This window comes from Enterobacter sp. JH25 (genome assembly GCF_021725435.1).
Lineage (GTDB): Bacteria > Pseudomonadota > Gammaproteobacteria > Enterobacterales > Enterobacteriaceae > Enterobacter > Enterobacter intestinihominis.
This window is the reverse complement of record NZ_CP091319.1, coordinates 2,169,040-2,284,024: the sequence shown is the minus strand read 5'-3', so window position 1 is coordinate 2,284,024 and position 114,985 is coordinate 2,169,040. Positions and strand designations below refer to the sequence as shown.

At 54.4% G+C, this 114,985-nt stretch carries 105 protein-coding genes and 4 pseudogenes (2 of these 109 running past the window's edge); 42 read left to right on the top strand and 67 right to left on the bottom strand.

The window, feature by feature from the left end:
* Both L2Y28_RS11030 and L2Y28_RS11025 read right to left on the bottom strand, forming a co-directional pair.
* Positions 1-461, bottom strand: the 5' portion of a protein-coding gene (locus tag L2Y28_RS11030; RefSeq protein WP_022648162.1) for an SDR family oxidoreductase. 424 nt of this gene lie to the left of the window's left edge; only the first 461 of its 885 coding nucleotides appear in the window; it begins with the start codon at positions 459-461; its stop codon lies beyond the left edge, outside the window.
* 111 nt (positions 462-572) lie between these two features.
* On the bottom strand, positions 573-1,100 hold the full coding sequence (locus L2Y28_RS11025; RefSeq protein ID WP_022648161.1) for a GNAT family N-acetyltransferase: 528 nt from the start codon (positions 1,098-1,100) through the stop codon (positions 573-575).
* Between the two features lie 131 nt (positions 1,101-1,231).
* On the opposite strand from L2Y28_RS11025, the gene treZ reads away from it, so the two are divergent.
* From treZ to glgX, 3 genes are read left to right on the top strand one after another with little or no spacing between them, the layout of a single operon-like run.
* Entirely contained in the window at positions 1,232-3,019 is a 1,788-nt protein-coding gene (treZ, locus tag L2Y28_RS11020) for a malto-oligosyltrehalose trehalohydrolase (protein WP_022648160.1), read from the top strand.
* Positions 3,016-5,484, top strand: coding sequence for a malto-oligosyltrehalose synthase (gene treY, locus L2Y28_RS11015; protein WP_022648159.1), 2,469 nt, complete (start codon positions 3,016-3,018; stop codon positions 5,482-5,484). The genes treZ and treY overlap by 4 nt, the downstream gene beginning before the upstream one ends.
* A 15-nt stretch (positions 5,485-5,499) precedes the next feature.
* Positions 5,500-7,575, top strand: a complete 2,076-nt coding sequence (glgX, locus tag L2Y28_RS11010) for a glycogen debranching protein GlgX (protein ID WP_022648158.1) — start codon at positions 5,500-5,502, stop codon at positions 7,573-7,575.
* Here the strand turns inward: glgX and L2Y28_RS11005 are convergent.
* Positions 7,572-8,120 (bottom strand): winged helix DNA-binding protein, encoded by a 549-nt coding sequence (locus L2Y28_RS11005; protein ID WP_022648157.1) that lies wholly within the window; start codon positions 8,118-8,120, stop codon positions 7,572-7,574. The genes glgX and L2Y28_RS11005 overlap by 4 nt on opposite strands.
* A gap of 224 nt (positions 8,121-8,344) precedes the next feature.
* Here L2Y28_RS11005 and L2Y28_RS11000 point away from each other — a divergent pair, with 224 nt between their 5' ends.
* The 3 genes from L2Y28_RS11000 to L2Y28_RS10990 are packed head-to-tail and all read left to right on the top strand — an operon-like array spanning position 8,345 to position 11,055.
* A complete protein-coding gene (locus tag L2Y28_RS11000) occupies positions 8,345-9,067 on the top strand; it encodes a DUF969 domain-containing protein (RefSeq protein ID WP_022648156.1) in 723 nt (240 codons plus the stop codon).
* Complete coding sequence (locus L2Y28_RS10995; protein ID WP_022648155.1) at positions 9,064-10,050, top strand: DUF979 domain-containing protein; 987 nt, start codon at positions 9,064-9,066, stop codon at positions 10,048-10,050. Before L2Y28_RS11000 ends, L2Y28_RS10995 begins: the two co-directional genes overlap by 4 nt.
* Positions 10,051-10,059: 9 nt before the next feature.
* Positions 10,060-11,055, top strand: coding sequence for a DUF2891 domain-containing protein (locus L2Y28_RS10990; protein ID WP_022648154.1), 996 nt, complete (start codon positions 10,060-10,062; stop codon positions 11,053-11,055).
* 3 nt (positions 11,056-11,058) lie between these two features.
* Here the strand turns inward: L2Y28_RS10990 and L2Y28_RS10985 are convergent, their stop codons facing one another.
* From L2Y28_RS10985 to L2Y28_RS10970, 4 genes are read right to left on the bottom strand one after another with little or no spacing between them, the layout of a single operon-like run.
* Complete coding sequence (locus L2Y28_RS10985) at positions 11,059-12,132, bottom strand: fimbrial protein (protein ID WP_022648153.1); 1,074 nt, start codon at positions 12,130-12,132, stop codon at positions 11,059-11,061.
* A gap of 15 nt (positions 12,133-12,147) precedes the next feature.
* On the bottom strand, positions 12,148-14,652 hold the full coding sequence (locus L2Y28_RS10980) for a fimbria/pilus outer membrane usher protein (protein ID WP_022648152.1): 2,505 nt from the start codon (positions 14,650-14,652) through the stop codon (positions 12,148-12,150).
* Positions 14,653-14,696: 44 nt separating this feature from the next.
* Positions 14,697-15,365 (bottom strand): molecular chaperone, encoded by a 669-nt coding sequence (locus L2Y28_RS10975; RefSeq protein WP_022648151.1) that lies wholly within the window; start codon positions 15,363-15,365, stop codon positions 14,697-14,699.
* Between the two features lie 59 nt (positions 15,366-15,424).
* Positions 15,425-16,036 carry a fimbrial protein gene (locus L2Y28_RS10970; RefSeq protein WP_022648150.1) on the bottom strand — a complete coding sequence of 204 codons (612 nt, stop codon included), beginning with the start codon at positions 16,034-16,036 and terminating at the stop codon, positions 15,425-15,427.
* Positions 16,037-16,403: 367 nt separating this feature from the next.
* Here L2Y28_RS10970 and L2Y28_RS10965 point away from each other — a divergent pair, with 367 nt between their 5' ends.
* From L2Y28_RS10965 to L2Y28_RS10940, 6 genes are all read left to right on the top strand, one after another.
* Positions 16,404-16,931 (top strand): fimbrial protein, encoded by a 528-nt coding sequence (locus L2Y28_RS10965; RefSeq protein WP_022648149.1) that lies wholly within the window; start codon positions 16,404-16,406, stop codon positions 16,929-16,931.
* A 44-nt stretch (positions 16,932-16,975) separates the two neighbouring features.
* The gene (locus L2Y28_RS10960; RefSeq protein ID WP_022648148.1) at positions 16,976-17,659 is read left to right on the top strand and encodes a fimbria/pilus periplasmic chaperone; all 684 of its coding nucleotides are present in this window, start codon (positions 16,976-16,978) and stop codon (positions 17,657-17,659) included.
* A 38-nt stretch (positions 17,660-17,697) separates the two neighbouring features.
* Positions 17,698-20,280, top strand: a complete 2,583-nt coding sequence (locus tag L2Y28_RS10955; protein WP_022648147.1) for a fimbria/pilus outer membrane usher protein — start codon at positions 17,698-17,700, stop codon at positions 20,278-20,280.
* Positions 20,280-20,858 (top strand): fimbrial protein, encoded by a 579-nt coding sequence (locus tag L2Y28_RS10950; protein ID WP_022648146.1) that lies wholly within the window; start codon positions 20,280-20,282, stop codon positions 20,856-20,858. Before L2Y28_RS10955 ends, L2Y28_RS10950 begins: the two co-directional genes overlap by 1 nt.
* Before the next feature lie 23 nt (positions 20,859-20,881).
* A complete protein-coding gene (locus L2Y28_RS10945; protein ID WP_022648145.1) occupies positions 20,882-22,018 on the top strand; it encodes a type 1 fimbrial protein in 1,137 nt (378 codons plus the stop codon).
* A gap of 120 nt (positions 22,019-22,138) precedes the next feature.
* Entirely contained in the window at positions 22,139-22,696 is a 558-nt protein-coding gene (locus tag L2Y28_RS10940) for an OmpH family outer membrane protein (protein ID WP_022648144.1), read from the top strand.
* Here the strand turns inward: L2Y28_RS10940 and L2Y28_RS10935 are convergent.
* Positions 22,675-24,063 (bottom strand): MFS transporter, encoded by a 1,389-nt coding sequence (locus L2Y28_RS10935; RefSeq protein WP_022648143.1) that lies wholly within the window; start codon positions 24,061-24,063, stop codon positions 22,675-22,677. The two genes, L2Y28_RS10940 and L2Y28_RS10935, sit on opposite strands and share 22 nt — an antisense overlap.
* A 129-nt stretch (positions 24,064-24,192) precedes the next feature.
* On the opposite strand from L2Y28_RS10935, the gene L2Y28_RS10930 reads away from it, so the two are divergent.
* The 3 genes from L2Y28_RS10930 (at position 24,193) to L2Y28_RS10920 (ending at position 25,925) form a co-directional block, all read left to right on the top strand.
* Complete coding sequence (locus L2Y28_RS10930) at positions 24,193-25,122, top strand: LysR family transcriptional regulator (RefSeq protein ID WP_022648142.1); 930 nt, start codon at positions 24,193-24,195, stop codon at positions 25,120-25,122.
* 63 nt (positions 25,123-25,185) lie between these two features.
* Positions 25,186-25,452 (top strand): DUF1778 domain-containing protein, encoded by a 267-nt coding sequence (locus tag L2Y28_RS10925; RefSeq protein ID WP_003857131.1) that lies wholly within the window; start codon positions 25,186-25,188, stop codon positions 25,450-25,452.
* On the top strand, positions 25,440-25,925 hold the full coding sequence (locus L2Y28_RS10920; protein ID WP_022648141.1) for a GNAT family N-acetyltransferase: 486 nt from the start codon (positions 25,440-25,442) through the stop codon (positions 25,923-25,925). The genes L2Y28_RS10925 and L2Y28_RS10920 overlap by 13 nt, the downstream gene beginning before the upstream one ends.
* Before the next feature lie 25 nt (positions 25,926-25,950).
* On the opposite strand, the gene L2Y28_RS10915 is transcribed toward L2Y28_RS10920, so the two are convergent.
* Positions 25,951-26,520, bottom strand: a complete 570-nt coding sequence (locus L2Y28_RS10915; RefSeq protein ID WP_022648140.1) for a hypothetical protein — start codon at positions 26,518-26,520, stop codon at positions 25,951-25,953.
* A 132-nt stretch (positions 26,521-26,652) separates the two neighbouring features.
* On the opposite strand from L2Y28_RS10915, the gene L2Y28_RS10910 reads away from it, so the two are divergent.
* Complete coding sequence (locus L2Y28_RS10910; RefSeq protein WP_022648139.1) at positions 26,653-26,982, top strand: hypothetical protein; 330 nt, start codon at positions 26,653-26,655, stop codon at positions 26,980-26,982.
* Here the strand turns inward: L2Y28_RS10910 and L2Y28_RS10905 are convergent.
* From L2Y28_RS10905 to L2Y28_RS10895, 3 genes are all read right to left on the bottom strand, one after another.
* Positions 26,957-27,220, bottom strand: a complete 264-nt coding sequence (locus tag L2Y28_RS10905; RefSeq protein ID WP_022648138.1) for a DUF4225 domain-containing protein — start codon at positions 27,218-27,220, stop codon at positions 26,957-26,959. The two genes, L2Y28_RS10910 and L2Y28_RS10905, sit on opposite strands and share 26 nt — an antisense overlap.
* A gap of 666 nt (positions 27,221-27,886) precedes the next feature.
* A complete protein-coding gene (locus L2Y28_RS10900; protein WP_022648136.1) occupies positions 27,887-28,651 on the bottom strand; it encodes an SDR family NAD(P)-dependent oxidoreductase in 765 nt (254 codons plus the stop codon).
* A 95-nt stretch (positions 28,652-28,746) separates the two neighbouring features.
* Positions 28,747-29,769: an alpha/beta hydrolase gene (locus tag L2Y28_RS10895; RefSeq protein WP_022648135.1), complete on the bottom strand. Its 1,023-nt coding sequence runs from the start codon at positions 29,767-29,769 to the stop codon at positions 28,747-28,749.
* 332 nt (positions 29,770-30,101) lie between these two features.
* On the opposite strand from L2Y28_RS10895, the gene L2Y28_RS10890 reads away from it, so the two are divergent.
* Together L2Y28_RS10890 and L2Y28_RS10885 are read left to right on the top strand one after the other, a co-directional pair.
* Positions 30,102-31,001: a LysR family transcriptional regulator gene (locus L2Y28_RS10890; RefSeq protein ID WP_022648134.1), complete on the top strand. Its 900-nt coding sequence runs from the start codon at positions 30,102-30,104 to the stop codon at positions 30,999-31,001.
* Positions 31,002-31,093: 92 nt separating this feature from the next.
* A complete protein-coding gene (locus L2Y28_RS10885; protein WP_022648133.1) occupies positions 31,094-31,993 on the top strand; it encodes a LysR family transcriptional regulator in 900 nt (299 codons plus the stop codon).
* Between the two features lie 185 nt (positions 31,994-32,178).
* Here the strand turns inward: L2Y28_RS10885 and L2Y28_RS10880 are convergent, their stop codons facing one another.
* Complete coding sequence (locus L2Y28_RS10880; protein ID WP_022648132.1) at positions 32,179-33,228, bottom strand: NAD(P)-dependent alcohol dehydrogenase; 1,050 nt, start codon at positions 33,226-33,228, stop codon at positions 32,179-32,181.
* Positions 33,229-33,900: 672 nt separating this feature from the next.
* Positions 33,901-34,623: pseudogene (locus L2Y28_RS10875) on the bottom strand (AraC family transcriptional regulator N-terminal domain-containing protein); the annotation flags it as partial.
* Here L2Y28_RS10875 and L2Y28_RS10870 point away from each other — a divergent pair.
* Positions 34,622-35,068, top strand: a pseudogene (locus L2Y28_RS10870) (NAD(P)H-dependent oxidoreductase); the annotation flags it as partial. The pseudogenes L2Y28_RS10875 and L2Y28_RS10870 overlap by 2 nt on opposite strands.
* A 327-nt stretch (positions 35,069-35,395) precedes the next feature.
* Here the strand turns inward: L2Y28_RS10870 and L2Y28_RS10865 are convergent.
* Together L2Y28_RS10865 and L2Y28_RS10860 are read right to left on the bottom strand one after the other, a co-directional pair.
* Positions 35,396-36,688 (bottom strand): glycoside hydrolase family 28 protein, encoded by a 1,293-nt coding sequence (locus L2Y28_RS10865; protein ID WP_022648130.1) that lies wholly within the window; start codon positions 36,686-36,688, stop codon positions 35,396-35,398.
* A 104-nt stretch (positions 36,689-36,792) separates the two neighbouring features.
* Positions 36,793-37,551 (bottom strand): DeoR/GlpR family DNA-binding transcription regulator, encoded by a 759-nt coding sequence (locus L2Y28_RS10860; RefSeq protein WP_022648129.1) that lies wholly within the window; start codon positions 37,549-37,551, stop codon positions 36,793-36,795.
* Positions 37,552-37,637: 86 nt separating this feature from the next.
* On the opposite strand from L2Y28_RS10860, the gene L2Y28_RS10855 reads away from it, so the two are divergent.
* Together L2Y28_RS10855 and tam are read left to right on the top strand one after the other, a co-directional pair.
* Complete coding sequence (locus L2Y28_RS10855) at positions 37,638-38,222, top strand: NUDIX domain-containing protein (protein ID WP_022648128.1); 585 nt, start codon at positions 37,638-37,640, stop codon at positions 38,220-38,222.
* Between the two features lie 84 nt (positions 38,223-38,306).
* A complete protein-coding gene (gene tam, locus L2Y28_RS10850; protein ID WP_022648127.1) occupies positions 38,307-39,065 on the top strand; it encodes a trans-aconitate 2-methyltransferase in 759 nt (252 codons plus the stop codon).
* A 6-nt stretch (positions 39,066-39,071) separates the two neighbouring features.
* Here tam and L2Y28_RS10845 read toward each other — a convergent pair whose 3' ends face one another.
* The 9 genes and pseudogenes from L2Y28_RS10845 to L2Y28_RS10805 all read right to left on the bottom strand — a co-directional run bounded on the left by L2Y28_RS10845 (position 39,072) and on the right by L2Y28_RS10805 (position 48,792).
* Positions 39,072-40,262, bottom strand: coding sequence for a cytochrome c biogenesis protein/redoxin (locus L2Y28_RS10845; RefSeq protein ID WP_022648126.1), 1,191 nt, complete (start codon positions 40,260-40,262; stop codon positions 39,072-39,074).
* Between the two features lie 135 nt (positions 40,263-40,397).
* The gene (locus tag L2Y28_RS10840; RefSeq protein ID WP_022648125.1) at positions 40,398-41,693 is read right to left on the bottom strand and encodes an ATP-binding protein; all 1,296 of its coding nucleotides are present in this window, start codon (positions 41,691-41,693) and stop codon (positions 40,398-40,400) included.
* The gene (locus tag L2Y28_RS10835) at positions 41,690-42,430 is read right to left on the bottom strand and encodes a response regulator (protein WP_022648124.1); all 741 of its coding nucleotides are present in this window, start codon (positions 42,428-42,430) and stop codon (positions 41,690-41,692) included. Before L2Y28_RS10835 ends, L2Y28_RS10840 begins: the two co-directional genes overlap by 4 nt.
* 44 nt (positions 42,431-42,474) lie before the next feature.
* A complete protein-coding gene (locus L2Y28_RS10830) occupies positions 42,475-43,470 on the bottom strand; it encodes an alpha/beta fold hydrolase (RefSeq protein WP_022648123.1) in 996 nt (331 codons plus the stop codon).
* A 134-nt stretch (positions 43,471-43,604) separates the two neighbouring features.
* Positions 43,605-43,805: pseudogene (locus tag L2Y28_RS10825) on the bottom strand (GNAT family N-acetyltransferase); the annotation flags it as partial.
* Between the two features lie 38 nt (positions 43,806-43,843).
* A complete protein-coding gene (locus L2Y28_RS10820) occupies positions 43,844-46,051 on the bottom strand; it encodes a peptidase domain-containing ABC transporter (RefSeq protein WP_022648122.1) in 2,208 nt (735 codons plus the stop codon).
* Positions 46,051-47,304: an HlyD family secretion protein gene (locus tag L2Y28_RS10815; protein WP_032622229.1), complete on the bottom strand. Its 1,254-nt coding sequence runs from the start codon at positions 47,302-47,304 to the stop codon at positions 46,051-46,053. The genes L2Y28_RS10820 and L2Y28_RS10815 overlap by 1 nt, the downstream gene beginning before the upstream one ends.
* Before the next feature lie 14 nt (positions 47,305-47,318).
* The gene (locus L2Y28_RS10810) at positions 47,319-47,699 is read right to left on the bottom strand and encodes a CPBP family intramembrane glutamic endopeptidase (protein WP_176486262.1); all 381 of its coding nucleotides are present in this window, start codon (positions 47,697-47,699) and stop codon (positions 47,319-47,321) included.
* 760 nt (positions 47,700-48,459) lie between these two features.
* Positions 48,460-48,792, bottom strand: coding sequence for a hypothetical protein (locus tag L2Y28_RS10805; RefSeq protein WP_236919591.1), 333 nt, complete (start codon positions 48,790-48,792; stop codon positions 48,460-48,462).
* A gap of 444 nt (positions 48,793-49,236) precedes the next feature.
* Here L2Y28_RS10805 and L2Y28_RS10800 point away from each other — a divergent pair, with 444 nt between their 5' ends.
* Positions 49,237-49,785 carry a GNAT family N-acetyltransferase gene (locus L2Y28_RS10800; RefSeq protein WP_023300104.1) on the top strand — a complete coding sequence of 183 codons (549 nt, stop codon included), beginning with the start codon at positions 49,237-49,239 and terminating at the stop codon, positions 49,783-49,785.
* Here the strand turns inward: L2Y28_RS10800 and L2Y28_RS10795 are convergent.
* The 8 genes from L2Y28_RS10795 to sad form a co-directional block, all read right to left on the bottom strand.
* Positions 49,773-50,687, bottom strand: a complete 915-nt coding sequence (locus tag L2Y28_RS10795) for a bestrophin family protein (protein WP_003857155.1) — start codon at positions 50,685-50,687, stop codon at positions 49,773-49,775. The two genes, L2Y28_RS10800 and L2Y28_RS10795, sit on opposite strands and share 13 nt — an antisense overlap.
* 202 nt (positions 50,688-50,889) lie before the next feature.
* Complete coding sequence (locus tag L2Y28_RS10790) at positions 50,890-52,341, bottom strand: tagaturonate reductase (protein ID WP_022648117.1); 1,452 nt, start codon at positions 52,339-52,341, stop codon at positions 50,890-50,892.
* Positions 52,342-52,457: 116 nt separating this feature from the next.
* Positions 52,458-52,985, bottom strand: coding sequence for a GNAT family N-acetyltransferase (locus L2Y28_RS10785; protein WP_022648116.1), 528 nt, complete (start codon positions 52,983-52,985; stop codon positions 52,458-52,460).
* Between the two features lie 82 nt (positions 52,986-53,067).
* On the bottom strand, positions 53,068-54,033 hold the full coding sequence (locus tag L2Y28_RS10780) for a sensor domain-containing diguanylate cyclase (protein WP_022648115.1): 966 nt from the start codon (positions 54,031-54,033) through the stop codon (positions 53,068-53,070).
* Positions 54,034-54,091: 58 nt separating this feature from the next.
* Positions 54,092-54,454, bottom strand: a complete 363-nt coding sequence (locus L2Y28_RS10775; protein WP_022648114.1) for a DUF4186 domain-containing protein — start codon at positions 54,452-54,454, stop codon at positions 54,092-54,094.
* Positions 54,454-55,356: a glutaminase B gene (gene glsB, locus L2Y28_RS10770; RefSeq protein WP_198921372.1), complete on the bottom strand. Its 903-nt coding sequence runs from the start codon at positions 55,354-55,356 to the stop codon at positions 54,454-54,456. Before glsB ends, L2Y28_RS10775 begins: the two co-directional genes overlap by 1 nt.
* Before the next feature lie 86 nt (positions 55,357-55,442).
* Positions 55,443-57,032: a methyl-accepting chemotaxis protein gene (locus L2Y28_RS10765; protein WP_022648112.1), complete on the bottom strand. Its 1,590-nt coding sequence runs from the start codon at positions 57,030-57,032 to the stop codon at positions 55,443-55,445.
* Positions 57,033-57,159: 127 nt separating this feature from the next.
* A complete protein-coding gene (gene sad, locus L2Y28_RS10760) occupies positions 57,160-58,542 on the bottom strand; it encodes a succinate-semialdehyde dehydrogenase (protein WP_022648111.1) in 1,383 nt (460 codons plus the stop codon).
* Positions 58,543-58,641: 99 nt separating this feature from the next.
* Here sad and L2Y28_RS10755 point away from each other — a divergent pair, with 99 nt between their 5' ends.
* Positions 58,642-59,520 carry a LysR family transcriptional regulator gene (locus L2Y28_RS10755; RefSeq protein WP_022648110.1) on the top strand — a complete coding sequence of 293 codons (879 nt, stop codon included), beginning with the start codon at positions 58,642-58,644 and terminating at the stop codon, positions 59,518-59,520.
* Here L2Y28_RS10755 and L2Y28_RS10750 read toward each other — a convergent pair.
* The 3 genes from L2Y28_RS10750 to L2Y28_RS10740 form a co-directional block, all read right to left on the bottom strand.
* Positions 59,474-59,956 carry a GNAT family N-acetyltransferase gene (locus tag L2Y28_RS10750; protein ID WP_032622224.1) on the bottom strand — a complete coding sequence of 161 codons (483 nt, stop codon included), beginning with the start codon at positions 59,954-59,956 and terminating at the stop codon, positions 59,474-59,476. The genes L2Y28_RS10755 and L2Y28_RS10750 overlap by 47 nt on opposite strands.
* A 62-nt stretch (positions 59,957-60,018) precedes the next feature.
* Positions 60,019-60,831, bottom strand: a complete 813-nt coding sequence (locus L2Y28_RS10745; protein ID WP_022648108.1) for a PhzF family phenazine biosynthesis protein — start codon at positions 60,829-60,831, stop codon at positions 60,019-60,021.
* Positions 60,832-60,853: 22 nt separating this feature from the next.
* Positions 60,854-61,642, bottom strand: a complete 789-nt coding sequence (locus L2Y28_RS10740) for a PhzF family phenazine biosynthesis protein (RefSeq protein ID WP_022648107.1) — start codon at positions 61,640-61,642, stop codon at positions 60,854-60,856.
* Positions 61,643-61,818: 176 nt separating this feature from the next.
* Between L2Y28_RS10740 and L2Y28_RS10735 the strand changes: the two genes are divergently transcribed.
* Positions 61,819-63,015, top strand: coding sequence for a sugar transporter (locus tag L2Y28_RS10735; RefSeq protein WP_022648106.1), 1,197 nt, complete (start codon positions 61,819-61,821; stop codon positions 63,013-63,015).
* Between the two features lie 93 nt (positions 63,016-63,108).
* On the opposite strand, the gene L2Y28_RS10730 is transcribed toward L2Y28_RS10735, so the two are convergent.
* Positions 63,109-63,774, bottom strand: a complete 666-nt coding sequence (locus L2Y28_RS10730; RefSeq protein WP_022648105.1) for a MarC family NAAT transporter — start codon at positions 63,772-63,774, stop codon at positions 63,109-63,111.
* Between the two features lie 256 nt (positions 63,775-64,030).
* On the opposite strand from L2Y28_RS10730, the gene marR reads away from it, so the two are divergent.
* The 3 genes from marR to marB are packed head-to-tail and all read left to right on the top strand — an operon-like array spanning position 64,031 to position 65,114.
* Positions 64,031-64,465: a multiple antibiotic resistance transcriptional regulator MarR gene (gene marR, locus L2Y28_RS10725; RefSeq protein WP_020884159.1), complete on the top strand. Its 435-nt coding sequence runs from the start codon at positions 64,031-64,033 to the stop codon at positions 64,463-64,465.
* Positions 64,466-64,485: 20 nt separating this feature from the next.
* On the top strand, positions 64,486-64,866 hold the full coding sequence (marA, locus tag L2Y28_RS10720) for an MDR efflux pump AcrAB transcriptional activator MarA (RefSeq protein WP_001303241.1): 381 nt from the start codon (positions 64,486-64,488) through the stop codon (positions 64,864-64,866).
* Between the two features lie 32 nt (positions 64,867-64,898).
* The gene (gene marB / locus L2Y28_RS10715; protein ID WP_022648104.1) at positions 64,899-65,114 is read left to right on the top strand and encodes a multiple antibiotic resistance protein MarB; all 216 of its coding nucleotides are present in this window, start codon (positions 64,899-64,901) and stop codon (positions 65,112-65,114) included.
* 38 nt (positions 65,115-65,152) lie between these two features.
* On the opposite strand, the gene eamA is transcribed toward marB, so the two are convergent.
* Positions 65,153-66,052 (bottom strand): O-acetylserine/cysteine exporter, encoded by a 900-nt coding sequence (gene eamA, locus L2Y28_RS10710; RefSeq protein WP_023330139.1) that lies wholly within the window; start codon positions 66,050-66,052, stop codon positions 65,153-65,155.
* A gap of 193 nt (positions 66,053-66,245) precedes the next feature.
* Between eamA and ydeE the strand changes: the two genes are divergently transcribed.
* Positions 66,246-67,463: an efflux MFS transporter YdeE gene (gene ydeE, locus L2Y28_RS10705; protein ID WP_022648102.1), complete on the top strand. Its 1,218-nt coding sequence runs from the start codon at positions 66,246-66,248 to the stop codon at positions 67,461-67,463.
* A 46-nt stretch (positions 67,464-67,509) separates the two neighbouring features.
* On the opposite strand, the gene zinT is transcribed toward ydeE, so the two are convergent.
* The 8 genes from zinT to L2Y28_RS10665 form a co-directional block, all read right to left on the bottom strand.
* Positions 67,510-68,148 (bottom strand): metal-binding protein ZinT, encoded by a 639-nt coding sequence (gene zinT / locus L2Y28_RS10700; protein ID WP_022648101.1) that lies wholly within the window; start codon positions 68,146-68,148, stop codon positions 67,510-67,512.
* Positions 68,149-68,200: 52 nt separating this feature from the next.
* On the bottom strand, positions 68,201-68,899 hold the full coding sequence (gene urtE, locus L2Y28_RS10695; protein WP_022648100.1) for an urea ABC transporter ATP-binding subunit UrtE: 699 nt from the start codon (positions 68,897-68,899) through the stop codon (positions 68,201-68,203).
* 9 nt (positions 68,900-68,908) lie between these two features.
* Positions 68,909-69,706 carry an urea ABC transporter ATP-binding protein UrtD gene (gene urtD, locus L2Y28_RS10690; protein ID WP_022648099.1) on the bottom strand — a complete coding sequence of 266 codons (798 nt, stop codon included), beginning with the start codon at positions 69,704-69,706 and terminating at the stop codon, positions 68,909-68,911.
* A complete protein-coding gene (gene urtC / locus L2Y28_RS10685) occupies positions 69,706-70,779 on the bottom strand; it encodes an urea ABC transporter permease subunit UrtC (protein WP_022648098.1) in 1,074 nt (357 codons plus the stop codon). Before urtC ends, urtD begins: the two co-directional genes overlap by 1 nt.
* The gene (urtB, locus tag L2Y28_RS10680; RefSeq protein WP_022648097.1) at positions 70,779-72,353 is read right to left on the bottom strand and encodes an urea ABC transporter permease subunit UrtB; all 1,575 of its coding nucleotides are present in this window, start codon (positions 72,351-72,353) and stop codon (positions 70,779-70,781) included. The genes urtC and urtB overlap by 1 nt, the downstream gene beginning before the upstream one ends.
* 22 nt (positions 72,354-72,375) lie before the next feature.
* A complete protein-coding gene (gene urtA, locus L2Y28_RS10675) occupies positions 72,376-73,647 on the bottom strand; it encodes an urea ABC transporter substrate-binding protein (protein WP_022648096.1) in 1,272 nt (423 codons plus the stop codon).
* 199 nt (positions 73,648-73,846) lie between these two features.
* On the bottom strand, positions 73,847-74,950 hold the full coding sequence (locus L2Y28_RS10670) for a cobalamin-independent methionine synthase II family protein (protein WP_022648095.1): 1,104 nt from the start codon (positions 74,948-74,950) through the stop codon (positions 73,847-73,849).
* A 156-nt stretch (positions 74,951-75,106) separates the two neighbouring features.
* Positions 75,107-75,517: a rhodanese-like domain-containing protein gene (locus L2Y28_RS10665; RefSeq protein ID WP_022648094.1), complete on the bottom strand. Its 411-nt coding sequence runs from the start codon at positions 75,515-75,517 to the stop codon at positions 75,107-75,109.
* A gap of 73 nt (positions 75,518-75,590) precedes the next feature.
* On the opposite strand from L2Y28_RS10665, the gene ftrA reads away from it, so the two are divergent.
* Positions 75,591-76,589 carry a transcriptional regulator FtrA gene (gene ftrA, locus L2Y28_RS10660; protein WP_022648093.1) on the top strand — a complete coding sequence of 333 codons (999 nt, stop codon included), beginning with the start codon at positions 75,591-75,593 and terminating at the stop codon, positions 76,587-76,589.
* 148 nt (positions 76,590-76,737) lie between these two features.
* On the opposite strand, the gene L2Y28_RS10655 is transcribed toward ftrA, so the two are convergent.
* Entirely contained in the window at positions 76,738-77,100 is a 363-nt protein-coding gene (locus tag L2Y28_RS10655) for a hypothetical protein (RefSeq protein WP_015570547.1), read from the bottom strand.
* A gap of 242 nt (positions 77,101-77,342) precedes the next feature.
* On the opposite strand from L2Y28_RS10655, the gene L2Y28_RS10650 reads away from it, so the two are divergent.
* Entirely contained in the window at positions 77,343-77,576 is a 234-nt protein-coding gene (locus tag L2Y28_RS10650; RefSeq protein WP_022648092.1) for a DUF2554 family protein, read from the top strand.
* On the opposite strand, the gene L2Y28_RS10645 is transcribed toward L2Y28_RS10650, so the two are convergent.
* Together L2Y28_RS10645 and L2Y28_RS10640 are read right to left on the bottom strand one after the other, a co-directional pair.
* Entirely contained in the window at positions 77,573-79,537 is a 1,965-nt protein-coding gene (locus L2Y28_RS10645) for a U32 family peptidase (RefSeq protein WP_022648091.1), read from the bottom strand. The genes L2Y28_RS10650 and L2Y28_RS10645 overlap by 4 nt on opposite strands.
* Before the next feature lie 80 nt (positions 79,538-79,617).
* A complete protein-coding gene (locus L2Y28_RS10640; protein ID WP_022648090.1) occupies positions 79,618-80,145 on the bottom strand; it encodes a helix-turn-helix domain-containing protein in 528 nt (175 codons plus the stop codon).
* Positions 80,146-80,237: 92 nt separating this feature from the next.
* Between L2Y28_RS10640 and L2Y28_RS10635 the strand changes: the two genes are divergently transcribed.
* Positions 80,238-81,404: a benzoate/H(+) symporter BenE family transporter gene (locus L2Y28_RS10635; RefSeq protein ID WP_022648089.1), complete on the top strand. Its 1,167-nt coding sequence runs from the start codon at positions 80,238-80,240 to the stop codon at positions 81,402-81,404.
* On the opposite strand, the gene L2Y28_RS10630 is transcribed toward L2Y28_RS10635, so the two are convergent.
* The gene (locus L2Y28_RS10630; protein ID WP_022648088.1) at positions 81,384-82,256 is read right to left on the bottom strand and encodes a helix-turn-helix domain-containing protein; all 873 of its coding nucleotides are present in this window, start codon (positions 82,254-82,256) and stop codon (positions 81,384-81,386) included. The genes L2Y28_RS10635 and L2Y28_RS10630 overlap by 21 nt on opposite strands.
* A 174-nt stretch (positions 82,257-82,430) precedes the next feature.
* Between L2Y28_RS10630 and L2Y28_RS10625 the strand changes: the two genes are divergently transcribed.
* Positions 82,431-83,327, top strand: coding sequence for a DMT family transporter (locus L2Y28_RS10625; RefSeq protein ID WP_022648087.1), 897 nt, complete (start codon positions 82,431-82,433; stop codon positions 83,325-83,327).
* 34 nt (positions 83,328-83,361) lie between these two features.
* On the opposite strand, the gene L2Y28_RS10620 is transcribed toward L2Y28_RS10625, so the two are convergent.
* Together L2Y28_RS10620 and L2Y28_RS10615 are read right to left on the bottom strand one after the other, a co-directional pair.
* Entirely contained in the window at positions 83,362-84,036 is a 675-nt protein-coding gene (locus L2Y28_RS10620; protein WP_022648086.1) for a DUF3313 domain-containing protein, read from the bottom strand.
* Positions 84,037-84,171: 135 nt separating this feature from the next.
* Positions 84,172-85,767 carry an ABC transporter substrate-binding protein gene (locus tag L2Y28_RS10615; RefSeq protein WP_022648085.1) on the bottom strand — a complete coding sequence of 532 codons (1,596 nt, stop codon included), beginning with the start codon at positions 85,765-85,767 and terminating at the stop codon, positions 84,172-84,174.
* Positions 85,768-85,878: 111 nt separating this feature from the next.
* Between L2Y28_RS10615 and pepT the strand changes: the two genes are divergently transcribed.
* On the top strand, positions 85,879-87,108 hold the full coding sequence (pepT, locus tag L2Y28_RS10610; RefSeq protein ID WP_022648084.1) for a peptidase T: 1,230 nt from the start codon (positions 85,879-85,881) through the stop codon (positions 87,106-87,108).
* Here the strand turns inward: pepT and tehB are convergent.
* Together tehB and tehA are read right to left on the bottom strand one after the other, a co-directional pair.
* A complete protein-coding gene (tehB, locus tag L2Y28_RS10605; protein ID WP_022648083.1) occupies positions 87,105-87,698 on the bottom strand; it encodes a tellurite resistance methyltransferase TehB in 594 nt (197 codons plus the stop codon). The two genes, pepT and tehB, sit on opposite strands and share 4 nt — an antisense overlap.
* Complete coding sequence (gene tehA / locus L2Y28_RS10600) at positions 87,698-88,693, bottom strand: dicarboxylate transporter/tellurite-resistance protein TehA (protein ID WP_022648082.1); 996 nt, start codon at positions 88,691-88,693, stop codon at positions 87,698-87,700. Before tehA ends, tehB begins: the two co-directional genes overlap by 1 nt.
* Positions 88,694-88,814: 121 nt before the next feature.
* On the opposite strand from tehA, the gene ydcK reads away from it, so the two are divergent.
* Complete coding sequence (ydcK, locus tag L2Y28_RS10595) at positions 88,815-89,795, top strand: YdcK family protein (protein ID WP_022648081.1); 981 nt, start codon at positions 88,815-88,817, stop codon at positions 89,793-89,795.
* On the opposite strand, the gene rimL is transcribed toward ydcK, so the two are convergent.
* From rimL to L2Y28_RS10575, 4 genes are all read right to left on the bottom strand, one after another.
* Complete coding sequence (gene rimL, locus L2Y28_RS10590; protein WP_022648080.1) at positions 89,790-90,329, bottom strand: 50S ribosomal protein L7/L12-serine acetyltransferase; 540 nt, start codon at positions 90,327-90,329, stop codon at positions 89,790-89,792. The two genes, ydcK and rimL, sit on opposite strands and share 6 nt — an antisense overlap.
* Positions 90,330-90,434: 105 nt before the next feature.
* Entirely contained in the window at positions 90,435-92,090 is a 1,656-nt protein-coding gene (locus L2Y28_RS10585) for a glucan biosynthesis protein D (RefSeq protein WP_032622222.1), read from the bottom strand.
* Between the two features lie 230 nt (positions 92,091-92,320).
* Positions 92,321-93,094: an ABC transporter substrate-binding protein gene (locus tag L2Y28_RS10580; RefSeq protein WP_023300074.1), complete on the bottom strand. Its 774-nt coding sequence runs from the start codon at positions 93,092-93,094 to the stop codon at positions 92,321-92,323.
* A 10-nt stretch (positions 93,095-93,104) separates the two neighbouring features.
* Positions 93,105-94,274 carry a pyridoxal phosphate-dependent aminotransferase gene (locus tag L2Y28_RS10575; protein WP_022648077.1) on the bottom strand — a complete coding sequence of 390 codons (1,170 nt, stop codon included), beginning with the start codon at positions 94,272-94,274 and terminating at the stop codon, positions 93,105-93,107.
* A gap of 113 nt (positions 94,275-94,387) precedes the next feature.
* Between L2Y28_RS10575 and L2Y28_RS10570 the strand changes: the two genes are divergently transcribed.
* The gene (locus L2Y28_RS10570; protein WP_022648076.1) at positions 94,388-95,230 is read left to right on the top strand and encodes a LysR family transcriptional regulator; all 843 of its coding nucleotides are present in this window, start codon (positions 94,388-94,390) and stop codon (positions 95,228-95,230) included.
* On the opposite strand, the gene L2Y28_RS10565 is transcribed toward L2Y28_RS10570, so the two are convergent.
* Positions 95,217-96,722, bottom strand: a complete 1,506-nt coding sequence (locus L2Y28_RS10565; protein WP_022648075.1) for a carboxylesterase/lipase family protein — start codon at positions 96,720-96,722, stop codon at positions 95,217-95,219. The two genes, L2Y28_RS10570 and L2Y28_RS10565, sit on opposite strands and share 14 nt — an antisense overlap.
* A gap of 42 nt (positions 96,723-96,764) precedes the next feature.
* Complete coding sequence (locus tag L2Y28_RS10560) at positions 96,765-98,108, bottom strand: VOC family protein (RefSeq protein WP_022648074.1); 1,344 nt, start codon at positions 98,106-98,108, stop codon at positions 96,765-96,767.
* A 227-nt stretch (positions 98,109-98,335) separates the two neighbouring features.
* On the opposite strand from L2Y28_RS10560, the gene L2Y28_RS10555 reads away from it, so the two are divergent.
* Positions 98,336-99,259: a LysR substrate-binding domain-containing protein gene (locus L2Y28_RS10555; RefSeq protein WP_022648073.1), complete on the top strand. Its 924-nt coding sequence runs from the start codon at positions 98,336-98,338 to the stop codon at positions 99,257-99,259.
* A gap of 37 nt (positions 99,260-99,296) precedes the next feature.
* Here the strand turns inward: L2Y28_RS10555 and L2Y28_RS10550 are convergent, their stop codons facing one another.
* From L2Y28_RS10550 to L2Y28_RS10540, 3 genes are all read right to left on the bottom strand, one after another.
* Positions 99,297-100,991, bottom strand: a complete 1,695-nt coding sequence (locus L2Y28_RS10550) for a methyl-accepting chemotaxis protein (RefSeq protein ID WP_022648072.1) — start codon at positions 100,989-100,991, stop codon at positions 99,297-99,299.
* A 159-nt stretch (positions 100,992-101,150) separates the two neighbouring features.
* Positions 101,151-102,269, bottom strand: a complete 1,119-nt coding sequence (locus tag L2Y28_RS10545; RefSeq protein ID WP_017693450.1) for an S-(hydroxymethyl)glutathione dehydrogenase/class III alcohol dehydrogenase — start codon at positions 102,267-102,269, stop codon at positions 101,151-101,153.
* Between the two features lie 32 nt (positions 102,270-102,301).
* On the bottom strand, positions 102,302-102,577 hold the full coding sequence (locus L2Y28_RS10540; RefSeq protein WP_003857256.1) for a metal/formaldehyde-sensitive transcriptional repressor: 276 nt from the start codon (positions 102,575-102,577) through the stop codon (positions 102,302-102,304).
* A gap of 243 nt (positions 102,578-102,820) precedes the next feature.
* On the opposite strand from L2Y28_RS10540, the gene L2Y28_RS10535 reads away from it, so the two are divergent.
* The 5 genes from L2Y28_RS10535 to L2Y28_RS10515 all read left to right on the top strand — a co-directional run bounded on the left by L2Y28_RS10535 (position 102,821) and on the right by L2Y28_RS10515 (position 105,031).
* Positions 102,821-103,426, top strand: a complete 606-nt coding sequence (locus L2Y28_RS10535) for a hypothetical protein (protein ID WP_022648071.1) — start codon at positions 102,821-102,823, stop codon at positions 103,424-103,426.
* 186 nt (positions 103,427-103,612) lie between these two features.
* Positions 103,613-103,885, top strand: coding sequence for a YqjD family protein (locus L2Y28_RS10530; RefSeq protein ID WP_003857263.1), 273 nt, complete (start codon positions 103,613-103,615; stop codon positions 103,883-103,885).
* Positions 103,886-104,077: 192 nt separating this feature from the next.
* Entirely contained in the window at positions 104,078-104,317 is a 240-nt protein-coding gene (gene ycgZ, locus L2Y28_RS10525) for a regulatory protein YcgZ (protein ID WP_003857265.1), read from the top strand.
* Positions 104,318-104,429: 112 nt separating this feature from the next.
* Complete coding sequence (locus tag L2Y28_RS10520; RefSeq protein ID WP_022648070.1) at positions 104,430-104,729, top strand: hypothetical protein; 300 nt, start codon at positions 104,430-104,432, stop codon at positions 104,727-104,729.
* 23 nt (positions 104,730-104,752) lie between these two features.
* Entirely contained in the window at positions 104,753-105,031 is a 279-nt protein-coding gene (locus L2Y28_RS10515) for a biofilm development regulator YmgB/AriR family protein (RefSeq protein WP_075208094.1), read from the top strand.
* Between the two features lie 85 nt (positions 105,032-105,116).
* Here the strand turns inward: L2Y28_RS10515 and L2Y28_RS10510 are convergent, their stop codons facing one another.
* Positions 105,117-106,574, bottom strand: coding sequence for an EAL domain-containing protein (locus L2Y28_RS10510; protein WP_022648068.1), 1,458 nt, complete (start codon positions 106,572-106,574; stop codon positions 105,117-105,119).
* Between the two features lie 286 nt (positions 106,575-106,860).
* Here L2Y28_RS10510 and L2Y28_RS10505 point away from each other — a divergent pair, with 286 nt between their 5' ends.
* Complete coding sequence (locus L2Y28_RS10505) at positions 106,861-107,745, top strand: hypothetical protein (RefSeq protein WP_022648067.1); 885 nt, start codon at positions 106,861-106,863, stop codon at positions 107,743-107,745.
* A gap of 33 nt (positions 107,746-107,778) precedes the next feature.
* On the opposite strand, the gene L2Y28_RS10500 is transcribed toward L2Y28_RS10505, so the two are convergent.
* From L2Y28_RS10500 to L2Y28_RS10490, 3 genes and pseudogenes are all read right to left on the bottom strand, one after another.
* Positions 107,779-108,954: an HlyD family type I secretion periplasmic adaptor subunit gene (locus L2Y28_RS10500; RefSeq protein ID WP_022648066.1), complete on the bottom strand. Its 1,176-nt coding sequence runs from the start codon at positions 108,952-108,954 to the stop codon at positions 107,779-107,781.
* Positions 108,951-111,116, bottom strand: coding sequence for a type I secretion system permease/ATPase (locus L2Y28_RS10495; protein ID WP_022648065.1), 2,166 nt, complete (start codon positions 111,114-111,116; stop codon positions 108,951-108,953). The genes L2Y28_RS10500 and L2Y28_RS10495 overlap by 4 nt, the downstream gene beginning before the upstream one ends.
* 176 nt (positions 111,117-111,292) lie before the next feature.
* Positions 111,293-114,985, bottom strand: a pseudogene (locus tag L2Y28_RS10490) (Ig-like domain-containing protein) (it continues 14,312 nt past the right edge of the window).

The following is a 114,985-nucleotide window of genomic DNA, read 5'->3' as shown; positions in this document are numbered from 1 at the left end:
TCAAAATCTGCCGTGGTGAGATCGTCGATAGATTCACAGTACTGCTGGCGTCCGGCGTTATTCACCAGGATATCCAGGCCGCCCAGTTCGGCAACGGCTTTTTCCACCAGCGTGTCGCAGAAGGACTCCACGCGAATGTCGCCGGGAATGGCGACCGCTTTACGGCCTTCGGCCTGAATCAGCGCAATGACCGATGCCGCATCGGACTCCTCTTCCGGCAGATAGCCAATAGCGACATCTGCACCTTCACGGGCATAGGCGATGGCTACCGCGCGACCTATGCCGGAATCACCGCCGGTAATCAGCGCTTTTTTTCCTGCCAGTTTTCCTGACCCGATATAACTTGTTTCACCATGATCCGGTATTGGCTTCATTTCCGATGCCAGCCCGGGAGCCCTTTGCGGTTGTTCTGCAAACGGTGGACGAGGGTAATGCAGCGTGTGATTATTTCCTGTAGACATACCGGCCTCCTTAATAGTGAATTCCAAGATTAGTCGTTAATTAAACGTAAGCGGGCAAAATTGACAAATTCAGACAAATCTATATTCCAGTGGCGGATATAAAATATTTTCTCAAGCCAGCATGTAATACCAGAAAAGGGCGACCTCATCTTTTTCCGGCAGGGCGTTGTAAAGGTAACGATCGTAACCGCCCAGAATAAACCCATAGTGACGATAGAAAAGGCAGGCAGAAACATTAACGTTCTGCGTCTCCAGCCGTAAGCCGGGCGCATTGAGGCTTCGCGCCCAGACGTGGGTGGCAGACATCAGCTTGTGCGCCGCGCCCGTTCGGCGTTTTGAACGCTCCACGGCAATGTAATCCACCGAAATAAATTTATTCCAGTTGCAGGACGCGGTTATAAAACCGGCGATTTCACCGTCATCCGTTTCGGCGATAAGAAATATTGAATCGGGATTAACGCAATGATTTTCCAGCGTCTGGAGATCCAGTTCATAGGTTTTATGATAAGGATCGGTTAGCGCCTCGATATGCAAATCACCATTGAGAAAAGGTTCTCTGGCAATCTCATCGACCGTAAAAGAAAAATCACAACATTCAAGACGGGCGAGGTCGGTGCTTAATCCTTTTCGAATATGCATAGTATTCCTTAAGTGGGAGTTATAAATAGATAATAGACGAAGCGGCATACCCTGCTGGCATAACACTCTGTTCATCCTGGTCTAAGCTTGTATTTCGTTCCGCGTAAAATGTGGTCATTCGAGGACAATGAATGGAATTCAGAACATGTCGCAGGCACTGGGGTGCTGAGTTTATTTCCGATGACGTTGTACGTTTTCGCGTCTGGGCAGAAGGGCAGAAAGATCTCACGTTGCGTTTAACCGACACCGACATTCCGATGGCGGCGGTGGGCGACGGCTGGTTTCAGGTTGACGTGCCCGGCGTCAGACACGGTACGCCGTATCAGTTTGTTTTACAGGATGGAATGGCGGTGCCGGATCCGGCCTCCCGCGCGCAACAGGCTGACGTCAACGGCCCGTCGGTGGTAATCGACCCGCGTCACAACCTGCCCGCACAGCGGGAATGGCAAGGGCGGCCATGGGAAGAGACGGTGATCTACGAGATGCATATCGGCACCTTCACCGGGGAAGGAACCTTCAGGGCGGCCATCGATAAATTGCCTTATCTGGCCGAACTGGGTATTACGCAACTGGAAGTGATGCCCGTGTCCCAGTTCGGGGGCGCGCGCGGATGGGGGTATGATGGCGTACTGCTGTATGCCCCGCACTCAGCTTATGGCACACCGGATGATTTTCATGCCTTCATCGATGCCGCCCACGCGCTCGGGCTTTCCGTGGTGCTGGATATTGTACTCAATCACTTTGGCCCGGAAGGGAACTACCTGCCGTTGCTCTCGCCGGCGTTTTTCCATCAGGATCGTATGACCCCGTGGGGCAACGGTATAGCCTATGAGGTTGAAGCCGTCCGGCAATACATTGCTGAGGCGCCGTTATTCTGGCTCTCGGAGTATCATCTTGACGGTCTGCGCTTCGACGCCATCGACCAGATCCATGACAACGCTGAGACCCATATTCTTCCCGAGATAGCGCAACGGATCCGCGACGCCTTTCCGGATCGGCATATCCATCTGACCACCGAAGACAGTCGCAACGTGATTTTCCTGCATCCGCGCGATGAGCATGGTCAGACGCCGCTTTTCACCGCCGAATGGAATGATGATTTTCACAACGCCGCGCATGTCTTCGCGACCGGGGAATCACACGCCTATTATCAGGATTTTGCCTTTGAGCCGGAGAAAAAGCTGGCGCGGGCGCTGGCAGAGGGCTTTGTCTACCAGGGGGAAATCTCGCTTCAGACCGGGAAATCGCGCGGGGTAGAGTGTCGCGAGCAACCACCGCAGTTTTTTGTCGATTTTATTCAGAATCACGACCAGGTCGGCAACCGTGCCCAGGGGGAGAGGCTTATCTCTCTGGCTGGGGCGGAGAAAACGCGCGTGCTGTTCGCGGCGCTGCTCCTGTCGCCACATATCCCGCTGCTGTTTATGGGTGAGGAGTATGGCGAAACGCATCCGTTCCTCTTTTTCACCGACTTCCACGGCGACCTGGCGAAAGCCGTGCGGGAGGGGCGCGCGAAAGAGTTTACCGGCCATGCCGGGCACGATGAAACCGTACCGGATCCCAATGACGTAAATACCTTTATGCGGTCGAAGCTTGACTGGAACAAGGCAGACACGGAGGAAGGCAGGGCGTGGCTGCACGTTACGCGCGAACTGATTGCGCTGCGTCAACGCTTTATCGTCCCGTTACTGAAACAGCGGGGCGCCGTGGAGGGTAACGTCCTGCAAACGGCGCTCGGCATGGTTGCCGTGAGCTGGCGTTTTCCGTCCGGTACGCTGTCGCTGGCGCTGAATATCGGCAAAAAGCCCCTCGCCTTAGCGGACCTGCCCGGAAAAACGATCTTTAGCTGGCCGGAGGCAGTCGAAAACCTGCCGCCGAACAGTATTGTTGTTCGCTTTGCTGATGGAGAAGCAGCGCTATGATCCCTTCCTCTACTTACCGAATTCAGTTTCGCAACGGCATGACCTTCGATCGCGTGGTGGACCTGATTCCGTATATGAAAGACCTCGGAATTAGCCATCTTTACGCGTCGCCTGTTTTCACCGCAACCACGGATTCCACCCACGGCTATGACGTGACCGACCCCAACGAAATCGACCCGGCGATTGGCGGGCGGGAAGGGTTTGACCGCATGGCGGCAGCGCTGAAACAGGCGGGAATGGGCCTGATTCTGGATATCGTTCCTAACCATATGTCGACCTCGCTGGAAAACCGCTGGTGGCGCGATGTTATCGAGCATGGTCGGCAGAGCCGCTATGCGGCATATTTTGATATCGACTGGTCCCGACCGCTGACGTTGCCGTTTCTTGGTGACACCTTTGAAGCCGAGCTGGAGCGGGGGGCTATCACCCTGAAACGTGACAGTGTCACCGACAGCGCGGCGTTGGTTTACTATGATACCGCCTATCCGCTTAATCCCGGCACGTATGCCGAAGGCAAGAGCATCGCTGAGATCCACGAGGCGCAAAGCTGGCGGCTGATGTCCTGGCGTGAAGCGCCGAAACAGCTTTCATGGCGGCGCTTTTTTGAAATCACCGGGCTGGTCGGCGTGCGGGTAGAGGATGAGGCGGTATTCGCAGACACGCACCGCCTGATCCTTGAGCTTGTCCACGCCGGGGTTGTCGACGGCCTGCGCATTGACCATGTGGACGGGCTTGCCGATCCGCTGGGCTATTTGCAGCGACTGCGTGCGGCGACCGGACCGGATTGCTACATCACGGTAGAGAAGATCCTCGCCAAAGGGGAACAGCTTCCTCCGGAGTGGCCCATCTCAGGTACTACGGGCTATGAGTTTATCGCCTCCCTGGCGGAAGTGCTGGTGGATGATACCAACCTCTCGCGGCTGGAGACGCTCTACGACGAGACACTGGGTACGACCGTTGACAGGCAGGCGGAACTTCGCAACGCCAAAGGCCTGATGACCGATCGTAATTTTGAAGGTGAATTTACCACGCTGCTCAAAATAGCCAGCGAGCTGGCCGGGCATAACGGTGCCGAAGTAGAGCATGAGGATATCCGCCATGCCCTGCGCGAGCTGCTTATCGCGTTTCCGGTGTATCGCACCTACGGCACCGCTGAGGGGCTGACGCCACCGGATGTGGCGCTGCTCAGCCGCGTGGTCGCCAGCGTCAACACCTCTGAACCCGCTCTGAGTCTGATTGTGCGTATTCTTTCCGGCGATCTGCCCGAGCATGACCACGCACTGGCCTCGCTTTTCCGCACCCGTTTTCAGCAGCTGACCGGGCCGCTGATGGCGAAATCGGTAGAGGATACGCTGTTCTTCCGCCATAACCTGGAGCTGGCCCTGAACGAAGTCGGCGCCGACCCGACGCCGCGCGCGTTTTCACTTTCCCGTTTTCATCAGGAGATGCGCATTCGACTTGCCCGCCAGCCCGATGCGCTGCTGGGAACTTCCACCCACGACACCAAACGCGGCGAGGATGCACGAGCTCGTCTGTATACGCTTACGGAAGCGCCAGATCTGTGGGGAGAAAATCTGGCGCGCTGGCGGCAAATGAACCAGACGCAGGTCCGATTCCTCAACGACGGCACCGCGCCGAACGCCGCCGACACCTGGATGATCTTCCAGGCTCTGGCGGGCGTCTGGCCAGCAACCCTGTCGCCTGAGGATCGTGATGGCCTTAAGTCACTGGAAGAGCGTTTCCTCGGCTTTATCGAGAAAGCCCTGCGCGAGGCCAAGCAGCGTACCGACTGGATCGACAGCAACGAAGGTTACGAGAGCGTGGTCCTGGACTACGTGCGCCATCTGCTTTCCCCGGATAACACCCTGTTCCTGCGTGATTTCAGTGCCGCACTCCAGCCGTTTATTCGGACTGGGTTAATGAACAGCCTGAGCCAGACGGTGATCAAACTGACTGCGCCTGGCGTACCGGACATCTACCAGGGCAGCGAGGGGCTTAACTTCAGCCTCGTCGACCCGGATAACCGCCGCGAACCGGATTTTGCCGCACTGGCGGAAAACCTCAGCGTAGCGGATGGCACCGTTTTTAACGATGCGCAACGCTGGCGAGACGGCAGCGTGAAGCAGTACGTCACCGCCACGCTGTTACGGCTTCGGCCACATTACCCCGCGCTTTTCCGCTACGGCGACTGGCTGCCGCTGAAGGTAACCGGCGAGCGGGAGGAGAATCTGATCGTTTATGCCCGCATTAAAGATGACGAGGCGCTGATCGTCGCCGTGCCGCGCCTGGTGTTTGACGTCACCGATAATTCGATGCTGTGGGCCAATACTACCGTGGCCATACCCCAGGCGCTGGCCGGGAAGCACTACCGGGATCTGTTTACCGGTGAGCGTCGCCTTCTGCCAGAGACGCTGGATTTAACGTCTGAAAAGGGATGTTTGTTGGTTCTGCTTACCTGCGAATAATTGAGGAGAACAAAAATGCCAAAGGATACAACGTTTGAAATTCGGGCCGGTCATGGCCAGCAGTTGGGCGCAAATTATGACGGGAAAGGGGTGAACTTCGCCCTGTTTTCCGCCCACGCTGAGCGGGTGGAGCTGTGTCTGTTTGATCCTTCGGGAAAAACAGAAATCGCCCGTCTGGAACTGCCGGAATATACCCATGAGGTCTGGCACGGCTATGTGCCGGACCTGAAACCGGGGGCGCTGTATGGCTACCGCGTTTACGGCCCCTACGATCCGGAGAACGGTCACCGCTTCAACCCCAATAAGCTGCTTATTGACCCCTATGCCCGTGAACTGGTAGGTGAAATTGAGTGGAACGATGCCCACTTCGGCTATGAGCTGGGACACGACGAGCTGGATCTCAGTTTTGACACGCGAGACAGCGCGCCGTTTACGCCCAAATGTAAGGTCATCGACCCCAATGCCGTTGACTGGCAGGACTCACGCCGGCCCGATATCCCGTGGCCGCATACCGTGGTCTATGAAAGCCACGTTAAAGGCTTTACCCAGCTTAACCCGGCTATTCCGCCTGAACTGCGCGGTACGTTTGAGGGGATGGGGCATAAAGCCTCGGTGGAGTACATCAAAAGCCTCGGCATTACCTCGGTCGAGCTGCTACCGGTTCACTGGTTCCCGGACGATCAGCACCTGCTCGATCGCGGCCTGAAAAACTTCTGGGGCTATAACTCGCTCGGTTTCTTTGCGCCAGCGTCCCGCTATTACGGCCCGGCGGGGATCCAGGGTTTCCGCGACATGGTGCGTGCTTATCATGACGCGGGCATCGAGGTGATCCTCGACGTGGTCTATAACCACACGGCGGAGGGCAACGAGCTGGGACCAACCCTGTCGTTTAAGGGGATTGATAACTTCTGCTATTACCGCACCATGCCGGATCAGCATCGGTATTACATCAACGACACCGGCACCGGAAACACCGTAAACACCTCGCACCCGCGCGTGTTGCAGATGGTCATGGACTCCCTGCGTTACTGGGCGGAATCGATGCAGATTGACGGTTTCCGCTTTGACCTCGGAACCATTCTCGGACGCGAGCCGGAGGGATTCGACCCGCGCGGCGGCTTCTTTGATGCCGTGACCCAGGATCCGGTGCTGTCGAAGCTGAAGCTTATCGGTGAACCGTGGGATATCGGCCCAGGCGGGTATCAGGTGGGGGGCTTTCCGCCAGGCTGGGGCGAGTGGAACGACAAATACCGCGACACGGTACGTGAATACTGGAAGGGAGATAACGTTTCTAACGATTTTGCCGCCCGTCTGTTAGGGTCCGGTGATTTGTACGATCTGCGAGGACGTCGTCCGTGGGCCAGCGTCAATTTTATCACCGCGCATGACGGCTTTACGCTGAACGACCTGGTATCCTACAACGAGAAGCATAACGCCGATAACGGGGAAGATAATAACGACGGACATAACGATAACCGGTCGTATAACTACGGTGAAGAAGGGCCGACGGAGAACCCCGATATCATCGCCACCCGCGAGCGGCAAAAGCGCAACTTCCTCACCACGCTCTTCTTCTCCCACGGCACGCCGATGCTGCTGGCAGGTGATGAGTTTGGCCGGACGCAAAAGGGCAATAATAACGGCTATTGCCAGGACAGCGAGATCTCCTGGATAAACTGGGAAGGACTCTCTGAAAACGACGAGAAGCTGCGCGACTTTACCCGTCGGTTGATTGCTCTGCGCGCTGAGCAGCCGCTGCTGCGCCGTGAAAACTGGCGCGACGGGCTTGAGATTCGCTGGTTTAACGCCGGTGGCGGACCGCAGCAGTCGGAACAGTGGGACGAGGGTTCCACTCTTGGTCTTGCCATCAGCCGTCCTGATCTTGAGCAGGAAGAGGGCATCTGGCACGACGTGCTGATGCTGTTTAACCCGTTTGAAGGCACGGTGCCATTCCAGATCCCGCAGTTTGGCGAAGGGGGCTGGGTGCTGGAGCTTTCGACGGCGGATGATGCCCCCACAGGGGAAATCATCACGGAATCCGTCGATTATGAACTGGCCGGGCGGAGCATAACGCTTTTCCGCCGTCCTTAAAGCGAGGCCGCCGCGCGTGCGGCGGTATCATACAGGGAGGAGATCGCGCGGAGTAATTGCGCGGTCTCGCCAATCGACGCGCCCGGAATGCCGCTTTCCGCATGAATGTTGATCAGGCAGGCTTCCCGTACCTCCCGGTACTTCATGCACAGCGCTTTGCCTTCCTCCGTCGTCGAGAAAAAGAGTTCTTTCCCCGCTTTTTCACTGGTGACGTAACCCGCCTTTACCAGCTTTTTCAGCGCATACGTCACCACGTGGGTATCTTCCACGTTCAGCACAAAGCAGATGTCGGCCAGCTTTTTCTTGCGGTTGCGGTGGTTCACGTGGTGCAGAAGCGAGACGTCGAAAGCGCCCATATCCGGTTCCCCTGCTGCGGTCATGCAGCGTACCATCCATTTGTTAAACGCATTGCTGGTCATGATCAGCGCATATTCCAGCTCTGATAATTCAGCACACCGCTCTGAAACGAGATGGCGGGAGGAGACGATACGCCCGTCCGCAATATCGTCGTGGTTTAACGCTGTTTTCGTTTTCTTTGTCGTCATACCGATCCTTTCTCCAGAATGTAAACCCGTCGATAAAATAAGAACATTTTATTGATAAATTGTTTACATGTTTTTGACGTTCAGATATAGCTTTTTAGTGCAGGTTCTGTGGAGCCTCACGCAACACACAACATCGCGCGCCGTAATGCACCGGCTTCGCTCTGCTGCGAAGTATAAAAAATAGCCGTCGGCGCGCAACGCTCACTTTGGATAGGGTAACGTTTATGGACAGTTCTACACTGTTGCCACTTATCGGGATTCCGGTGGTGGTTATTGGTTTTGCACTGCGTTTCAACCCGCTGCTGGTTGTCGTGGTGGCGGGGCTGGCAACGGGCCTGCTGGTTGGCATGGATTTCGGTATGCTGCTGGAAACCTTTGGCGAAAAGTTCGTGAATAGCCGATCGCTTGCCACCTTCATTCTGATCCTGCCGGTGATTGGCCTGCTGGAGTATTACGGGCTGAAAGAGCGCGCCCAGGCCTGGGTCGCGAAGATCGCCAGCGCCACCTCGGCGCGTATCCTGATGCTCTACTTTGTTGCCCGCGAAGGGACGGCTGCGCTGGGCCTGATGTCCCTTGGCGGCCACGCGCAAACGGTGCGTCCTCTGCTGGCGCCGATGGCCGAAGGGGCGGCCCTGAATGAATACGGCGAACTGCCGCAGACTATCCGCGACAAAATCAAAGCCCATGCCGCCGCCTGTGACAATATCGCGGTTTTCTTTGGGGAAGATATCTTTATCGCCTTTGGCGCGGTACTGCTGATTGATGCGTTCCTGAAAGAGAACGGGATCGAGGGGATCGAACCGCTGCATATCGGCCTGTGGGCCATTCCGACCGCTATTGCGGCACTGATCATCCATATGACGCGTCTGCTGCGCCTCGACGCCAGCATTCGTCGCGACGTGATGGCCTGGAGAGCAGAGCAGGGTACGCAGGAGATCGCACCATGATGACCCTTATCACCATTAACCGCGTGTACTACCTGATCGGCTTTGTCGTGATGCTGCTGGTTGTGATGACCCTTCGCGATCGCGCTAACCCGAAACGCTATACCACCGCGCTGTTCTGGTTTCTGTTTGGCGGGATCTTCCTGTTTGGCGATCTGATGGTGCAGGAGCTGGGTAAGTCGCTGGCGTATCGCATTATTGGCGGCGCCGTTATCGTGATTGCGCTACTGGCCGGTTTCGGGCTGGTCGGGAAGGGGCATTATAAAATGTCCACCGAGGAGGAGCGGGTTACCTCATCACACCGGCTGAAAAACTGGCTATTCTTGCCCGCGCTGATGATCCCGGTGGTGACGGTCATCGGGACGCTGTTTCTGAAAGGCGTGTCGATTGGCGGTGTCTATCTGCTCGACCAGAAGCAGCTTACGCTGGCGGCGCTGTGCGTGGCCTGTGTGGCGGCTATCCTCACCGGCTGGTGGCTGACAAAAGGTACGCCGCTGCATGCGGTTCGTCAGTCGCGTCGGCTGGTCGATACCATTGGTTGGGCGGTGATCCTGCCGCAGATGCTCGCGATGCTCGGCGGGGTGTTTGTGGTGGCGAATACCGGTGAATCGGTACAAAAGGTGGTCAGCCTGTTTGTGAACCCGGACAGCCGCTTCATGCTGGTGGTCATTTATTGCGTGGGGATGGCGCTGTTTACCATGATTATGGGCAACGCCTTCGCTGCCTTCCCGGTGTTAAGCGCCGGTATCGCTCTGCCATTCCTGATTAACGTCCATCACGGTAACCCGGCACCATTGCTGGCTATCGGCATGTACGCAGGCTATTGCGGCACGCTGATGACCCCGATGGCCGCCAACTTCAACATCGTGCCCGCCGCGTTGCTGGAGCTAAAAGACAAATATCAGGTTATCAAGATCCAGATCCCGACCGCGTTAACCTTGCTTGTGGTGAACGTGTTCTTAATGTATTTCCTCGTGTTTCGCTAAGGAGCTGCAATGGAATTAACGCAACATCAGGCTGACGCCTTCGCCAGAATGCCGTTGACCTATTTACGTCAGGAATATCCGAACCACATTATGCATCTGCTCAACGATGACGGCGACGTTCTGCCGCCTCGCGAGCTGCACCCGATCTTTTACGGCTGTTTTGACTGGCACTCTGCGGTGCACGGCTACTGGCTGCTGCTGCGCTGCCTGCGTCTCTGGCCCGAACTGCCGTGTCGGGAAGAGATCATCACTCTCTTCGAAGAACACCTGACCGACGAGAAGGTGGCGAAGGAGCTGGCCTATTTTACCGCGCCGTTCCGCGCGTCGTTTGAGCGACCTTATGGCTACGGCTGGCTGCTGGCGCTGGCGCAGGAGCTGAAACAATCGTCACTGCCGCAGGCGGAGCGCTGGTACCAGACGCTGCAACTGTTAACGCGGGATATTCGCCAGCGGCTGGTGGATTACCTCAGCAAGCTTACCTATCCGATCCGCGTCGGGACGCACTACAACACGGCGTTTGCGCTCGCGCTGGGGCTGGATTATGCCCGGGCGGTGAACGATGACACGCTTGAGCGCGCCATCCTGGACGCGGCAACGCGGTTTTACCTCGCGGACACGCAATATCCTGCGCATTATGAGCCGGGTGGCGACGAGTATATCTCCGGAGCGCTGACCGAGGCCCTGCTGATGAGTACGGTGGTGGAGGATTTCCCGGCCTGGTTCGATGCGTTTCTGCCTGAAGTGGGCGCCGTTTCTGCGCTCATGAACCCGGCTGAGGTGAGCGATCGCACCGACCCGAAAATCGCGCATCTGGACGGTCTCAACCTCAGCCGTGCCTGGTGTATGAAGCACATTGCCCGCGCCCTGCCGGAAAATCATCACGCCCGGAAGCCATTACGCGATGCCGTTGCGCGCCATCTCTCGGCGAGCGTGGAGCATGTTGTCGGCAGTCACTACAGCGGCGGGCACTGGCTGGCGAGTTTTGCGCTGCTGGCACTGGAGTAGCGCTTAGTTGTATATCAGACTAAATGTTGCCAGGCTGTCTGCCAGCCCCGCGGTGGCCTGGGTTTCGGTGCGCACATATTGTGCGTCGTAATCCAGGGAAAACGCGGTCTGCCGGGCAGCGTTGGCAAAAGGTTCGACACCGGTGCTGTTGAGAGGAACGGTTGTGCCTCTGGCGGCACCGTAGTTATCGCCATACAGAATGCGGATCCCCACGCCGGTAGCGGCGCTCTCCTGTTGACTTAGCGCCAGCACATCGTGATTCTGCGCGTCTTTTTCAGTCGGACCAAAGAACCCGATCTTCACCGCTGCCGTTTGGGATGCGTCACAGACCAGAGGGATGATGAAGCGGTGTTTATCCCCATCCATTCCTTTGTTGAGATCGCTTACGCTACTTTGTCCCATATTGACGGTGATGTTGTTATCCGAGATATAACAGCTCGATTTATGCACTTTCAGGTCGGCGGCAGCGACTTCCACCGTCACGCCAGCTTCAGATATCACCGCGCCGTTAGCATCCTCCAGAATCAGCGTTCCTGCGCGAATTTGCCCGCTGTTCGGCTGTTCATAGACAATCTCCTGCGCGGTTTTATAAAACACGACGAAGAACTGGGTCGCCATTTGCGAGGGATCGTTTGTGCTGCAAATCGCAACGCTGTCATCCCCCGAGGCGATGTAATGCACGGGTTCGGCTGCACAGTGCGTGGTTTCGCGAATGCCCACCGCAAACCCGACGCCGGGAATATCTGGCACGTCATAAACGGAGGCCGGGGCGCCCGTACCGTTCGGCGCCACGCCGCTGACGGGCGCTACGGTTAAGGCGTTATTGGCTACAAAGCGCATCGTTACCGGGCCGGTTCCCTCAGGACAGTTATAAAACGAGCGGTTTTCCTGGCCCAGGATAGCGCCTGAAAGCATCGACCCCGGAGGGATCGATGGGTTATCAGTGATCGAGTAGTTTTGAAAGTTAATGACCGCATCGCCCATGGTCGGCGGGCAGGTCTGAGACGCCCTTGCCGTAGCGTGAATCAGCAAAAAAGCGAGCATCAGGAGATTGATTAAACGGTTGATATTGTTCACAGGTATCTCAGTAAGTTATTGGCACTGAAGGTTCATAAGCGTGACCGGAGTGCGGCCAGCGGTATCCGGAAGGCGTAATGGGGCGCTACAGCGCATATCCTGGCCTTTCTGCCGCCAGCTGGCATGCAAGGTCCCGCGTAGCGGCACGCCGCTGAGATAGACCTGTCCTGCTTCGCCAACGATGCCGACGCTTGATTTCGCAGACGTCCCGTTCGAGACATACGCGCTGGCGCCAAATGGAAGCGGGCGCCCGTGTGCCGTAAGGGTGATGAGCGTTCTGATGCCCACGTGGGTATGGTAATTCGCCAGGACGACCGCGCCGCTGGTCGGCACAATCGTTCTGCTGTTCTGGTCCAGATCGACATTTTCTGCCAGCGTTTCGGTATCCAGCGAAATGGTGTTTTTGTGATACGCCGATAAGGTTGGCATCACTGCATAACCTCGGGAGTCGGTGTGAACATTGGTCGCCCCTTCAACCTGAACGTCCGACGCCTCGTCAGCGCGGATCAGCGCCAGGGTATCCCCAAGGCTTTGGCTCAACGTCACCCCATACTGTGTTGCCACAATGCCGCCTGCCGCGCCGTAGTTCACGCGGTTGCTATAGCGATCGTGGCTGTACCCGAGACTGGCGCTGCCATAACCGCCGTGATAAGCCAGCGCAAGGTTGCTGTTCGCGGTATTGGCCTGGTTGTCGAAGCCCTGCTGGAGGTTATAGTTCAGGCGATCGTGGGCCAGGGCCGTACCATACAGCGAAACCTGCCGGGTAGTATGGCCATCAAGGTTATTGTTGAGGCTGTAGCTGGTTGTTGCGCCGGGTAACCAGCGGCTGAGTGGGACGCTGATGCTAAGGTTTATCGCCCGTTCGTTGTCGCTATCATCAGCGCTTGAGCGGGTGAGATAATACCCAACACTCAACGACACCCCTTTGTAGTTAGCGTAATAGCCAAGATGGACGGTTTGATCGACCGCCGAGGCGTTCCAGTAATCCTGACGGTAAAAGGATGCGCTGATATTGCCCAGCGCACCGAGATCCTGCGTCAAACTGAACTGTGTGCGGTTACGCCGGTTATGCACGTGCTGGTCTGGGTCGCTGTCATCATTTGCTTCACTGAAACTGTAAAAGTCATGCGTCGTGTAATGGCTGGTCGAAAGGGTGAGCGACGTGTTCGTCTCAGCGAGATTTTTTTGGTACTGAGCGCGTATTTGCTGCCCGAGGGCCAGCCTGTCATCACTGAGGTGTGCTTTCGCCGCAACGGTGTCCACACCCAGTGCCCCAAACCGGCCAAAATCTTTACCTAATCCCAGCGCGAGAGCCTGATAGTGGCCGGAAAGCTCCGCTCCGCCGTACAGCGTCAGGCTTGAAGACAATCCGTAAAAGGCGGAGGCCTGAACAAACGGCGGGGTGTCGCCCTCGGCGTCAGGGCTGTTATACCGTCCGGCGCTGGCGCTGAATTTCAGTCGTTTCTCCCGTAGCATAAAGGCCACCGAGGAGTAGGGTTGGGTGAACGTGCGTTCGCTGCCATCACTTTCATGGACCGTGATCTCAAGATCGCCGCTTTGCGAAGTGGGGAAGAGATCGCTAATGACAAATGCGCCAGGCGCAACATAGGTTTCATAGATGGTGTAACCGTGCTGGCGAACGCTGACGCGGGCATTGCTGTGAGCGACCCCGCGGATCGTGGGCGCGAAACCGCGCTGGCTGTCCGGCAGCATATTCTCATCCGAGGCAAGCTGAAGCCCCGTAAACTGAAAACTGTCAAAAACCTCGCCAGACGTGTAGGCATTCCCTATTGTTAACGCGCTCTTCAGCGGCGTAATGGCCCGCTGGAGGGATGTTCCCTGAGACTGCCAGTGATGGGTATTACCATATTCAAACGTGGCGTAATTGCGTAAACGCCACGCCCCCAGGTTGATACCGGATCGCAGGCTCAGATAGCTGCTGTTGTCATGAATATTGTCGATGTTGGTTGTCGAGCCCGTAAGATTGTAATCGACAAAAGCAGCGGGGATGCCGTCGTCCCACTGTTCGGGAGGAATATAATCGGCACTTTTTTGCAACATGGCTGCCTGCGGAATGCTTAAAACCAGTTGATGATGGGTGAAGTCAAAATGCGTCGACGCATCGGGAATATATTTGCCGATGTCCGTAAATGTCTCCTCGTCATGCAGCGCATCGAACGAAGAGAAGGCCGCGATGTTTACCCCAAGTCTCTTGAGGTACGCCAGGTTGAGGACCGGTGAGAGCGTTCCCCCGGTATCAACGAATGCAATTTCGCGCTCATCCCGCTGCGTCTGGTTAACAACAACCGCGACACGATAACGTCCCGGCTGCTGACCGCCTTGTCGGGAAAAATAGCTTAAGTCGCTAGCCTGCTGCTGATCTGCGGTGATCTCCAGCGCCTGAGGATCGAAGTACTCATCGGCCTGTGCCCGGCGCACATGAATGCCAGACGTGACCGCACCCGCAAGCATCGCGAGCGTATAAATGCGGGGTAAATTGCGTGGGACGAGAGAATGCATGTGCGGTCGTTGGCTACATTCGCCAAAGGCGTGTTGTCACAGCGTCAGGATTGCGTGGCGACTCTCGTCAGCCCGCCGTAATCGTTGATCGCCTGCCAGCGAATGGTCCCCGAGCAGGGAATGTGCCATTGACGAGCGGAAAAGGGGTCAATCATTCCCGGCATTTCAACGTCGGTGTTCCCAACGCTGACCTTGTAAAACGATACAAACCAGGGCGAGGGGTTGTGTGCGCTAAGCGTATTATTACGACAGGTAAATTTTAATTTTTTGTAAGCAAGTTCGGCATTGCCTTTCAACCCTGCGGGACGGAAAAATAACTTGAATTTTGACTTCACGTTAATCTGCAATTTGTTGCTGTTTGCTTTTTTGCTCGGGGCAATATTTTTGATGTTAAGCCAAAAAACAGATTCCCGGTCAGTGGGTAATGGCGTTCCAAGATAATTGATGCGCAGCGAGTTTTTCTGTTCCGCATCTAAACGAAATAACGTAGGCGTCACGATAAAGGGCGGAGCGGTTTTATTCTTACTGTCAATATTTTCAATCCACGACTGAATAAGATAAGGGGTTTCTTTTTCCATATTGGTAATGGAAAATGCCACTTCTCTTTGCCCCTCAAGGTAAACAACACGCGTACCGCCCATCACAACCCCCGCGTGTGCTGACAGACTCATGCCGAGCGAATAAAAGAACAGGGCCGCGGTGAGTTTCTTCATTTTCAGATCCCCGTAGAGGAAAAAGATAAGCAGAGAAAGCTCTGCTTATCATCAGTCGATCAGTTATAAACCATCAGGAAATTGGCATCTGCGTCGGCTTCTCCGGTGCTGACGACATCGGTGGTGGCATTATAATTGGCGTAGAAATTGAGTGTTTTTGAATCTTCCCCTTCGGCAAGGTCGATACTCTGAGAAATATCACCAATTTTAATCTGCGTGTTACGGTCGCTTTCATAGAGTTTAACGGCAACGCCAGTCGCCGTATTGCCATCGCTGTCCACGGAAGAATTTAAACCCAGCAGGGTATTATCATTCGCATCTTTGTTACCATCAAACAACACGGCAACGGTTTTAACGGAATCCGGGCAACCTTCAACTGAAATCTGGAAAGGCGTGCGCGTGGTCTCTTTTTGGGTGGCAAAGTAGCTTGCAGCCCAGGTGCCTAATTCAACGGTTTGCCCTGCTGAGTCGGTGGTGATATTACAGGATGCATCGGTAATCTTACCGGTAAAATGGACTACGCCGCCCGTGCCCTGAGTCCCCGCATCGTTCTCTGGGTTGGTATTAATATTATTGTCGCTGTCACCAGAAGGAAGGCCCGCCAGCGCACTGCCACTTGCCATCATCAGGCCACAAAGGGTTAATGCGATCATGTTTTTTTTGTTGATCATGCCTATTGTTCTCATTCGCTCAAATATGTCAGTCTGGATATGCTGCTAGCAACACTGCCGGTGGCGTTATTGCTCAGAAAAAACAGCGCGAATGCTAACAAAATGCCAATCCAGGCCATAACAAAAGGTTGTCTAAAATTAAATTACTTTATTTTACGAAACTCCGTAACTTTCTTGTAACCTTACTTCGGGTTTGCTGATGTCGTTTATTGATGTTGCGAATCTAATTCCTGCCTGAGGGTTTATATTTGCCTTGTCACAAACGGTGCATTATTCATTGTGAGCTCAGTGGAGCTACTTTGTTATTGTCTCGTCCTGGCAGGAATAAAAATGAAGATATTTATTATTTCTATTGGGATATCAACGAATGAAACTGACTAAAATTGGTGCGACGCTTATTCTGACTTTCTGTGGCGCGAGCGCGGCGACGGCTTCTAACACTATCACATTTAATGGAACGGTGCTCGATCAGGGTTGTGATATTGCCGTTGATGGCGGCACGGCAAATGCGACCGTTGATCTGGGCTCAACGGCGGCAACCGACCTCGCTACAAAAGGCGACCTTGGCGCGCCAAAACAGTTTGTGTTCGACCTGAATAATTGCCCAACCAGCACGACTGCAAATATTGTCTTCTCAGGTCCTGTTGATGCTGTTGCAGCCGATCCATCCTATTTTGCAAACACTGCTACGCTGGGTGCGGCAACCAACGTGGCCGTTCAGCTCAAGCAGGGCGGCTCAAATGGTACCATCGTCAAAAATAATGCAGATAACGATCCTATTACTTTCACCGATGGCACAGCGAGTCAAACCTATACCGCGCAGATGATTGCCACCGGGCAGGCCGTTGCCGGCGATGTTAACGCTGTTATTACCTACAACGTCCGTTATAACTGATTCCGCAGGAGGGGAAACCCTCCTTTTTAGTTTGTGAGTGCATTATGAAACCCATCGCCGCTGTTATTTTTTGCGTGGCCAGCGCCGCCAGCCTGAACGCGTCCGCCAGTATTGTTACCGGGAGTACGCGGGTTATTTTTGACGGCTCCCGCCAGGCCGCCTCTTTGTCCGTTGAAAACTCTGACAAGGTTACTAACCTGGTACAGTCGTGGATTAGCCCGGCTAAAGGCAGCCCGTTAAAAAAAGAAAATATGATTATTACGCCACCGCTATTCCGTCTGGAAGCCGGGAAAAAAGCGTCAATTCGTATTGTGCGTTCAGGTTTACCTGTTCCGGAAGATCGTGAATCGCTGTTATGGCTGAACGTGAAAGGGATCCCCGCTACCGACGGTAGTGAAGGTAAAAATACGATGCAAATTGCAATCAACTCAAAGATTAAGCTGATCTACCGTCCGGCAGCATTACAGGGGCAGACGCCAGAATCCAGTGCGGAAAAGCTTAAGTGGAACCTGACCGCGAAGGGTTTACAGGTCAATAACCCGACACCTTTTTATATGAACTTCTCACGAATTGAAATTAATCACCAGGCGTTAAGCGGACAGTATTTTGTCGCGCCATTCTCCACGTTGAGTATTTCTGAAGGTGTTATGTCACCTCACGGCAAAGTAACCTGGTCGCTTATTAATGATTATGGCGTGAAAGGCCCGGACAAAGTCACCTCATATTAATCGACACCGTAAGTCTCCCGCACGGATACAGGGTTACAATGGAAAAAGTGAAACAAACCTACGTCCTTTCTTTAGGGCTCGGGCTCAGTGTTGTCTTTAGTTCTTTCAGCGCACGTGCGCAGGAACATTTCAACCCTCATCTTTTGGAAACAGACAGCGCAGAAGTGCCAGCAATGGATCTCAGTCTGTTTGCCAAAGATGAGGTGCCGCCCGGGGACTATAACGTCGACATTTTTATCAACGGCAATCTGGTAGACAGTAAAACCCTCTCTTTTCGACGGTTGAAAAGTGCCCCTACGTCAGACCGCACAGGGGCATGCTTAAACGTCACTCAGCTGAAAGCCTGGAACGTTCGTGTCGATAACTATTTTGGCGAACAGGAAAAAGCCAGCGAATGTGTGGATCTGTTTACCATCCCCGGCGCGGACGAAAAAATCGATCTGGCGCAGCAGCGTTTCGACCTGATCCTGCCGCAGGTTGCTTTATTTAACACCGCAAGGGGTTATGTTTCACCGGAGCGCTGGGATGAAGGGATCACGGCGGGTTTACTTAATTACAGCGTCTCAGGTCAACAGGATCTGCATCAACGCAACGGCACCGACAGCAGTAATCAGTTTCTTAGCCTGCAACCGGGGCTGAACGTAGGCGCCTGGCGCTTTCGCAACTATTCCACCTATACCCATTCCGAATCCGAAAATGACTGGGATTCCGTGTATACCTACGCCTCACGGGATATTAAATCTCTTAAAAGCCAGCTGGTACTGGGACAAGGAACCACGCGCGGCGGCATTTTTGATAGCGTCGGTTTCACCGGGGTGCAGATGTACTCGGATAACGATATGAAGCCGGACAGCATGCAAGGCTTCGCCCCTGTAATACGCGGTATAGCCCGCAGCAATGCCGAAGTGACGGTATACCAGAACGGTCACAGCATTTATAAGGCTACCGTGCCGCCGGGGCCGTTTGAATTCAGCGATATGTATCCGACCGGCAGCTCCGGCGATCTACAGGTGGTGATCAAAGAGTCCGACGGTACGCAAAGTAGCTTTATTGTGCCTTACGCCACGCTGCCGGTATTGCAACGTGAAGGTCAGGTGCAGTATGGCCTGGTGGCGGGCAAAACCCGTCAGGACGGGTCGGGTTCACGTGCAGAGGATTTTAACTTTATTCAGGGATCAGCGGCCTGGGGCGTCGGAAAAGGGATCACGCTTTACGGCGGCTATATTCAGGCGGAAGACAATTATTCCAACCTGATTGCCGGAACTGGTTTTAATATGGGCAGCGCCGGAGCGCTCTCATTTGATATTTCCCAGTCGTGGGCGGATATCCCGCAGCCGGACAACATGCGACAACAGGAACACCATAGCGGCCAGTCGTATCGCGTGCGCTACAGTAAGACGCTTCAGCAGACCAACACCGATATTGCCGTCGCCGGTTATAAATTTTCAACCCGGGGTTATCTTTCGTTTCAGGACTTCCTCAATGACTGGGATCCGGGCAATAGCACTATTGATAATGGCCGGGAGCGAAACCGTTTTGATGTGACAATCTCACAGACGTTGCCTTTCGGCACCCTGTCACTGAGCATGTACGACGCCTCTTACTGGAACAGTGAACATGCGGACTCCATGAACCTGGGCTTCAGCAGCACGCTTGGACCGGTGTCGTACTCGCTGAACTATGCCCACTCTAAAAACGTCAATGGCGGTTACAATAACGATTCCGATAACTACGACGACGATAACGTCTTCTCGCTTAACCTGAGCGTACCGTTCAGCGCCTTCAGCCACAGTGAAGCGGCCCGGTCTGTTTCGGCTAACTATTCGATGAACAGTAGTAAAAACGGCGATACCACGCACAACATCGGAATTTCCGGTACCGCGATGCAGGAAAACCAGCTGAACTGGCAGGTTTCAGAAGGCTATAACGCCGATTCTGAAGCTACTAACGGCAATGTCACTGTGGGTTATCAAAGTACTTATGCCGATATGTCCGCAGGCTATAGCTACGACGATTACAGCCGACGAGTGAATTACAGCCTGCGCGGCGGCATGGTGCTGCATCGCGACGGTATCACCCTGGCGCGTCAGCTGAACGATAGCGTAGCGCTGGTTGAAACACCGGGTGTTTCCGGTATGCCGATCAACGGGCAGACGAACGTTCATACCGATTATTTCGGTAACGCCATTGTGCCGTACGTTCGTCCGTATCACAGCAATTCGATCTCACTCAACACAGTGGATTCCAGCGATACTTCTGCGGCCATTGATAACATCGCCAAAACCGTGGTGCCGACCAAAGGGGCGGTAGTACGCGTGAAGTACAACACCTGGATTGGACAAAAGGCGATGATGACGCTGACCTACAACGGTAAACCGGTGCCGTTTGGCGCAGTAGTAACACAAACCAGCGGCGAGTCGGATGACACGCGCAGCAGTATTGTTGGCGACGGCGGGGAAGTGTATCTCGTCGGGCTCGCCGGGAAAGGGCGGTTAATTGTTAAGTGGGGGGAGGCGGCGAACAAGCAGTGCGCCGTTGATTACACACTTGCCGGCGCAAAAACAGAGGCCGATATTTTATTCATCAACGGGGTTTGCCATCCCGTATCGGGAGCAAATTAATGTCACGCTTCATTATTCTCCGTTCCGGCCTTAAATCGCTCATCGGCCCGGGAATGGTATTCATGCTGAGCGTGTCGCCGGCAATGGCGTACACCGATCGCAATGATATTGAGTTCCATGTCACCGGAAACATTATTGATGGCTCATGTAACGTCACCAAACCGGAGGCAGTCGACCTCGGGAAATATTACTGGAAAGACTTTGCCGTAGCGGGGGGGAACACAGGAAATGTGCCAGTGACCATCGCGTTTGACAGCTGCACCGCAGGGTTAAGCCAGGCAACGGTTACCTTTACAGGCGCACCTTACGCTGAAGATCCGGCTTATGCTTCTGTCATTTACGCCAATCAGGTTGCGGCAGATGCAGGCGGCGCGACCGATGTCGGCCTTCAGTTGTTTATCCGTGACCACGAACATCCCATCAGCGGTGTCGCGCTGGCCAACGGCGTGAGCTACCCGGTTGCGCTCGAAAACCAAACCGGCGCGATGACTTTTACTGCCCGAATGTATACCCCACATGGGACCCCAACACCGGGTGCATTCAGCAGTGCGATTACATTGAATGTTGTTTATAACTGAGCTTAAGTGAGCAGACTAATTTCATGTCAAAATATTTATATTATCTGGTCTTATTGCTGGGGACAGTCCCACTATTAAGTCATGCAGCCTGTAACCGGGATAACGGCGATGATGTTACCGTTACGACGATCCCATTACCCTCGAAACTGTTGGTCAGTGCGAAAAATTATACCTTTGGCGAAGTGTTATACGATTCCGGTTATATCAGCGGGACGGATGGGGATGTCACGATTAAAAACTGTAGCAGGGATTATTACGTAGGATTTCATTATAACCCGACTCATTTAGCATCGGCGTCGCCGGTGGGAGATAATATCTACCCGACCACGATACCGGGTATTGGCATTAAGACCTACACGCTTAACCAGGCCGGTCCGTATGATTATGAACGTGCGGTTGATAACTCATGGCAGTCCGGCGATGGCGAGAGCAGCCATACGCTGGCGGGCTCGGCCTATCGTGTGCAGTTGATTGCGACGGGGGGTACAATCCCGGGCGGTAATCTGGCCCTCGAGAGCGGCAAACTGGCGACGGTGGAATTTCGTGAAGGGCAAAGCAGTTCGGATAACGGTGATAATGCGTCAGAAGTCTATTTGTCAAATACGCAGATAGAAGTCTATGCGATGGGATGCTCAGCATCCGTTTCTTCCCTGCTGTTTAATATGGGCGATGTGGATACCTCTGCGTTTGATAATCTTAAGATGGTGGAAGGACCCGAACAGGATGTTGGTCTGAGCTGTCAGCCAGGCACCAACGTGACCATGACCATCAACGGGCCGCTTGCCGAGGGCGACAATGATAATGGCTCAGTGATTGCTTTAGACCAGTCTGAATCGGGTACAACGGCGACCGGTGTGGGGGTCGTGATATCAGCCTATCAACCGGCGTTACGCAGTTTTACCTACTGGGCCATTGGTCAGGAGGTGCAAGCTTTTAATTCCAGTCGTGTAAAAGCCGCATCACAAGGCAGTGGTCTTGCTGCCGATGGTACCGCGATTGCTGATATCGGCTCCGCAACAACCTATAGCGATCCGGCAAATGCAGGCGGGGCCGGAGAGTCTGAAACCTTACGTTTCAAAGCGTGGTATTACAAAACCAGTGACGTTGTCACGCCAGGGCAAGCAAATGCCACCGGGACAATCACCCTTAAATATAATTGATACCTTTGATCATGACAGGGGGTAGCGCTGCGGTTTATTTTTGTACACCTCTGCGCTACCGTTATGTGTTTCTGTCGTGTACATTTCCTCTGCGACCCTATTTATTCGGTGGAACTGACAATGATTACTAAACGGTCTGAGCCACGCTTTTCATTCATTCTGTTAATTTTTGTGTGTCTTGTAGGATTATATTCTTTTAACGGTCACCTTAAGCCTCACGCCGGACAAAAAGGGGTTGCATGTATTTCTTACAAGCGGATCTTGCGTGAATCACCGTTACTGGCACAGGAAAAAAAGCAGAACGAAATACTTCTCGCATTAGCTAAAAAATCCGCGCTTGAAGTTGAGAAAAAATATTACGCTCTGCCAGAACCCTTGCGCCGTGAAATGAAAGCGATCGATGATATGAGTAAAAACACGCAACTGCGGGCAGAGCAGGGTCGCCTGCGGCATATAAGCCAGCGAGTCATATCTGATACCGTTGTAAAATACAGAATAGATCATCACTATTCGGTCGTTTTCAATAAAGATAGCGCCTCTACAGTGGATTATGGTCACGACATCAGTAATGAAATCATTAATGAATTACAGCATGTAAAAGTGGTGTACGGGCCGCGCCCTAATTTTGAAGATGCGACCCGGGAGCTTTTGCTCGCTCAACCTGTTTCCGCAGGATGAGTGATTTTACGCAGTCGGCTCGCGCTGACGATGACCGCTACGGCAGAAGCCGCCGCAGCGATCCACAGTGCAGCATGAATTGCTCTCTCATTTGTCGCCAGCAGTACGCCCACAGCGGCGGTCCCCAGACACTGCCCGAACGTGCGCATAATGGATAACACACCGGATGCATAGCTCGCATAGTCACGACTAACGTTTGAGAGCATTTCCCGGTTATTGGGACTCTGAAAGCAGCCAAATCCCATCCCGCAAACCAGGCTTCGCAGGCAGATATCCCACATCGAAGGGCTGGCGGGTAATGTTGCCAGCAGAATCAAACCGACGACAAAAATCATCAGCCCCAGAGTTGAAATCACCGGGGCGGAAATCGTGTCCGCCCACCGGCCTGCATGCGGCGCAATCAGCACGATCCCGAGCGGCCACGGCGTAAATAGCAGGGCAGAAATCACCGGACTGTAGCCGTATTCGCTCTGAAACAGGAAGGGCAGCGCAATAAAGGTGATACCCTGGCTGACAAAAGCAATCATCGACGTTAAGGCCGCGAGGGTAAAACGTTCATTTTTAAATATGGCTGGCGGCAGTAAGGGGTTATCCGTGCGGCGGATCTGCCAGATAAAAGCCATGCCGCTCAGCGCAGCGAGAACCGTCCAGCAAAGACTACCTGTGTGATAAGTAGCATCCTGGAGGCTGTTCGCCGCCACGATCGTCGAACCCAACAGCAGCGCCGACAATATGGCGCCCAGGGTGTCAAAGGGCGCTTGCTTTCGAACCGCATCCCGCGGCAGCGCTTTGACCGCCAGCAGCAAGGCGAGGGTGCCGGGAAGAACGTTTATCGCAAAAAGCCATTGCCAGCTCAGGGTGTGAAGGATCGTACCGCCCAATACCGGGCCGATAGCGGAGCTGGAGGCGATGAGCAGGGCGTGCAAACCCAGAATGCGGCCAAGCAATCGTCCGGGAAATACGGACCGAAGTATCGCGGGAGCAATACTCAGCGTCGCTGCGCCGCCGATCCCCTGAAGCACACGCATACCGATAAGCACTTCGGGCGTTTTCGCCAGCGCGCAACCCAGCGATGTCAGGGTAAAGGTCGTCAGGCCTGCCAGAAATACGGGGCGATAACCCAGGCGGGCCGCAAGCGCCGCGAATATCGCCAGCGTCATTGCAGCCGCCAGCAGATACCCGTTGGCGAACCAGACGGCATAACTGGCTGGCACCTGTATCTCCTGAGCCATGGAGGGCAGGGCAATATTGATCATGGTGCCATCAAACACGCCCATTACCGTGGTGGTCATTATCGCGGCCATCACCCGTGCGCGCGTCGGGCCAGGCAGTCCATCGTCGCCGGGTTGGCTGGAAAAAAGCATCATCTTGTTGTCCTTAGAGAAGAGTGTGTGGATGACAAAACTATAAAGATGGCTTTTGCAGGGCGGAAGGCGCACCATTTACACTTTATCGTTGCATGAAACGCCTTATCTGAATATGCAGGGAGGAGGGAGATGTCCGAACCCGATTTTAATTTGCTGATAGCACTCGACATATTGCTGAGCGAAGCGAGCGTGGCAGGCGCGGCACGTCGTCTGAACCTCAGCACCTCGGCAATGAGCCGGACATTAAGCAGGTTACGCGACGTCACTGGCGATCCGATTCTGGTGCGCGCCGGACGTAACATGGTACTGACCCCGTGGGCCGAAGCGACCCGGGACCATGCCAGGCGTGCAGTGCACGAGGCCAGGGCGGTATTACAGCCCTCAACTGAAACGTTCAGCGCGCGAAGCCTGGCGCGACTTTTTACCATCAGGGCAAACGATGGTTTTGTGGTGGCGTTTGGGCCTGCGCTTATAGCGGCTGTGGCCGACGCCGCGCCGGACGTCTGTATACGCTTTGCGCCTAAGCCGGAAAAAACGTCGCGCTATCTTCGGGAAGGGCTGGTTGATCTGGAGATTGGCGTCCAGAGTAATATGGGGCCTGAAATACGGCTGCAACGACTGTTTGAGGATCGGTTTGTGGGCGTCGTGCGTAAGGGGCATCCGCTGGCTAAGCAGGCAGAAATAGGGGTGAAGGATTATGTCGCCTGGGGCCATGTGGTAGCGTCACCCGAGGGTGCACTGCACGGATCCGTTGACGATGCGCTGGCCGAACTCGGAACAAAACGTAAAATCGCGAGCGTCGTACCGGGATTTCCGACGGCGCTGTCCGTGGCGGTGGCATCGGATCTTATCGCCATGATACCCGCTCTCTATTTACTCAATCAGCAGGTAACGGACCAGGTACAGGTTTTCGAGCTGCCGTTCAAAAGCCGTCTAATTACGGTATCACAGATGTGGCACCCAAGAATGGAACGCGATCCCGCGCACCGCTGGCTGAGAGAGCAAATTCTTGCGATATGCAGAGTGAAGAGGTCAGACATGATTAAGGGACCTGTATAGCGATTGCTATACGCGCCGCTTATGCTATGCTTGTAAAGCAATTGCTATACAAGAGGTATACCCATGAAATCAGATGTTCAACTCAATCTTAGAGCCAAAGAATCCCAGCGGGCGCTTATCGATGCCGCCGCAGAGATCCTCCATAAATCACGTACTGACTTCATTCTGGAGATGGCCTGTCAGGCAGCCGAAAATGTGATCCTCGATCGGCGTGTATTCAATTTTAACGATGAACAGTATGCAGAGTTCATTGATATGCTTGATGCCCCGGTCGCCGACGATCCTGCCATAGAAAAACTGCTGGCAAGGAAACCTCAGTGGGACGTGTAACCCCCCCAGAGCCCTTATCCAGCGTCCATCAACTGGCGGAGTTCATCAGTGGAGAGGCCGTGCTTGACGAATGGTTAAAACAAAGAGGTCTGAAAAACCAGGCGCTTGGCGCAGCCCGAACGTTTGTCGTTTGTAAAACGGGCACAAAGCAGGTCGCGGGATTTTACTCTCTGGCTACCGGCAGCGTTAACCATACGGAAGCGACAGGTAATTTGCGGCGTAACATGCCGGATCCCATTCCCGTGATTATTCTTGCCCGTCTGGCTGTCGATGTCTCAATACGCGGAAATGGGTTGGGAGCCGATTTACTCCAGGATGCGGTTTTACGCTGTTATCGGGTAGCAGAGAATATTGGGGTGCGGGCGATCATGGTTCATGCACTCACTGAGGACGCCAAAGCGTTTTATATCCACCATGGTTTTAAAGCATCGCAGACTCAGGAACGGACACTGTTTCTCAGGCTTCCTCAGTAGCGGCGGGATTTTATGGAATGAATGTTCAGCCCGTCTGGCTGATAAGCTTGCGCCAGACTCTGTTATGCAAAGTAAATAGCAGCATCTTATAGAAAGCGGTAGAGAGGATACAGCTGCCGCTAAGCCCAAGCATGACAATACTTACCAGTGCCGCGGTCAGGCTGACGCCCGGAGAAGAAGTACCGCTCAGCGCAGCCAGCAGATAGGCTGCCGTTAATACCAGGCTTAGCACCGCCATCGTAAGATGTAACCGCACGGCGCGCATGCTACCTTTACCAATCATAAACATCGTCACTCCGTTGATGCCGGCAAAGAGCAGGGCGATCAGCACAACCCACACGAAAACGCGCTCTGCTGGCTGGCCGAGCGCGGTGAGTACGCCATACCCCAGCCACAGTTGCGGAATGGCGAAACTGACAATCACCCCGAGCGTACTAACCGCTGCCGGAATACCCATGGAATGAAGCCCCACGGGCTTAACCATATCATCAGCCAGCTGCGTCTTCAGCTGCTGCAACTGTTTCGGGGCGGCATTTTTTATGCTGGCGGACACCTCATTACAATATTGCAGGCGACGGGTTAAAACTTTAAACATTTAAATACTCAGTGTTTATTTTCTATATCCAAACTGCCCCCCATTACAACAATCCGGGAAGTTTAAAACAAAAGCAGCAAGGAACCGATCTTATAAATAGTGTATTATTTTTTCAGGTTAAAGGAGACGTGAATGATAGTGAAAAACCAGGAACTCATAGCGGCAGGATTCACCAGTAAGGATATCGAGCGAATCAAACGTCATCAGGCGACGGGGGAATCGCAGGAAAAGGTTCTGAAGGATCTGGCCGGTTATTTCCTGTCGGTAGCCTGGATCACCGGCGGGATGGCCATCATCACCTTGTTCACCGCGATCTTTGGCAGCGCCAGCCATGTTATCTCCTGTGTGGTTGCCGTCGTCTTTTTGCTAATTGTTCTGCTTCTGGTGATGCCGGTCAGACTTGGCTATAAATCATGGAAGCTGATGAGAACACAGATCAGCGACTCCGGTCATCACGGGTAAGGAGTTCCAGTACCACCTTCGCGCTCACCCCCCATCCCATAACCTTCATCGTCAGTTTACCCGGAGACATGGTTTCCACCTTGCGGTAATAGTCTCCGGGAAGATAACGGAAAAGACGCCAGGCATCAGCTTTACCAGTCATACCAAACACCCCATAAACGCTGGCTGCAAGCGTGGTTGCGTTAAAGATCCCCAGGCCAACATCGCGACTGAACCCCATAAATTCCGCTATGGACATAGCGCCGTCCGCTATTAGAAACGCAGCGAACACAGAATGTTTTCTTGAATCCCCAGATGTTTCTTGCTCAGTTCATTCATTCCATAAATTGTGGCGAACATAACCGGTAGGGTAGTCACATCATCAACTATGAGATGATTTCTCTGATTCATCGGTAAGCTCCTGAAAGAGAGGAACTCATGGACTAAAGAATAAACTCACCGTATTTAACTTATGTTTTACGAAAGCTTAGTTCATAATGCATCTAGCGTATATCTCATTGTTTTAGAATATCTTTTTATGAATAGGATGAGTTCATATCAAAAGGACTTCATGAACTAAGAAGAAATGCGCCTTCTATGTATGTTATCTGAGAGCTTACTCTTCGTCAGTTCAGGAATGTCTTCCCAACGCTCGTGTAGAAATAACACTCGGTATGAGAAAAGTGGGCAAGGATTCGGGTTAGGATCTGTAGAGAAGACCGATTATTGCAGGAGGGTTATGAAAGCGAAGGTTTGTTGCGTCTGGTAGCATGGCTGCATCAGTCATCCCGTTGAAGATAAGGGCTTGAAAGGTGATAGATGACCGTACAGGCGGTTTAACAGAAAAGTTAAAAAAGCCCTGTTAAACAGGGCAGTGTTTCAATGAGGGAAAACAAACAGGGGGTAATAATTAGGGCAGCTATGCTTAGCGCGTGGTCAGGCCGCCATCAACCGAAATTGACTGGCCTGTAACGTAGGACGATGCATCACTGGATAACCAGAGCACGGCATCGGCAATTTCTTCCGGATTACCATGGCGCTGCAACGGAACGGCTTTCACCATGCCTTCCAGGGCTTCTTTCTGGCCTGATGCGACCATAGCATCGACCATTGGCGTCCAGATAAGTCCCGGACAAACTGCATTCACCCGGATGTTCCGGCCTGCATATTCAAGAGCTGCACTCTTGGTCAGGCCCAGCACACCGTGCTTCGCGGCGTGGTAGTTCGCACGTTCTGCACCGCCCACAATTCCGCCGATAGAAGAACAGTTTACGATGACACCACTTTCCTGCTTGCGCATCTGCTGAAGTTCATACTTCATACATCCCCAGACGCCCCGGAGGTTCACGGCATTAACGCGGTCGAAGTCCTCCACGGTAGCGTCCGCGATTTCGACAAGTTTATTCTGTACACCGGCATTATTAAATGCGATATCCAGACGACCGTAAGTAGAAACAGTGAATTGAACCATCGCTTCAACTTCATCAAGATTTGCCGCATTACAGGTAAATGATTTAGCTTCGAAGCCACGGGAAATCAGATCGTTTGCGGCCTTATCTACCAGTTCAGAATTAATATCCGCTAACACGACGGCTGCCCCCGCTTCTGCATAAGCACGAGCAGTTGCAAATCCAATACCGGACGCGGCACCGGTGACCAGCGCGACTTTATTTTTCAGTGAAATATTCATAATTTTCTCCTCTTAATATTTTGCCCGCAGAAGGTCCCTTAGCGTAATTTCGGACTTTCTGCTGCTTATTCACATACACCTACGTGAGGATATGATTAAAGGTTTTTGCTAAAGAACTCTGCCAGCTTATTCAGTGCAGGGTTAACAAACTGCGGCTTGTCATATAAATCAAAATGTGATGCACCAGGAATAATAACCAGCTCTTTCGGTTCTTTCGCTCCGTCATAAGCCTGCTGGCTGAATTTTCTTGTTTCAGCTTTTTCACCGGCAATGAGCAGCACGGGGCGGGGCGAAATCAAATCCATATGCTCAAGTGGATAGTAGGCCATATGGAGTCCTGGACTGGTGACGACATAACGGTTACGTGCATTCGGATGAGCTCCTCTCGGAGTCAGGTAATAATCAGTCGCCTCCCGGACAAAGTTAGGCGTACTGGCATTTACCGTATCCCGTGAAGGCAGCAACTGCTGAACCAGCACCGATGCACCGCTGGCCTCTTTGTTCAGTTGTTCATCCACGCTTTGCATCAATTTTGTGCGATCGCTTGCCGTAACCGGCAGGCCTTCAATACCGTTGCGGGTTGCATCGCCAATATCATAGGTGACGACACCGGCAACAGCCTTTACGCGTAAATCGTTTTGCGCTTCGTGCAGCGTATAGCCTCCGCCAGCACAAATGCCGAGAGTACCAATGCGGCCCGGATCAACCTGCGGCAGGCTGGCAAGATAGCCAATAGCACTGCGGATGTCCTGTACACGGTCGGACGGATTCTCCAGGTCACGAGGCAACCCACCGCTTTCACCATAATGCGACGCATCATAAGCCAGAGTAATAAACCCACGCTTTGCCAGCTGTTGTGCGTAAAGCCCGGATGTCTGCTCCTTAACGCCCCCCCAGGGATGAGAGACTACGATAGCCGGATATTTACGGGCGCTGTCATAATCAGGCGGGAGATATAAATTACCCGCCATGGTTAAGCTGCCATTTTTAAACGTAACTTTTTGCGAACCTGAAACATTGACGCCCTCGGCGACAGTCGAAGGAATTTTTTGTGCAGCCATAACAGAGCCTGCCGCCAGCATTGAAGCACACAAAAGAGAAACCTTAATTAAGGACATAGTATTACCTCACTGATGAGATTGACAGGAGCCACCGTATAAGCCGAAAGCACAAGTTGGACTGTAAAAATATCCGTATACGTTCAGCTTTATTTTTCAGGTGCCTATAGCCAGCCGAAAAGAATCAATTCTGATATAATTCCTGGACGGGCAAATAAAAACGTTATTGAAGATCAGCCAGTGGTTATTAATGTACATCAGGCTGGCTCGGTTAAACACCTGGTTTAATTTCTGACATTCATAAATGAAATTCATTAATGCCCGTGATATCTTATCCACATTATCTGGAGACACTGTGTCGTCCGGGGGGACACAGCCGGTGAGGGAGAAAGATGGCAAGAGAAGGGTTCAGTGAATTAATCGCACTCATTGCAGTTGCCCAGACGGGCAGTTTTACCCGAGCAGCGGCTCAGCTGGGCGTCACACAACCTGCACTCAGCGCGAGCATACGCGGTCTTGAGGAACGGCTGGGAGTGCGTCTTGTCCAGCGCAGCACACGAAGCGTTGCGATGACAATGGCGGGCCAGCATCTCGTCGAGCGTCTGGTACCGGAGTTTGAGCAGATCACAAATGAACTGGAATCCCTCAATGACTTACGCGACAGACCTACCGGAACGCTGCGCATTACCGCCATTGACTACGTCATACGCTCGGTTCTGTGGCCCCGGTTAACCCCTTTTCTGAGACAGTATCCGGACATTACCGTTGAGCTTATCAGCGAGTATGAAAGCGTAGATATTGCTGCCCGGGGGTATGATGCTGGCGTCCGGTTTGGGGCCGACCTGGCCCAGGACATGATTTCCGTTCGCATCAGTGCAGACGTGAAAAATGCGGTTGTCGCTTCAGCAGAGTATTTTACGCGCTACCCGATCCCGCAACATCCGGACGAACTGAGCCAGCACAGCGGGGTTCGTTTACGCATGTCCACCTACGGTGGGTTGTATGACTGGGAATTTGTTGAGGATAACCGCGAGTTCAGCGTCAAAATCAACGGGTCGGTAATATGTAATAACGTTTACGACATACTGGAAGCAGTGAGGCGAGGCTTCGGTCTGGCTTACCTTCCACTGGATATGGTACAGCCCTTGATTGATAGCGGAGAGCTGATTTCTGTACTCCATGACTGGTGCCCTCTCTGGCCAGGGCTACACCTTTATTATCCAAACCGGCGACAGCATTCCAGAGCCATGAGTCTGATGGTGGAGGCACTACGCTTTCATGTGAATGACTGAACCGGATATCGCTGCCAGTCACTTAAACCAGAGCAGCGAATAATCAGTACATGTTGTTAAACAGATTTTTTCCAGAGAACAGGTGACGAAGCATGTCAGGCGAAATATTCCGGGATCTAACTGCATTTATTACCATTGCCCGGCACAGAAGCTTTACCAGAGCGGCCGCAGAGCTCGGCGTTTCGCAATCAGCATTAAGCCATGCCATCCGCAATCTGGAAGAGCGGATCGGGCTGCGTCTTTTGATTCGTACCACACGCAGCGTTTCCCCGACCGAGGCGGGTAAAAGATTGCTGGAACGCGTTTCCCCCAGGCTGGATACGATTGCCCGTGAGCTGACCTCCGTCAGGGATTTGAGCAGTACTATTGCAGGTACGGTAAGAATGACGGTCTCTGATTTTGCCTATAAGACTTTTGTATGGCCACGCCTCAGCGAAACGCTACGCCATTATCCGGACGTCAGGCTTGAGCTCTCTCTGGATGCAGCACTGACCGATATAATTACGGAGAGATTTGATGCCGGTATCAGGGACGGTGATTCGCTTGGCAAAAATATGGCCTCTGTGCGCATCAGCCCGGACTTACGTTATTCAGCAGTTGCCTCTCCCGGTTATGTTCAGGATAAAGGGCTACCGCTTATACCCGGTGATTTAGGCCAGTATTCCTGTATTAGTACCCGCTTTACGCCAGGGGGAAGCACAACGCCATGGATAGTGAAGGAAAATGAAACGGGGCAGATTTTACGGCCTGCGGGCCATCTGATCTTTAATTCATATTATGCTGCGATGGATGCAGCGCTGGCGGGTTACGGCATTGCCTTTTTACCGGAGATACTCAGCCAGCCATGGCTGGATTCAGGAAAACTTGTGCCGATCCTGCCTGGATGGTGGGCAGAACGACCGGGTTTTTATATTTACTATCCGGGAGAACGTCAGATGCTGCCTGCGCTCTCCATGATTGTTGAAACGCTGCGATATGAGCCGCCAGTATAATGCCATTTCTGCTCAGAACCGCTTGACCCGGGAAGCAGTGAAAGGCCAGGCTTATCCACCTGGCCGTTACAAAGATCCTTCGTCCCCGGAGCGCATGCCCGAAATACGCCTGATAGCCGGATGTGCAGGTGTGCGGCAGGCAGTTCCGATCAAATCTTTTCCGACGCTACAGACACGCTGAAGAATTATTCTGCACTTAACGTAGCCATATCAATGACAAAGCGATGAGCCATGTCCCCTTTTTCAAGACGGGAGAAAGCATCATTGATGTGCTCTATGTTGATCATTTCACAATCCGGATAGACATCATGTGCCGCGCAGAAATTAAGAAGCTCCTGCGTTTCGGCAATGCCACCAATTAACGATCCTGCAATGCGACGTCGTCCCATAATCAGCGGGACCGTTACGGGTTCTTCCAGCGGACCAACCTGTCCGACAATGATTAACGTACCGTCGACATCCAGCAGAGGAGTGAAGGTATTTACGTCATGTTTGACAGGAGCAGTATCGATAATCACATCAAAAGAACTGGCTGCTTTTTCAAGTTCAGCCTGATCGGTGGAGGCAAGAATGCCTTTAGCACCCAGAGTAATCGCCTCTTTTTCTTTATTACGGCTCCGGCTGATGACCGTAACTTCAGCCCCCATGGCGACAGCGATTTTTACAGCCATATGACCTAGCCCCCCGAGACCAATCACCCCGACACGGCTTCCTGACTTCACATTCCATGTTTTTAAAGGGGAGTAGGTAGTGATACCAGCGCAAAGGATAGGCGCAGTGCGGGACAGATCCATGCCGTCCGGAATTTTGAGCACAAATTCTTCACGGACAACAATATGCTTTGAATAACCGCCTTGCGTGATTTCGCCGGTTACTCGATCAGGAACCCCGTAAGTGGGTGTCATGCCCTGGCGGCAGAACTGCTCCTCACCGTGGGTACACTGGTCGCACTGCATGCAACTGTCGACCATACAACCGACCGCGACATTATCGCCAATCTGATATTTAGTGACACCGCTACCCGTCGCTTTCACCACGCCAACAATTTCATGTCCGGGTACCAGCGGATACGACTGCGGGCCCCAGTCGCCGTTCACCGTATGCAGGTCAGAATGACACACACCACAATAAAGGATTTCGATGGCGATATCATTTTCCTTCAGCTCACGTCGGGTAAATTGATAAGGCGCTAATGTCGCACTGGAAGAGAATGCAGCATATCCGACTGTTTTCATAAAACCTCAAATCTGATAATTAATTGATACGTCAAATAAAACGGAAAGCGATAAACAATTTATGGTGTACAAATAAAGCACGAACTAATGATATTTATTTTCCCACCCGTCATGTGATATTGATTATTTACTAGTGTATGGTGCTGTTATCAGATTGCAACATCATAAAACTGATAACACTTATAACTGAAATTAATAAATTACGCACAGCCTCAGATATTCAATTGAGTTTCAGCCGCGATGCTAATCGCGACGGGTCAGATTTTTATCTTCTTCCATTTCTACACTCCCGTTAATATTTCTAATCGGATCAGGCTTCCGCTTCAGAATGAAAACTGAATGTACTTTGGTTGTGGCCAACCTGGATAGTTGAGCTTTCCTTGATGCCTCATATTAACACCCTGGCACCATTATAAAATTAAGCCTTTAAGGGTGAACAGAGAATAATTTACCTGTCAGGGATGACATAAAAATACACAATTACAACAAATTATTTGCCTGATCCTCTGAGGGTTGAACATCCACATCAATTTACAGGGGTGAAATGTCAATGAATGTTCAGTTCCGAAACACTACTGGAATTTGCCTTCGCAAGCTCATTAATAAGCTAATGATACATATAATGCTTTCCCGGGGCGGGGTAGTGCACGAAAAAAACCAGCTCGTTAAATATCATATTTTCCCGGCAGCTTTTCTCAGAACAGTTATATCTCTTTTAGGTGATTCCCCGAACATTCTCGTATATTCCCGGCTGAAATGGGACAGGCTTTCGTAACCGACAGCATAGGCTGCTGTGGTGACATCGTAATGATCGGTCAGCATCAGTCGCCTGGCTTCATTGAGGCGCAGCCATTTCTGATACCGGAGCGGACTCATTCCCGCGAGCTGCCTGAAGTGTTGGTGGAAAGAGGGCGTACTCATTTGCACGCGAGCTGCCAGCTCCTCGACACGCAAAGATGATGCTATATTGGTTTTTAACCAGTCGATAGCTTTCCCGATACGGTAGCCATGGCCGTCTACTGCTGCAATCTGTCTGAGATGATCGGACTGATCGCTCATCAAAAGCCGGTAATGTATCTCCCTTTGAATCAGCGGTCCCAGAACAGGTATGGCTTCAGGCTCGTCAAGCAAGGAAAGCAGGCGGCAGAAAGGCTCCAGCAGAACATCAGTCATGGTACCTATACCTACACCTGTACCCGCGTCACGATTTTTGACAGGCGGCAGGCATCCCTGTGCAATTAATTCCATCAAAACACGCTGGTCAAGTTTATAGGATACTCCAACACAGGGCCGTGAAGCTGTTGCCTGTAACACTTCCGAACTGGCCGGTAAATCGAGTGAGGTTATAAGGAATTTTTCAGCATTATATTCATAGGGTTCACCGCCAACCCACAAGGGGCTTCAGCAGGCGGCTGAGAGCGTACAGGGAGTGACTGTTCGTAACCTTGAAACGCTCTATGGTTTCGATACACGCAAGATAAACGGTGATGAGGAGAGGCGTATCACGCGCCAGAATGACCGGATAGTATTTATCTTTCCAACTCACTGGTTCAACATCACACCCATGATGAAAGCGTATATGAATGATACCTGGGGTAGCGTTGGTCCTGATTTATGGAAGGGTAAAGAAATGCTTATCGTTACTACTGCTGCCGGTGACGAATCAGCATACGGAAAAAATGGCAGAACAGGTATCGAGCTTGCCGATGTATTCACACCAATGAAAGCCAGTGCATTACATGCAGGCATAACATGGCTACCACCTCTGGTTTTCCAGGGCGTAAGTGCCAGCCATTTGCCTGAATACCAGCGCCAGCTCATTGAGCGCCTGACTAAATAAATCTCATACACTATGATTAAACGCTTCTTAATCGGAAGCGTTTTCCTGCCATGTGGTATCTACTGATCAAGTACATACATCTGGCACATTTCGTATATTTGAAGAAAATAGCTCCTAAACATAACGTCTCTTCAAGAAGAAGATAGAGGGATAGGTAAGTGTATGATTAATCGTATCCTGTGGCCGGTTATGAACTAAATGACCGACGGACTGAATTTAACATAATATACATTATGCGCACTGAGATTGAATACGAGTAAATCCAGCCAATTCAGACCTATCCTTGTTCTGCTCATTCAGCGCATCATGTCCCTCTGTTCTATACCATCAACGTTCATAACTGTCGTTACGGTCTTGCGTGATCTCCACGGAAGTCACCTGTACATCCTTAAAGCGCAGCCCATCCACACCAGAAATTTTCCCGAACTCTGACGCGTCAATCAAAATCCCCTCCAGCGTCAACCCAACCACAGGACGCTCCGGATATCCCTCGATGAAAAATGCCCGCGAAAAGCATTTGCTGTCTGATCGACGCGCCGTCATTTTTTTAATCGTCAGTCCACTGACCGCAGTAAGACCGGTTTCGCCCTCAACACCTTCAGCCAGCTTGCGCCAGTGTTCTGGTTTATCAGATAAATTGCTCTGGTCGCCATAGCTATACTGCGGAAACCAGTTCAACTGGATCAGCACCGGAAAACGCACGTCCGTAAGCCGTAGATTTTGTACGGTGATATCACGGATAAATCCGCCCCGGTTGCGAGCAGATTTAATGCGAAACCCGACGCCCGTTCCGTTAAACGCGTTATCTTCTATCAGGACGCGTTCAATGCCACCTGAAGTTTCACTCCCCAGTGTGATCCCGGATCCCTTATTCAGCGTACATCCTCGAATCACTATATCCCGCGCTGCACGAGCTTTTTGCGCCGCTTCGCGTCCTCGTCCTGATTTGATGCAGATATTGTCGTCATTGCAGGACACAATGCAGCGTTCAATCCGCACCTGTTCGCAGGAGTCGACGTCAATCCCGTCGGTGCTCGGCCCCGCAGAATTGCTGATTTGCACGCCCTCAACCGCGATATGGCGCGAATAACAGAGGTGCATGTTCCAGAATCCGGACTCCCGACTGGTAAAATCACGCAGCAGAATGCTCTGGCTTTCAAAGACCAGGATATTGCGCGGGCGCTGACAGTCATAATCAACAACCCAGCGCAACCCTCTTGCGCTGTAATCGCCGACCATGCCGCTGCGCTCGTCATCGCCCCAGTAGCGTTGCCACCAAATTGCACCCTGCCCGTCTATCGTGCCTGTACCGGTAATGCTGACGTTTTCACAATCGATGATATTAATAATGCCTGCCGGCCATCGCATATCAATGCCGGCCACCCGGGTATTTATCAGGGGATAATCAGCCAGATCCTGGCTTCCAACGAGCTGTGCGCCAGCGTCCAGGCGAAGTGAAACACCGCTTTTCAGAAACAACGCTCCGGTCAGAAAACGGCCTTGCGGAATAACGATGACATCGTTCTGTTGAGCACTATTTATGGCCTGCTGAATGGCGGATGTTGCCAGGCGTTGCGCGGTTGGGTCCGCGCCATACGCCAGAATGGAGATCGCTTTCATGGCTTTTCCTTAAACAGATGAAAGCCTTAGTCTAGGAATCTGCGTGATGAATAACCTTTGTCTGTTTGACAGCCACGCAGTCAGGCTGGCAAAAAAGCGGATATTTACTGGCTGGCGATCACTGCAACGCCCTTTTCTTTCATAGCGTTGACCCAGCGTTCATCCGTTGTGTTTTCAACAACGAGCGTATTCACCAGCGACAAATCGCCAATCACAAACGCCGAGGCCGTGTTGATCTTTTCCGGTGAGGCCAATACCACCGTTTCCGCCGCTCTGCCGGAAAATGCACGTTTGATGCATGCTTCTTCATAATCTCCGGTGGTCAGCCCGGCCTCAGGATGCACGCCGGTGACACCCATGAAAAACAGATCCGCATGAATATTGTTGATGCCTTCAATAGCGGCCGCGCCGACCGTGACGATGGAGTGTTTATACAAACGACCGCCAATCAGGATCACCTCTATGCACGGATGGTTGACCAGCCCCAATGCAATACCCGGGCTGTGCGTCACCACGGTTACCCGCAAATCTGGCGGCAAGAAGGTAATAAGTTCTGAGGTGGTCGTCCCGCCATCAATGATCACCACCTGCCCCGGTGAAATGAGCTGCGCGCCCCGACGTGCCACGCGTTTTTTTGCATCCATTTTAACGGACTGACGCTCGGCAAAAGGCGCAATCGCTGAAGATGCCGGAAGCGCGCCGCCGTGGACACGCTGCAAACGCCCTTCTGCCGCCAGTTCACGTAGATCCCGGCGGATAGTGTCCTCAGACACCGAGAAAAAGAGGCTGAGCGCAGTTGACTGAACCTGGCCTTCCGCCTCCAGCTTTTCCAGAATCAACTGTTTACGCTGACTTGTGAGCATGAATTATTCCTGATGTTGCACGATAATTATTGTAATTACACGAAAATGCTGTTTATGATGCATACTCTACGAGAGGAGAGCCAAACGTGCAATCAAAACGTGCAGATATACGCATCATTAACAGCGAAACGTTGTCCGACAACTGGTATAACCTGAAAAAATACACTTTTGACCTCCAGCGCAGCGATGGTGACTGGCAGCGGCAAGAGCGTGAAGTGTATGACCGCGGGAATGGCGCGACGATCCTGCTCTATAATCGCGACAGCAAAACAGTCATTCTTACACGTCAGTTTCGTTTCCCTGTGTTTATCAATGGTCACGAAGAGGATCTCATTGAGGCGGCTGCCGGGTTGCTCGATAACCTTGACCCGGAAAGCCGGATTAAGGCCGAAGCGGAAGAGGAAACCGGGTATAAGGTGACGCGCGTAGAGAAAATTTTTGAGGCCTATATGAGCCCGGGCTCCGTTACCGAAAAACTCTACTTCTATCTGGCGGAATATCACCCGCAGGATCGGACCAGCGCGGGCGGCGGCGTTAAAGCAGAGGGGGAAGATATCGACGTGCTGGAAATGACGCTGGACGACGCGCTTCGTGGCATCGAGAATGGCCAGATCGTCGACGGTAAAACCATCATGCTGCTTTATCACGTGGCCCTGAAAGGCATTTTATAATCTCACGTTTATCCGGATACCTGCCCCTGCGCAGGTATTTGCCTGTGCTATTCTTGCTGAACACCTCAACATGGAGATGCGAAAATGGCCGACTGGGATCCTTCTCTATATCTACAATACAGCGCAGAACGCACACGTCCCGCCGCTGAGTTACTGGCCCGGTTGCCGCTTGCTGACATAACCTCTGGCGTGGATTTGGGTTGCGGGCCAGGCAACAGCACCGCGATGCTGAAACAACGCTGGCCTTCAGCGCAGATAGCCGGTGTGGATAACTCCCCGGCGATGCTGGAGGAAGCCCGACAGGCCCTGCCAGACTGCCACTTTGTTGAATCGGATATCCGTCACTACAAACCTGACCAGCCTCTCAGCCTGATCTACGCCAATGCTTCCCTGCAATGGATCCCGGACCATTACCACCTTCTGCCGCATCTGGTTTCACTGCTCCAGTTAAACGGCGTGCTGGCGATACAAATGCCTGACAACTGGCTTGAGCCGACGCACGCCCTGATGCGTGAAGTTGCCTGGGAACAGGGCTACCCCGATCGTGGCCGCGAGCAGCTGCCGGGTATTCATGCCTACTATGATATTCTGACGGACGCGGGATGCGACGTGGATATCTGGCGCACCACCTACTTTCATCAGATGAGCTCTCATCAGGCGATTATTGACTGGGTCAGCGCGACGGGGTTACGGCCGTGGCTACAGGATCTCAACGAGAGCGAGCAGCAAAAGTTTCTGAAACGCTACCTCGAGCTGCTGGAAGAGCAGTATCCGCTCCAGGAGAACGGGCAGATACTGCTGGCTTTTCCGCGCCTGTTTATGGTTGCTCAGCGGGTTCCGTAAGCCGAATCAGGAACGCGCTTCCTTGAGCAAATGCTGAATTACAGCCTCCTGCTTGTCGTAGTTGCCTTCGCCAAACGAGGTGTAACGCAGTTGCCCTTTCGCATCGAAATAGTAATGTGCTGGCCAGTACTGATTACCGAACGCGCTCCAGATTTTGTAGTTATTATCCGTCACTACGCGGTACGGCAACTGCCATTCGTTGACCGCGTTTTTCACCGATGATAACGGCTTTTCCCAGGGGTATTCAGGGGTGTGGACGCCAATCACCACCAGACCTTGTGACTCATATTTCTTCGCCCAGTCTCGAACATGCGGAAGGGTATGCTGGCAGTTGATACAGTCCCAGGTCCAGAAATCGATAAGCACAACTTTCCCCCGCAAGGCCTTAGACGTGACAGGGTCACCGTTTACCCAGCCCGTACCGCCGCTTAATGTCGGTAGCTGGCTGCTCGGCATTGCGTCAGCGATCGGTCGCAGTTTCACCTGCGTGGAGGTTGGTTGCGCAAGGCTCAAGAGAGCGTTTTCCAGCTGGTCGGTAATACCGCTGGCGCCTTTCAGGACCGACGTCATTCCTGAGGCGTTGAAAGCCACGGCGGCTAACATCATCACCCCTGCGCCCTGACGCAGACGCTCCATCAATGCGGATTTGGCTCTCAGAGGGGTTATCAGCTTACGGCCCCCCGCGACAAGCAGCCCCAGCATCAACGCGCACCCACTGCCGTAAGCGGCTAACAGCGCTCCGGTTGCGATGGCCGAGTGGCCAGTAATGTTAATGCCGAAGATCGCCCCGAGAATCGGTCCTGCACAGGGGGACCACAGAAGTCCAACGGCCAGCCCTGCCAGAAAAGCCGAAAACATGCCGTGTCGCTGAACGCTGTGGGTGTTAAGAACGTTCCCCGCGCTGACCGCCGGGCTGGCAATGCGCTGAGCGAACTGCGGGAAGATCAGGGCCAGGGCGGCAATGCTCAGTACCAGCAGCGCAATCCAGCGACCGATAACGGTGGCGTCAGCGATCCAGTCACTGGCAACCGTTACTACCATCGCCACAAACGTGAACATCACTATCATTCCCGCCAGAAGCGCCAGAATGTGTTTGCGCTGCCCCTGAAAGCCAGCGAACAGCAGAGCAATAACGGGAAGTGTGCACGGACTGAGCAGGCTAATCATGCCGCCTAAAAAAGCGATTATCAGAAACATAACGACCTCACGATACAGTTGCTGCGAAGGTGCAGTGAGGTCATTTCACCCTGCGAATGTGTTCAGGCCGTGTGCAAAAAACTGAATTTTGTCTGCCTTCGTATCCGCACGGCGCGCAGATACACAGGCGTACAATTAAACGCGCGGAAGAGTCACGCTTACGGCCAGCCCGCCCTCTGCCCGGTTTGCAAGATGCAATTTCCCGTCAAGCTGGGCGGTGAGCTGCGCGGCAATGGCGAGGCCTAACCCGGTGCCGCCCGTTTCGCGGTTGCGCGACGTTTCAACCCGGTAGAACGGCTGTAACACCGCCCCCAGTTCTGCCTCCGGGATGCCGGGGCCGTTATCCATAATGCGGATCGCTACCTGCCTTTCATCTTCATCAATCTCTATTACCGCGCTATGGCCAAACTTGAGCGCATTATCCAGCAGATTGGTCATTACCCGGCGCAATGCCTGGGGGCGGGTGACGATCGGCAGACGTGTACTGCGTGCATGAAACTGCACGTTTTTACCAATGTCCTGATAATCACTGGCGATGCTGTTAACCCACGCGTTCAGCTCCAGCTTAAGCGTGGTCTCTTTCAGTGATTCTGATGACCGGGCATAGGCAATACCTTCTCGTACCAGGCGCGACATATTATCCAGGTCGCTCAACAACTTATCGTGGAGTTCGGGCTGATCCGCCATTTCGACCCGCAGCTTCATACGCGTGATGGGCGTCTGAAGATCGTGAGAAATGGACGCCAGAATCTGCGCGCGTTCACGCAGATAAGTTTGTATCCGCGACTGCATCTCATTAAAAGCCTGCGCCGCCTGTCGCACCTCAACCGGACCTTTTTCAGTCATAGGAGAATGGGCCGCAGGATCGAGGGAATCAACCGCGCGCGTGAATTGCAGGAAAGGCCGGACAACCTGGCGCACGGCAATCCAGGAGCAGAGCGCGACAAGTAACAACTGAAGAACCAGCACCAAGGGTAACCAGCTGGCGACTGGCGGCATGCGCGGGATCAGATCGATAGTGAGCGGTGCGCCGTCGCGGAGCGTCAGATGGGCCTGAATGTGGGAAACAGGCCCCGGCACTGCCGTAAACTGGAGCGGATATTGAACTGAAAGCGTCTCTTTCAGGGTGCGAATCGCATCCCGCGAGCGCTTGTCCGTTGGCGCAGCGCCTGCCTCGCCGGGACCAAGGATATAACGATAATTACCGCGACCGAGCCGTTCCAGCCACTCTGGCCGCTCTTTGGCCGGAAGCCGGTCGAGAATGGCCACGCTGGTCGCCACGTCATTCTCAAGATTGACCAGCATAACCGTGCGCGCGCTGTGCATTCGCTCAACCATGACCAGCGTCAGGCTGAGCGCGTTAGCCAGCAAGAGTCCAAGCAGCACAATGATCAGCAGCCGGGCCAGTAAGGTGCGGGGCCACAGCGTCATTCATTGGCCTCGACGATGGTCACCGGCATAGTAAAAACGTAGCCTTCGCTGCGAACGGTTTTAATGTAGGCTGGCGAGCGGGCATCTTCATTCAGGCGCTGTCGCACGCGGCTCACCAGGAGATCAATCGAACGCTCAAACAGCTCGGCATCACGTCCCTGCGTCAGGTTCAGCAGTTGATCGCGGGTCAGCACCCGTTGAGGATGATCGAGAAATACACGCAGAAGGCGATATTCCGCCCCGCTGAGCGCCACAACCATCCCCTCGTTATCAATCAGATGACGCGCCACGGTATCCAGCTGCCATTCACCGAACACCACCAGGCGCCCTGCCTCGGTCACCTGAAGATTAGGCGGCATAGTACGAAAACGGCGCAGGATAGTTTTGATACGCGCCAGCAGTTCGCGGGCCACAAACGGTTTTACCACATAATCGTCGGCGCCCATCTCCAGCCCCAGGATCCGGTCCATGTCCTCGTTGCGCGCGGTGAGCATCAGGATCGGCAGATCCTTATGCCTGCTGCTGCGCAGCTGTCGACACACCGTCAGGCCATCATCACCGGGCATCATCACGTCCAGCACCACCAGGTCGATATGCTGTTTGTCGAGCACCATGCGCATCTCTTTTCCGTTCGCCGCACCAGAGGCGTGATAGCCGGATTTCACGAGGTAATCGACAATCAGTTCACGAATATCCCTGTCGTCATCGACGACAAGGATGTGATCAATATGCTCCACCGCAGGCTCCTGATTAAGAGGTAACGGATTGAAAATAGCACATATCAGAGCTTATCCGCGTCGACAACGGCTTTAACAAAGTCCTGCGGATCTTCTTGCGGCGGGTTGTGGCCCACCGTTGCGCCGAAAGTACGGTGCTCATATTTTCCGGTAAATTTCCCGGCATAGGCCGCAGGTGCAGGGTGTGGCGCCCCGTTATTGCCGCCTTCAATGGTGATGGTCGGCACCGTAATGTTCGGCAGCGTCGCCAGTTTTTGTTCATAGGCGTCAAATTTAGGCTCCCCTTTTTCCAGACCCAGACGCCAGCGGTAATTACTGAGCGTGACGGCAACGTGGTCCGGGTTATCGAGGGATTTGGCGCTGGCATTGAAGGTGGCATCGCTGAATTTCCAGTCCGGCGAAGCCTGGGACCAGATCAGCCGGGCAAAATCGTGCGTATTTTTAGCATAGCCTTCCGCCCCGCGCGGCGTGGCGAAATAGAACTGATACCACCACTGAACTTCTGCCTTCGGCGGTAAAGGCTGTTTGCCAATCGCCTGGCTGCTGATCAGGTAGCCACTTACCGAGACCAGCGATTTCACCCGTTCCGGCCAGAGCGCCGCAACGATATCCGCCGTACGTGCACCCCAGTCATAACCGGCAAACACCGCCTGTTTGATATCCAGGGCGTCCATCAGGTTGACGATGTCTTTCGCCATTGCCGAAGGCTGGCCGTTTCGCGGCGTTTTATCAGAAATAAAGCGCGTGGTGCCGTACCCGCGCAGGGACGGCACAATGACACGATACCCTTTCGCGGCCAGCGCGGGGGCCACTTCAGCGTAGCTGTGAATGTCGTACGGCCAGCCATGCAGCAGGATCACCGGTTGCCCCTCTTTCGGCCCGATATCGACATAACCGACGTTAAGATCGCCAGCGTTAATCTGTTTTACCTGGTTGAAGGCCGACGCGTAATCCTTGCCCATCGCTTCCGCCTGACAGGACATCACGGTGCCAAGCGAAACGGTCAGGGCGACTGCTGAGTATGCGAGTTTGTTAAACATGATGTTATCTCCGGGTGAGTTCAGTTGACGGAGATATAACACCATGCGTTTGTATAAAGGATGTGTGCGGATGCGGTTTTATTGCATACCTGTGTATGTATCACAGACGCAGATACAGTGTGATACAAACCCGGTTAAGGGGTGATTCGGTACCGGACGTAATCGTCGGCTTCACCATAGTGGTCATACAGCTTACGCGCCGGATTGTGCATGCGGGTTACCCAGTAGAGTTTTGACCACCCTTCCCGCTTACCCTCATCGATCAGGGCGTCGATAAGCGCTTTACCCGCCCCTGCGCCACGTTCGGCAGCGTCAACAAATAGATCTTCCAGATAGGGGTAAGTTTGGATATCGAAAATTATGTACGTTAAGGTTAATTTTTTGCCATCACGTCATTAGTATATTCACAAACAGACTCGCCATTATTGACTGTATGCTGGAGATTCAGCTCCGTTAAGTAGCCGTCTGCCAGATACAAAACCCGGTCTGCAGAGGCTATGGTTTCCGGGCGATGGGCTATCAGCAGAACAGGAAGCCCCAGTTGACGTAAGGTCTGGCTTATCCGGATTTCACTCTCAACATCAAGGTGGCTGGTCGCTTCATCCAGTAACAGGAATCCCGGTTTCTTGTACAACGCCCTTGCCAGCAGAATGCGTTGTTTTTGTCCTCCGGAAAGCCCTCCGCCGGTTTCACCAATCAGCGTCTGATACCCCATCGGCATTGCCATAACATCGCTGTCGATAAGTGCCAGTCTTGCGCACTGGATCATTCGTTCATAATTTCGGTCATCACTGAAAAAAATAATGTTATCTGCTACAGAACCTTTGAAAAGATGGTCATCCTGCAGTACGGTACCGATACGCTGACGAACCTGAAAATAATCCGGATGCGTATGCAATATGCCAAATGCCCTGATCCTGCCCTCATCAGGGATGTGGATCCCAAGGATAAGCTTCACCAGTGTCGTTTTCCCGCATCCGGATTTACCTGTAATGGCAACGACTTCTCCGGGATTGAGTGTCAGCGACACCCCGCCGATTATCGGATTTTCCCCTCCCTTGTGGCTGAAGATGATGTGCTCAAGTACTAGAGGAGCATGAGCATATTCATCCATCTCCCTGCGGGATACAGAAGGAATGTGCGAAGCGTTGTTATGCTCACGAAAAGGCTGTTGCTGAAGGCCTTCTGTCGGGGTCAGTACAATATCAGCCAGTCGTTCGTTGTAAACATCGAGCATACGCCAGGAAAAAAACTTATCAGTCAGGCTACTGATACTGGAAGAAAAACGCGTCTGATAGGATAAATAAGCAACCAGCATGCCGACGGTGAAGGTACCATTCAATACCTCCCCGGCGCCTTTCCACAAAATGATTGCTGATACCACGCTGCCGGTAAGAGTGTGAGCAATGTCATAGCACATCAGCAGACGGCTCTGACGCAACTGCGTATTTCTGCGGGCAACGTTGAGATTCAGCCAGGCGGCCTCACGATGTGCCGTCACACCGTTAATTCTCAGGCTGAGGATCCCGTTGAGTGTTTCAAGAAAATGCCCGGACTCCTTGGCACCTGCATCCCAGGCATCTTCTGCCGACTGTCGAAGGGACGGATACCACAGTGCCCTCAACACACCATAGAAAATGGCTGCAAGTACGGCGATCAATGTCATTTCAGGACTGTACAGCAGCATCATGCAAAGCGCAGTCACCACGAGCAACACATCCAGAATACCTTCCAGCACTTGCGTAGTCAGCGCCTGCTGGATGATATCTACCGCCTCAAAACGAGCATTAATACTCCCCTTACTGCGTGCATCAAACCAGGCCAGAGGAAGATGGACCAGATGATGGAAAACCCGTGCTGTCCACTGCATGTTAAAATTGACGGACAGTGTAATACTCGCCCACTGGCGGGCCAGTGACAGCAGCATCTGGGTCAGTGACATCAGCAGAAGCGCAATAATAATGACGGTCAACAAACTCTGGTCGGCAGCCACCAGGACTTCATCAATCACCAGCTGGTTGAGAAGCGGGCTTCCCAGTGTCAGGATTTCGAGTGCCACGGCAAAAACGATAATTCGCGACATTGCCGACAACAGACCCGGTGTTTTACCTGTCAGTTGGCGCAGATGGATTTTTTTCCTTTCATCCCGAGCGGTAAAATCACTGGCTGGCATCAGCTCCAGCGCGACGCCGGTGAAATGTTTTCCAGCATCCTGTAGGGAGAGCGTTACTTTTCCCTTTTCCGGATCATGAATAACCAGCCTGCTTCCGCGAACTTTATGTAGCACAACAAAATGATTCATGTTCCAGTGGAGAATACACGGGAGAGAAAGGGATCTTAGGTCCTCAAGCTCCAGCCGAACTGCCCGGCTGGATAATCCGATACCGGCCGCACATTCAGTCAGTCTCTGCAGGGTCATCCCTTGTGAGCTGATACTGAAACGTTCGCGCAGTGTGGGTAAGTCTGTTTGCAGACCATGCCAGCAGGCCATCATGACCAGGCATGCCAGACCACATTCCGCTGACTCTGTCTGTCGGGTGAGAGGAAGCTGTTTTCTCCCGGTCCATTTGAGTGTATCCATCACAGCTTTCCTTTCAGGCTCCAGAGCGGCTCAGTCAGCCACTCCCACAAATTGCGGGTATCCAGGCTGACATCCCCCTCAAGAACCATGCCGGGGCGCAGGGCTTCCTGTTTCCCATAAGCCAGAATAAAAGTATTTTCAGGTTCAACGATGACGCGGTAATGACCTTCATTCTCCTTCCAGGTCACAGGAGATACGGAGAGTAAATCAGAAGATGTCAGCGTTGTATGGCTTATTTCACGGATAGTCCCGTACTGCACACCAAACTTCTGATAGGGGAAGGCAGAGAACCGCAGGGCAACACGCTGCCCCGCCTGAATAAAGCCAGCATTCTGACTGGTAGCATAGAGTTCTATCTGCAAACGGGCATTGTCGGGAATGAGGGTCATGACAGGTTCAGATGCCCTGACAGACTGTCCCTGTCTGACCAGCACGGCAGCAACGGTTCCGGATACCGGTGAAGTCAGCGTGAAATTTTCCTTACCTGCCAGTTCGTCCTGCTGTTGCCTGATAACCTGCAACTGCCTGTCCATTTCAGCCTTCCGGCTTTCACCCTGAACGATGAGATGGTCAAGGTCGTCTTTAGCAGCCTCCATCGCGGTGTGCAGTTGCAGAAGCCCCTGACGCTGATCCTCAACGTTTTGCTGTGACGTTGAAACGTCAATCTGCTTCTGCTGGTATTCGATATCTGATACGTAATGCGTATCAGCAAGTTTCTTATAGCGCTCCATAACAGACACGGCCAGCGCAGCCTGATGCACGGCAAGTGACAGACGCTTTTCTGCACTTTTAACCTGAGGTTTCAGGGAAACTATTTGCTGTTGTATGGCATGCTGCTGCTGACTGTTGTCACGCAATTCCAGGGTCTGTTGAGAAGTCAGCATTGTAAACTGAGTTTGTAGGGAAAGTCTTATAGCAGCGAGTGTACCTGCCCCCTGTTCGTTGAAATGTTCACCGCTGATATGATAAAGAGTCTCACCGGCAATAATGTGTTGACCTTCTGAGGCGGTCAATTTGGTTACGTAGCCAGCATATTGAGGAGTGATTTTTACCAGCCCGGATGAGGGCATAACGATTCCGGAAAGGTGAGCCTTACGTGTATAGCTACCATAAAGAATAAAGAGTATCAGGCACAGAAATATGAATAACGTTGTGAGTGCGCTTACTGATAAACCGAATGACGCAGGTAAGACAATCTCACCATAATTAGAATCTGTTTGATGATTTAAAGCCTCTTCCCTGAAGATATTCATATCCCAAATACCCTTCAAAAATTTAACGACAAAACAAAAGCATTCATGCACGAATGAATTATAATAGGATAAAAAAGCCCTCTGCTTCTTATTCTAACTATTAATAGCAATATTGACACCAAAAAAAGAATGGATTGATCTAAAATGTTATAATACTGTCCATGCATTAGACAAAAAGACAATGAAGTCAATATACATGGGATAATATACTTTTTATTAAAAATTGAGTGGAAAACACCGAAGATACAGCCCCTGTATATAATCTCCTCATAATATGGGACTACGAAGGTGGCTATTATAAATGCTATAAAACTAATATGGGAAGGTCCATAATGATATAAATTATCCCTGTAAAGATAAACATTATACTGAACCAGCAAAATGACAAACAACACAACAATAGAAAATTTTATTGAAGTTAAATCTCTACTTGGGCGTAATTTAAAACCATCCAACTTCCTTAAGTAAAAAATATACAAGAAAATTGCAATTGAAAATTCCGCAATAAACAATAAGAAAAATGACACATCGAGAGTAAGATAGCGGAGGGTTATGGATGGCGATAACGTAATTATTATTGAGATAACAGACGCAATAAAAGAACAATTACGTTTTTCTTACTATAAATGAATGGATAGACATGCCTAAAGATTATCATGTTCAACCTATTATTAATTCATATTTTATATAAGAATCAACAAATATGGCTATGATATCGTAACCATTTTTTGATATCATGCACTTTAACTTCAGTGAACATTTGTAATGATTCCATTCTGCAACACAACAATTTTTATCGGAGTGTACTTTATTTACTTTTAAACCTATTCATCAAGTTAACGCCCCATCGAGTTACTGCTATTAATACAATCAACGCAATAAGAAACCTTGATATAATCCCTGGCCGTGATACTTCGTCAAACTCAAGAACTTCAGCGTATTTCAAAAGGGTAAATGCGATAATGAAAAAAAATAAGTAAATTAGGAAATTTAAAAATTGTTTCATGCTTAACCCGATACTTGTGATTACATTAACTTTATCAAAAATAATAGTTCATCATGACTACTTCGAATAATCATTAAATATCGAAACACCTAGAATAACATTCAGTTATAATGAGCTTTTAAATTATTATCACACACAACTCAAATTACTTACCAACGGCATTGTCCGGGGCCGTTGTAATTATTACTTTTATCTTTACTACCACGATCTGAAAAACTATCTTTTGTGCACTGGCCAGCTATAGCTCCACCAATTACCCCAGCGGTCATACCCACTGCCCCCCCAGGAGAGCCGGCGATTAGACCACCGATGATTCCTGCGCCGCATGAGTCAACGCCCTTGTAAATAGAGCCATTGTTTCCTTTTGAATTACCAGATTTAGAGCTGGTGTTACGACTACCGGCACCTTCATAATTACCGCTTCCATTGCCGCCACTTACTAATGCTATCTCATTAAGGCGTAATGCTCTTATATTCGACATAAATCATCTCCATTTAATTTAGTTTTGCATTTTGTGCTAAAAAAATATCTTACATTACTTAATGTAAAGAAAGTGTATTTATGTAAGCAAATGTAAATAAGCTATTGAACTTCGTAAACCGTAGCTCCATTTGGGAGCAGTTCAGCTCCTGCATGGGCAGGCCTATAACACGAAATCGACCTGGAGGTACGGTAATGTTCAGGCATCTTTTCTGACGTCCAGCGCGCAATCACTTCTGCGTCGTAACAGATTTTACAGCCATGGCGCATCGCTTCGTTACGGACGTGCCAGAGTGTTTCGGCTTCTTCGGGCCTGGCTTTTCTTGGCATTACATACTCCTTTATGGATAAATCTGAATAACAAAAGCACGACCAACTGGAATGTGATATTGATGAAATATCAGAACCCAAACAAATGATAACGCTCAAATATGGAGATCACCGGATGACGATACCCACGCTTACGACAGAACGCTTATTACTTAAACCCCTTGTTGCCGCCGATGCCGTCCAGATCCAGCAACGCTATCCGCGCTGGGAAATTGTCCGCTATATGGTGGCTTCAGTCCCCTGGCCCTACCCGGAAAACGGTGCAGAAAATTATGTTAACAACGTTGCACTGCCCGACATGGCCAAAGGGATTGCGTGGTTCTGGACGATTCGCCGTCGCGAAGCGCCTGACGAACTGATGGGGTTGATTTGCCTGTATGACGTGGAGGACAACAACAGGGGGTTCTGGCTCGCGCCGGAATTTCAGGGCCAGGGATATATGCGTGAGGCGAGTATCGCGGCAACGGATTACTGGTTCAATACGCTTAACAAAGCGGTGTTACGCGCGCCGAAAGCGGCGGCCAACAGCCGCTCCCGACGTATTTCAGACAGCAGCGGCATGCGACTCATCAGGACAGAGAAGAAAGCCTATGTCAGCGGCCTGCTGGATTCGGAGCTGTGGGAAATCACCCGCGACGAGTGGAATGCCCGTCAGGTCAGCTGATAATGCTTATCCGGCATTAGCCTTTCAGGGATGTTCTCTTCATCGTTCATCTGCAACAGATCGCGCTCCATCATGTTGCAGATGGCGTCCAGCGGCAGATCGTTATCTTCCGTCCCAAACGGATCTTCCAGCTCTTCCGCCAGCGTATCAAGCGAGATAAAAGTGTAGGAAATCAGCGCAGAGACAAAGGGCGTCATGTAATGCAGATCAACAACCAGCGCAAACGGCAGCATGATGCAGAACAAATACACCGTCCGGTGCAGGATCAGCGTATAGGCAAACGGGACTGGCGTATTGGCGATACGCTCACAGCCTGCCAGCACGATGGACATATCGTTCAGGCGGTTGTTGAGGCTGTGAAACAGGATGTCTGAAAGGTGCCCGCTGCGCCGCCGCACGGCCAGCCACTCCCCCATGATCAGCAGGATACGGTTCGCCGGCGAGTTGGCATCCATCACTTTGCGTAAATCGTCTGGAGCCAGATAGCGGGACAGCTGATCGGCATTGGTTTCTCGGCGCAGGGTCATACGTAGACAGTTAGCAAAGGCGATTTGCAGGCGTACAAACTCTCCAAGATGTTTATCATCCGGCAAGGTGTTTTTTACCTCGCGAAACAGCGAGCGCGCCGCTATCATCAACTGCCCCCAAAGCAGACGCGCCTCAACGTAGCGCGAATAACAGGCGTTATTGCGAAATCCCAGGAAGATGGCGATAGCCACGCCCAGAATGCTGAACGGCGCGACGGTAAAGCGGATACCCAGCGAGGTGTACCACGGCAGCATGACAATCACGGCGATGGAAAGCAGGAAGTTAAGCAGCAGTCGGGTATAAATTTTGGGAAGTACCGAACCATGCCAGACAAAAATCAGTTGCAGCCAGTGCTGTTGAGGACGAACAATCATAATCAGCTTCAGAAAAGTAAAGAGCGCGGCTATTAAACGTGATCCTCATCACGGTTGCAAGCATGTTAATAGTTCATTGCATTTTCTGACCTGTTAAGCCCTGACCGCACGGTGCTGCCTGTGCTTTTTTAAAAAAAGGACGTATAGTATGTTGTAACTAATAATGGTCTGTAAAAAACCCGGCAAACGCCGGGCATTATGATTAGCAGAGCGGTTTCACCGCCTCGCGCATGCCTTTGCTTAAAATTGCTTCCAGATCCTGCGCAACCTGGTCTACCAGTCCGTTCACCAGAGTGAGATCCTGTTCCCAGTGCTCGCTCACGCTTAACACCGACGATACCAGTTCACGGGTAGTGACTTGTTTGTCGTGATGTTGCGTCCACAGCTGCTGGTAACGTTCAAGCCAGTGCGCATCGTCCTGCACCGGATAGCGCTCACCGTTGCGCTCGGCACGGTAAAATGCAATCAGCGCCGCCAGGGCAAAGGTCAGACGTGCTGGCAGTTCACCGGTCGCCTTCTGCCCTGCCAGCAGTTGCGGCAGAATGCGGGTGCGGTACTTGGTCATCCCGTTCAGTGCAATCGACAGCAGCTGATGCTTAATATACGGATTACGGAAACGCCCCGTTACGGCACTGGCGAAGGAGTGCAGCTCATCGCGCGGCAGATCCAGGACCGGAATAATCTCTTCATAAATAGCCTTCTCTACGAACGCGCAAATCTCCCCGTCGTTCATGGCTTCCCCTACCGTATCCAGCCCGGCCTGAAAAGCGACCGGAACCAGCGCCGTGTGTGCGCCGTTGAGGATCGCCACCTTACGCTCTTTATAAGGCTTGATATCGTCAACAATCAGGACGTTGAGCGGGTATTTATCCAGGCGCAATTCAGCTGAAAGTGATTTTGGCCCCTGAATAACAAACAGGTAGAAATGTTCTGCCGTGTCGAGGAAGCTGTCGTGATAGCCCAGCCCGGCTTCCAGCTCTGCCACCTCATCACGCGGATAGCCGGTAACAATGCGGTCAACTAGCGTCGAGCAGAAGGTGTTAGCGTTATTCAGCCACGCAATGAATGCCGCTGGCAGCGCCCACTCCTGTGCATAGCGCAGCACCAGTTCACGCAGGGCATCGCCGTTATAGTCGATAAGCTCACAAGGAATGATGATCCAGCCTTTATCCGCAGCCCCGTTAAAGTGGGTAAAGCGTTCGAACAGCAGACGCGTCAGTTTGGCCGGATAGCTGACAGCTGGCGCATCGTCAAACTTATCGCCCGCGTGATAGCCGATCCCCGCCTCCGTGGTATTGGAGAAGACAAACCGCATCTCCGGATTATGGGCGAGTTTCAGGAATTCATCGTACTGGCTGTAGACGCTGATTTCACGATTCACGGAACGAATAAGACGCGCATCGCTTACCGCATCCCCCTCCTCATTCAGACCACGAATAATCGTGGTATACAGACCATCCTGGGTGCTCAGCGACGGCGGAAAATCACTCTGGATCGGCCGTACAATCACCACACCTGCATTGAGATCGGTATGCTCGTTTAAGAGGTCGATTTGCCAGTCAACGAACGCGCGGAGGAAGTTACCTTCGCCAAACTGGATGATACGTTCAGGGTAGCGCGCACCGGGGAAATCACGACGGTTGAGTGTGTTCACAATGGAGGTCCTTTATAATTAGTCATACAGCCTGATAAGATTGGTGTGATAACTTATCAAAACTTCAGGACCAGAACCCCTGTCTGGATCAACTCAGGACGCGATGGTGAAAAATATCAAAGAAATTTATAGAACACCGAGGTCGCCGTCATGTCCCCGTTCGGCATCAGGGCGTAGCGTGGGATCTCCCCCGCCTTTTGCCAGCCCGCTCTCTGATAAAACGTCTCCGCGCCGCTGCCGGTCGAGGTATCAAGCACCAGCACCGTAAGCGCTTTTTCACGCGCAACCGCCTCCACGGCTTCCATCAGCGCCATTGCCGCACCTTTACGGCGCGCCTTCTCATGTACCAGAAGTTTCGCGACATCTGCGCGGTGCGGCTGGTTTTCCGGCTGGTCGGTGATCAGCTGGACCGTGCCAACCAGCCCCTGCTCCGCTTCAAAACAGCCCAGGACGGTACGCTCGTCGCGCCCGACGCTGTCTGCGACGCCGAGCCAGAAGGTTTGGGCTTTCTCGGGAGAAAAAGGCAGCATAAAGCTGACGGAGGCGCCGCCGTTTACACAGTTGACGAGGATATCGCTCAGGGCATCAATGTGGCTGAGGATGTCCTGTCGGGAGAGAGGTTTAATCAGCATGGGAGAGTTCATTGCGCGTCCTTAGGTTGAATCTCTCCACTTTGCTATTAACATTTTTGTTACGCAATAAGTGATGACATAGGATTTCGTTATGTCATTTTTCGCCGTGATGTTGCCGCTTCATGGCGTACATTTGCGCATCCGCGTGTTTTAACCATGCCTGCATATCGTTGCGGTGATGATCGAACTCGCTCAGCCCCCAGGAGAACTGTAACGACCAGGGATGCAGCTGACGCGCGTTATACTTCTCCGTTTGTTCGACAAGATACTGCATGGCGATCCAGGCGCCAGGCTCATCGGTATCCGCAAACAGCACCGCGAACTCATCTCCCCCGAAACGCACCAGCATATCGGCCTCGCGGAATGAGGAGCGCATCAGGGCGGCCATCGCTTTCAGGGCCTTGTCGCCCTCCTGATGCCCGAAGCGATCGTTAATGGTTTTGAAATGGTCCAGATCCAGCCAGCCAAGCGTTAACGGTTCTGCCCTACGCTGCGAAACCGACAGTGCAAACTGCGCAAACTGGTTAAACCCGCGTCGGTTAAACAGGCCCGTGAGTTCATCGGTCGTGGCGGCGCTAACGGCTGCAAATTCATCTTCTGCCAGCGCGCTGAGATCGGCCAGTACGGCGGAATCCGCCGCGGTAAACTCACGCGGTGCGTAATCAATGAGACACAACGATCCTACGCACGCCCCGTCACGTAAACGCAGCGGGAAACCGGCATAAAAGCGCACGCCCGGATCTCCCGCCACCTGCGGATTATCCGCAAAGCGTTCGTCCAGCAGCGTGTCAGCCACCACCAGCGGCGCGTCACCCAGGATCGTATGACCACAAAACGAGAGATCGCGAGGCTGGCTGGCGAGTGCCCGCCCGTCGGCAGATTTCACGATCGCAGCGTGGTCATCCACCAGCGTAATCATCGCCAGCGGCACCCTGAAAAAGCGTGTTGCCAGCCGCGTGAGACGATCAAACGCGGGATAATTGTCGATCTCAAGCAGACCGGACTCGCGCAGCGCATTCATGCGCTCCGTTTCATTCACGGGAATTAGAGGTGCTTTCATGACGTCTCCTGACGCTGAGCATTAGTAAAAGCGTAGCTTAAACAGAGACATTGTCAGTTCAGGAGGCACGATTTACCTCAATGACCAGCCAATGATGGATCACGTTGACGATATACTGTTGCTGCTGCGCACTCAGCGGCACGCCCTGCGGGATAGCATGCCACTTAGCCAGACAGCCCCGGCAGCAGGTTGCCGTGGCATGCTGGGCGATAAAAACCGGATGGCCGCGCATCGGCGTCTGCTTACCGTCATTCACCGGGTGTGCAGGCGCCAGCCGCGCGGCGACAAAATCAGCGGCATGCTTATCGATAGTGTCCGCGCCCTTATCCCAGCAGTATTGCCGCTCTTTCATCCCTAAATGAAATCGTGAACGAAACGTGGAGCGAGCCAGGCGCGTGAACAGAGGATCTAACGTGGACATCAGTATACGGACCGTCCAAGGCGTTTGGTCAGCTGTTCCAGCGCCGCGACGCCCGCCAGTGAGTTGCCGGTCTCGTCCAGTTCCGGGCTCCAGACGGCAATCGCCATCTCGTGCGGAACAATGGCCACAACGCCGCCGCCAACGCCGGATTTAGCCGGCAGCCCCACGCGCCAGGCAAACTCCCCGGCGTTCTGATACATTCCGCTGGTTGCCATTAAGGCGTTGATCTGCCGGGCCTGCATCGGGGAGACAACGTCCTCGTCCAGATGCGGGGCATGGCCCTGATGCGCCAGAAACAGAAAAGTCTGCGCCAGTTCAACGCAGTTCATCTTCAGGGCGCAGTAATGAAAATAGTTTTGCAGAACCGTGGCGACATCATTATGAAAGTTGCCGAAGGACTTCATCAGCCAGGCGATGGCGGCGTTACGTGCAGAGTGTTCAAACTCAGAGCGCGCTACCACCGGATCGTAGGCGATGTCCTGCACGCCGGAAAGCTGACGCACAATCTGGAGCATACGCTGGCGCGGCGCGCTCAGACGGCTTTGCAGCATATCGCACACCACCAGCGCCCCGGCGTTGATAAACGGGTTGCGCGGCTTACCCTGTTCGATTTCAAGCTGGAGAAGGGAGTTGAAGGGCTGACCGGAGGGATCTTTGCCCACCCGCTGCCAGATCTCCTGCTCGTCATACTGGCGCATGGCGGCAACGAGGCTAAGCACTTTTGAGATCGACTGAATTGAAAAGCGCTCCAGTGCATCTCCCGCCTGAAAACGCTGCCCGTCGACAGTACAAATGGCGATGCCGAGCTTATTACCGCTGATCGAGGCCAGCGCGGGAATGTAATCGGCAACCTTACCCTGCCCCAGTAACGGACGAACCTGCGCCAGAATCTCGTCCAGCATCTCATTATGGATGACCGCAGCCACACTTTGCTCCTTGCCCTCAGGCTAAAACGGGCTGCGAGTATAACAGAGGCTTATACGTCACGTCAGGCAGGGAGACGAAAACGCGAGACGGCCTGCAACAAAAGATCTGACTCCCGATGCAGGCGCTCAGAGGCATTCGACGCTTCGCTAACCAGCACATCTGTCTGACGCGATACCTGATTCAGCGCCTGAAGTTGGCGCGTCATCTGATGAATGCTTTCCCCCTGATTTAGAGTGGCCAGCGAAATATCATTCAGCAGGCCACTCAGATTGGCCACCAGCCCGGTGACCTGCTGGAGATTTTCTTCCAGACGGTTTACCACCTGAGAACCTTCTTCAATGCCCTGTAGCGAGTGGTTAATTAGCGACTGGATGGTTTGCGTAGAGTGACTGCTTTTTCTGGCCAGCAGCCCCACTTCACGGGCGACCACCGCGAACCCGCGACCCTGTTCTCCCGCATGGGCGGCTTCAATGGCAGCGTTGAGGGCCAGAATATTGGTCTGAAACGCCACGCTGTCGATCATGGCGACGATCCCACGCATCTCTGAGGATCGGTCGACGATCGTCTGCATCGAGCCATTCACCGCTGTCATCATTTGCTCCCCGCCGACGGCAGCCTGTCGGGCTTCATCCGCGCGCGAGCGGGCGAGTTTTGCATAACCCGTGTTCCCCTCAACGTGGGTTTCGAGATCGGCGATATGCGCGGTCACCTCCTCCAGCTCTTTGGCCTGTCGCGTGGACTGCTGATAAAGCTTCTGGTTCCCCTGCGCAAGTGACCCGATATTTTCGACCATAGAGGTCGTGGCCTCGCTGACCTGAGTCACCAGTTGCTGGAGCCCGCGCTGCATGGCGGTAATACTGCCGCTGAGCTGGCTGATTTCACGGTTAAAACGCACAACGTCAGGGGGTATTCCCGACAAATCCCCTGCCGCAAGCTGGTTAATATGGACAATCAGACGGCGTAGCGGGGATATCACCCATTTCGCCATTGCAAACCAGACGGCAATGGCAATAGCCAGCAGCACCAGCGGCGCAAACAGGAACAGCCGTTGCAGGCCTGAGAGTTGTTCCATGAGCGACTGACGCCCCTGTATCGCCTGCTTCTCACTCCGTTGCTGATAACGTGCAAAGTTGTCATTAAAATCGGTCTGAAACGCCTGGGCGGGTACGGCGAAAAAGAGGTCGATGCTGTTGGTTTTCACCAGCCCTTCCGCCTGCTCGCTAATGGCACCGAAGAACAGCTGATAGCTATTAACAAGCCCCTCGTCCTGCGGAGGATTAAGCGCGAGCCAGGCTTGCCATGCCTGCTGAGACGCCGCCAGGGATTTTTGCGCCTCGTCCATCAGGCTATGCCAGCTCCCTTCCGAACCGGTCTCTTTATCCTGCATAAAGTACACCCCGGAGCGGTTGAGCAGATCGCTCGCCGCAAGCAGCGAAATACGCGCCTGATCCAGCCTGCTCTGTTGCTGCCAGGCCAGCTGATTGCGCTGTTCGTTACGCTGGGCTTGATTCAGGGAGGCAGTAAGCAGGAAGGAGGATGAAAGTTGCAGGGCGGAGAAAAGGCCGATAATACAAAAGATACCGGTCAGCAGGCCAAACTGACGAGGAAAAAAGCGCTGCGCAAGACGACGAAAAATTTGCGTTAGGTTCATAATTTTCTTCTGTAACAATACGTTAGACGCGAGCGAGTCTACGAAACGAAAATGACAGAACCATTGCAAAATAATGACAGGAAACGTGAATTGCCGGGTAGCGGCCTTGCCCTACCCGGCAACAACATTACACGCGATCCTTCCAGACCGTCTGAACGTTACAGAACTCATGCAGACCGAAATGTGAAAGCTCTCGCCCGAAGCCGCTCTTCTTCACTCCGCCAAACGCAACGCGCGCATCGCTTGCGCTGTAGCCATTGATAAAGACTCCGCCGCACTCCAGCTCGCGAGAGAAGGTTTCAGCCAGCGCATCGTTCGCGGTAAAGACCGTCGCTGATAAGCCAAAGTCGCTGTCGTTAGCCAGCTGCAACGCGTGCGACGCATCATTGGCGACGGTAATCGCAGCCACCGGGCCAAACAGCTCCTGACGGAAGGCCGTCATCTGTGGGGTGACGTCGCCGAGTACGGTTGGCGCATAAAAGTTACCGGTCCCGGCAAGCTTCTCGCCGCCGAGCAGCAGGGTCGCCCCTTCCGCCAGCGTAGCCTGTACCTGCTGATGCAGTTCATCGCGAAGATCAAATCGCGCCATCGGGCCAATATAGTTATCTTCCTCATCCGGTGCGCCCATTTTCAGCGCCTTGACCGCGTCAACAAAGCGTTGGGTAAAGGTGTCCGCCACACCCACTTCCACAATAAAGCGTTTCGCCGCGGCGCAAACTTGTCCGGTATTCTGATAACGTCCGGCCACGGCCGCGTTGACAGCCAGATCCAGATCGGCATCATTCAGAACGATAAACGGATCGGAGCCGCCCAGCTCCAGCACGCTTTTCTTCAGCGCCGCGCCCGCCTGCGCGCCAATTGCCGCACCAGCCCGAACGCTGCCGGTTACGGTCACCGCCGCGATACGCCGATCGTTAATCGCCTGGCTGACGCCGTCATTTGTCGCGTTCACCCAGCCAAAGATCCCCTCCGGGAAACCGGCATCCGCGAACACCTTCCCGATCAGCTCCGCCGAGCCGAGCACATTTGGCGCATGTTTAAGCAGATAGCTGTTCCCTGCCAGCAGGATCGGCACCGCACCGCGCAGCACCTGCCAGAGCGGGAAGTTCCACGGCATCACCGCCAGAATAGGCCCCAGCGGACGGTACTCAATCACCGCATTGTCGACCTGGGTAGATTCCGGGCGCAGCATTGCCGGGCCGTATTCAGCGTACCAGTCGCAAAGGCTGGCGGACTTAGCCACCTCCGCACGCGCCTGCACAATGGGCTTGCCCATCTCCCGGGAGATAGTCTGCGCCATCTCTTCCGCACGGCTACGCAGCGCCGCACCCAGATCGCGAAGTTTTTGCGCCCGGTGCGCCACGCTTTCGCGTCGCCACTGACGAAAACCGGTATCCGCCTGCGCAATGGCACGCTCAACGTCACCGGACGTTGCCCACGGGTAAGCAGCCAGCGTTTCGCCGGTAGCCGGGTTGACAGAGTAGGCATGGGTAGCAGATGAATACGTCATGAAGTTCTCCATGTAATAACAGTTGATTGATTGTGGCTCAATCTGCTATTTCTTAAAAGTGAATAATACTCACCACCTTGTTCACGAATCGAGAACGGTATGGACTTAACACAGCTTGAGATGTTTAACGCCGTCGCACTGACCGGCAGCATTACCCAGGCGGCGCAGAAGGTACACCGCGTGCCGTCAAACCTCACCACCCGCATCCGACAGCTTGAAGCGGATCTCGGTGTGGAGCTGTTTATTCGCGAGAATCAGCGCCTGCGGCTTTCCCCCGCCGGGCACAATTTTCTGCGCTACAGCAAGCAGATCCTGGCGCTGGTTGACGAAGCGCGAATGGTCGTCGCCGGGGATGAACCGCAGGGATTATTCTCACTCGGCGCGCTGGAAAGTACCGCCGCCGTACGCATTCCGGAAAGTCTGGCGCGGTTTAATCAGCGCTATCCGCGCATTCAGTTTGCGTTATCCACCGGGCCTTCCGGTACGATGATTGACGGTGTGCTTGAGGGGACGCTCAGCGCCGCCTTTGTCGACGGGCCGCTCTCACACCCCGAACTGGAAGGAATGCCGGTTTACCGGGAAGAGATGATGCTGGTCACCCCTGCGGGCCATGCGGAAGTGTCAAAAGCCACGCAGGTGAGCGGTAGCGAGGTTTATGCCTTTCGCGCCAACTGTTCCTACCGGCGTCATCTGGAGAGCTGGTTTCATGCTGACCGCGTAACGCCGGGAAGGATCCACGAGATGGAGTCCTACCACGGGATGCTCGCCTGCGTGATTGCCGGGGCAGGCATTGCGCTGATGCCCCGCTCCATGCTGGAGAGCATGCCGGGGCATCATCAGGTGGCGGCGTGGCCGCTGGCGGAAAACTGGCGCTGGCTCACCACCTGGCTGGTGTGGCGACGCGGGGCGATGACCCGCCAGCTTGAGGCGTTTATAGGGCTGCTAAACGAACGTCAGCCACCAGTGTCTTCTCCATAAACAGGCTCAGCGGATCCTCGTTGTAGGGGGCAAACGCGGGGCGCCGTTCGTATCCACACTGTTGATACAGACGAATGGCGGCATGTTGTTTGATCCCCGTCTCCAGCCGGACGGTGTGGCAGCAGCGGCTGAGGGCTTCATCTTCCAGCGCCGCCAGTAATTTATCACCCAGCCGTTGCCCGCGATGGGTTGGATCAATATAGACCCGTTTCATTTCCCCGGTCCCGTCCCCGTTCAAAACAACAGCGCCACACCCGACAGCGTTAAGCTGAGTGTCACGAATAATCATCAGGATCAGCGAGTCGTCCGGCAGTTCGGTTAAATCCAGCAGATGATTACTTTCCGCGGGATAGAGAACGCTTTGATAACGGTCCAGCGCCGTAATCAGGGCGAGAATATCTGGATGATGGGCGGATTCAGCGGTAATAGAATACATGGCAGGCTCCTTGTCGTTTTCGTTCAACATACCGCCCGCCCTGTATACCGGCGTCATAGTTTTTAATGATGACCGTAATCCTGGAGACGAAGGAAAATTTTCCCCTTCATATACAGCGTGGCCTGCCCGCCAATCAGCACGCGGTCGCCTTTCAGCTCGCAGCGCAGATCCCCGCCGCGCAAGGAGACCTGGCGGGCCGACATCTGCGTTTTTCCAAGCTTTTCGCTCCAGTACGGGATCAGCATGCTGTGCGCTGACCCCGTCACCGGATCCTCCGGTACCCCTTCCCCCGGGCAGAAGAAGCGGCTGACGAAATCATACTCATCCCCCGGCGCCGTAACGCAGACCATTTTCCCCAGCGGGAGCATGGCTGTGATATCCGGCGTCAGCGCCTCCACCTGCCGCTGGCTGTCGAGCACCACCATGTAATCGCGCCCTGCACGCACCTCTTTTGCCGCGTTAATGCCCAGCGAGCTGAACAGCACTGGGGGTGGAGTATCGACAACCTCGGTTGACCACGCCGGGAAATTAAGCGTCAGCCAGTCGCCGCTGCGTTGTACCGTCAGTTCGCCGACAAAGCGCGTGGTGAAGGTGATTTCCGTATGCGGATAATCCAGGTATTCGAAAATAACGTGAGAAGCCGCGAGGGTTGCGTGGCCGCAGAGGTTAATTTCATCCTGCGTGGTAAACCAGCGCAGTTCAAACCCGTTATCCGTTCGGACAAAGAACGCCGTCTCTGACTGATTATGCTGCTTCGCCATCTTCAGCAACGTCTCATCCGGCAGCCACGCTTCCAGCGGACACACCGCCGCCGCATTGCCGCCGAACGCCCTGTCGCTGAAGGCATCCACCAGATAAAAATCAATTTCCTGCATCGTTGGTTCCTCTTAGATTTATTCAGCGCAGAAATACTGTGCCCTTCAGATACAGCGCCGCCTGCCCGCCCATCCGCACGCGGTCGCCTTTCAGTTCGCAGCGTACGTCGCCACCACGGGCAGAAACCTGACGGGCAAACATCTGTGTTTTGCCAAGCTGTTCACTCCAGTAAGGGATCAGCATGGTGTGCGCGGAGCCGGTGACAGGATCTTCCGGCACGGCCACGCCCGGCGAGAAGAAACGACTGACAAAGTCGTATTCCCCCTCGTCCCGGGCGGTGACGGCCACTTTATGCTCCCCCGGCGTCATGGCGGAGAAATCCGGATTAATGGCTTCCACCTGCTCGCGGCTCTCCAGTACCAGCACCCAGGCGCGGCCTTTTCGCGCCTCGACGTAGTGGCTGATACCGAGTGCGGTGAGCATCTCCGGTGGCGGCGTCTGTGCCTGCGTCGGGCAGGCCGGGAAGTCCAGCGTCATCCAGTCACCTTCACGGCTGACGGTCAGGCGACCAGAAGCGGTGTCAAAATGAAGGCGTGAGTCCGGATAATCCAGTTCGTTAAACAGAACATACGCCGCGGCAAGCGTCGCGTGACCACACAGATTAACCTCGGTGAGCGTGGTGAACCAGCGCAGCTCAATCCCCCCTTTGGTGCACACAAAAAACGCGGTTTCCGACTGGTTATGCTGTTGTGCCATCCGCAGTAACGTCTCATCCGGCAGCCACGCGTCGAGCGGGCACACCGCCGCCGGGTTGCCGCCAAAGGAGGACTCGCTGAACGCATCTACCAGATAAAAATCAATCTCCTGCATCGTGTTACCGCCTGTTTTTGTTGTGTTGTTCTTTATCTTCAATGAAAACAACCGCGTTCGCTACCGCTGCATGAAGGTAAATTTTGTGATTCACATCACATAACGGTTGAGTTTTCGCCGTTTAAGGCTTTAAGATCGTCTCCTCATCTTTCAGGCAACGAATCCCAGATATCCCTATGACAACACACACGGTTTCCCGCAGGGTCGCGTGGCTACGCGTGGTCACGCTCGCCATCGCAGCGTTTATTTTCAACACCACGGAATTTGTTCCGGTTGGGCTGCTGTCCGACATTGCAGCCAGCTTCCATATGGAAACGGCACAGGTTGGCATTATGCTGACCATCTATGCATGGGTGGTAGCGCTGATGTCGCTGCCGTTTATGCTGCTGACCAGCCAGATGGAACGTCGTAAGCTGCTGATTGGGCTGTTTGTGGTGTTCATAGCCAGCCATGTGCTGTCATTTATGGCATGGAACTTTACGGTGCTGGTGATCAGCCGCGTCGGCATCGCGTTTGCCCATGCCGTTTTCTGGTCGATCACCGCATCGCTCGCCATTCGTCTCGCCCCGGCGGGGAAACGCGCCCAGGCGTTGAGCCTGATTGCCACCGGAACGGCGCTGGCGATGGTGTTAGGCCTGCCGATCGGGCGCATTGTGGGTCAATACTTCGGCTGGCGCACCACCTTCTTTGCCATCGGCATGGGGGCGCTGATCACCCTGGTGTGTCTGATCAAACTGCTGCCAAAACTGCCCAGCGAACACTCCGGCTCGCTGAAAAGTCTGCCGCTGCTGATGCGTCGACCAGCGCTGATGAGCATCTATCTGCTGACCGTGATTGTGGTGACCGCCCATTACACGGCCTACAGCTATATTGAGCCGTTTGTTCAGGTTGTGGCGGGCTTTAGCGCTAACTTCGCCACCGTTCTGCTGCTGATCCTGGGCGGCGCGGGGATTATCGGCAGTATCCTGTTCGGGAAGCTGGGCAATAAGCACGCGTCTGCGCTTGTAAGCAGTGCGATTGGCCTGCTGCTGGCGTGCCTGCTGTTACTGATGCCTGCGGCAGGCAGCGAGAGTCATCTGGCGATCCTCAGTCTGTTCTGGGGCGTGGCGATCATGATTATTGGTCTGGGAATGCAGGTCAAAGTGCTGGCCCTGGCCCCGGACGCCACGGACGTGGCAATGTCGCTGTTCTCGGGAATTTTTAATCTGGGAATTGGGGCCGGTGCGCTGGTGGGAAATCAGATCAGCCTGCATGTATCGATGTCGGCCATTGGCTATCTCGGGGCGATTCCCGCGCTGATTGCGCTGATCTGGTCGGTGCTTATCTTCCGTAAATGGCCGGTCGCGATGGAAGAACAGACCAGCCACGGTTGACGTTAGTTGTGCCGGGTGGCGGCTTCGGCCTACCCGGCCTAGGTTATTACGGACTTGTAGGCCGGGTAAGCGCAGCGCCACCCGGCAATGTCCTCAGTGATACGTCTTAATGATCTCCAGCACGCCGTTAATAATAAACTGCACGCCCATACAGACCAGCAGGAAGCCCATCAGACGGGAGATAGCTTCAATTCCCCCCTTGCCCACCCAGCGCATAATCGCCCCGGAGCTGCGCAATGACCCCCAGACGATAATGGCGATAAGCGCAAAAATGATCGGCGGCGCAACGGTAATAACCCAGTGCGGAAAAGTCACACCATCACGCACCGTTGAGGCGGAACTGATGATCATCGCAATCGTACCCGGCCCCGCCGTGCTCGGCATGGCTAACGGCACAAACGCGATATTGGCGCTCGGTTCGCTTTCAAGCTCCTCCGATTTGCTTTTGGCTTCCGGCGATTCATGCGCTTTATGCGCCGGGAACAGCATCCGGAAACCAATAAACGCCACAATCAGCCCACCGGCGATACGCAGACCGGGAATCGAAATACCAAAAGTATTCATCACCAGTTGTCCGGCGTAATAAGCCACCATCATAATCGCGAAGACGTAGACGGAGGCCATCCTCGACTGCTGGTTGCGCTCCGCGCTGTTCATGTTACCCGCCAGCCCCAGAAAGAGCGCCACGGTCGTTAACGGGTTCGCCAGCGGAAGCAACACCACCAGCCCAAGCCCCACTGCTTTAATCAAATCCAACATAATGCACCGCAGTCCTTATCCTTATTCATTACCGCAATTATAGGGGGAAAGTCTCGTCCTGAGCTATCCGCGCAACGTAACCATAATTGTCTCGCGTAACTAATAACCCCAGATTATCTATATGATTTAAAAGCGTACAGAAAAAGTTCCTGAAGCGTTTTAGCATTTCGTGGCATCGGCTGATCCATTCAGTTGACTTATACTTGCCTGAGCAATAATATCTGCCGTGACTAAACTACTTGCCAGGGCAACCATTGTGAAAAGCACCAGTGACCTCTTTAACGACATAATCCCACTGGGTCGTCTTATTCATATGGTTAACCAGAAAAAAGATCGCCTGCTCAATGACTACCTGTCACCGCTGGATATCACCGCAACACAGTTCAAAGTGCTGTGTTCCATTCGCTGCGAAGTGTGTATCACGCCGGTTGAGCTGAAAAAGGTGCTCTCTGTCGATCTGGGTGCGTTGACCCGCATGCTGGATCGTCTCGTCTGCAAAGGATGGATAGAACGAAGCCCTAACCCGAATGACAAACGTGGCGTACTGGTGAAACTGACCAGCGATGGCGCGGCCATGTGTGAGCAATGTCATCAATTAGTAGGACAAACACTGCACCAGGAACTGACAAAAAACTTAACGGCAGATGAAGTGGCAACGCTTGAGCTTTTACTCAAGAAAATCCTGCCGTAAACAGAAAAAGAGGTATGACGATGTCCAGACGCAATACTGACGCTATCACCATTCATAGCATTTTGGACTGGATCGAAGATAACCTGGAATCTCCACTTTCCCTTGAGAAAGTGTCTGAGCGTTCAGGTTACTCAAAATGGCACCTGCAACGGATGTTTAAAAAAGAGACCGGCCATTCATTAGGACAATATATTCGCAGCCGTAAGCTGACGGAGATTGCCCAAAAACTGAAAGAAAGCAATGAGCCGATCCTCTATCTGGCGGAACGCTACGGATTTGAATCGCAACAAACCCTGACGCGTACGTTCAAGAACTACTTTGACGTGCCGCCTCATAAGTACCGTATTACCAGTATGCCGGGTGAATCCCGTTATCTGTATCCGCTAAAACATTGCAGTTAATCATCGCCTGTTAAGACGTAACCGAGGAAATCATGAAATTTATCGTCTCCGCCGCCCTCACCTTGCTGGTGCTGGTTTCCGGCCAGAGCTTCGCGGAGCAAACCCCCAGTGCGGGGCAGCAAAATAATCGTGACACCATGATTATACCGTCCACGCAAAACCAGTCGCCCTGGGACTTCAATCACATGGGCGCTGGCAGCGACAAATCCGACGAATTAGGCGTGCCGTATTATAATCACGACCTGTAATTCGTTTTTGCCCCGCTAATGCGGGGCTTTTTTCTGCCTTAACTCCGCACCCGCGTCGCCCGACGCACCCGCAAGCCAAAGACGTTGATATACAGCCCGGCCATAATCAGCCCTGCGCCACACAGTTGCAGCGCGCTGAGCGTTTCATCCAGCAACAGTGCGGCGCTGGCAAGCCCGACTACCGGTACCAGCAGCGATAACGGCGCCACGCGCCAGGTTTCATAGCGTCCGAGCAGCGATCCCCAGATGCCGTAGCCAATGATTGAGGCGACTAATGCCAGGTAGATCAGCGACAAAATGGTCGTCAGGTCGATCTCCACCAGGCTTTTCAGCATCACCTGCGGACCATCCAGAATAAACGACGCGGCCATAAACGGCACAATGGGGATCAACGCGCTCCAGACCACCAGCGACATGATCCCAGGACGCGACTCATGCTGCATTATCAGCTTGTTAAAGATGTTGCCGCACGCCCAGCTCAGCCCTGCCGCCAGGGTGAGCATAAAGCCCAGCAGCGCGACATGCTGACCGTTGAGGCTGCCTTCTATCAGCACCAGCACGCCAAAGACCGCAAGGCTAATGCCCGCCAGCTGTTTGCCCTGCAAACGTTCGCCAAAGACAAACGCGCCGAGAATAATGGTAAAGAAAGCCTGCACCTGAAGCACCAGCGAAGCCAGACCCGCAGGCATACCGAATTTGATGGCGCAAAAAAGAAACGCAAACTGACCAAAGCTGATGGTGAGGCCGTAGCCCAGCAGAAGCTTCAGGGGAATCTTTGGGCGGGCAACGAACAGCAGCGCCGGGAAGGCCACCAGCAGGAAGCGCAGACCTGCCAGCATGAGTGGAGGCATGTTGTGCAACCCCATTTTGATGACCACAAAATTGAGTCCCCACACCACGACAACCAGTAACGCTAACAGCCCGTCTTTCCGCGTCATTTTCCGCCCCTGAATTATTAAATTTTTGTAAACACTTCAAGGTAACAGAAAAAATACCCCCGCGAGAAGATCATTAATTCTGGTACTGAGGAGAAGCACTTGCGGATAAATTGGGTGCTATACAAGCTGCCGATCCCATGATAATCCTGTAATAACACAACAAAAAAAGCATAAGCATTTGTCGGGCAGGAAAATGAAACCATCAATCAGGCGCTCAACCGCAGCGCTACTGGCATCGTCATTGTTATTAACAATTGGTCGCGGGGCAACGCTGCCCTTTATGACCATATATCTCACGCGCGTGTACGATATGAGCGTGGAGAATATTGGCTATGCCCTTACCGTGGCGTTGACCATTGGCGTGGTGTTTAGCCTGGGGTTTGGCATCCTGGCGGACAAGTTCGACAAAAAACGCTATATGCTGGTCGCCATCGTGGCCTTTATCGCCGGGTTTGTGGCCATTCCGCTGGTGAATAACGTGACGCTGGTGGTGTTGTTCTTTGCCCTGATTAACTGCGCCTATTCCGTCTTCTCAACGGTGCTGAAAGCGTGGTTTGCCGACGTGCTGACCTCCAGCGAAAAGGCGCGCGTTTTCTCACTCAACTACAGTTTCCTGAACATCGGCTGGACGATTGGGCCGCCGGTTGGCACTCTACTGGTGATGTACAGCCTGCAACTGCCGTTCTGGCTGGCGGCCTTCTGCGCCGCACTGCCGCTCGGGTTTATCCATTTCTTTGTGCAGAAAAGCGTAGCGTCTGACAGCGTGGAGGAAAAAGCGCCGTGGCAGCCCTCGGTGCTGCTGAAGGACCGGGCGCTGTTCTGGTACACGCTCTCCGGCCTGCTGGCGTCCTACGTGGGCGGATCGTTCGCCAGCTGCATTTCCCAGTACGTCCTCGCCGCGTATGCGGACAGCGATTTCGCAGAAAAGGTGGTGGCCGTTGTGTTGCCCGTCAACGCGGTGGTGGTGGTCACCCTGCAATACGCGCTTGGCCGCAAGATCTCCGCCAGCAACATCCGCCCGCTAATGACTGCCGCGACGCTCTTTTTCATCCTCGGGCTGGGCGGGTTTATGCTTTCCGGCGAGAACCTGCTTTACTGGGGGATTGCGGCGGCGATTTTCACCCTGGGTGAAATTATTTATGCCCCGGGTGAATACATGCTGATCGACAATATCGCCCCGCCGGGCATGAAGGCGAGCTACTTCTCCGCCCAGGCGCTGGGCTGGCTGGGCGCGGCGGCGAACCCGATGATCACCGGGCTCATCCTGACCCATCTGCCGCACTGGTCGTTATTTATTATTATGATGGCCGCCATTATTGCGGCGTGGCTGATGGTTTTGCGCGGGATGCGCGTGAAAAGTGAAGATAGCGTGTCGGGTGGCGCTGCGCTTACCCGACCTGGAAAACCCTAATCCCACGCCGGGTAAGGCTAAGCCCCCACCCGGCAAAACCAACAGCCTAGTGGTGCAACATCTCCTCCACCACCTGCTCTTTATACATCTCGTTCGGGTAGTAGGTCGGCCAGTTATCCATCTCTTTCAGCAGCGCCTCGTGGGAGGTGTTGCCCATAAAGATATGGAAGTGTGAAGAGGCTTTCGGCCCGATGGTATGATCGCTGAACTGCACAAACTTAGGCGCCTGGCTTGCCTTATCCTTACATTCAAACAGGTAGCGCACGCCTTTTTTCCCCGACGCATAGGTCAGAATTTTATAACCGCTGTAGTCGTAGCGGCAGCTGCTCACCGTTTTGCCTCTGTGGAATTCCATCACGTTGTTTTCAATGCCGATGGCGTCCACGTCCGTCGCGTAGCCCTTACGGTAGTAGGCTTTCACCTCGGCAGCGGATTTTTCCCCCTTCTGCGCTTTCTTTTCGAAAACCGGATCCAGCGAACCATCAAGCAGGAACGGGTAAACAGACTGCCAGGTCCCGTCCCAGTCAGACAGCGTCCTGTCCATGACGTCTTTATCCTCAAAGACGCCGTTTGCCGCCTTCTGTTCCGCCTCCGTCATCTGATGACCGTGCGAATGGGCAAAAAGCGAGCCGCTTACCAGCAGCGTTCCCAGAGTCAGCGCAATTTTTCCAAGTTGTGCAGCCACAGCAAAACCCTCATTCCGTGTTATAAGAATGAGGATGCTATAGTATAACATTTCAGATCGCAACCAGTCCGCGAACCCCCTCCTGCTCCATGTTCTCACCGCGCCCCTGCTGGACGATGCTGCCGCGCGACATCACCAGATAGCTGTCGGCCAGCTCCGCCGCAAAATCATAAAACTGCTCCACCAGCAGGATCGCCATATCCCCCCGGTTCGCCAGGCTGCGGATCACCTGCCCAATCTCTTTAATCACCGACGGCTGTATACCTTCCGTGGGTTCATCCAGGATCAGTAACCGTGGACGGCTCGCCAGCGCGCGACCAATCGCCAGCTGCTGCTGCTGACCACCGGAAAGATCGCCTCCGCGACGGTGTTTCATCTCCTTCAGCGCCGGGAAAAGCTGCCAAATCTCCTCCGGCACGCTCCTTGCGTTTCCCGCGGAGAAGCGCGACAGTCCCATCAGCAGGTTTTCTTCTACGGTCAGACGCGGAAAAATCTCCCGCCCCTGCGGAACATACGCCACGCCGGACTGCACCCGCTGGTGCGGTTTACTGTGAGTGATGGTCTTTCCCTGCCAGACCACCTCCCCGGCTTTCACCGGGATCAGCCCCATCAGGCACCTCAGCAGTGTGGTTTTCCCCACCCCGTTGCGCCCCAGCAGGCAGGTAACTTCCCCGACCACCGCCTCAAAGCTCACCCCGCGCAGAATATGACTTCCGCCGTAGTACTGATTCAGCTCGTTAACCTGTAACATCCCCTCTCCTTAGCGTCCCAGATAGACGTCAATCACCTGCTCATTGGCCTGTACCTCGCGAAGCGAGCCTTCGGCCAGTACGCGCCCCTGATGCAGCACCGTGACGTGGTCGGCGATGGTCTCGACGAAGCCCATATCGTGCTCAACCACCATCAGCGAATGCTTGCCTGCCAGAGTTCGGAACAGCTCGGCTGTGTATTCCGTCTCTGCGTCGGTCATACCGGCGGCGGGTTCGTCCAGCAGCAACAGATGCGGATCCTGCACCAGCAGCATGCCGATCTCCAGAAACTGCTTCTGCCCGTGGGAAAGCAGCCCGGCGCGGCGATCGCGCTCGCTGCCAAGCCGCAGCAAAACCAACATCTCGTCAATGCGGTCGCGCTGCTCGCCGCTGAGTTTTGCCCGCAGGCTCGCCCAGACGGACCTGTCGGCTTTCATGGCGATTTCGAGGTTTTCCCCTACGGTCAGCGCTTCAAACACGGTCGGTTTCTGGAACTTACGGCCAATGCCCTGACGGGCAATGGCCGCCGGTTCAAGGGCTGTCAGATCGATGGACTGATCGTAAATAGCCTTCCCGCTTTTTGGCCGGGTTTTGCCGGTGATCACGTCCATCAGCGTAGTTTTACCGGCGCCGTTAGGGCCAATGATGCAGCGCAATTCACCGACGCCGATATTAAGTGAGAGATCGGTCAACGCCTGAAAACCATCGAAACTGACGTTAATGGCCTCAAGCTGTAACACCGGATCAGTCTGCTCACGGTAACGATCGCCCGGTAGCTGGCGGGTAAAGAGTCCTTCAGAGGGCTGCATTAATTCTCTCCCTTACGAAACAGACCGAACACGCCGCGCGGTAAAAAGAGCGTCACGGCGATGAAAATCAGCCCAAGCAACAGTTGCCAGTACTCCGGCATCGCCACGGTGAAAAAGCTCTTCGCACCATTGACCAGCGCCGCACCAATCACCGGGCCTACCAGGGTGCCGCGCCCGCCCAGCGCCACCCAGATGGCCGCTTCAATCGAGTTGGTCGGCGACATTTCACCCGGGTTGATAATACCCACCTGCGGAACGTACAGCGCCCCCGCCAGACCACACAGTACGGCGGAAAGCGTCCAGACCAGCAGCTTGAAGCCGCGCGGATCGTAGCCGCAGAACGTCAGACGGTTTTCCGCATCGCGCACCGCCGTTAAAATGCGGCCAAACTTACTCTTCGCCAGCGCGTAGCCTGTGCCCAGGGCCAGAAGCAGCAGCATGACCGTTGCGAGAAACAGCGCGATCCGCGTGGTGGTCGCCGTGACGGAAAACCCGAGCAGCGTGGTGAAGCCGGTAAAGCCGTTATTGCCACCAAAACCGGTTTCGTTGCGAAAGAACAGCAGCATGCCCGCATAGGTCAGCGCCTGGGTCATGATGGAAAAATAGACCCCTTTTATCTTCGAGCGGAAAGCAAACCAGCCGAAGACCAGCGCCAGCAGGCCGGGGATCGTCACGATTAACACCAGAGCCCAGGCGAAATGCTGCGTTCCCCACCAGAACCAGGGCAGTTCGCTCCACGAGAGAAACGACATAAACGCGGGCAGCCCGTCCCCGGCCGCCTGGCGCATCAGGTACATGCCCATCGCATAGCCGCCCAGGGCGAAGAATATGCCGTGCCCCAGCGAGAGCATACCGGCATAGCCCCAGACCAGATCGAGGGCCACGGCGACAACCGCGTAGCAGAGGATCTTGCCGATAAGCGTCAACATCCACGTCGAAACGGCCAGCGGATGGGTTGCGGGTAACAGCGCGAGAAAAGGCAGCACCAGCAGCGCCGCGACCAGCAGACTGCCGAAGATTTGCGCGGTGCGCGGTGCCCTGCGCGCCAGTGTTAAGGTCAATGGCTGGCTCATCAGTCTGTCACCCTCCCTTTAAGTGCGAATAACCCCTGCGGACGTTTCTGGATAAACAGAATGATCGCCACCAGAATCAGGATCTTGCCCAGCACGGCGCCCATCTGCGGTTCAAGAATTTTATTGAAGATCCCCAGACCAAAGGCCGCCGCGACGCTACCGGCCAGCTGGCCGACGCCGCCGAGCACCACCACCAGGAACGAATCGATGATGTATCCCTGGCCCAGCTCCGGCCCCACGTTCCCCAGCTGGGACAACGCCACGCCGCCCAACCCGGCAATGCCGGACCCGAGGCCAAACGCCAGCATATCTACCCGTCCGGTGGGAACGCCGCAGCAGGCCGCCATGCTGCGGTTTTGCGTCACCGCCCGCACGTTGAGACCCAGACGCGTTTTGTTCAGAATGAGCCAGGTGAAGAACAGCACCAGCAGTACAAAGCCGAGCACCACAATACGGTTCCAGGGCAGCGTCAGGTTGGCGAAAACCTGCACCCCGCCGGACAGCCATGCCGGGTTAGCGACCTCAAGGTTCTGAGCGCCAAAGGTCATGCGGACCAGCTGGATAAGCATCAGGCTGATCCCCCAGGTGGCGAGCAGGGTTTCCAGCGGGCGGCCATAAAGATGGCGTATCACCGTGCGCTCCAGCACCATTCCGATGCCTGCGGTCAGGCAAAACGCCACCGGCAGCGCCACCACCGGATAGAGCGCCAGCCACTGAGGCATCCACTGCGCCATTACCTGCTGCACCATCCAGGTGGCATACGCCCCGAGCATCAGCATTTCACCGTGAGCCATGTTAATCACCCCCAGCAGACCATAGGTGATAGCCAGCCCGAGCGCGGCCAGCAAGAGTACCGACCCCAACGACAGGCCCATGAAGGCCTGCCCCAGCAGTTCGCCCCACATCAGCCGGTGCTGAATACGCTCCAGGCTCTCAGCGGCGGCGGCACGTACCCGTGCGTCCGGCTCGGTTTGCGTCCGGGTGAACGGCGTCAGCGTGGCCTGCACGTCCGGATCGTCAGACTGTCCCAACAGCTCAACAGCCTTGAGCCGTACTTCAGCCTGTGGGCTCGTCAGCTGGAGGTTTGCCAGCGCCAGCATCAGCGAGTGACGGGTGACGTCGTCCGTTTCGCTACTGGCCCGCTGTTGCAGAAAGCCGAGCATATCCGGCTGTGCGTCACGCTGAAGTTGCCGCGCGGCATGACGCCTTTCGGTGACACTGTCACTGACAAGCTGATGCGTCGCCAGCGCCGTGACGGTTAACACGCGCAGTCGGTTGGTCAGCCGCACGGCTTTGGTCGTGCCTTCGGCGCTCTTTGCCGCGCCCAGGGCAACCATTTCGCCGTCGATGCGGGTAAATGCCTTCTTCTGGCTGTCGGTATAAAGGTTCTCCTGTTGCAGCGCCTTAAGCAGCGGCAAACGTGCAGGTTCCGGCGTGGCTGCCCAGCGGATCAGCATGGCGGTTTGCTGGCTGCGGCTAGCGGCAACGAAATCATCGGCATCCGATGCCTGCGCCATCCCTGGCAGCAGTCCGGTAAGCCACACAATCGCAATCATCATGCGTATGGCGTTCATGACGTCTCTCCCTGGTGGTGGCTTAGTTGCTGGCGGTTTTCATCGGCTGGTCAGGCTTTTTGTCATTCCCGGCGATAAACGGGCTCCACGGCTGAGCGCGTACCGGCTGTTCGGTTTGCCAGACGACGTTGAACTGGCCGTTGCCTTCAATTTCACCAATCATGACGGGCTTATGCAGGTGGTGGTTGGTGGCGTCCATGGTCAGCGTAAAGCCGGACGGCGCGTTGAACGACTGGCCCGCCATTGCCGCGCGCACTTTGTCCACGTCGGTTGTTCCCGCTTTTTCAACCGCCTGCGCCCACATATGCAGGCCAACGTAAGTCGCTTCCATCGGATCGTTGGTGACCACGGTATCGGCATTCGGCAGCTTATGGGCTTTCGCGTAGGCTTTGTAAGCCGCGACAAAGGTCTGGTTGGTCGGGTTGTCGACGGATTCAAAGTAATTCCACGCCGCCAGGTTACCCACCAGCGGTTTGGTATCAATGCCGCGCAGTTCTTCCTCGCCCACCGAGAACGCCACCACCGGCACGTCCGTGGCTTTCAGCCCCTGGTTCGCCAGTTCTTTATAGAAAGGCACGTTGGAATCACCGTTGATAGTGGAGACCACCGCCGCTTTGCCGCCCGTGGAGAACTTTTTGATACTGGCGACAATGGTCTGGTAATCGCTATGACCAAATGGGGTGTAGACCTCTTCAATATCTTTATCTTCAACGCCTTTCGAGTGCAGGAAGGCGCGCAGGATCTTGTTAGTAGTGCGCGGGTAAACGTAGTCCGTACCCAGCAGGAAGAATCGCTTCGCGCTGCCGCCGTCCTCGCTCATCAGGTACTCCACCGCCGGGATCGCCTGCTGGTTAGGCGCCGCGCCGGTATAGAAGACGTTAGGTGACATCTCTTCCCCTTCATACTGCACCGGATAGAACAGCAAACCGTTCAGCTCCTCAAAAACCGGCAGAACCGATTTACGCGATACGGAGGTCCAGCAGCCAAACACCACGGCGACCTTATCCTGGCTCAGAAGCTGGCGGGCCTTTTCGGCAAACAGCGGCCAGTTGGATGCCGGGTCAACCACCACCGGCTCCAGCTTTTTCCCGAGCACGCCGCCTTTAGCGTTGATTTCATCGATGGTCATCAGGGCGACATCTTTCAGGGGCGTTTCTGAAATGGCCATCGTGCCGGAGAGAGAGTGCATAATCCCGACTTTAATGGTCTCTGCGGCCTGGACGCCAAAGCTCATTCCCATGGCGATGACGGAGGCGGACAAGGTGAACGCTTTAATAAAGGTACGACGGTGCATATTTTCACTCCTGAAAAGAAAGCTGTGCGAAGACGTCCGTTACCGCCGGACGCAGAAAAAAGTAACGCCAGTTTCAGGAGAGCAAAAACAGTGCCAGGTTGCAGAGACAGGATTTTAAAGGGATCGAAGAGAGGAGTGACGGGAAACGACTCAGAATGGTACAGCGCTGCACTGTAATAATGCAGCGCTGTAAACGGCGTTACCAGACGTCGCTGGCGATTTGCGTCACCAGGCGAACTTTATCCCACTGCTGGGCTTCGCTCAGGCTGTTACCCTCTTCCGTAGAAGCAAATCCGCACTGCGGGCTGAGGCAAATCTGCTCTTTCGCCACGTAGCGCGCAGCCTCTTCCAGACGCGTTTTCACCCCTTCCGGGTTCTCCAGTTCACCGTGTTTGGTGGTGATCAGCCCCAGAACCACCTGCTGTTTACCCGGGCGCACAAAACGCAGTGGCGCGAAGTCCCCGCTACGGTCGTTGTCGTACTCCAGGAAGAACGCGTCGACGTTCACCGTGCCGAACAGCACCTCCGCCACCGGCTCATAGCCGCCCTCGGAAATCCAGGTTGAGCGGAAGTTGCCGCGGCAGACGTGCAGCCCGACGGTCAGATCGTCCGGTTTGCCCTCCAGCGCCTTATTCAGCACCCGGGCATAGGTCCGGGCAAGTTCGTCTGCATCGTCACCGCGCTCGCGGATCTGGCGGCGCTGGTCCTCCGAACAAAGATAGGCCCAGACGGTGTCATCCAGCTGCAGATAGCGGCAGCCTGCATCGTAAAAGGCCCGAATGGCATCGCGCCAGGTGGTCGCCAGATCGTCAAAGTAATCCTTCAGATCCGGGTAGACCGTAGCATCAATATCCTTGCGGCCACCGCGGAAGTGCAGCACGCTCGGGCTCGGAATGGTCATCTTCGGCTGTGCATTACCGCTAATGCTTTTGAGGTAGCGGAAATCTTCCAGCATAGGATGATCGCCGAAGCCCAGTTTGCCCGTTACGCGCACGCCATGGGCTTTAGTCTGCACCCCGTTGAACTGAATGCCCTGCTGGGAATCATAACGCTCCACGCCCTGTAGCCCGTCAAAGAAGTCAAAGTGCCACCAGGCGCGGCGGAATTCACCGTCCGTTACCACATGCAGACCGCAGGCGCACTGCTGCTCGACAACATGACGAATGGCCTCGTCCTCAACCGCGCGAAGCTGCCCGGCATCGATTTCACCGCTGGCAAATTGCAGACGGGCCTGTTTAATAGCATCCGGGCGTAAAAAACTGCCGACTACATCGGCGCGGTACGGGGCATGGTGTCGCTGCATGGAAATCTCCTCTGTCTGTCGGCGTTAATTGCCCACAGTGATAATTCATCTCTTGAATCTTTAGACTTCTGGATGTCTAAACGTCCTGAAAAGATGTCATACCGGCTCGCCGCCGACAAACGAGAAAATTTCATCTGTGTTGAAATAAATTCATGTTCACAGAGCGGGTGATGAAGATCCTGCAAACGCGAACCGCTCATCTTCCCAGCCGGTCATGCCCCCGAGCATAATCTTAACCGGCAGACCCAGACGCGCCAGCTTTAGGGCCGCCCTGTCCGCCCCGTTGCAGTGCGGGCCTGCACAATAGACGACAAACAGCGTGCCCTCCGACCACGCTTTCATCCGCTCTGCGGTGATCTGGCTCCAGGGTAAATGCAGCGCGCCGGGCAGATGCCGCCGGGCAAAATGTTCAGGCTTTCCGACAACGTGCAGCAGAACAAAGTCCTGCTCACCGCTGGATACCGCATGATGGACATCGGCGCAGTCCGTCTCGACACTCAGACGACGCAGAAAATGTCCCACAGCTTCCTGCGGCTCAGCAGCCGGAAATTCAGTAACATAGCTCATGAATCTTCCTCATTTGTGGTGTTTGTGTTAACACTACTCTATCCCTTAATTCAGCCCATGAATGCGTCCGCCTATGCCAGAAAACAGCAAAAAGATGACAAACTTAAGACATCCCTCGCCGCGCGCGATCGTGCTGGCATATGACGGTTTATGTACCTTTGAGTTTGGCGTGGCGGTAGAAATCTTTGGCTTGCCGCGCCCGGAGATGGGCGATGACTGGTATCAGTTTGCCGTGGCGAGCGTGGATGATGGCGAACTCCGGGCAACGGGCGGGATCCGTATTCTGGCCGATGGCGATCTGGGTCTGCTGGAGACGGCGGATCTGGTTGTCGTTCCCGGCTGGCGAGGGCTGGACGAACCCGTACCGGAAGCGCTCTGCCAGGCGCTCCGCGCGGCGCATGCCCGCGGCTGCCAGCTACTCTCGATCTGTTCTGGCGTTTTCGTTCTGGCAGCCTCAGGCCTGCTTGACGGGCGGAAGGCGACCACCCACTGGCGCTATACGCAAGCGCTGAAAACACGCTATCCCGCCATTACCGTGGTCGAAGATGTGCTCTACCAGGACGAAGGCGATATTCTCACTTCCGCCGGAAGCGCCGCGGGGATTGATCTGTGCCTGCACGTGGTGCGCCGGAATTACGGTATGGAAGTGGCAAACCGCGTGGCGCGTCGGCTGGTGATCCCGCCCCATCGGGACGGCTCGCAAACCCAGCAGCTTAGCCGACCGGTGGCTCAGTTGCGGGAGAGCCAGCGCCTCGGCCAGCTGTTTGATTATCTTCACCAGCATCTGGCCGTTTCCCATACCGTCGAATCGCTGGCCCTGCGGGTGGGTATGAGTCAGCGCACCTTTCTGCGCCGTTTCCAGGACGCGACCGGAACAACGCCCGCGCGCTGGTTATTGACTGCGCGATTGCACCGGGCAAAAGATTATCTAGAAAACAGTCGGCTCAGCATCGACAATATTGCGGAACAAACCGGATTTGGACAAAGCGCCACGCTGCGCCACCATTTCCGGCAGCAATTTGCGCTTTCACCCGCGCAATATCGCAAACAATTTTTACAGCCGGTACGATAAACGGGCAAAAAAAAACCGCCATAATCTGGCGGTAAATGCTTGCATGGATAGATTTGTATTTTGGTATCTACGCTCCGGTATTCCATACCGGGATGTGGATCACCTGCAATCTACCACTGTGAGCCTCAACGAAGCATAAACGAATCGATTAACCCGCTTTGGTATTAATTTGCAGATAACGCATCAGCCCCTGCTCTGCACTCTGGCGGGCATCATCATTAATCGCTTCGAGATAAAACGCACGAGAGACCCCATACGGCGCCTGCTCGGATGGGTAAACAGCGAACTGGAAGGTTTTGCCCCTCGCCTTATTGGTACAGCCCAGCTCCCAGCGATCTTCACTTACCTGGGTGCTATTACATTCGACACGTCCGTAATCGCTGGTTAAATACGATCCGACACGGCTTTTTGCTGACTGAATATATTCTGGTTCTTCATTTGAATAGATGCTGGCCGCAGCACCCACCGCAACCACTACGCCCAGAAGTGATAGCACGATTATTTTTTTCATTTATTCGATCCAATCCTTAGCCAGAAAAATCTTATTGTAAATGATTTCCCAATAAATCTAGCTTCTCTTTGCATACCAGAAATGGGAGTTTACAACGGCGATATTGCTTTTAAGAATAGTCTTAAGTAAGTTTTATGGCGACCACAATTTTTGACAGTCTATTTTCTCAAATTTAAAGAGTCGAATAATTACTCTATGAAATTATCCCTACGATGACCGTAGCGTATTTTCGGGGGTAAAAGATGTTCAGAAAAGGCTTTTCGCTACTGCTGCTGATTAGTGCACTGTTCTCGGGGCAGATTATGGCGGAGCACAAAGGACATGAATTTCTTTACGTGAAAAACGCCGACCATCAGCTTCGTCATGAAGCTGACAGCGACGAGTTACGTAGCGCGGCAGAGGAGTCTGCGGAGGGGTTGCGCGAGCACCATGCCTGGCAGAAATCGCGCAAACCGGATACCCACTCTGCGGGTTAGCTGCCTTTACGCTTCGGCAGGGTCTTCATCAAATCGTCAGGGCTGACGGAGGCCACAATGCTGCCCGGAGACGGCATTTTGAAGATGTGATTCTTCATCTTGCCGATAACGTGCATTTCACACGGACGGCAGTCAAACTTCAGCGTCAGTACTTCATCGCCATTCACCAGCTGCATCGGCGTCGCTTTCCAGCTTTTAATATTCCCTTTCGCCTGTTTCGGACAAAGGTTAAAGGCAAACCGCAGGCAGTGTTTGGTGATCATCACCGGCACATCGCCCTTCTCTTCATGCGCTTCATACGCGGCGTCAATCAGTTGCACGCCGTGACGATGGTAAAACGCACGCGCTTTGTGGTTGTAAACGTTCGCAAGGAAAGAGAGATGCGTGTCCGGGTAGACCGGCGCAGGCACCGCTTCGGCCTTACGACTGCCGCGCGGATAGTTTGCCAGGCGTGCTTCATCCAGCATCTCAGCCGTTTCACGGCGGAACTGGTTCAGCAGGCTGTTCGGCACGAACAGCGCATCCGGCAGATTCACCTCAATATTGCGCGCATAATAAATGGTCTGCCCGAGCTTCGCTACGCCATCCTTGAGGTTGCTAAGCGCTTTCTCCGCATTGTTCGCCACCTCGAACAGGCCATCGAGCGTATGCGTTACGCTGATGCCGTCTTCGCAGGTCATGGTCAGGATCAGCTGCTCTTCCCAGCCACCCAGCGCGATATCCACCGCAATGCGACGCTCGCTGGAGGTCTTGAGCAAGGCCTGCTGCCAGTTGTGATCCAGGTTACGGTTCAGCGCCGCATTCGGGCGGGCTTTGTAAAGGTCGGCAGGCATTTCGTTCGGCCAGACGCGATAACGATTTTCGCCGGTTTTCTCCACCGTATTGGCGCGAAAACCAACCACTTCACGTTTGATCATCACGTTGAGACCATCGCCGTTCGCCAGCGGCTCTGTAACCTGAACGTCAAGATGATCCTTCGCCACTTTCAGCACTTCACCCACCGGCAGACCAATAAACTTCGGTGAATCGAACGCGCCAATATCCCCTTTGCGCGCATTAACGAAATAATCCGTACTGCCGCGGTGGAACGTTTTGTCCGTCGACGGAATAAAGAAATGCTCTGTACGACCGGCGGACGCGCGCGCCAGGTCACCGCGATCCTCGATGATGGCATCCAGCATCTGACGATAATGGGCGGTGATATTTTTCACGTAGCTCATATCCTTGTAGCGGCCTTCAATTTTGAAGGAGCGTACGCCGGCATCGATCAGCGCGCCGAGGTTTGCCGTCTGATCGTTATCTTTCATCGACAGCAGGTGTTTTTCGAATGCCACCACGCGGCCCTGATCGTCTTTCAGGGTATACGGCAGACGGCAGGCCTGAGAGCAGTCGCCGCGGTTAGCGCTGCGCCCCGTCTGGGCGTGAGAGATATTACACTGCCCGGAATAGGCCACGCAAAGCGCACCGTGGATAAAGAATTCAATGGTCGCGTCGGTGGTCTGGTGGATATCGCGGATCTGGTTCAGGTTCAGCTCACGCGCCAGAACAATCTGCGTAAACCCGACGTCTGAAAGAAACTTCGCCTTCTCAACGGTGCGGATATCGCACTGGGTGCTGGCGTGCAGCTCAATTGGCGGGATATCCAGTTCCAGAACACCCATATCCTGAACGATCAGAGCGTCAACGCCGGTCTGGTAGAGATCGGTAATAAGACGCTGCGCGGGCTCCAGCTCATCATCATGAAGAATGGTGTTCAGGGTCACGAACACCTTCGCCCCGAAACGGTGGGCGAACGGTACCAGTTCGGCAATGTCGCGCAGGCTATTGCTGGCGTTATGACGGGCACCGAAGCCTGGGCCGCCAATGTAGACGGCATCCGCACCGTGAAGAATGGCTTCACGGGCAATGGCGGCGTCGCGGGCCGGGCTTAGCAGTTCAAGATGATGGGGGTGCAGGCGCATACTTCGTCGTTATCCGTTATGGTCAAAATGGCGGCTATTGTAGTCAGAAGTCTGTGCCAGTGAAACCGTTTTGCAACGCTTTAGCGGGGATAATGGATCAGAGAGTGAAAATGCACCGTCCGGGTGCTGCTGTTACGGTACGCGTGCGGTTTATCGCCGGCAAAACGCACGCCGGAATCAGCGTATAGAGTGCGCCAGACACCGTCAATCTGCATGTCCAGCTCACCGCTTATCACCACCACGTGTTCAATTACCCCGGCTTCGTGCGGCGTGGACTCACTCAGCGCGCCGGGCGACAGGGTGATGGAGAAATGGTCGAACTTAAGCTGTTCATCCCAGGGGAAAAGCGGTTTCACCACCATCGCCTGCTGCTGCGGATCGAACACCGCCTGCGGTTCGCTCTCTGGAGTGATAAACGCCGAAAAAGGTACGTTCAGCCCGGTGGCAATTTTCCACAAGGTTGAGACCGTCGGGCTGGACTCATTGCGTTCGATTTGCCCAAGCATCGCTTTCGACACGCCCGTCTCTGCCGCCAGTTTCGACAGGCTCCAGCCCCGCGCCTGACGCAGCGCTTTCAGTGTGGTTGCCAGATGTTGAGTGATATCCATGGTTCCTCCCGTTGCAGCAAAGCATACCACTTGTACGCTATAGCGCACAGTGATACCTTATCCCGGACGTTATAACGCACAACGGAGTTCACATGCGATCGACTGCCTCTCTCTTTCCTGCCGTGCTGGCTGGTTTTGTTGCCGTTCTGGTGGGCTACGCCAGTTCTGCCGCCATTATCTGGCAGGCGGCTGCGGCGGCGGGCGCCAGTACACAGCAAATCGCCGGATGGATGACCGCGCTGGGGCTCGGGATGGGGATCAGCACGCTTGCATTGTCGTGGTGGTATAAAGCCCCGGTGCTGACCGCCTGGTCGACTCCTGGCGCGGCGCTGCTCGCCACCAGCCTGCAAGGCGTGACGCTGGCGGAAACCATAGGGGTATTTATATTTGCGAATGCGCTGATTCTGCTGTGCGGCGTCACTGGCCTGTTTGCCCGGTTGATGAAACTGATCCCGCACTCGCTTGCCGCCGCTATGCTGGCAGGCGTGCTGTTACAGTTTGGCCTGAAGGCATTCAGCAATCTTGAGGGACACGTGCTTCTTTGCGGCAGTATGCTGGCCGCCTGGCTGGTGGCTAAAGCCGTAGCGCCCCGGTACGCCATTGTCGCCACGCTGCTGGTGGGGGTGTTCGTGGCCTGGGCTGAAGGTGACGTTGTCACGAATAAAATGACGTTATCGGTGATCATGCCGGAATTCATTGCCCCTGCGTTCACCTTCACCAGCCTGATCAGCATCGGCTTACCCTTCTTCCTGGTGACCATGGCGTCGCAGAATGCGCCCGGCTTCGCCACCATGCAGGCATCGGGCTATCCGCTGGCGGTCTCACCGCTGATCGTTGCCACCGGCGGGCTGGCGCTGCTGTTGTCCCCCTTCGGCGTCTATTCCATCTGCATCGCCGCCATCACCGCCGCCATCTGCCAGAGTCCGGACGCCCACCCGGATGCCAGTAAACGCTGGCTGGCTGCGGCGGCCGCAGGTGGGTTTTATCTGCTGGCGGGGGTGTTCGGCGGGTCGATTTCGGGGCTGATGGCCGCCCTGCCGCTGAGCGGCATCCAGACGCTGGCCGGGCTGGCCCTGCTCGGCACTATCAGCGGGAGTTTGTATCAGGCACTGAATCATGAAGCAGAGCGCGACGCGGCGATCGTCACCTTCCTGATGACCGCCAGCGGCGTCACGCTCCTGGGAATTGGCTCCGCTTTCTGGGGGCTGGTGCTGGGTGGGATCTGTTACGCTGTCTTCTCACGCCTTCGCCGCGCGTAGCTGTGACGGCGTGATGCCGGTCATGCTGCGAAAACGGTTACTGAAATGGCTGGCGGAGTTAAATCCGCAGGCCAGCGCGATGTCGGTGAGCGGCGTGGTCGTGTGCTGAATCAGCGCTTTGGCCTTCTCCATGCGGCGCTGCATGACGTACTGATGCGGCGCCAGCCCCATCGACTGGCGGAACATCCGCGCAAAGTGATACTCACTGAGTGCGGCCTGGCCCGCCAGTTCCGCCAGCGTTAAGGGTTGCGCCAGATTTTCCTCGATAAAGGCCAGCACGTTGCGAAGCACAAACGGCGATAACCCGCCGGTCACCACCGGTAACTTCCACTGGACGCTGGAATAGTGCTGGACCAAATGCGTCAGCAATAAGGTCGACGCAGTGCTCAGGGTGAGCTGATTGGCGTTTTGCTGCCAGTCGCAGCCGAGCAAAAACTGGCGATAAAGGGCGGTGATTTTCGGATCGCTGCCGAAGATTTTTTCCTCCAGCGTCAGCGATAGCGGTCGTTTATCCCAGATTTTCTCCCCCACGTCCCGCAGGTGTTCATCGGTGCAGTAGAGGTGCACGAACGACAGGTCATCACGAATATCCCATGTGGATTCGCTCTCTTCCGGCATTAGACAAAAACGGTCCGGCCCGCCGCCATTTTTCCAGCCACCCGGCGTTTTTTGATAGCTTTCATAGCCATCCGCCACGTACAGGCTAAGGGTGTGATGGTTGCTTTTCACCGTGATCGTATCGTGCTTGTTGTACCACGCCGCCAGTTGAATGCCAGTATTGAGCGCGACGGTTTCCCGCAGCACTGCATTTTTTTGGCGTAACGTTTCAAAGGTGTCGTAAACGAGAGACATGGCCGTAAACAGGTGATTAATCAGACTGTCAGTCTAAGAAGTGTTGCAGCCTGTTACCAGCCATTGTGCGAGAAAAAAGCGCAAGAATTTGCAAGTCCGGCGCAAGGCGATGAAAGCCGGGGCCCCCTTCTTTCGCCACACTGTTGTTTTCCGCGGTATGAGAAGAGAGACACCATGAACGCATTACTCTATGGGCTGGTTGTTGTTATCTGGGGCACGACCTGGATCGCCATTTTTTTACAACAGGGGCCGGTTGCAGCGCCGGTCTCCATTTTCTGGCGCTTCGCCGTGGCCAGCGCCACGATGATGATCGTCCTGGTCGCCCTTCGTCGCCTGCGCAGGCTGGCGCTGCGGGATCATCTCTATTGCATGCTTCAGGGTTGCTGCGTTTTCTGTTTCAACTTCTGGTGCTTTTATACCGCCGCCGCCCATATCAATACCGGCCTTGAGTCGGTGATTTTCTCGATGGCCGTACTATATAACGCCATCAACAGCTTTATCTTCTTCGGCCAGCGTCCACCCGCGCGCTTCTGGACGGCGGCAGCGCTGGGGCTTATCGGGATCATTACCCTGTTCTGGAACGATCTGCTCGCCAGCGGCTGGAGCGCGTCATTGCTTACGGGCATCGGGCTTTCCGCCCTCGGCACCTACGGCTTCTCGCTGGGGAATATGATCAGCATGCGTCATCAGCGAAACGGGCTGGAAACCATGACCACCAATGCCTGGGCGATGCTGTATGGCACCGTCGTGATGGGCCTTATCGCTCTATTCAGGGGCGAAAGCTTTATGCCGGAATGGACGGTGAGCTATATGGGGGCGCTGCTCTATCTTGCTCTGTTTGGCTCGGTGATTGCCTTCGGCGCCTACTTTACGCTGGTAGGCCGCATTGGTCCCGGTAAGGCCGCGTACAGCACCCTTCTGTTCCCGCTGGTGGCGCTGTCGATTTCAACGGTGTACGAGGGTTACGTGTGGCATATCAACGGGATCGTCGGCCTGCTGTTGATTTTAGGGGGAAATATGGTGATGTTTACGAAACCGGAAACCTGGTTCCGCCGCCTGCTGACGGCATAAAATAACGGCCTGCGTAAATGCAGGCCGTTTTTTATTATTTTGCTGTCTGATGGACATCAAACATGGTGGCATCGGTCGCCATATCATCCACAACCTGTTTCAGTGTGGCGAATCCCAACGGCGTGTTCTCGTTGGCAAGCTCTTTACCTTCACCTTTACGAACAACTTTAACTACCGGTTTGTTCGTGGCGGCATCAATCAGCTCACCTTCAAAGAAAAGATGCGTATCCATGGTGCGATGGCCAGTTGCCATCTGCGTACCCGCAACCAGCAGCGCGACGGGCACCACTTCATAGAACTGCAAACCTTCTTTCTCTGAGCTCACACCCGTGATGGCGCCGCGGAAGATCAGGCTATGTTTGCCCGGCGTCGTCACAATTGGCTTACGCTGGCCTATCGCGTTTTTTAATGTGTTATTGGTGTAACTCAACAATTCATCAAGCGTTTTTTGCCCAAGCTGTGTGGTTGGCTTTGGTGTCGGATAATAGGTTATCGGGGTCCAGATAATACTGTCGTAGTTCGCCGGATCATAGGAAGGATCGACCCAACGCAAGGTTGGTTTCCCGGTTGCTGATGTCATCTCCTGCAAGTCAGAGTAATCTTTTAAAAAGCCTGAATATTGATCGGGGGCTGCGACTTTTGACGCACAGCCAGAAAGGGCCAACAGGCCAGAAAGCACTGCAACTTTAAAAAAAGTGGAAGTACGCATGATGGAGTTCCGAGTTATCTGCAAGTATGCACTTGAAGTTATAACAAAAAACAGAGGGAAATGTTGTGGCAAAAAATGACGGGGAAGGCACAAATTGTAAAAATAGTGCCCGGACGGGATCCGGGCAGAAAAATATTACTGTTTTATATCTACCTGCCAGAACAGATGTTTGCCGAAGGGATCGATTTCATAGCCCGTGACCTCTTTTCTGACTGGCTCAAAAATGGTCGAGTGGGCAATCATAACCGCCGGCATTTGATCGTGCATCATCTGCTGCGCCTGCTTGTACAGCGCCACGCGTTTTTCGCGATCGGTTATCGATTTTGCTTCGGCAATCAGGTTATCAAACGGCTTATAGCACCATTTGGCCGAGTTCGACCCGCCGTTGGCGGACGTACAGGTAAACAGTGGTCCGAAGAAGTTATCCGGATCGCCCGTCGCCGTTGTCCAGCCCATCAGCGCAGCCTGATGCTCCCCGCCCTTCACGCGCTTCAGATATTCGCCCCATTCGTAGGTCACGATTTTGGTCTGCACGCCTACTTTCGCCCAGTCCGCCTGGATCATTTCAGCCATACGCTTCGCGTTCGGGTTATACGGCCGCTGCACGGGCATAGCCCACAGATCGATGCTTACGCCGTTGGCAAATCCCGCCTCCTTTAACAGCGTTTTCGCTTTTTCTGGATCGTAATCGTAGTCTTTCAGCTCGCTGTCGGCACTCCAGACGCCAGGCGGCAGCAGGTTTTTCGCCGCCGTGCCGGTGCCGTGGAAGACCGCCTCAATGATGGCCGGTTTGTTAATCGCCATCGCCAGCGCCTGGCGCACTTTTACGTTATCCAGCGGCGGCTTTTGCGTGTTAAATGCCAGGAAACCGGTATTCAGACCGGCCTTGCTCATCAGGTTGATGTCTTTGTTAGCCTTCATACGCGGCAGATCCGCCGGGTTTGGGAACGGCATCACCTGGCACTCATTCTTCTCGACTTTGGCAAAACGCACCGAGGCGTCCGGCGTGATGGTGAACACCAGACGATCCAGCTTCGATTTTCCCTGCCAGTAGTCCGGGAAGGCGGTAAAAAGGATGCGGGAATCCTTCTGATATTGCGCCAGCTTAAACGGCCCGGTGCCAATCGGCTGCATATCAACCTTTTCAGGCGTGCCCGCTTTCAGCATGGCATCGGCATACTCCGCCGACAGGATGGAGGCAAAATACCACGCCAGATCGGCAACAAACGGCGCTTCCGGGTGCGCCAGGGTGAAGCGCACGGTGCGATCGTCAACCTTATCAATGGCGGTAATCAGGCTGCCGAACTCCAGACTTTCGAAGTTGGAATAACTGCCGTTGGAGACGTTATGGTAGGGATGATTCACATCCTTCTGGCGCATAAACGAGAAAATCACGTCATCCGCGTTGAAGTCGCGCGTCGGCGTGAACAGTTTATTACTGTGGAATTTCACCCCTTTGCGCAGGTGGAAGGTGTAGACCTTACCATCCTCGCTCACCTCCCAGCTTTCCGCCAGGCTCGGCACCAGTTCGGTAGTGCCCGGTTTGAAATCGACCAGACGGTTATAAACCGGTACGGCGCTGGCGTCCACGCTGGTCCCCGACGTATAGAGCTGAGGATTGAAATTTTCCGGCGATCCTTCGGAGCAATACACCAGCGTTTTTGCCGCGACGGTGGAACTGACCGTCAGCGCAGCAAGCGCCAGCGTTATCATTGTGAATGTGCTTTTCATCATTTATTCCTGTCTTTTTAATTCGACGGCTAATTACTTCTTTTGCCATTTCATAAATAACATTAAAGTGATGGCGCAAACACATGAAAAATAAATACAGAAGGAAACACTATGGGCTCAGAACTCTCCAGACAATTAACCCAACGCTTTTTCCGCTATCTCGCCATCACCAGCCAGAGCGACCCGAAAGTCAAAACCCTGCCCTCCACCCCGGGCCAGCACGACATGGCGCGGGAGCTGGCGAAGGAGCTGGAAACGCTGGGGTTAGACGATATTGTGATTGATGAGTTCGCCACCGTTACCGCCGTGAAAAAAGGCAATATTCCCGGCGCGCCGCGGATTGGTTTTATTACCCATATCGATACCGTTGACGTCGGTTTATCCCCGGATATTCATCCACAAATATTAACCTTTACGGGAGATGATCTCTGCCTGAATAAAGAAAAAGATATTTGGTTGCGCGTAAATGAGCACCCGGAAATTCTGGCTTATCCTGATGAGGAGATTATTTTCAGCGACGGAACCAGCGTATTAGGCGCAGATAATAAAGCGGCCGTCACCGTGGTCATGACGGTGCTGGAAAACCTCACCGCTGAACATAAGCATGGCGATATTGTGGTGGCGTTTGTGCCCGATGAAGAGATTGGTCTCTGTGGCGCGAAAGCGCTGGATTTGAAGCGCTTCGACGTCGATTTTGCCTGGACCATCGACTGCTGCGAGCTGGGGGAAATTGTTTACGAGAACTTTAACGCGGCGGCGGCTGAAATTTGCTTTACCGGCGTCACGGCGCACCCGATGTCCGCCAAAGGGGTGCTGGTCAACCCGCTGCTGATGGCAACGGATTTCATCAGCCATTTCGATCGCCAGCAAACCCCGGAATGCACCGAGGGGCGCGAAGGTTATATCTGGTTTAACGGCATCCAGGCCGGGCAAAACGAAGCGGTGCTGAAAGCCAACATTCGTGATTTTGACAAAGAGGGTTTTGCCGCCCGCAAGCAGCAAGTTGCCGATGTGGCAGCGCGGATTGCTGCGCAGCATCCCACGGCAAACGTGGAGTATCGCATTGAAGATACCTACAGCAATATCAGCAATGCGATTGGCGAAGACCGCCGCGCGATCGACCTGATGTTCGAGGCGATGGAATCGCTCGGTATCACCCCAAAACCGATCCCCATGCGCGGTGGCACGGACGGGGCGGCCCTGTCAGCCAAAGGCTTGCTCACCCCGAACTTCTTCACCGGCGCCCATAACTTCCACTCGAAGTTTGAGTTTTTACCGCTGTCGTCGTTCGAGGCCTCCTGTCGCACGGCCCTGCAACTCTGTCTGCTGGCCGCGCGTTAAGCGGGCTTGCGTGCGAGCATGGTGGCGAAGCGCAGCTTGATACGGTTGCCGTTGGCATCGGTACGGTGGAGTTCCCCCACCTCTTCGTTGTACTTGATCAGCTCCCAGCCTTCGTAGTAGTGGCTCAGTTCACCGGTCTTGAAGGCAAACGGGAAACCGACGGTACACGGATAGTCCTCCGTATCCATGGCGGCAACGATCAGGTTATAGCCGCCTGGTTTAGTGCAACGCTGCATATTGGCGATAAGACCAGGGATGGTTTTCGCTTCGAGAAACATCAACACGACGGTGGAAAGAATAAAGTCGTATTCGCCGTCAAAAGTCAGGTTGTTCAGGTCCTTTATCGCCGTTTGCAGATTCGCGATCCCTTCCGCCGCCTTAATGCGCTCGATGTTATCGATGCTCATCGGGTTTTTATCCCACGCCGTCACGTCATAGCCGTTGGCAGCGAGGTAGAGGCTGTTACGGCCATTTCCGCTACCGAGATCGAGCGTTTTTCCCGGCTTAACAATGTCCGCGCAGAGCAGGACCTCTGAGTGCGTGCGGGTCAGACCATATTTCTCAGTAAAGTAGTTTTCATCGACAGTCATTATTTTTCCTCAGATTGCATTAGCAGTGCCTTATCAGCGCGCACCAGAAGTTTGCCCTGCATCAGCAAGATAAAAGTACGGACCAGCAGCATCGCGATGATGACGTTGGTGAAAATAAACAGGGGAACCGCGAGGGCATGAAAGAACCCAGACGGACTGCTCTGCCCCAGATGTAAACCGGTGGTCGCCAGCGCCGACACCCCGAACGAGAAGCTCCAGAACGACACGTTGAACGGCTGCGACAGATACCACGGCATCAGACGCAGCATAAACAGGAGTTGCAACAGACCATAGCCGAAAAGCATTTTGGCGAAGGTGTCCGCTTCGCCGCCGTTGACGCTAAACCAGGCGCTACAGGCCACCAGGGCAGGCGCAAGCTGGATCCCGAGCGAAGTACGAAGCGCCGCGGGCAGTTCGCCCACGCTGCGCAGGCGTTGCAGAATGACCGGCTCGAGGCTCAGCCAGGAAAAGACCCCGGCACCAAGGAACACCAGCCCCGCATCGTGGAAACCCAGCGCACCGCAGGCCATGGCGCTGATAAAATTGTTCGCTACCGTCGGCAGATACAGTCCCGGCGTCGTGGCCTCTTCCGGATGCTTACCGCGCCACAGCCCGGCGCTTTGCCAGGCGGCATACGCAAGCTGGATCACCACGCCTACGCTAAACAGCACCAGCGACACCGGTCGGCACCACGGCACAAAGCCAATGGCCACCAGTAGCGTTGTGGCAGGAAACAGGCTGACAAAACTGCTCATTACCGGATGCCGCATCTCGGCCAGCACGCTATGTGGAAACCGTACCGCACGGGTAAGAAACGCCACGCTCAGCAGGAACCAGATCGCCACCGCCAGCGCCACCAGGATCTCGCCCGGCCAGCGCGTCACCGGCCAGATAGTACCGGCATAACGCCAGGCGAACCCCATACCTATGGTACCCAGAACCATACCGAAATAACCGGCGGGCAAGTTAAGAACGCGTTGGTCTTGGTTATGCATTTTTTTTAAACTTTAAAATGTATTTTAAATGCCATTTTAAGGGGTTTAACGTGCAGACGCCAGCACTTCGAAACGCCAAAAGTTTGCTACGTTTAGTGAATGGCTTTTCAGGGAAAACACGATGACAAAATACAGGCTTGGCAATGAAACGCGTCTCTGGCGCTGGCAGGACGGATCAACGCCGTGCACAACCCTACTCAGACAGATTATTGCCGCAAAGGATTTTAACGATGTGACCAGCGGGACAAAAGGTGGTTGGGTTGAGGATGAACACGCGCTCGCCCAGGACGGGGATTGCTGGGTTTATGATGAAAACAGCGTGGTGTTTGCCGGGGCCAGGATATCCGGCAACGCCCGCCTCACCCAACCCTGCATCGTAAGCCACCGCGCACACGTAGGCGGCAACAGCTGGCTTGACGCGGCAGAAGTGAGTCACGGCGCGGCAATAAGTGACAACGTCACTATCCAGCACTCCACCGTACGCGGGGAATGCCGTATCGCGGGTGACGCGCGGGTGCTGCATAACAGCATGGTGATTGCAGCCAAAGGGCTGACACCCGACCGTGAGCAGATCCTGCAGATTTACGACAGAGCCACGGTCAGCCAGTCGCGTATTGTGCATCAGGCGCAAATCTACGGCGATGCCATGGTGACCTGGGCCTTTGTTGAGCACCGCGCGGAGGTGTTTGACCGCGCCATTCTTGAGGGCAACGCGCTTAATAACGTCTGGGTGTGCGACTGCGCCAAAGTGTACGGCAACGCCCGCCTGCTGGCCGGTTTAGAGGATGATGCGATCCCGACCGTGCGGTACAGTTCACAGGTCGCGGAAAACGCCCTCGTCGAAGGTAACTGCGTTATCAAACACCACGTATTGATTGGTGGCGAGGCGTGGTTACGCGGCGGGCCGATCCTGATTGATGACAAGGTCGTTATTCAGGGGCGCGCGCGTATCAGCGGTGATGTCCTGATTGAGCATCAGGTGGAGATTACAGACGATGCGGCGATCGAGGCGCTGGAGGGTGAAAGCATTCACGTCCGGGGAGCCAAAGTGATCAACGGTGACACGCGGATCACCCGGACGCCGCTGCTGGGGGCGCTATAGCGGGAATAACCTGGCGTACAGGTTTACGTCATCGAAGCGGCCGTTGAGCATTTCCGCTTCCCGTAAACAACCTTCCAGCGCAAAACCATTGCGCTGCGCCACGCGGTTACTGTTATGGTTAGCCACGCGACATTTGATCACAAAGCGGCGGATCTCGCCGCGCTCAACGTAATAGCGCATAAACGCCTGTAGCGCCTGAGAGAGAATGCCCTGTCCCTGATGCGCTTTGTCAAGCCAGTAGCCGATGTACCCGGCCTTATTCGCAGGCTCTATCGCGTTAAAAGAAAGCACGCCCACCAGCTCGTCCTTCATGAAAATCAGGAACATTTTGGCGTAGCCGCGCTGGTGCAGCATCTGGTTGCTCTGCACGTTACGGCGCGTGTCCTCCTCAGTGCCGACATGCTGCGCCCAGTCGAAGGCGGTTTGCAGCCAGGTTTTATTTTTAATAACGAGGTTATGCAGATCGGTGGTATAGCGCTCTTCGACGGCGCGAAGCTCGATTTCCTGGGTTACGGGGATAATTTCTGAAGACATAGTGCCTCTTAATTGCCGGGTGGCGCTAACGCTTACCCGGCCTACAAATGCGTCCGGATCAGGCCGGGTAAGGCGAAGCCGCCACCCGGCACAAACCCATAAGGACTAACGCATGATCCGATCGTCAACGTAGTTACGTTTGTCCGGCGCGGGCGGGAAATACTGGTACAGCCAGGTCTCGCTGATGGCGTCGCCCTGACAGCGCAGGAACAGACGCATATCGACCGGCTCGGTGGAGTCAGAGGTTGGATACCAGTCAAACAGAATGCGATACCCGTCGAACGGCTCGACGTAGAGGATCTCCACCTGCTTCGCTTCACCGCTGGACAGGGTGATCACCGGCTCAATGCCCTTCGGTGCGGCGGCCTTCAAATCGCCCCCGACGAAGTCGATGGCAAAGCGACGGGCCCACACTTTCGGGTAATTTTCACCCGGCGCCCAGCCCTCCGGGAAGCCGCCCATACCGGTACGGGTAGCGTAGACGTTTGCCAGCGGTGAACGCACCGGCGGCTGCGCGCTCCAGTAGAGACGGTATTTGAAGTCCAGTTCATCACCCGCCTGCACCGGTTTCTCCGGCTGCCAGAAGCAGACCACGTTATCGAGCGTCTCGCCGGTTGTCGGGATCTCCATCAGGGCGATGGATCCTTTACCCCAGTTGTTGCGCGGCTCGACCCACAGGCTTGGTCGCTTGTTATACCAGCCCATGACGTCCTGGTAATGGGAGAAATCACGGTCAAGCTGCAACAAACCAAAGCCTTTCGGGTTTTTATCCAGATAAGCGTTAAATTGCAGCTTTTGCGGGTTGTTCAGCGGTCGGCAGATCCACTCTCCGTTACCGCGCCACATTGCCAGGCGGTCTGAATCGTGGATCTGCGGATGAATGGTGTCGCACATGCGGCGTTCGTTGTTGCCGCAGCTGAACATGCTGGTCATCGGCGCGATGCCGAGCTGCTTGATGTCTTTGCGCGCATAGAGATGGTTTTCGACGTCCATGATCACCTGGCTCTTCTCACAGTGGATCACAAACTTATAGGCACCGGTAATGCTCGGGCTGTCCAGAAGCGCATAGACGGTAAAGGTGGTATCGCCCGGCTTAACGGTTTCAAACCAGAAGGAGGTGAAATCCGGGAACTCTTCCGGGGTGTCAGTAAAGGTATCCACCGCCAGCCCGCGCGCGGAAAGGCCGTACTGGTAGGTATCATCCACTGCGCGGAAGTAGCTCGCGCCCAGGAACGAAACGATATCGCGTCGCGCCAGCTCCGGCGCTTTAAAGACGCGGAATCCGGCGAAGCCGAGGTCACTCTGACCTTCAAGCTGTTTGGTATCCACGCCCGTATCGCCGTAGCTGAACAGCTCTGGACGGAAGTGGATCTCACGCGCCTGAGAGGTGCTTTGATCCAGCGAGAACATGCGCACGCGGCGGCGGAATCCCATCCCCATATGGAAGAACTGGGCGTCCAGCTGGCGACCTTCAATGTTATTCCACAGCGACTGTTTCTCATCGTAACGGATGGCGTTGTACGCCTGCGGCGTCATGGTGGCCAGCGTTTCCGGCAGCGGACGCGGCGCACCACCCCACGGGGTTTTCGCCAGATCGTGCGCCATGGATTGCAGAACAGAGAAGTCAAAGCGACGGCTCTGACCGTCGGCAATGTCGGAGTCAGCAGCATACGCCGCCTGGGAAAACAGAGAAGCAAGGCCAGAAGTGCCGCTCAGGGCAGCCATTGCCAGGGAACCTTTGAGAAAACGTCTGCGATTCATGCCTGAGAAAACGTCCTTATGGTCGTGTGAATGAGTTTCGCGCGCAGCGAAATGACGGCAAGAAAGAACGCACAGCCTAAACAAAAACGGTTAAGAATCCAATTGTTGGCGGGTGATTATCTGAACAAACCGAGAAATATTTTCTGTCGACCAGAACGGCCTGAAAAAGGGGTAAAGTTATGTATAAAAGAGTCCCGGCTGGACATCAACAGCCGGGACCAACGAGGCGGTTATTTTACGCTGACATCGATACCCGGGAAGTACTTATCAGCCAGTTTAGCGATCGTGCCGTCGGCACGTACTTTATCAATTGCGGCATCAAGCTGCTTTTTGGTGGCCTCATCCCCCTTACGCAGCCCAAAGCCGATCCCACTGCCGAGGATGGTGTCGTCCGACACCGGTTTGCCGATAAAGCCAAACCCTTTACCCTGCGGCTTGCTGAGGAAACCTGCCTGCCCGGCCGCTGACATGACCAGCGAGGCATCGATGCGGCCATTCAGCAGATCTCCCCAGGCCATATTCTGATCTTTATAAGACACCACGGTGACACCGTGCTTTTCCCAGTGCTCTTTGGCGTAGGTTTCCTGAATTGAACCCTGGAGAACGCCGATGGTTTTGCCCTTCAGCCCTTCCGGCGTGGCCTCTACCGCAGAACCGGCTTTGCCCACCAGCTGGGAGGGAATACGGTAGATGGGCTGGGTAAAATCAATGCTCTTACGACGCTGTTCGGTGATGTTCATCGCCGAGTTTATGGCGTCGAACTTTTTCGCCAGCAGACCGGGAATCAACGCATCAAACGAGGTTTCTACCCAGCTGCACTTCAGCGCGGCGGCTTTACAGATGGCATTTCCCAGTTCTACGTCAAATCCTTCCAGCTCCCCTGAGGCATTGCGGCTTTCAAACGGCGGATATTCCGCTTCCAGCCCGTAACGCAACTCGGTAGCAGCAAACGACGAGAATGAACACAGCAGTCCTATGCCGACAACTAACGCGCGTAATTTCATCTCAAATTCCTTAACGTGGTGTAACCCGACAAAGGGCCTGGGCACCTGCCCGTAACGTCGCCTCATCTTTCGCAAAAGAGAGACGGATCAGTTTATTGTCCGTGCCATCGGCATAAAACGCTGACAGCGGAATGGTGGCAACCCCGTACTCGACAATCAGCCTTTTCACCATCTCGCTGTCGCGCTCGTCGCTAAAGCCGCTGTAATCCGCAAGCAGGAAAAACGAACCGGCACTCGGAAGCAGCCTGAACGGTGAGTCGGCGAGCAAACTTTGCAGCAGATCGCGCTTGCGCTGATAAAACGCCGCCAGCGACAGCCAGGTTTGCGGATCGGTCATGTGTTCGGCAAACGCGTACTGCATCGGCGTATCGGCCGAGAACATTAAAAATTGATGGACCTTACATATTTCATCCATCAGCTCCGCGGGCGCCACACAATAACCCACGCGCCAGCCGGTGACGTGATAGGTTTTTCCGAAAGAAGAAATAATCACGCTGCGCTCCGCCAGTTGCGGGTGCGTCGCCATCCCGTGATGCGGTTCGCCATCAAAAACGACGTGCTCGTACACTTCGTCAGACAAAATGATGATGTCGGTGTGGCGCGTCAGCACTGCCAACTGGTGCAGATCGGCGGCTGAAAACACCTGTCCGCTCGGGTTGTGCGGCGTATTGACGATGATCATCCGCGTGCGTGGGGTAATAGCCGCGCGTACTTCATCCCAGTTCACGGCAAAATCCGGTACCGTCAGCTTAATAGCGATCGGCGTCGCCCCCTGCAGACGGACAATCGGCGCATAGCTGTCAAAGGAGGGCTCGAAATAGATCACCTCATCGCCAGGATGAACCAGCCCGCTGATGGCTGAGTAAAGCCCTTCGCTGGCGCTGGCGGTCACCAGTACCTCGCTCACCGGGTCATAGCGGGTGCCATAGAGCGTGGCAATTTTGTCCGCGATGCGCTCTCTGAGCGGTTGCAGCCCGGTCATGGAGGCATACTGGTTATGCCCTGACTCCATGGCGCGAGTGACGCCGGAGATAAGTTTTGGGTCGCAGGAAAAATTCGGCGCACCCTGAGAAAGGTTGATGGCGTTATGCCGGGCTGAAAGCTGGCCGATAACGGTAAAAATGGTGGTTCCTACATCGGGCAATTTGGAGCGGGTCTGCACCGGCGTTTTCAAAGTCATCCTCTGTCCCTTCTCGTGGTGAATGCATAACTATTCAAACAATAACTTGATTGCCGGGACAATCGAATTGTTGTCATAATAGCCATGACAAAAACGCATAGCTAAGGTGAGATATGTCGCGTCGTTCATTTCCGCTTAATGCCGTAGAGACGTTTATCGTGACCGCGCGTCACCTGAATCTTACCCATGCCGCGAAGGAGCTTTGTCTGACGCAGGGGGCGGTAAGCCGCAAAATTGCCTCGCTGGAAAGCTGGTTCGGCTTCCCGCTGTTCGAACGCCATGCTCGCGGCCTGCGTCTTTCTTCACAGGGAAGCGCCCTGCTGCCGGAACTGCAATCTGCGTTTGAGCACCTGCTTAACGTTGCTGAACAGGCGCGGACGCACCAGACCGTAATTCGTCTGAAAGCGCCTACCTGCGCGATGCGCTGGCTGGTACCGCGTCTGTTACAGGTCGAGCGCGAACAGCCGGAACTCCAGATTGCGCTGACCACTACCACCGATCACAACGTCAATTTCAAAACCGAATCCTATGACGCGGCGATTGTGTTTGGAACGCACATGAGCGCCGGCGATCTGCTGTTCGAAGAGGCCTTAACCCCGGTGATGAGCCCGCTGAGGGCCGGTTCTGCGCTGGAAACACTCACCTTCCTTCACCCCACGCGGGACAAAACGGACTGGACGCTGTGGCTGGCGAAACAGCCGCGTCCGGCGCCAGCTATGCTCAAAAATCAACACTTTGAAACCATGGATCTGGCCATTACCGCCGCCATTCAGGGGCTGGGCATCGCCATTGCGGATGAAACGCTGGTGGAGGAGGACGTGCGCGCCGGACGGCTGATGCGGCCTTATGATACGAGCATAAAGACGGGGGCGAGCTACCGGCTGGTGTTACGCGACGCACCCGACCCGGAGAACGGGCTGGATGCGTTTCGTGCCTGTCTGCTCAGTCGAGGCTGACGTGGTGTTTCATTACCCGTTTGAAGAGGCTCATACGGGCACGCATAAAACGGTTTTCAAGCCGAAAACCTGCATGTTTATTCACACCGATGCGCAACAACACGTCCCGCCCTTTCCGGCAGGCGGGCCAGCGTGTGGGCCCCACCAGGCTATCGCGTGCTCCCGCATCCCGGGCAAAGCTCACCCAGTAGTCCGCCACCTGAGCGGCGAAGGCCAGATCGCGTTCATTTACATACTGCCGCGAGGGTTCCACCTGCCCAAGGGTATCGAACACGTAGGGCACTTCGTTACCGTGCCAGGCGCCGTTGGTATACGTCGCGTGCTCCGCTTCGGCCACATAATCAAACCAGTATCGCCAGCACAGGCCGCCCGCCCGCTGCTGCGCCTGCATCACCACGTATCCCATAGTGGTGAAGGCCATGTCGCGGCATACCTGTCTGCCAAGTTCCTCATCGCCCTTCACGCCAGGATAAAGCAGCTTAATCAGCCCCAGGCCAAAGCGCCGCTCGCGGCGAAGCTTCTGGATCTGCCCGGCAAGATCGACCCCGAACACCGACATCACGCTGGCTTCGTCGCTGTTTGACCCAATCATCACCGGTACTGAATGCTGACGGGCAGCGAAAAAGACATCGAGCATGGCCTCAGGCAAAACGCAGTCACCCACGATGGGCGCAGGGGCGATATTCAGTGGCGAGGTCAGCGGCCAGAACGCCTCAGGCGGGATCGCGCGAAGCTGTTCCACGGTGGCATTTTGCAGGCCAAAATGGGCAGCAATCACTTCGCCTTTATGCATGGCCTGCTCGCGCGGGGTGTCGGGCAGCGTGTACCCGCTTTGCACAATGGCTTTATGGAACAGTCCTCCCGCAAGCGGAGAAGCCATCAGCGACAGCACGCTGCGCGCACCGGCCGACTCGCCAAATACGGTGATGTTCTCAGGATCGCCGCCGAACGCGGCAATGTTATCGCGCACCCATTCCAGGGCCTGGATCTGATCGAGCAGCGCAAAGTTATGCACCACGCGTTCTTCTTCCCCCTCCAGCGCCGGATGGGCAAAAAAGCCGAGGTGGCCGAGACGGTAATTAATTGTCACCACCACCGTACCGCGCTTCGCCAGTGCCCTGCCGTTATACGGAGGCAGACCGCCAGCGCCGAGGGTAAATCCTCCGCCGTGCAGCCAGACCATCACCGGAAGCGGATCGGCGCGTACGACTGGCGACCAGACGTTAAGGTACAGGCAGTCTTCAGAGAACTGGCCAGGATCGCCGCCGCCCAACTCCTGACAGCTTTCGCTGCTCTGCCAGCTGGAGGCGGAGAACGCCGTCGCCGGACGCACGCCATCCCAGCGTGCAGGGGGGCGTGGGGAGCGCCAGCGCCACGGGCCGACCGGCGGTGCCGCATAAGGAATGCCACACCACACATGGGTATCGCCTTCAGTAGAACCAATTAGTGCGCCCTGGCGCGTTTCAACCACAGGGGCGGAGGGATTTTCCATACCAACCTTCTTTTTCCATCACACCCCTGCAGAGTAACGGTTTCAGAGCAAACCGCAACGCTGTTTGCTGCGCGCTTCCGCCTCCTCGTAAAGCGTAAACTCGTCGTACACCGCACAGCCGAGCGCGGCTTCGAAGGCATTGCGGCTGGCATTGCCGTGGCTGCGCGCCTGCGTTTCATTGCCAAGATTCGACTGGAAAATCCCCGCCGCGCTGACGGGCAGAAAATCCTCATAGGTGATCGGCTGCGCCACAACCCAGCCGCGTTCGATCAGCGGCTGCGGATCGTCACCGGGACGAAACGCGTGGCGATGCGCCTCACCTGTCGGAGTCAGACGGTAGCGGAAATAAGCCAGCCCCTGACGGCGCAGGAACATTTCGCTGTCCGGGAAGGTGCTGAATATCTCGCGCAGGTGAAGCTGATGGGTCAGGTTGTCTTTGCCGGTCCCGGCCTGATTTAACAGACGGTCGTACAGCTCGCGTCCTTTCGGCGTAAGGGCCACGCCCCGCTGCTCAATCTCACCGAAACGCGCGGTATGCGTACCCTTGTGTTCTCCCGCGAAAAGCACCGGCTCTTCCAGCGCCTTAAAGCTGGTCTGGCGCAGGAGGATCGGCACCTCGCGGCGCGGCGGGCCTTCAATCAGGATTTTCGGCTCAATGCCGTACTTCGGCATCAGTTCCTGTACCCGGTCGATATCCAGCGTGCGCGGCGTGAGATGGTTGATATGGCACCCCGGGAAACAGACCACGTCGGCTATCAGGCGATGTTCGTTACTAAGCGCCAGATAGGTTTCCTGATCGACCGTCGCATGGCGATGCCAGCGGAAGGTTTCTAAGGCTTCCTGCACAAATTCGCGCGCCTGTGCCTCGGTAAAGTGTCCCTGTACATCATGCAGGTCGATCAGGTCCAGGCAGCGCGGCGTAAAGATGTTGCGCCGGGAGAGGATCTCTGCCGCCCTTTCGCGCAGCGCAACGTTTTCAATCAGCTCCAGGCGCAGCAGCGAGGTAAAAATGCGAAACGGATTACGGCAGAGCGCCGCATCGTCAGTCGGACGAAACGCTGTCGAGTGGACGGGGACGCCCGCCTGGGAGAGATCGTAGTAGCTGACCGGGTACATGCCCATAATGGCGAAGATCCGGCGCAGGGTGGAAAGCTCCTGCGCGGTGCCAACGCGGATCGCACCGTGACGTTCAACATTCAGGCGCGCCAGTTCGTCTGCATTTGCCAGTTGTTCATGTAAAAGTGGGTTATTTTCCAGAACCGCCAGGTTAACGTCCGCCACCAGTTCCAGCAAGGTGCCGTACTGCGGAACTTCCTGCTGGTACATCGCCGACATAGCCTGCGAAAAGTGTTCCCGAATATCATCAGCCGTGATGGTGTTCGCCATGATGTCATGCCTCCAGTGAATACTACCTGGAGTGTAGAGAAGCCCGTTCTTTTCGTTGGGAAGAATTTACAAATTGTGATCCAGGCAGACGAGTGGTCAAAGCATGGGCGTTTTCGAAAAACAGTTGTAACTCAAACAGATCAAATGTTAAAAATATTTTGCTATCAGGTTATCAAATTCAAACAACTTAACTTGTCACCCGCGTCGCTCTGTTTTTAACATCGCCTATGGAAAAAAATGGTCTGTTCAGTCAGCGCATACGCTTGCGCCATTTGCATACATTTGTGGCCGTCGCTCAACAGGGAACGCTGGGGCGAGCGGCTGAAACCCTTAACCTTAGTCAGCCTGCACTATCCAAAACGCTGAACGAACTGGAACAGCTTACCGGAACCCGTCTGTTCGACCGCGGCCGTCTGGGCGCTCAGCTTACGCTCGTAGGCGAACAGTTCCTGACGCATGCCGTTAAAGTTCTTGATGCCCTCAATACCGCCGGTCAGGCCTTAAACCGTAAAGAAGAGCAGGCCAGCGACATCGTGCGCGTGGGGGCACTGCCAACGGCGGCGCTGGGCATATTGCCTGCAGCGATCGGCCAGTTCCACCGCCAGCAAAAGCACGCCACGCTTCAGGTCGCGACCATGAATAACACCATGCTGCTGGCGGGCCTGAAGTCAGGGGAGCTCGATCTGGGCATTGGCCGGATGTCCGATCCGGAACTGATGAGCGGCCTGAATTACGAGCTGCTGTTCCTGGAATCACTGAAGCTGGTCGTGCGTCCGAATCATCCCCTGCTGCAGGATACCGTCACCTTAAGCCGCGTAATGGAGTGGCCGGTGGTAGTTTCCCCGAAAGGAACGGTTCCGCGTCAGAATGCGGAAGCGTTGCTGCAAATGCAGGGCTGCACGCTGCCTTCAGGGTGTATTGAAACGCTCTCGGCGTCTCTTTCGCGCCAGCTGACGGTGGATTATGACTACGTGTGGTTTGTGCCGTCCGGCGCGGTGAAGGACGATCTACGACGCGGCGTGCTCACCGCGCTGCCGGTAACCTCACCCGGCGCAGGAGAACCCATTGGGATCCTGACGCGGGTAGATGCCCCGCTCTCTGAAGGCGCCCAAACGCTGTTAAGCGCCATTCGTAAGTCAATGCCTCTCTGACCCTAAACTCAGAACCCGCCGCGAGGGCGGGTCTGTCTTACTCAGACGTTTCCCAGTTATCACCTGAGACGGCCGCCGCCGGGGTTAAAGGCGCGGGTTTTACTGCGGTTGCGGCGGCTGTAGTCCGTCCTGCGCGCGCCCCGTTGAGACGAAACGCGCCAACGGCTTCCGTCAGACGCGCGCCCTGCTCTTCCAGCGAGGCCGCCGCCGCAGAGGCTTCTTCCACCAGCGAGGCATTCTGCTGCGTCACCTTATCCATCTCGGAAATCGCCTGGCTCACCTGAACAATGCCGCGGCTCTGCTCATCAGACGCGGCCGCAATCTCCAGCATAATATCGGTGACGCGTTTAACCGCCTCGACGATCTCATTCATGGTATTGCCCGCCGCAACCACCTCCCCGGAACCCTGATCGATAAGCGATACCGATTCATTAATCAGGCTTTCAATCTCTTTCGCCGCGTTCGCGCTGCGGCTTGCCAGGGTGCGGACTTCACTCGCCACAACCGCAAAGCCGCGTCCCTGTTCACCCGCACGCGCCGCCTCGACCGCCGCATTGAGCGCGAGAATATTGGTCTGGAACGCGATGCTGTTAATCACGGCGGTAATTTCAGAGATCTTCTTCGAGCTGGTGGAAATATTACCCATGGTTTTCACCACGCCGGAGACCATCTGCCCCCCGCGGCTGGCCTTACCGGAGGCATCTTCTGCAAGTTTACTCGCATGATGCGCGTTATCGGCGTTTTGCTTCACCGTCGCGGTGAGCTGCTCCATGCTGGCCGCCGTCTGTTCGATGGCCGCCGCCTGCTGTTCGGTTCGGGATGAGAGATCGGTATTACCCGCGGAGATCTCGCTGGTTCCACGGTAGATCTCCTCCGCCCCCTGCCGCACTGTGCCCACGGTTGTCACCAGCGCGTGCTGCATTGTTTGCAGATCGCGCGTCAGGCGGCCAATTTCGCTGCGCCCGGTCGGTTCGTCCGGCATGGTCAAATCGCCTTTCGCGATATTTTCGATACGCGTAGCGGCTCGCTGAAGCGGGTTTATCACCGTACGGCGCAGCACCACAAAGGTGATCACCGCCAGCGCCAGCGCCAGGCCAAACGCGCCGAACATAAACATCAGCCCCAGCCGGGTGCGGGTGTGAGCCTGCGCCGTCAGTGCGTTGGCGCGTTCGGTGCGGATATTTATCGCCTTCAGCAGCACCGCGTTATAGGCATCGTCCAGCGGACGCGCGGTCTCATTTTCATGGTTGATAATGGCTTCAAACATGCCGTTTTTGGCATATTTCAGCATCGGCTGCATACCGGCGATGTAGGCGTCATAGCGGGCTTTCAGATCGCCATCCAGCGCTTCATCAGCCTGAGTGCGAACGGTGCGCTTCATATAGGCGGCAAATCCATCCTGCGACTGCCTGATGCGGGTCTCAGCCTCAGCGATGTTTTGCTTCATCGCCTCCATCTCCGCGATGCGGCTCGCCGCCCCCGCGTGGATCATGTTGATACGGGCGGTGCGTAAATGGTTGGAACTGTTTGACAGACCGGTGCGCACCTGGATTTCTGCTGTGACATCCTGCTGATCGTTATCGGCCTGGAGCAGGAAATAGCCTGCCAGACCCGAGCTCAAGGCAAACAGGAGAATAATGCCACCGAGAATGGAGGAAAACAGCGGAACCAGCCGGATGTGATGCAAGAAACTCAGCTTGTGCTGCGCCTGCATCGATGTTGTGTTGTCCATGACCGTCGACTCTCTTATAGGTAAGATGCGTAAAAACACGCCTGTAAAAGAGTCATCGGCACAGCGGGGAATTAGATTACGCCTAAAAGCGCCAGACAGGTCACACTTTAGAGAAGATCAGGGAAGAAATGCCAGCGGGAAAAACCGCTGGCAGAATAATCAGTTGTCGCCGAAATGGATGACGGTACGAATGGATTTTCCTTCGTGCATCAGATCGAAAGCTTCGTTGATCTGCTCCAGCGGCAGGCGGTGCGTAATGAACGGATCGAGCTGAATTTTGCCGACCATCGCATCTTCAACCATGCCCGGCAGCTGTGTACGGCCTTTCACGCCGCCAAATGCCGACCCGCGCCATACGCGCCCTGTCACCAGCTGGAAGGGACGGGTTTTAATCTCCTGACCCGCGCCGGCCACACCGATAATGATGCTCTCACCCCAGCCTTTGTGGCAGCACTCCAGCGCTGAGCGCATTACGTTGACGTTGCCGATACATTCGAAGCTGAAGTCCACGCCGCCGTCGGTCAGCTCAACGATCACGTCCTGAACCGGTTTGTCGTAGTCTTTCGGGTTGATGAAGTCGGTCGCACCCATCTCACCTGCGAGCTTAAATTTCTCCGGGTTGGTATCCACAGCAATGATACGCCCAGCTTTCGCCTGTACCGCGCCCTGGATGACCGCCAGACCGATCCCGCCCAGGCCGAACACCGCCACGGTATCACCCTCTTTCACTTTCGCCGTGTTATGCACCGCGCCGATACCCGTGGTGACACCGCAGCCGAGCAGACAGACTTTATCCAGCGGGGCCTGCGGATTCACTTTCGCCAGTGAGATCTCGGCGCACACCGTGTATTCGCTGAAGGTGCTGGTCCCCATGTAGTGATAGATTGGCTCGCCGTTATAGGAGAAGCGGGTTGTGCCGTCCGGCATAAGACCCTTGCCCTGCGTGGCGCGCACGGCCTGACAGAGGTTAGTTTTGCCAGATTTGCAGAACTTACACTCGCCGCACTCTGCGGTGTAGAGCGGGATCACATGGTCGCCGGGCTTCAGGCTGGTAACGCCTTCACCCACTTCCACCACCACACCGCCCCCTTCGTGGCCGAGCACCGCCGGGAATACGCCTTCCGGATCGTCACCGGAGAGGGTAAACGCATCGGTATGGCAGACGCCGGTGTGAGTAATTTTGATCAGCACTTCGCCTTTCTTCGGCGGAGCAACATCAATTTCAACGATTTTCAGCGGCTGGCCTGGGCCGAACGCGACAGCTGCGCGAGATTTCATGATGTCTTTCCCTTGTTGTGAGGTGTGTGGGTTTATTTTAGATAAGAGCGCAGCAAATGGCCGACTTCCGCCATCCGCACTGCCCGCTGATCCGGGGTGGTCTCCCCCGTCACCAGCTCATCTTTGAGGTGAATTTCAACCATTTCACCCATCAGGCCATTGGCAGCACCGCGCACGGCGGCAATTTGCTGCAGAATGGCGAGACAGGGATCGCCCGACTCCAGGGCGCGTTCAAGGGCATCAACCTGGCCTCGAATGCGGCGGACGCGGGTCAGAATACGTTTTTTATCTTCGGGTGAATGCGGCATACGCCCTCCTGATACTATAGGGGGGTATGGTACCTCGTATGTTATTGCCCTGTAAACCACAAGAAAGAGACGCTGCAATGAGCACATCGCCGGCAAGGAACAAAAGATATTTAGGGTTTATTCTGGCCGCTACGAATCCTATTTAGCTCGTAATGTTAAAATTCCGCACTTATATGGCACGATGTGAACAGAAATAACATTCTCGTCACCTAACATACTGCTACAAACAAAATGGTGGTGTTAATGATTGTACTAAAGAGCTTTTTATTCTTTGTTGGCGCGGCGGTCGCATGCGCGCTTATTATACTTTGTCTTTGGGTTGATATGCGGTTTGTCGGCCATGATATTCCGGAATTATCACTGACCGAAATTATGCAGGAAACGGTATTAGCGACTATCGTTTTTCTCCATTTTCGTCTGGCGAAAATGAACGAATCCATGCGTTACTGTAATATTCTGGTTGGCGGTTTTTTCCTGACGATGTTAATTCGTGAACTGGACGCGCTTTTTGACCTCATTTCTCATGGGAGTTGGGTGTGGTTCGCGCTGATTACCGCTCTGCTGGCTTTAATTCGCCCCGTTATGCATTTTCGCGCTACCCTGGAACAGCTGGCAAAATACACGCAATCCCCCTGGTACGGTATTCTGTTGAGCGGCCTGCTGGCTGTACTGGTCTTCTCCCGTCTCTTTGGAATGCAGGTGCTGTGGCACGCCATTCTGGAGCATGGCTATATGCGTGTCGTGAAAAACGCCGTGGAGGAAGGTTCGGAATCGTTCGGCTATATGCTGTGCCTGGCCGCATCCCTTGGCTATTACATTACCTTTCGCGCTAACGCACGAGAGAAATAGTCTCTTCCCGCTACGTAGACAGAGACGGCGAGGGAAATATTTATCCACTCCATCCTTAGGGCGTTATGGTGGACATGTAAGAAAGACATATCCTAAAAAGAGGTACTCAGGCGTCGATTTCAGCGAATTCTCTCTCACTCTTGCCATCAGCGTCTATCCTTAGACTATCAACAAAAGGAGGCTGGAATGTCTGATTTCGACACTGATAAAAATGCACAATACGCTGGCGATAAAGCCAAAAACAAACTTGATGAATTATCCGGCTCTGCGCAGCAGCAGTTTGGTGAATTCGTTGATTCCCCTAAACATCAGGTGAAAGGTGCAGCGAAAAAATATGCTGCTCAGGCCAGTGATGCCGTCTCGGATGTTACTGAAGCCGTCAGAAATAACCCGTTAACGGGCTTAATCGCTGCGGGTGCGGTAGGCATCGTTCTGGGACTTCTGCTGGGACGGAAATAATTTCAGGCCCTCCGGGGCCTTTTCTTTTCCCCACGTTTTTCTCCCTCTCTTCCCCCCCTAATTTTGATAGTTCTTCTGACAAATCCCCGAACTGCACGAAAAACTTGTACAATTTAGATGTACAGATTTGACCGGATAGTATAAATTCGATGCCAGTGATGTTACAAAATTGTTTATCAACGGTGGAAAATTATGCGTCGCAACCATGCTCCCTCTACAGCAGAAAGCGCTATAACCTTGTATTTTAACAAGGATAACGTCCCAACGCAGCAGGAAACCCTTGGTGCCATCGTCAGTGAGATCATCAAAGAAAATGTACAACTGAGCAGAATGACAATTTGTACAAAGCTGTTGCGCAGAATTGAAGAATCAACGTCTGACGTAGAGAAAGCGCACTATAACGGTTTGATAGCCCTCTTCTTCGAGCGTTAACCTGAACACTGTTTTTAACTTACTAAGTTAGTCATGCTGAGTGAGAATAGAGCATCTGGATGCGATGACTAACCCCATGCTACAGCCGCGTGTAGCAGAGTGAGATTAAGCTATGCATAGAACTAAATTTGAACGACTTAAGGATGACCTTATCGGTGAGGCCGTATTATCCATACTGAAAGAGAACGGACCTATTACCTTTGCGTCTCTTGCTAATCGCCTGCAGGCGATGGCTAACGTTGAATCAAATGATGAGCGTAAAAATGCATTGATTGCCGCTGAAGATGAAGTGCGCCAGCGTGTAACCGGCGTATCGCACGACCGGGGAAGAGTGATGGGCGATTATGAAATTGGCCGCATGCGCTCTCTCTTTACTCACAACACGCTTCTGAGCCCAAATAAGAAACACTAATTTTAACCGAGACGGTGACCACCATGAGTAAAGCGACTATGCACCAGACGTATAATTTTGAAGCCCTGCACGATAAAGGACTGGCGGAACACTTTCTTAATGCTGGAAAGCATCTCAGTGGTGAAGTTGAAGTGTTAGGCTCGGCAATACGCTGTATTATGCTGACCGGTGACAACCTTTCGAATAAAGAGATCATCCTGCAACTGATTCACGCCCTTGAAATTACCGAGGAGCCTGAAGCCTGCGATGTCATTCGCAACACACTTGAAATTGTTGTCGGCTTTACGCGTGATGATATCTGAGAATACACTATTGCGACGGTGAGTGAGTGTTTTTTACTGGTGGTCGAATACTGTAGTCTGTCGGACCACCAGCATAGTGAAGCCGTTAACTAAATAGCCGTACCATTCGATCCAACTCTTCTTCTTTAACCGCGCGGGAAAGATAATAACCCTGGAATCGCTTAACCCCTAACGCGACAAGTTTTTCAAATTTTTCTTCGCTATCGACGCCTTCCGCAACGCATTCGGTCCCCGTCATGTCGCTGTAAACCTGTATCGCTTTAATAATGCTATAGTCTTTGTCGTTAGCCACAAAGTGCTCAACAATATCGCGATCAAGCTTTAGTCCATCAACATTAATCAGTCTGATGGGCAACATAGCATGATATTTTGAAAAACAGTCATCCAGAAAAAGCCGACATCCCTCGGCGCGTAAACGCTGGAGTGTTTCGGGAATATTTTTATCCTTTGTTACGTCAATCGTTTCAGCTACTTCAAAGACCAGTTTCCCGGCCCACTGCGGTTTGAGTAACATTTCGACGGCCTTTTTGGCCATCCCCGGCAGCGCGTTTCCCGAAGCAAGTTGAGGAGGAATGTTAACTGAAAAATAATATTTTCCATTGTATTTATTGATACCTGATACGGCCGCATGGATGACTAACGCCGTTAGCTTGAGCCATATTTCACTATTTTTTACCCCTCCCAGAAAATAGGTTGGCTTCAGGATCTCACCTTTTTTATGCCAGCGCAGCAGGATTTCAAATCCAACTCCTTTTTTATCACTATCAGTGATAATTTGATAAGCCGCAAAGATTTCCCGTTTATGTAACGCTTGTAATATATCTATTTCCGTTTCCGAAAACACTTTTGTTTTATTTTTTACTGCACAAACCTCATCTCTGAAAACGCGAGAGTCGCTAAACCATACTCTGATAATATATAATTTACCCAAACCCACCTTGCGATGGGTATAAATAGTTTTATCTGACAGCCCTAACCTCTTACTCTGCTCTTTTATGGAAATACCCCGATAGAAATTCAGTAGCACGGTTAACTCGCGATGTGTTAACCCATGCAAATTTTCTTTACCCTCCTTGTCCGGTACGTTACGCAACAAGCGTGAAGGGCCAGCACGCTCACCTGTCTCATTTTTTACAAAGCCCATTATTTCTGTAATATTCTCTACCCTGATCGTGGAAAGCTTTTTTGTATTATTAACGAGACTTCTCAACGTTGCATTAAGCCATCGCTCAGGTAGTGCACCATACAGGGTGACCCTGCAAATCACTGGCAGTGCATTCAGAACGGATACCAAGCGCTTCAGGCTTTCAAGAAAAGTAGCAACGTCACGACCAAGGAAAACCGAAACCTCGGGCGATTGATTTTCCATCATTTTTTCAACGTCAACGGAACATATTTCATCCTCTTCAAAATGGAGTCGCGTGGCGTGTACGCCTCGAGATTTCAGAAGCAGGCTATACCCTTCAAAGGTGAAACCGCAGGCTGAAATAACAAACCGTTGCTTGTAGCAAGTACCTTGCACAGAGGGTAAATTTTGAGACATAACCTGCTCCTGAGAATACAAACATCATTCCCATATGTAATTAAAGCCAATATTCATTGTCGCATTGAATAATTTTACCGCACCCCATTTGGTTAATAAACCGTTATCAATGTTATGCACATGAACATCTTTGCGTTAATCAACCGACTCATCCATATGCAGCATAAATATCATTTTCTTTTCATATAACAACAGTAACCAGGACTTTCTCAAGGTATAATGAAAATTCCGAAAAAGAAGTCCGGACACTTCTTCTCATCGGCTCAGACAAAAAAGAGAAAATGCTATGGATAATCACATCTCATCCAGAGCTTTGCTACATCGACGGGATGTCATTAAAAACAACCCGCGATTTAGTGAAGCTATAATAGAACACTACAGAATCAATGACGCCATTTATAAAAAACAACCCCTGTTCTACAAAACGATGCTTCAGGAATCACGGTTCAATATAATACTCTCAATATGTTGTTTTGTTTTTGGCAATCAGGCTGAGTCGGTCTCGGAGATTAAGGCACTGTGCTCACGCTATAATATCGCCAGCCCTAACAGCGTTATTGCGATCATCACCATACTTAAAACCACCGGGCGAATTAAGACCTGGCGCTGTACCGAAGATCGGCGAAAAACAAAAATCGCGCCTACGGAAAAAGGACTGGATGAGCTTAAACGCTATATGTCCGGGGCGTTCACGCCTGTTAGCATTCTTTATCCGACATTCAACATTAATGTTAATCTTCTGGACAATGACACACTCAGGCACAACTTTTTCCGGCGCGCCGCAGAATACCTTTTCCGCGGATTAACATTCAGTAAAGTACTTCCGGAGGTGGGTTTATTTATTGATAAGGATGGTGGCCGGATGATTATGCTCTATCTCTATTTGCAGGCCATTAAAAACAAAACAGCATACGGTGCCATAATAGCGTATTCAGCCAGCACACTTGCAAAAGAATTTTTCGTCTCGCGTATTCACGTCAACCGCATTATCAAATCGGCACAGGAGGCAGGTTATCTTAAAGATCGCGGCGATGGCCGGATGTCCATTTACCCGGCATTTATCGAACTTGTCGAAAATTATGCCGCTTTATATTTTGCCTATGTCACACATTACATCAATGTGGTGCCAAAAGAACGACGCCATGCTGTCAACATGACGTCTACACTCTGATCTGACGGGCGTTCGGCTTGCTGAACGCCTTTTTTATCGCTCGCGCAGCGCCTCTTTTGCCTTATTTAACGGTTTCAGCAGATAATCAATGACGGATTTACTGCCGGTTTTGATATCAACCGTAGCTATCATGCCCGGAAACACCGGGAATTCCTTGCCCTGCCGGTTAGTCAGATGGTTACTGTCTGTACGGATATAAACGCGATAATAATAAACATCCCGTTTCACCTCGTCCTGAAGGGTATCCGGTGAAATCATCGTCACCTCCCCCTCCAGCCCGCCGTAAATGGAGTAGTCATAAGCGGTGATTTTCACCAGCGCTTTTTGCCCGGGATGGATAAACGCGACATCGCGCGGCGAGATTTTCGCTTCTATCACCATCTGGTCATCAAGCGGTACCAGGCTCATCAGTTTGCCGTTCGGCGGGATCACCCCGCCAACCGTCGTCACGTCAATGTCTTTCACGATGCCACGCACCGGCGCATTAAACGTTAAGCGGGTGAGTGAGTCTTCGCGCCCTTTCATCACCGAACGCTGCGCTTCGATTTCCGCGTTCGCTTTCGCCAGTTCTTCGCGGGCGCGAACGTAGTACTGGTTTTTCATCTCGGTGATTTTGCTCTCCAGCTCATTTTTTTGGCGTTCAAGGCGTAAGACTTCGACCTTACTGGCTGCCCCCTGCGTCACCAGCGGGCGCGTTAATGCCAGTTCACGCTGCACGAGATCCGCTCCCTGGCGTAAACCCGCCAGCCCTTTTTCAAGGCTTTCGCGACGAGACTGGTAAAGCGCCGTTTCCTGTTTAACCAGCTCAACGTCGTCATCCAGCTCTGCCGGGAATGTCAGCCCGGTGTCGTTCACTTCAGCATTCAGACGCGCGGCTGTCGCCATCGCAGCATTTAATCGAGACTCGCTCTCAAGCACGCTGGACTCGGTTTTCGTCCGGTCCAGTTGGGCAAGCTGTTGACCACGCTCGACGATATCGCCTTCGCGCACCATCAGACTGTGGATAATCCCCCCTTCCAGGGACTGGATCACCTGCTCGTGGGAGGACGGGATCACCTTGCCACTGCCCGTAGTGACCTCATCCAGCTGGAACAGGCTGGCCCAGGTAATAAACACCACCAGCAGGGCAAACAGCGACCATGCCACCAGCGACGATCGCGGCAGGCGGGGCTCCTTCAGTCGGCTATTAAAGCGGGAGAAATCATTCATGCCACGCCCTCCGTTTTCAGTTTAACCGTGCGCTGCGGCGCCTGCTGCGGGGCCATTCCGTGCTGGCGTAAAATGGCATCACGAGGGCCATCCATCACCACTTTGCCGTTTTCCAGCACGATAATGCGGTCAACCAGGTCCAGAATCGGCAGACGATGCGTCGCCACCACCAGCGTCCGGCGCTTACCGAGCCACTGGTGCAGATGCTGGATAAACTGCTTCTCGCTGACCTCATCCAGCCAGGCGGTGGGTTCATCCAGCAGCAGAATATTCGGCGAGGTGATCAGCGCGCGGGCCAGCAGCAGCGCCTGACGTTGCCCGCCGGAAAGCCCCATTCCGCCCTCGTTGATGATGGTGTTCAGCCCCATTTTCTGCTTGCGCACAAACTCCAGCGCACCGCTGTTGACCAGCGCCTGATGAATTTCCTCGTCTGTCGCCAGCGGATTACCCATCAGGATGTTGTCGCGTACGGAGCCGAAGAACAGCCTCGCCTGCTGACTGAGCAGCTGCATATCGCGGCGTACGTCAGCCGGGTCAAGATGATTGAGAGCAATATCGTCCAGCAAAATGCTGCCCTGCTGTGGCTCCTGCATTCCCGCCAGCAGGTGCAGCAAAGTGCTTTTCCCCGAACCATTCCGCCCGAGCACCGCCACGCGCTCCCCGGCGCGAATGCGCAGTTTGCTGACGTTCAGCACGGTGAGCTTCTCTTCTTCGTCGTAATAAAACCCGACGTCGTCCAGCTGATAATCACCGCGCAGGTGGGCTTTATGCACTTTTTTGCCGTGCTGGGGATCGTCAATCGGACGCTGCATCAGGTCATCCAGTCCCTTGCGGGCCACCTTTGCTGACTGCCAGCGGGAGAGCACGCCGGAAATCTGCGACAGCGGCGCAATGGTGCGGGACGCCAGAATCGAGGTGCCCACCAGCGCACCGGTGGTCATGTCGCCGCTGATGACCAGGTAACAGCCCACCAGCAGCACCACGGCGTAGACGATAGATTGCACCTCCTGGGTCCAGGTCAGCAGCAGCCCCGTCAGCCAGCGCTGTTTCATGCCGACGCTGGCGGCAACGTCATTGGTGTTATTCCACTGGTTCTGGAACCGCTGCTCGGCGCGCATCAGCTTGATGTCCTCAAGCCCCTGCACCGCTTCCACCAGCGTGGCGTTACGAATCGCCGATTCACGCATCCCTTCGCTGGAGAGTTTTCCCAGCGGGCGCTGCACCAGCAGGCCGGGAATGAGCAGCAGCGGCACGGCCAGCAGCACCACCAGCACCAGCGGGCCGCCAATCATCCACAGAATGAAGACGAACAGCAGGAAGAACGGCAGATCGGAGATGGCTGCAATGGTGGTGGAGGTGATCAGCTCCCGCACCGACTCCAGCTCGCGGATCTGGGCGATAAACGACCCGGTCGATTTCGACCGTGCGCCGTTTTTAATCCGCAGGGCGTGGGCAAACACGCGCTCGGAAATACGCAGGTCGGCGCGTTTCCCTACCACATCCGAAATATGCACCCGCAGCATGCGCATGATGAATTCAAACACGATAGCGATCATCACGCCGCCAAACAGCACCCACAGCGTGGCTTCCGACTGGGACGGCACCACCCTGTCATACACCTGCATGGAAAAGACCATGCCGGAGAGCGCCAGCACGTTGGCGACCAGCGCCACCAGCATAATATCGCTGTAACGACGCCAGTCTTTCAGCGCCAGCTGCCAGAACCAGTTTTTCTCATAGGGTTTGATGTAATCATCCACGCGCGCATCCGGCGTGGACTCCAGGGGACGCAGCACCATCAGCCCTTTTAACCGCGAACCGAGTTCGTCACGCGTCAGCGTCGTCTCCAGGCCGCCGTCGCCGCTGAACTGCACGCTGATGTTCCCTTCATTGTCCATACGGTTGATGACCGCGATTTGCCCGCCGGTGAACTCCGCCAGCAGCGGTAAGCGCCACGGGTCGAGCGATACGGCTTCCGCCGCTACCCAACGCATCCCCAGCCCAAGCTGGCGCGCCATCTCCTCCAGCACCAGCTGGCGCGAAGACTGGCTTTCATGGTTAATCGTGACCCGAACATGCTCCGCCGAAAAATCCAGCCGATAGTGCTTAGCGATGATGAGCATGCCCTGCAACCAGGGTTCGTACTGTGGATGTGTCTTCATAATGCTACGTCCTGTTCAGGGCGATGATTTCGCACTGAAATGATACCTTTGCGAGATGATTAGAAATCGAACGTTACCTAAACGAGCCCGCAAAATAATCTTGTGAAATAGAGGGTTATGGCTATTAATGTAAAGAAACGCAAAAAGCCGCGAGGATCGCTCCCCGCGGCGTTGTTTTACGCAATTAAGAGTTGATGATTTGCCAGCAGCGTCGCCAGATCCGTCTGCACGCCGTTCAGCGTCACCAGGGTGGTTGGCGAGAACTGGCCGCCCGTCCCGTCGAGGTCAACCTGGATCTCGGTGTTGCTGCCGTTCTGCACCACGCGGATGTAGTCAGCAATGTTGCCCGCGCTACTGTCCAGCGTCGCCACGCCGTTCACGTAGCTCGCCGAGCCGGTGCCGGTATAGCCGCTGTCGGAAAGCAGGTCGCGCAGATCGATGCGGTCCGTGTCTGCCGTCCCTTCCCGGGTACCGACGGTAAAGCCGTTCACCACATCGCTACCGTTGCCGCCCGTCGCGTCAGACGCGTTGATCAGCTTATAGAGCAGCGTGTCCTGACCGCCGCTGCCGATGTTGAAGGTGTCGTTACCGCCGCGGCCTTCGAACTGGTTATCACCGCTGTTGCCGGTGATCACGTCGTCATGGTCGGAGCCGTTAATCCCTTCAATATTCAACAACCGTGTGGTACCGAACCCGGTGTCCTGCGCCGTAGAGAGGCGCAAATCAACAGTTATCCCAGAGGTGGCATTGCGGTAATCCACCACGTCCATGCCGCCGGTATTGCTCCAGGTGTCGTAGTCGGAATGGGTATTCCAGCCGCCGGAGCCGTTATAGGTATAGATCCCATCCTCTGCGATAAAGGTGTCGTTATACCCGGTTCCGGTAATGGTTCCGCTGTGGCCGCCGGTGGCCGCTTCGGCGGTGAGAACATAACCCTCTTTGCCGTTGCTCGCGTCCAGGCCGGTCCAGGTGACGTTATCCGACACGCCGTTGGTGATCTTCACGATCTCCGCCGAGTAGGTTTCGTTCGGATCCAGCCCGTAGAAACTTACCAGCGCAGAGGTATCATTCGAGCCAATGCCGGACTGGGCGTTGATGATCTGCGAGGCCACCAGTACGCCCGCGGCGTTGTACAGATTGACCGTGTTGCCATAGTAGGCGTTGATGCCCTCGCTATCGACAATGTGCAGATGCATCGCGGTACCGTCAGCGATCTCCGCATTGTTCTGCACCAGCACCACCTTACCGTTCTGCTGAGACACCAGCAGATCCTGCGCACCGTCCCAGTTGTAGTCCACCGCGGCGACGCCGGTGACGTTAGCAAGCCCTGACGCAAGCTGGCTTGAAGTCCAGGTTGAGCCGTAGCCGTTGTTGGTGAACAGGGTCGCCGTCTGCGAGCCGCCGTAGGTGCTGAGCTTGATGATGTCCATCTGCCCATCGCCGTTCCAGTCCACCGCCGCCGACAAATAGCCCGCCGTGGCGTTAGAGGCTTCCACCGCGCTCCTGGTGGTGGATAGCTGCCCGGTACCGTCGTTGTAGTAAATCACCCCGCCGTTGTTGTTGTAGCTGCTGCCCAGGTACAGGTCCATGTAGCCATCGCCGTTAAAGTCCGCCCACGTCATGGACGCCGCCGTGGTGGTATTCGAGGCGTTGGCCACAAACACGTTGGTCAGGTTCTGGCCAATGGAGAGCGTACCGTTCCCGTTGTTGTTTATCACGGTGAGCGAGTACGCCCCGCTGCGGTTGGTGTGCTGCACGATGTCCACGGTGCCGTCGTTGTTCAGGTCGACGCCGGAGATTTCACGTCCGGAATCGAACTGGCCGTAGAATCCACCTTCCCCGCCGGTGCCGTCCGGCGACAGAACGCCGTTGGTATTAACCAGGTAGGTCAGGGAGTCCATACCGGCATCTCCGTAGGCCAGATCCAGATAGCCATCCCCGGTTTTATCGTAGGCAATTACGCCGCCGTACCAGATAGTGGTCCCCATTGCCAGCTGGCTGGCGGTGTAACTGCTGCCATCGTAGGTCCACATCACCTGCGTAGAACCCGCGTAGGTGTTCTCAGTTGCGAAAATATCCTGGGTGCCGTTACGGTCAAAGTCGGCGGCGGTCTGACTCACCACGTAATAGCCACGGGTGTTGCTCAGCGTATTGCCGGCATAGGTCGAGCTATCGCTGCTGGAGTAAGACTGGCCGTTAGCAATGATATTCCACAGCCCGCTGCTATTGGTGCCCACCGTCATGGTCGAGTTGTTCGAGTTACCCGTCGTGGTCGCCCAGTCGGTATTCACCGAGGTGGTATCGATCACCAGGCTACCGGTTGCCGTACCGGTGGTGTTACCGTTGCCCGCGCTACTCTTCACCTGCGCGGTTACGTCGTAACTCGCCACACTCAGGGCATCGCTGTCCGGGATCTGTAGATACCAGGTATTGTGATCCGGGTCGACGACCACCGCACCGCCGGTCTGGGAGGTGTAGGTTTTCCCGTTCACCGTCACCACCAGATATTCACCGTTCACCAGGTCTGCGGAGACCGTACCGCTGACAATCGGCGTGGTATCCGAGGTGGTCTGGGCAGTAATCGCCGCCGTGGTGGTCGGGATGCTGGTATCGACGTTCAGCACAAAGCCATCCGATTCCGTGTAGTTACCGGCTTTGTCGGTGACGCGCAGAATGTAGGTGTGATTCCCGTCGAGCAGGCCGTTGTCCTGATAGGACCAGCTTGCGCTGCCGTTCATCGTGACCTGACCCAGCAAGATCCCGTCCCGGTAAAGCTGCACGATTTCGCCATCTTCCGGAGCGCGGTTAAGCGTACCGTTGATCAGCGGCGAGGTATCGTCCGTCGCGACTGATGCGCCGTACGTGCCTGTACGTTCGCCTTCCCCGTCGGTATAGCTGACCACCGTTCCCACCGTGTCAGGCGGCGTGGTATCAACCGTTACCACCTGCGAAGTGGTTGAGCCGACGTTGCCCGCCTGGTCGATGATCCGCACCTGGTAGTTGTAATCCCCGTCCGCCAGATCGCGGGTGTCCGTATAGCTCCAGCGCTGGTTAGTGACGGTAGCGTCAATCCAGGTATTGCCGCCGTCGAGGCTAATCTGTACGCGCTCGTCGCTGGCCAGCGCGCTGCCCAACGAACCGTTGATCGTCAGCGAGGTGTCCATGGTGATGAAATCACTTCCGGACTGCCCGGTATCTTCGCTGATGCTGTCAATGGTGATGCCGTACTGCGGCGCCTGGGTATCCACCGTCACGTCCTGCGTGGTGGTGGCCCCGACGTTGCCCGCCTGATCGACAACCCGCACCTGATAGCGGTAGTCGCCGTCGGCCAGGGTGCGGGTGTCGTTATAACTCCACCGGGTGCCGCTTACCGTGGCGTAAACCCAGGTGGTGCCGCCATCCATGCTCACCTGCACATACTCACCCGCCCCGAGTTCGGCCCCGAGCGTCCCGTTGAGCGTGTACGAGGTCGAACTGGTCAGGAAGTCGTTATTGTCGAAGCCGGTATCGACGGTGATGTTATCCACGGTCACCGTAATCGCCGCATCCGGCGCGACCGTATCGACCATCACCTGCTGATGAGCGCTGGCACCCACGTTGCCCGCCGCATCCACTACGCGAACGTAGTAGTCATAGGTCTGGTTACCCAGCGTGCGGCCGTCCACGTAGTACCAACTGTTGCCGGTGACGATCACGTTCTGCCAGCTGACTCCGCCGTCGATGCTAATCTGGGCATATTCGCCGTCGGCCAGCGTTGCGCCGAGCGAGCCGTGCAGCGTCAGGGAGGTATCATTGGTGATAAAGTCGCTGCTGCTCAGGCCGGTATCGTCGCTGATGCTGTCGATAGCGATCGTTTTGCTGGTGTCCGG

Coding starts and splice junctions, on each gene's coding strand:
- L2Y28_RS11025 (WP_022648161.1), bottom strand. CDS start 1,100: ATGCATATTCGAAAAGGATTAAGCACCGACCTCGCCCGTCTTGAATGT.
- treZ (WP_022648160.1), top strand. CDS start 1,232: ATGGAATTCAGAACATGTCGCAGGCACTGGGGTGCTGAGTTTATTTCC.
- treY (WP_022648159.1), top strand. CDS start 3,016: ATGATCCCTTCCTCTACTTACCGAATTCAGTTTCGCAACGGCATGACC.
- glgX (WP_022648158.1), top strand. CDS start 5,500: ATGCCAAAGGATACAACGTTTGAAATTCGGGCCGGTCATGGCCAGCAG.
- L2Y28_RS11005 (WP_022648157.1), bottom strand. CDS start 8,120: ATGACGACAAAGAAAACGAAAACAGCGTTAAACCACGACGATATTGCG.
- L2Y28_RS11000 (WP_022648156.1), top strand. CDS start 8,345: ATGGACAGTTCTACACTGTTGCCACTTATCGGGATTCCGGTGGTGGTT.
- L2Y28_RS10995 (WP_022648155.1), top strand. CDS start 9,064: ATGATGACCCTTATCACCATTAACCGCGTGTACTACCTGATCGGCTTT.
- L2Y28_RS10990 (WP_022648154.1), top strand. CDS start 10,060: ATGGAATTAACGCAACATCAGGCTGACGCCTTCGCCAGAATGCCGTTG.
- L2Y28_RS10980 (WP_022648152.1), bottom strand. CDS start 14,652: ATGCATTCTCTCGTCCCACGCAATTTACCCCGCATTTATACGCTCGCG.
- L2Y28_RS10975 (WP_022648151.1), bottom strand. CDS start 15,365: ATGAAGAAACTCACCGCGGCCCTGTTCTTTTATTCGCTCGGCATGAGT.
- L2Y28_RS10970 (WP_022648150.1), bottom strand. CDS start 16,036: ATGATCAACAAAAAAAACATGATCGCATTAACCCTTTGTGGCCTGATG.
- L2Y28_RS10965 (WP_022648149.1), top strand. CDS start 16,404: ATGAAACTGACTAAAATTGGTGCGACGCTTATTCTGACTTTCTGTGGC.
- L2Y28_RS10960 (WP_022648148.1), top strand. CDS start 16,976: ATGAAACCCATCGCCGCTGTTATTTTTTGCGTGGCCAGCGCCGCCAGC.
- L2Y28_RS10955 (WP_022648147.1), top strand. CDS start 17,698: ATGGAAAAAGTGAAACAAACCTACGTCCTTTCTTTAGGGCTCGGGCTC.
- L2Y28_RS10950 (WP_022648146.1), top strand. CDS start 20,280: ATGTCACGCTTCATTATTCTCCGTTCCGGCCTTAAATCGCTCATCGGC.
- L2Y28_RS10945 (WP_022648145.1), top strand. CDS start 20,882: ATGTCAAAATATTTATATTATCTGGTCTTATTGCTGGGGACAGTCCCA.
- L2Y28_RS10940 (WP_022648144.1), top strand. CDS start 22,139: ATGATTACTAAACGGTCTGAGCCACGCTTTTCATTCATTCTGTTAATT.
- L2Y28_RS10935 (WP_022648143.1), bottom strand. CDS start 24,063: ATGATGCTTTTTTCCAGCCAACCCGGCGACGATGGACTGCCTGGCCCG.
- L2Y28_RS10930 (WP_022648142.1), top strand. CDS start 24,193: ATGTCCGAACCCGATTTTAATTTGCTGATAGCACTCGACATATTGCTG.
- L2Y28_RS10925 (WP_003857131.1), top strand. CDS start 25,186: ATGAAATCAGATGTTCAACTCAATCTTAGAGCCAAAGAATCCCAGCGG.
- L2Y28_RS10915 (WP_022648140.1), bottom strand. CDS start 26,520: ATGTTTAAAGTTTTAACCCGTCGCCTGCAATATTGTAATGAGGTGTCC.
- L2Y28_RS10910 (WP_022648139.1), top strand. CDS start 26,653: ATGATAGTGAAAAACCAGGAACTCATAGCGGCAGGATTCACCAGTAAG.
- L2Y28_RS10905 (WP_022648138.1), bottom strand. CDS start 27,220: ATGTCCATAGCGGAATTTATGGGGTTCAGTCGCGATGTTGGCCTGGGG.
- L2Y28_RS10900 (WP_022648136.1), bottom strand. CDS start 28,651: ATGAATATTTCACTGAAAAATAAAGTCGCGCTGGTCACCGGTGCCGCG.
- L2Y28_RS10895 (WP_022648135.1), bottom strand. CDS start 29,769: ATGTCCTTAATTAAGGTTTCTCTTTTGTGTGCTTCAATGCTGGCGGCA.
- L2Y28_RS10890 (WP_022648134.1), top strand. CDS start 30,102: ATGGCAAGAGAAGGGTTCAGTGAATTAATCGCACTCATTGCAGTTGCC.
- L2Y28_RS10885 (WP_022648133.1), top strand. CDS start 31,094: ATGTCAGGCGAAATATTCCGGGATCTAACTGCATTTATTACCATTGCC.
- L2Y28_RS10880 (WP_022648132.1), bottom strand. CDS start 33,228: ATGAAAACAGTCGGATATGCTGCATTCTCTTCCAGTGCGACATTAGCG.
- L2Y28_RS10865 (WP_022648130.1), bottom strand. CDS start 36,688: ATGAAAGCGATCTCCATTCTGGCGTATGGCGCGGACCCAACCGCGCAA.
- L2Y28_RS10860 (WP_022648129.1), bottom strand. CDS start 37,551: ATGCTCACAAGTCAGCGTAAACAGTTGATTCTGGAAAAGCTGGAGGCG.
- tam (WP_022648127.1), top strand. CDS start 38,307: ATGGCCGACTGGGATCCTTCTCTATATCTACAATACAGCGCAGAACGC.
- L2Y28_RS10845 (WP_022648126.1), bottom strand. CDS start 40,262: ATGTTTCTGATAATCGCTTTTTTAGGCGGCATGATTAGCCTGCTCAGT.
- L2Y28_RS10840 (WP_022648125.1), bottom strand. CDS start 41,693: ATGACGCTGTGGCCCCGCACCTTACTGGCCCGGCTGCTGATCATTGTG.
- L2Y28_RS10830 (WP_022648123.1), bottom strand. CDS start 43,470: ATGTTTAACAAACTCGCATACTCAGCAGTCGCCCTGACCGTTTCGCTT.
- L2Y28_RS10820 (WP_022648122.1), bottom strand. CDS start 46,051: ATGGATACACTCAAATGGACCGGGAGAAAACAGCTTCCTCTCACCCGA.
- L2Y28_RS10815 (WP_032622229.1), bottom strand. CDS start 47,304: ATGAATATCTTCAGGGAAGAGGCTTTAAATCATCAAACAGATTCTAAT.
- L2Y28_RS10805 (WP_236919591.1), bottom strand. CDS start 48,792: ATGTCGAATATAAGAGCATTACGCCTTAATGAGATAGCATTAGTAAGT.
- L2Y28_RS10800 (WP_023300104.1), top strand. CDS start 49,237: ATGACGATACCCACGCTTACGACAGAACGCTTATTACTTAAACCCCTT.
- L2Y28_RS10795 (WP_003857155.1), bottom strand. CDS start 50,687: ATGATTGTTCGTCCTCAACAGCACTGGCTGCAACTGATTTTTGTCTGG.
- L2Y28_RS10785 (WP_022648116.1), bottom strand. CDS start 52,985: ATGAACTCTCCCATGCTGATTAAACCTCTCTCCCGACAGGACATCCTC.
- L2Y28_RS10780 (WP_022648115.1), bottom strand. CDS start 54,033: ATGAAAGCACCTCTAATTCCCGTGAATGAAACGGAGCGCATGAATGCG.
- L2Y28_RS10775 (WP_022648114.1), bottom strand. CDS start 54,454: ATGTCCACGTTAGATCCTCTGTTCACGCGCCTGGCTCGCTCCACGTTT.
- glsB (WP_198921372.1), bottom strand. CDS start 55,356: ATGCTGGACGAGATTCTGGCGCAGGTTCGTCCGTTACTGGGGCAGGGT.
- L2Y28_RS10765 (WP_022648112.1), bottom strand. CDS start 57,032: ATGAACCTAACGCAAATTTTTCGTCGTCTTGCGCAGCGCTTTTTTCCT.
- sad (WP_022648111.1), bottom strand. CDS start 58,542: ATGACGTATTCATCTGCTACCCATGCCTACTCTGTCAACCCGGCTACC.
- L2Y28_RS10755 (WP_022648110.1), top strand. CDS start 58,642: ATGGACTTAACACAGCTTGAGATGTTTAACGCCGTCGCACTGACCGGC.
- L2Y28_RS10750 (WP_032622224.1), bottom strand. CDS start 59,956: ATGTATTCTATTACCGCTGAATCCGCCCATCATCCAGATATTCTCGCC.
- L2Y28_RS10745 (WP_022648108.1), bottom strand. CDS start 60,831: ATGCAGGAAATTGATTTTTATCTGGTGGATGCCTTCAGCGACAGGGCG.
- L2Y28_RS10740 (WP_022648107.1), bottom strand. CDS start 61,642: ATGCAGGAGATTGATTTTTATCTGGTAGATGCGTTCAGCGAGTCCTCC.
- L2Y28_RS10735 (WP_022648106.1), top strand. CDS start 61,819: ATGACAACACACACGGTTTCCCGCAGGGTCGCGTGGCTACGCGTGGTC.
- L2Y28_RS10730 (WP_022648105.1), bottom strand. CDS start 63,774: ATGTTGGATTTGATTAAAGCAGTGGGGCTTGGGCTGGTGGTGTTGCTT.
- marA (WP_001303241.1), top strand. CDS start 64,486: ATGTCCAGACGCAATACTGACGCTATCACCATTCATAGCATTTTGGAC.
- marB (WP_022648104.1), top strand. CDS start 64,899: ATGAAATTTATCGTCTCCGCCGCCCTCACCTTGCTGGTGCTGGTTTCC.
- eamA (WP_023330139.1), bottom strand. CDS start 66,052: ATGACGCGGAAAGACGGGCTGTTAGCGTTACTGGTTGTCGTGGTGTGG.
- ydeE (WP_022648102.1), top strand. CDS start 66,246: ATGAAACCATCAATCAGGCGCTCAACCGCAGCGCTACTGGCATCGTCA.
- urtE (WP_022648100.1), bottom strand. CDS start 68,899: ATGTTACAGGTTAACGAGCTGAATCAGTACTACGGCGGAAGTCATATT.
- urtD (WP_022648099.1), bottom strand. CDS start 69,706: ATGCAGCCCTCTGAAGGACTCTTTACCCGCCAGCTACCGGGCGATCGT.
- urtC (WP_022648098.1), bottom strand. CDS start 70,779: ATGAGCCAGCCATTGACCTTAACACTGGCGCGCAGGGCACCGCGCACC.
- urtB (WP_022648097.1), bottom strand. CDS start 72,353: ATGAACGCCATACGCATGATGATTGCGATTGTGTGGCTTACCGGACTG.
- urtA (WP_022648096.1), bottom strand. CDS start 73,647: ATGCACCGTCGTACCTTTATTAAAGCGTTCACCTTGTCCGCCTCCGTC.
- L2Y28_RS10670 (WP_022648095.1), bottom strand. CDS start 74,950: ATGCAGCGACACCATGCCCCGTACCGCGCCGATGTAGTCGGCAGTTTT.
- L2Y28_RS10665 (WP_022648094.1), bottom strand. CDS start 75,517: ATGAGCTATGTTACTGAATTTCCGGCTGCTGAGCCGCAGGAAGCTGTG.
- ftrA (WP_022648093.1), top strand. CDS start 75,591: ATGCCAGAAAACAGCAAAAAGATGACAAACTTAAGACATCCCTCGCCG.
- L2Y28_RS10655 (WP_015570547.1), bottom strand. CDS start 77,100: ATGAAAAAAATAATCGTGCTATCACTTCTGGGCGTAGTGGTTGCGGTG.
- L2Y28_RS10650 (WP_022648092.1), top strand. CDS start 77,343: ATGTTCAGAAAAGGCTTTTCGCTACTGCTGCTGATTAGTGCACTGTTC.
- L2Y28_RS10645 (WP_022648091.1), bottom strand. CDS start 79,537: ATGCGCCTGCACCCCCATCATCTTGAACTGCTAAGCCCGGCCCGCGAC.
- L2Y28_RS10640 (WP_022648090.1), bottom strand. CDS start 80,145: ATGGATATCACTCAACATCTGGCAACCACACTGAAAGCGCTGCGTCAG.
- L2Y28_RS10635 (WP_022648089.1), top strand. CDS start 80,238: ATGCGATCGACTGCCTCTCTCTTTCCTGCCGTGCTGGCTGGTTTTGTT.
- L2Y28_RS10630 (WP_022648088.1), bottom strand. CDS start 82,256: ATGTCTCTCGTTTACGACACCTTTGAAACGTTACGCCAAAAAAATGCA.
- L2Y28_RS10625 (WP_022648087.1), top strand. CDS start 82,431: ATGAACGCATTACTCTATGGGCTGGTTGTTGTTATCTGGGGCACGACC.
- L2Y28_RS10620 (WP_022648086.1), bottom strand. CDS start 84,036: ATGCGTACTTCCACTTTTTTTAAAGTTGCAGTGCTTTCTGGCCTGTTG.
- L2Y28_RS10615 (WP_022648085.1), bottom strand. CDS start 85,767: ATGAAAAGCACATTCACAATGATAACGCTGGCGCTTGCTGCGCTGACG.
- pepT (WP_022648084.1), top strand. CDS start 85,879: ATGGGCTCAGAACTCTCCAGACAATTAACCCAACGCTTTTTCCGCTAT.
- tehB (WP_022648083.1), bottom strand. CDS start 87,698: ATGACTGTCGATGAAAACTACTTTACTGAGAAATATGGTCTGACCCGC.
- tehA (WP_022648082.1), bottom strand. CDS start 88,693: ATGCATAACCAAGACCAACGCGTTCTTAACTTGCCCGCCGGTTATTTC.
- ydcK (WP_022648081.1), top strand. CDS start 88,815: ATGACAAAATACAGGCTTGGCAATGAAACGCGTCTCTGGCGCTGGCAG.
- rimL (WP_022648080.1), bottom strand. CDS start 90,329: ATGTCTTCAGAAATTATCCCCGTAACCCAGGAAATCGAGCTTCGCGCC.
- L2Y28_RS10585 (WP_032622222.1), bottom strand. CDS start 92,090: ATGAATCGCAGACGTTTTCTCAAAGGTTCCCTGGCAATGGCTGCCCTG.
- L2Y28_RS10580 (WP_023300074.1), bottom strand. CDS start 93,094: ATGAAATTACGCGCGTTAGTTGTCGGCATAGGACTGCTGTGTTCATTC.
- L2Y28_RS10575 (WP_022648077.1), bottom strand. CDS start 94,274: ATGACTTTGAAAACGCCGGTGCAGACCCGCTCCAAATTGCCCGATGTA.
- L2Y28_RS10570 (WP_022648076.1), top strand. CDS start 94,388: ATGTCGCGTCGTTCATTTCCGCTTAATGCCGTAGAGACGTTTATCGTG.
- L2Y28_RS10565 (WP_022648075.1), bottom strand. CDS start 96,722: ATGGAAAATCCCTCCGCCCCTGTGGTTGAAACGCGCCAGGGCGCACTA.
- L2Y28_RS10560 (WP_022648074.1), bottom strand. CDS start 98,108: ATGGCGAACACCATCACGGCTGATGATATTCGGGAACACTTTTCGCAG.
- L2Y28_RS10555 (WP_022648073.1), top strand. CDS start 98,336: ATGGAAAAAAATGGTCTGTTCAGTCAGCGCATACGCTTGCGCCATTTG.
- L2Y28_RS10550 (WP_022648072.1), bottom strand. CDS start 100,991: ATGGACAACACAACATCGATGCAGGCGCAGCACAAGCTGAGTTTCTTG.
- L2Y28_RS10545 (WP_017693450.1), bottom strand. CDS start 102,269: ATGAAATCTCGCGCAGCTGTCGCGTTCGGCCCAGGCCAGCCGCTGAAA.
- L2Y28_RS10540 (WP_003857256.1), bottom strand. CDS start 102,577: ATGCCGCATTCACCCGAAGATAAAAAACGTATTCTGACCCGCGTCCGC.
- L2Y28_RS10535 (WP_022648071.1), top strand. CDS start 102,821: ATGATTGTACTAAAGAGCTTTTTATTCTTTGTTGGCGCGGCGGTCGCA.
- L2Y28_RS10530 (WP_003857263.1), top strand. CDS start 103,613: ATGTCTGATTTCGACACTGATAAAAATGCACAATACGCTGGCGATAAA.
- ycgZ (WP_003857265.1), top strand. CDS start 104,078: ATGCGTCGCAACCATGCTCCCTCTACAGCAGAAAGCGCTATAACCTTG.
- L2Y28_RS10520 (WP_022648070.1), top strand. CDS start 104,430: ATGCATAGAACTAAATTTGAACGACTTAAGGATGACCTTATCGGTGAG.
- L2Y28_RS10515 (WP_075208094.1), top strand. CDS start 104,753: ATGAGTAAAGCGACTATGCACCAGACGTATAATTTTGAAGCCCTGCAC.
- L2Y28_RS10510 (WP_022648068.1), bottom strand. CDS start 106,574: ATGTCTCAAAATTTACCCTCTGTGCAAGGTACTTGCTACAAGCAACGG.
- L2Y28_RS10505 (WP_022648067.1), top strand. CDS start 106,861: ATGGATAATCACATCTCATCCAGAGCTTTGCTACATCGACGGGATGTC.
- L2Y28_RS10500 (WP_022648066.1), bottom strand. CDS start 108,954: ATGAATGATTTCTCCCGCTTTAATAGCCGACTGAAGGAGCCCCGCCTG.
- L2Y28_RS10495 (WP_022648065.1), bottom strand. CDS start 111,116: ATGAAGACACATCCACAGTACGAACCCTGGTTGCAGGGCATGCTCATC.